A 110,583-nucleotide genomic window follows, 5' to 3' on the forward strand; every position below is an offset into this window, starting at 1 on the left:
TGACCGTAACCGTGCCGCCATCGGCGCCGTCGTGGCCGTCGCCGCCGTTGGAAAAGACATAGCCGTTGCTGCCATTGCCGCCACGGCTGCCGTTCGAGGACCCGAGCACGCCGATGGTGCCGGTCGCGATCACCGCGCCGCTGCCGGATGCATTGGTGTTGGCCGCAGGCTGGTTGTAGTTGACCGTAAGTGTCGGACCGGAATTGCCAGAGGGTCCGCCTGCCGCGGTGACGGGAGGAGCAACGCAGGTCGTGCCGGACGGCGCGCCACTGGCGACAGCGCAGGTCTCGGCTGTCGCAGGATTCCCGCCGCTGGCGGGTGTTCCCGGCGTGATTGTGCAATCGGCCGCGTTGCCGGTGCTGCAGGTGTAGTGCTGGACTTCCGTGCCGGCCGACGGGTTCGCTCCGGTACCAGTCAACGATATCCGGTTGGGATCGATCGTCAGCGTATTGACGTTGAGCGTCGTAACGCCCGGTGCGGTGTAGCTGATATCGGCATTTGGCGCGTCCGTGCAGTTCTCGACATTGCCGGCTGCGACGCAAGCCGCGTGGGCGGCACCGGTCGGACCGATGAAAAGCGTCGCCGCCATGACCAAGATCACAGCTACCGCTGCCGCGAAGCCTGAAACACCGAGAAGTCGTGGCTTCAACCAGGCCGGAACAACGCGAGATTCGGCTGCGCTCCTGCGAACACCCGTCATCATAATTCCCCCCGATCCGCGCCAACCGGAACGAATCACCCCCTGCTAATGCAACCTATCAGATTGCAGATGCAGCCGGGTATCCCCAAGGATTTAGATGAGATAATTTAGATGCAATGTTGCGGTTAAGACACAGTAATCAAAATAAATGTCTGGAATTACGCACTATTGGAGCAAGTGGTGCGAATCCTGGAGCGATATCTTCTTCAGGCAGAAAGAACTGGCACGGACTCACCGTTCGACTCAGCCAACAATTCTCTTTGCACGGCCAGGAAGAACCTGCGTACTTCGTCGCTGGCTGCCGTTCTGTCCCTGCCCGTCCCGACAACGAGATCGAGCAACTCCGTCGCTTTTGCCTTCCAGAACGAGGTGGCGGTCTCGCCATGCAGATTGCCGAGCTTGGCGGCAACTTCCCTGACCAAGAATAGCTGACGATCGATCGGGAACGCACGGACTTTTTCTGGGTACATCTTCCGAACCATGAAACTGACGCAACGAATCAACCATTGCCGAACAAGCAATGGCTAACAGCGAAGGTGGAAACGGAAGCTTAACGGTGACCGGCCGATGCGTCGCGCACGCGAATTGTCATGTACTTTCGAACCCGAACTGGTTCACCCGGCGGCCCTCAGGCCGGCAGTGCTCTCGCCTCGCCGCCGCGCTTGCGCGGCACCATCATGTCGCCGGCCATCAGTCCGGTGACACGGCAGAACGCCATGAACGCCCGGCAGGCGTCTTCGGTCTCGACCACATCCACCGTGGCACCGAAACAGGCATTGAAGGCTTTCTGATACACCGGCCCCTGCCGGCGTGCCGGCCAATCCTGCAGAAAATCGAGCGCCTGCTCGACGCTGTAGATTTCCTCGACGGGCAAGCCGGGGCCTGGTGCGATGCGCACCGGCACCTCGAATTGCAATCTGTCCATTCGACATCTCCCGAACCGGCATCGCCCAAGCAACGCCGTTCGTCGTCAAAAGTTGCTTCGTTCGTTTTGTGCCACGGAAATGTGTCGTCACTGCGGAAAGTCGCCGCTTTGCTGCAGCGGCAAAGGCAAAGCCTGCCGGCACCAGGCGGCCCGGCAGTGGAAAGCAACGCCGCGAAAAACGGAAAAGCATTGCCTCGGCAAGCGAATATCCGGGCGGCCGGGACCGCATCAGGCAGTTCTTCCTTGAACCTTTCGCCCCCAAGTGCCAAATCTGGTGCCACTTACGCGCCTCACTCCTGCCGCGCGCCACTTCTATATGGACAAAATGGTCACCTATCTCGACGCCGCCACTGCACCGCTCAGAAACACCGGCCAGATCCGCCTCTATGGCGAGGAAGGCTTTGCCGGCATGCGCAAGGCATGCGACCTCACCGCGCGCTGCCTGGACGAGCTGGTGCCAATGGTCGGTCCCGGCGTCACCACGGACACGATCGACCGTTTCGTCTTCGAGTTCGGCATGGACAACGGCGCGCTGCCGGCCACACTCAACTATCGCGGTTACACGAAATCGTCCTGCACCTCGATCAACCATGTCGTCTGTCACGGCATTCCCGACAACAAACCGCTGAAGGATGGCGATATCGTCAACATCGACGTGACCTACATCCTCGATGGCTGGCACGGCGATTCCTCGCGCATGTATCCGGTCGGCACGATCAAGCGCGCCGCCGAACGCCTGCTCGAGGTCACCCATGAGTGTCTGATGCGCGGCATCGCCGCGGTCAGGCCGGGCGCGCGCACCGGCACCATCGGCGCCGCCATCCAGACCTACGCCGAAGCGGAGCGCTGCTCCGTGGTGCGCGATTTCTGCGGCCACGGCGTCGGCCAGCTGTTCCATGATGCCCCCAACATCCTGCATTATGGCAGCGCCAATGAAGGCGTGGAAATGCGCGCCGGCATGATCTTCACCATCGAACCGATGATCAATCTTGGCCGGCCGCATGTGAAAGTCCTGTCGGACGGCTGGACGGCGGTGACGCGCGATCGCTCGCTGTCGGCGCAGTATGAGCACACGATCGGCGTGACCGACACCGGCTGCGAGATTTTCACGCTGTCGCCCAAAAAGCTCGACCGCCCCGGCCTGCCGGTTTAGGACGCCGTGGCGAGGTCTTGAATAGCGGCCTATTTCCAGTGTTTGCGCGGCCGCCAGTCTCGTCCTGATCTCGTAGCCGGCGCATTATTTCCCGGCAACTGCGCGGACGGCCGTCGCTAACCCTGCCATTGATGCAGGGATCGTAGCGTTCGCGCCGGTAATTGTCGTGCCGTTCCCGATAACGCTCCCGGCGGTCCAGCATGCGCAGGAGCTCCCGGCAGTTATGCGGCTTACCGTCGCTGTAACGGCCGTCCGTGCAAGGATCATCGTATTGGATGAAATGGATCGGGAGGTTCTGATCAGAGCGGCTACCGGCGGGTACGGCATCGATCACCAGGGCAGCCATTGCAGGGCTGAAGCTCAGAAGCAGCCCGGCGGACAGCAGGATACGAACGAGGCTGGGCATCTTGGTTCTCCGATGCGGGGCCATCAATGGCGATGCCGTGAGCTTGCGCGACCCCCATTGCCGCAACATTGCGTCGAGGTCGGTGGCTTACTTATTCCTTGCCGCCGAAAAGACCTCGACCGCCCCTGCCCGCCGTCCTAGTGTTTCGCGGGGATCAGCGATCATTGCTCGGGCTGGATGGGCGACACATGGCGACACAGGGCGATGACGACGAGCGGAGTTTCTTCTCCGAGGTGCCAGTGCGGCAAGACACGAAGGCCAGACAGGCTCCCGCCGAAAAGCCTCACTATCTCGGCCACCGTGATCGTCTGCGCGAGCGCTTTGCCTCGGCCGGCCCAGATGCCTTGCCCGACTATGAACTTCTGGAACTCCTGCTTTTCCGCCTGATCCCGCGCGCCGACACCAAGCCGGTCGCGAAGGCGCTGCTGGCCCGCTTCGGCACGTTGGCCGAAGTGCTCGGCGCGCCCGTCGGCCTGTTGCAGGAGGTCACGGGCATCGGCCCGACCGTGGCGCTCGAGCTGAAGGTCGTCGCGGCAACCGCCCAGCGCATGGCGCGCGGCGAGGTTCAGGGCCGCGAAATCCTCTCGTCATGGCAGCAGCTCCTCGACTATTGCCGCTCGGCCATGGCGTTCGAGGCGCGCGAGCAGTTCCGCATCCTTTTCCTCGACAAGAAGAACGCGCTGATATCAGACGAGGTGCAGCAGACAGGCACGGTCGACCACACGCCCGTCTATCCCAGGGAAGTGGTCAAGCGCGCGCTCGAACTGTCGGCCACCGCGATCATCCTGGTCCACAATCACCCTTCCGGCGACCCGACGCCGTCGCGTGCCGATATCGAGATGACGAAAGAGATCATCGAAGCCGCCAAACGGCTGGGCATTTCCGTGCATGACCACATCATCATCGGGCGCAAAGGATACGCCAGCATGAAGGGCCTGTTGCTGATCTAGGTCTTGTATTCGTGAGACGGCAACGCCACGGCGCTGGCGATTATCCTGGCCGGAATTTGAAAATCATTCAATTGTGGAAAGGACGATGCTGATGCCGCGCACTCGCGGATCAATCTTCCAGTGGCGACAGCCCAAAAGATCGCCACTCTTCTAAAATCAAGGCCGATCGGTCTTGCAGCTGCCGGCAATCTGGCTGACCGCCTCGTCGAAGCCGGCGAGGTCGAAATCGGCTTGGCCACGCCCCGACAACAATCCGAAGCGCCATGACAGCAGCAGGCGGTTTGCCGGCACGAGGCGCTTGATGCCATCGGCGCCGTCGCGCATCAGCTGCCTGCCTCGCGTGCCGACGGACCAGCTCTCGTCGAATTTGCCGGCGCCGTCGATGGTGACCGACATGGTGATCTTCCGGCTGGCGGAGACCGCGTCGTTCAATTGCAGCCATTCGGTCCAGGCCGGCTCGCCGTCAGCCCGGCAAGCGATGGTCAGCACCGGGCTGTAGCTCAGCGCGCCGCCTCCGGTGATCAGTTTGTTGGTGGCATAGACCGACGCCGTGACGAGGCCGTCATTGGCCGTGTCAAAACGCCAATTCTCCGTACCGGCCCCGGCAGCGCCGCAGGCCAAGGCAAGGAAAAGCACCGTGGCGGCAGCGCGCCTCATTCCCACGAACACCCCCAACGACATCACCAATTACCTCTGGCCTTCCAACCAACCAGATAATGATCAAGGCTTCGTATCGCCACCGGTGCCCATCAGGAACGAATCCGATGTTGCAGTTTGGCAACGAAAAAAGGCCGCCCGGAGGCGGCCTTTCGAAATTCGCTGCCATGAGCGGCCTATTCGGCGTCCTTGGCGGCCTTCTTTTTCGGCGCGGCCTTTTTCTTCGGCTCTTCCGTCTCGTCAGCGGCATCGCTTGCCTTGGCTTCGGCCTTCTTCGACGCGGCTTTCTTGGCCGGCTTCGCCTTGGCCTTGGTCTCGTCTTCCTCGTCGTCGGCCATCAGCTCTTCCTTGCTGACCTTGACGTCGGTGACCGAGATCTGTTCGAGCAGGTGGTCGACAACCTTCTCCTCGAACATCGGCGCCCTCAGCGCGTTGAGCGCCTCGGGATTGCTGCGATAAAACTCGAAGGCTTCCTGCTGCTGGTTGGCCGGGAAGCGGCGAACCTGCTCGAACAGGCCGCGCTGCAGTTCCTCGTCCGAAACCGTGACGCCGGCCTTCTCGCCGATCTCGGCCAGCACCAGGCCAAGGCGCACGCGGCGCTCGGCAAGGCGCATGTATTCGGCGCGCGCTTCTTCCTCGGTCGTCTCTTCGTCGGCGAAGGTGCGGCCGGCGGCTTCCAGGTCGCGGTTGACCTGCGCCCAGATGTTGTTGAACTCGGCTTCGACGAGCTTCGACGGCGCTTCGAAGGAATAGGCCGCATCGAGCTGGTCGAGCAGCTGGCGCTTGACCTTCTGGCGCGTCATCGAACCGAACTGGTTCTCGATCTGGCCGCGCACGATGTCACGCAGGCGCTCGAGCGATTCCAGGCCAAGGTTCTTGGCGGTCTCGTCGTTGATTTCGAGCTCGCCGGGCTTCGACACTTCCTTGACGGTGACCTCGAAGGTCGCTTCCTTGCCGGCCAGATGCGCCGCCTGGTAGTTTTCCGGGAAGGTCACGGTGATCTGCTTCTCGTCACCGGCCTTGGCGCCGATCAGTTGATCCTCGAAGCCCGGAATGAACTCCTTGGAGCCCAGCACCAGCGGCTGGTCGTTGCCGGCGCCGCCAGCGAAAGCCTCGCCGTCGATCTTGCCGACATAGTCGATCGTGACGCGGTCGCCTTCGACGGCCTTGCCGGTCTTCGGCTCGTAGCTGCGCGCCGATTCGGCGACGCGCTTGACCTGGTCGTCGATTTCCGAATCCGGAACGTCGAACACCTGGCGCGTCACCTTGATGTCGGAGAAATCCTTGATCTCGATCGCCGGAATGACCTCATAGTTGAGGCGGAACTCGAAGTCGGCGCCTCCGGCCAGGATCTTCTCGGCTTCCTTCTCGTCCTCGGTCATGATGACCTCGGGCTGCATGGCGGCCTTTTCGCCGCGCCCGGTGATGATCGAGCGGGTCGAGTCGTTGAGGATCTCGTTGACCACTTCGGCCATGAACGACTTGCCATAGACCTTGCGCAGGTGCTGCACCGGCACCTTGCCCGGACGGAAGCCGTTGATGCGGACCTTGTTGCGGGCGTCCGACAGCCGCGCCATCAGCTTGGCTTCCATATCACCGGCCGGCACGGTGATCTTGATCTCGCGCTTGAGACCGGAATTGAGAGTTTCGGTGACCTGCATCGTAAAACCTTTGTTTTCACCAATGAGGCTGCCAAACGGCTCCCTGCCGTTCACAGCCTGCCGGTAATTCTTGCCGGGAATGGCTTTTGGTACGGAACCTGGCGATTTGACCGGAAATACGGCTCAAACTCTCCCAAACTGCGTTCCAAAATGTGAATAAGTTCTTGTTTTTCCTACTTCTTATCACATCTTGTAGAAGCGGATCGTCGCGTTCCGTCACATTTGACACGCCTTTTGTCACAGGCGAGCCTAATTTTCAACAGTCTTCGCGTTTAGGCGAATAACCAACATTCCGGCCCTGAGCCAACATCTTGTCTCCGACATTGACAGAATGATGGCTACATGGGATTGCCGGGCCACGCGGGTATGGCGGAACTGGTAGACGCACCAGATTTAGGTTCTGGCGAGAGATCGTGGGGGTTCGAGTCCCTCTACCCGCACCACCCTTCGCTCTTCGAGCTTCGGGTGGCAGGTCACCCGGAGCTCGCTAGACGAAGGAGCGTCCTGCGAAACCTGGCGAAGAGGACCGGCGTCGTTATCGCGCGTCCCACGGTCTAATAAAGCGGCTCCTCGAAAAGCGTCTTGTCGCCATCCATCAGCGCCTTGATCTGCGCCGTGCCGTCGGCGGCGAGCGCCAGCTTGATCCCGAACGGGCGCACCCGCATGTCGCTCTGGATCGCCATCCCCTCGCCTTCGGGCAGATAGAAGCGCTCGATGCCGTAATCCGGCGCGATCGTCATGCCTTCGCCGCGAAGATCCCAACCTGCGGCGACATGGCCCGAAATGTCGGCTTCGTCCGCGGCGGCCGGCGTCGGTGCCGTGCCGAACCAGGCGGCGGTCGGCGTCCAGTAGCCGTCGGCGCCCTTCTTCAGCCGGACCACGATCGAGGTGTCGTCGCTGGACTGTTTGTCGGACGCAATGTTGGCGATCATTTTCACCGGTATGCGCGAGATGTCATAGCCGAGGACGATATAGTCGCCGCGCAGCAAGTCGCGCGGATCGACTGGTTGGATCTTCAGCAGCACTTCCTTGCCGTTACGCAGGATCGCCGCACGGCTGGCAATGATCCAACTGAGAAAACCGAGTTGGACGAGCGCCAGCACCAGCGCCGAGATGACAAGCCTCTTCCCGGTCATCATGCCGTGGCTCCCCCAATGGCCGGACCCTTCATGCGTTTTTCGACGCGGATGATGACGATCGCAAGCACGCCCAGCAGCAGCGCGGCGGCGAGGAAGAAGCCGGCGGTGTCGAGCATCGACTGAAGCGTCACGACATAAATGATGGCGAGTTCGAAGGCGAAGCCGAGATAGGCCAGCCAGCGCAGCCCGCGGCTCTCACGGCCTGCGAACATGATAGCCGCGACGATACCGGCCAATGCGACGACCGAAGCGATGACGAAACCGCTGTTGTAGGTGCTCTCGTCAGCCAGTTCGAACTGGGTGATGGCCAGACCGGTGAGGAAGCCGAGCAGCGCGTGCAGGGGCAAACGACCGCCGAGTTGCACGGTCCTGTCCACCGGTTCCGGCGCAAGAACGGCAGCAGCGAAAAGCGCGACAGAGACGATGACCAGAGGGATCGCTACCGGCAGCGTCGCGTGATCCATGGCCAGGAGCACCAGATAGAAAAGCAGCGACAAGATGATCAGATGCCGCGCTGGCTGGCTGCGAGTCCAGAACGATACGGCAAACAGCACCACCGCCATGACGATGAAGGCGTGCGGAAACTCGCTACGGCTGTAATAGTCGAACCCTTTCAGGAACAGCCAGGCGTCGGCGATGCCGATCGCTGTCACGGTCAGCGCGTTGGAGCGCAGCGCCACCGCCGCCAATGCCGTGCCGGCGCCCCAGGTGACCAGGGCGGAAGCCTCGTCGCCGGACAAATGGTACATCTGCCCGATCAGCGCGATCGAAGCGCCGAACGCGGCCGCCGCCACGACCCACAGGGCTTCGCCGATCGCCGCATGGTCGCGCGTCTTCAGCACCGCCCCGCCGACATAGCCGCCAAGGATAACGGCGAACAGCGCGGCCACCCGTGCCAGCCGCGGGATCGCTTCCCAATTGGCGGCGACGAAGATCAGGATGGCCGCTCCAAAGAGCAGGGCTGCCATCATCGCGAGGATCGAGCCGAAGCTGAGCGACTGGCGGCCGTTGGCGTCGACGTCACGGGTCAGGGAATCGGCTGTGGCGGCGTCGATCAGGCCTGCCTGCCGCCACCGCGCGATATCGGACCTTAGTCGTGATGAATACCCCGCCATTCCCCTTCTCCCCCAGTTGGTCTTTTTTCAGCCGATCAGCCCAAACCGTTGACGTCACGGCACTTTCTGATTCTGGCTTCTTTGTGTCGGGTCGGTGAAACCGCGTTAATGTTGCATTGCACAATTTGCATTGCTGCCATGCAGCCATAGCGCTTTTAAATCGATATGGGTCCCCCTACTTATGGTTCGTACACAAACGGAATGATCCGCAAGAAAGACGAAACGAGAACTACCATGAACCTGATCCGCAACTACCGCAACTGGCGCCGCTACCGGGACACCGTCTCCGAGCTGAGCCGCCTGAGCAACCGTGAACTGACCGACCTCGGCATCAGCCGCAGCGACATCCCTTACGTCGCTCGCAAGGCGGTCTAATCCTTCGGGCCGCGAATGGTCCGAACCAGTTTTGAAAAAGAGAACGACAATGAACTTGATCCGCAACTATCGTAACTGGCGCGTTTATCGCGAGACGGTTACCGAGCTGGGTCGCCTTTCGAACCGCCAGCTGCATGATCTCGGCATCGTCCGCGACGAAATCAAGATCATCGCCCGCCAGGCGATGTAACCAAGGAATTTCGCTGGGGTCGACCTCCTCCCCGACCCAAGCGAATTCGGTCCGCCCTTACCTCCTCCCAAGGGTTGACCATCAAAACGGCGCCCGCCGCACCTCCTCCCGCGGCGGGCGTTGTTTCCCCGGGGCAAAAGGATTTTGCCCCAGAGGTTTCGCCCTCTGTAAAAAATGCGAAGAGAATTTCGTCTGAGCCGACCTCCTCCCCGGCGATGACGAATAGGCCCAACCTTCACCTCCTCCCGAAGGTTGGCCACCCAAACGGCGCCCGCCGCACCTCCTCCCGCGGCGGGCGCTGTTTCCCCGGGACAAACGAATTTTGCCCCAGAGGTTTCGCCCTCTCTAAAAATGCGAAGAGAATTTCGTCTGAGCCGATCTCCTCCCCGGCGATGACGAATACGGTCGGCCTTCACCTCCTCCCGAGGGTCGACCCCCAAAACGACACCCGCCGGACCTCCTCCCCCGGCGGGTGTTGTTGTATTCAGGGGCAGGTGTTCCCGACCAGGCGTTTCGCGTTACCGCCACGCGACAATTGCAATCGCCGCGGCAAGCGATTATTCCGGCGGCCATGAGCAAAAATCCAATCCATATCATCGGCGGCGGCCTCGCCGGTTCCGAAGCGGCATGGCAGGCGGCCGAGGCCGGTGTTCCCGTCATCCTGCATGAAATGCGCCCGGTTCGCGGCACCGATGCCCACAAGACCGATGGCCTGGCCGAACTCGTCTGTTCCAATTCCTTCCGCTCCGACGACGCCGAAAACAACGCCGTCGGCCTGCTGCATGCCGAAATGCGGCTGGCCGGCTCGCTGATCATGAGCGCCGGCGACGCCAACCAGGTGCCGGCAGGCGGCGCGCTGGCCGTCGACCGCGATGGTTTTTCCGACGCGGTGACGAAAAAGCTCGAGGCACATCCGCTGATCACCATCGAGCGCGAGGAAGTTCCCGGCCTGCCGCCGGCGGAGTGGGACCAGGCGATCATCGCCACCGGGCCGCTGACCGCGCCATCGTTTGCCCAGTCGATCGCCGAAGCGACCGGCGCCGATGCGCTCGCTTTCTTCGATGCCATCGCGCCGATCATCCATTTCGACACGATCGACATGGATACCTGCTGGTTCCAGTCGCGCTACGACAAGGTCGGGCCTGGCGGCACCGGCAAGGATTATATCAACTGTCCCATGGACAAGGATCAGTACCTCGCCTTCGTGCAGGCGCTGGTCGACGGCCAGAAGACCGAGTTCAAGCAATGGGAAGGCACGCCCTATTTCGACGGGTGCCTGCCGATCGAGATCATGGCCGAACGCGGCGTCGAGACGCTGCGCTACGGACCGATGAAGCCGATGGGCCTCACCAATGCGCACAATCCGACGGTGAAGGCCTATGCGGTCGTCCAGTTGCGGCAGGACAATGCGCTGGGCACGCTCTACAACATGGTCGGCTTTCAGACCAAGCTGAAGCACGCCGAACAGGTGCGCGTGTTCCGCACCATCCCGGGCCTCGAAAACGCCGACTTCGCCCGCCTTGGCGGCCTGCACCGCAACACCTACATCAACTCGCCGACCTTGCTGGACGCCTCGCTGCAGCTGAAGTCGCGACCCGGCCTGCGCTTCGCCGGCCAGATCACCGGCTGCGAAGGCTATGTCGAGAGCGCCGCCATCGGCCTGCTCGCCGGGCGCTTCGCCGCGGCCGAGCGGCTCGGCCATGCACCATCGCTACCGCCGCTTACCACCGCCTTCGGCGCGCTGCTCAACCACATCACCGGTGGCCACATCGTTTCCGGCGACGAGCCGGGCAAACGCTCTTTCCAGCCGATGAACGTCAATTTCGGCCTGTTCCCGCCGGTCGAGGCGCCGAAGAGCGAGGGCAAGCGCATGCGCGGCAAGGACAAGACCGTCGCCAAGCGCCACGCCATCACCTCGCGTGCCCTGCAAGACTGCCGTGAATGGCTGGGTGTGCCGGCGCAGACGGCTGAGGCTGCCGAATAAGCTCGCGGCCTGATTGGACGCTCGGCGTAAAGTAGGATACTATCCTACTTTACGCCGAGCGGAGCCGTTCCATGGAAGCAGCCGAGAAACTATCCGTCACCGTCACACCCGCGATGGCACGCATGATCCGCGAAAGAGTCGAGGACGGTTCGTTCGGCTCGGCCAGCGAGGTTATCCGCGCAGCTCTTCGCGCTTTCCAACGCGAAGAAGAGGAACACGCGGAGCGCATGGCCTCGATCAGGGCGCGTGTGAAGGCGTCGATCGAGGATACGAGACCCGCCGTTCCGCTCAATGAGGCAATCGACAGAGTAAAGAACCGCATTTCGCAACTGGCGCGAGACAATGATGATTCAGCGTCTCGCCGTCGTTCTTAGCGAAGGAGCTATATCCGACCTTGAGGCTATCGCCGCCTATGTGCTTGAGAGCAGCGGAAGCGAAAGCATCACCAACGGTTTCGTCGACCGGATCAAGGAACGCTGCCTGGGCGTTGGAAACGTCCCTCGTGGCGGTCGCCCGCGTGATGACATCGCGCCGGGACTGAGGGCGGTTCCTTTCGAACACTCCGCTGTTATAGCCTACGTGGTCGAAAGCGATGTCGTTCACATCGTCAACATCTTCTACGGCGGCCGCGACTACGAAGCGCTGATAGGCGATAGCGACAAACCCTCTTGACCGGACAGCTACTCGGCCGGCTCGGCGGTCGCTAACGGCAAGCCTGGCTTGCCCGCCTCCGCAGGATTTCGCCTGACATAAGCAGCCTTCAGCGTCTCCGAAGTTTCGCGTGAGCCGTCATGGCTCCAGCCTGGTGGCTTAATCAGGTAGTTCAGTCGCTCGCTCACTGTCAGCCCCGGCGCGAAGGCATCCCTGAACATGCCGATCCATTCGTGGAACGCCACTTTCAGCGGATTGAAAGTGCCGAGATTTTTCACGATGCCGTAGCGCGGCCGGTCCTCTTCCAACTCCTCGACGAAGGTGCCGAACATGCGGTCCCATATGATCAGCGTGCCCGCATAGTTGGCGTCGAGATAGCGCGGGTTGGTGGCGTGATGGACGCGGTGGTGCGAGGGCGTGTTGAAGATGAACTCGAACCAGTTCCATATCTTGCCGATCGTCTCGGTGTGGATCCAGAACTGCCAGACCAGGTTGAAACCGAAGGTGAAGGCAATCACCGCCGGATGGAAGCCGAGCAGCACCAGCGGCGCCTGCAGCACGAACATGAAGGTGAACAGGCCGGTCCAGCTTTGCCTGAGCGCCGTCGACAAATTGTAGTGCTGGCTGGAATGATGGTTGACGTGCTCCGCCCACACCCAGCGCACCCGGTGCGCGATGCGGTGGTAGACGTAGTAGCGCAGATCATCGAGCAGGAAGGCCGCCAGGAACACCCAAACCGACAGGCCGAGATTGAAGACCCGGAACTGCCACAGCCACAACAGCGCCCAGTAGGACACGACGCCGAGCAGCAGCCCGGCGACGACGTTGCCGGTGCCCATCATCAGGCTGGTCAGCGTGTCGCGGGTCTCGAACGAGCCCTTGGCGCGACCGGTCCGCACCAGCCAGAGCTCGATCAGGATCGCGGCGACGAAAAACGGAATGGCCAGTTGGGTGACCTGCGGAAAGTCGTAGCTGTCCATCACGCTGCCTCCTTCCCGGAACTCGTGTCTCGCGGCCCAAGAGCGTTCAGCAAGGCCTGCACGTCGGCGGCGTTGGCGAAGCGGAAGCGGCCGCCCTTCCAGGTGAAGTCCGTCAACCGCAGCTGGATCGTGTCCGTCTCGTCGGCATGGGACACAACGACGTCCCGAGGCGTCACGACGCGGGTCAGAAAGCAGTCGCCGATACCGTGGACGATGCCCGTGCGGCCATGGCCAAGATCGAGAAAAGCGGACCGGCTGTCCGCGGTTAGTCGAACCGCGGTCGCGATCTCGTCGGGAAAGTCCTGTGCGAAACGGCCCATGGCTTGATCCGCGCCGGTCAGAGTGGCCATATTGCTGCCGCCGGTGAAATGCACGGCGGCTACCGACAGCGCGATGCCCAGAACGACGATCACAACCAGCACGGGCAAGCTCATGAACGAGATCTCCTCCGGGCCAGCCTGTCGTCTTCGGCGACAGTTCTCGGCAGGCGGACTTCTTATCACGATTGACGTTTACGTCAATGTGTCGGCCAGCCCTTGCCCGCGCGGAGCAGCAGCAGCCAGTGCCGGCGGAACGCCGACAGCCGCACCACGCCCCCGAGCGGGGCCTGGCGCGAGCCTTCCATCTTGTCGAGATAAGCGCGTGACAGCGCCAGCGGCAGGAATGCCGGGCGCAACGATCCCGGCAGCGCGGCAGCACCCCGTTCGAAGGCGGAAAGATGTTCGCGCGCCAGCGAGATCATCGCGGCCACGGCGCGCTGGGCACCAGGACCGCCATCGTCGGCAACGAATTCTTCCGGCGACGAGCCCGCCGCCGCCAAGATGTCAGCCGGGACAAAACACTGCCCGCGCCTGCGATGCAGCGGCAACAGAAGCAAAAGGCCCGTCATTGCCTGCGCGCAGCCCGCCCTGCCCGCCAGTTCGGCGAACCTTGGCGCCTCGACAGGATCGAGCACCATTGCCGCAAGCTGGATCAGCGCGGCTGCCGTCTCGCCGCAATAACCTTCCAGATCGCTGCGCGACGGCATCGGATCGTCGTAGAGATCGAAGATGCGTGCTTCGAGCATGTTCTCAAAAGCCAGTTTCGGCAACTTGAACGCCGCAATGGTGGCGTTCAAGGCTTCGGCAACGGGATGGCCCGCGCCCGCCTCGCCGCCGGCGGCGATGACATCGCGCCACCATTGCAGCCGCACCTCGCCGGGCAAAGGCTCATGGATGCGGTCACGAATGCCTGATATCTCGGCATTGAAGGCATACAGCGAAAACAGCGCCTCGCGCTTGTCGGCCGGCGCGTAGAGCGCGGTGAGATACCGATCATGGTCGGCGACGCGCACCGCATCCATGACGATTTCAGTATTCTGCGACATATCAATCGACGGCGATGAGCGCGGCCGCCACGGCGCGGTTTTCAGCCAGAAGGACATTGTAGGTCCGCACTGCTGCCCCAGTCGACATCGGGTCGGACGCTATGCCGGCATCCTTCAGCGCTGCCCGCAGCGCCGCCGGCAACGGCCTGAGATCCCGACCCATGCCAACCAGCAGGATCTCGACCTTGTCGGCCTCGGCCAGGAGCCTGTCGAAATCCGCGACGGTCAGCGCCAGGGGATTTGCCGGTTCCCAGCCATGGATGCCTGTGGGCAGGCACATGAGCGAGCCGCGATGCGACATGTCGGCAAAGCGGAAGCCGCCATTGCCGTAGGCCTCGATCGGCGCGCGGCCGGGGAAATGCGCCTCGCGGATGACGATGCCTTTGCCGGCCATCACTCTGTCACCCCTCCGGGGCCGCGCGTCAGGTCGCGACGGCCTTGCCGCCGCTGACCGGCTTTTCCTCGTCGGTCGAAGCCTGCGGCCGCAGCTTGAACAGGATCAGCAACGGCGCCGCGATGAAGATCGACGAATACGTGCCGAACACGACACCGAACAGCATCGCCAGCGTAAAGGAGCGGATCACTTCGCCGCCGAACAGCACCAGCGCCAGCAGCGCCAAGCTGGTCGTCACGGACGTCAGCGTCGTTCTCGACAACGTCTCGTTGATGGCGTTGTTCAACAGCTGCGGCAACGGCATTCGCTTGTATTTTCGCAGATCCTCGCGGACGCGGTCATAGACCACGATCGTGTCGTTCAGCGAATAACCGATAATGGTCAGGATCGCCGCCAGTGACGACTGGTTGAATTCGAGCCCGCTGATGACGAAGAAACCGAGCGTCATGACCACATCGTGCACCGTCGCGACGATAGCGCCGACCGCGAACTGCCATTCGAAGCGGAACCAGACATAGATCAGGATGCCGGCCAGCGCGACAATCATGGCTATGGTGCCTTGCTTGGCCAACTCGCCGGAAACCGTCGGGCCCACCACTTCGACGCGGCGGAAATTATACTGATCCTGCAGTTCGCCGCGCACCTTGTCGATCACGGTCTGCTCGGCATTTTCACCGGCATCCTGCGTGCCGACGCGGATCAACACGTCGTTGGGTGCACCGAACTGCTGCACCTGCACTTCGCCGATGTTAAGTTCCGTCAATCGGCTGCGGATGTCACCAATATTGGCATCGCCGCTTTTCGACTGCACCTCGATCAGGGAACCGCCCTTGAAGTCGATGCCGTAGTTGATGCCGACGCTCATGAACAACACGACGGACAATATCGACAATGTGCTCGACAGCGCGAACGTCCACCGGCGAATACCCATGAACGGAATTTTCGTGCCGGGCGGAACGAAGGTCACCGGTGCGCGCGGCAGTTCCTTCGGACGTGCGCGGCGCAGCCAGATCGAGACCAGCAGGCGGGTGAAGGTGAAAGCGGTGAAGACCGTGGTCAGGATGCCGATAGCATAGGTGATGGCAAAGCCCTTCACCGGTCCGGTACCGAGATAGAACAGCACCACTGTGGCAATCAGCGAGGTGACGTTGGAATCGACGATGGTTGCCAGCGCCTTCGAGAAGCCGGTGTCGATCGCCTGGATCACCGAGCGACCGGCGCGTCGCTCCTCGCGGATACGCTCGTAGATGAGCACGTTGGAATCGACCGCCATGCCGATGGTCAGCACGATACCGGCAATACCGGGCAAGGTCAGCGTCGCGCCGAGCAGCGACAGCAGTCCGACGATCATCGCCACGTGCACCGCCAGCGCGATATTGGCGAGGAAGCCGAGGAAACCGTAGGCGACGAACATGAATGCCACGACGAGGATCGAACCGATGATGCCCGCGACCTTGCCGGCATGGATCGAATCCTGGCCGAGGCCAGGACCCACGGTACGCTCCTCGATGACCGTCAATGTCGCGGGCAGCGCGCCGGCGCGCAGCAGCACGGCGAGATCGTTGGCGCTTTGCGCTGTGAAATTGCCGGAGATCTGGCCGGTGCCGCCAAGGATCGGTTCACGGATCTGCGGTGCCGATATCACCTGGTTGTCGAGGATGATGGCGAACAGCTTGCCGACGTTCTGCGCGGTGGCCTGGCCGAAGCGGGCAGCACCCTTGGAATCGAAGCGGAACGAAACCACCGGCTCGTTGTTCTGCGAATTGTACGTCGCCTGTGCGTCGACGAGGTTTTCACCCGACACGATAACGCGGTTCTCGATCAGGTACGGAACCGGCGGATCGTCCTGGGAATAGAGCACCGACGAACCGGCTGGCGGGCGCCCCTTGAGCGCGTCCTGTACCGGCATCGACTGGTCGACCATCTGGAAGGTCAGCTTCGCGGTCTGGCCGAGAATCTCCTTCAGCCGCTGCGGATCCTGCAGGCCAGGCACCTGGACGAGGATGCGGTCCTCGCCTTGCCGCTGCACGATAGGCTCGGTCGTGCCGAGTTCGTTGACGCGGCGCTCGACCACCTCGATCGACTGTGCCAACGCGGTCAACGTGCGGTATTTGATGCCGGCGTCGGTGACGGTGAACTTAAGCAGGCCCGGCTCGGAATCATCGAGCGCCATTTCCTGGATGGAACCGCCGGTGAACAAGCCGGCTGCGACAGGATCGGTCAAAGTCTTCAATGCCTTCTTGGCGGCATCGAGCTGGGCGGGATCGGTGATGCGGACCTGCAGGGTCTTGCCGGTGCCGGCAAGACCGGTATAGCCGATCTTGGCATCGCGCAGCAGTGTGCGGATTTCGTCGCGGGTCGTCTCCAACCGATCCTTGATCAGATCGTTCTGGTTCATCTCCAGCAGGATGTGCGAACCGCCCTGCAGGTCGAGGCCGAGCGTCATCTGCCGCTTCGGCACCCAACTGGGCAGCTGAGCCAGCGTGCTGGCGGGGAACAGGTTGGGCGCGGCGAGGATCACTGTGGCGGCCACGGCCAGCCAGATCAGGATCATCTTGAAGCGCGAGAAATAAAGCATAGGGCGTCGTCCGTCAGAGCGTGTCCGCGGATCGCTCCGCCTTGAATCTGGTTATTTCTTGGCGTTCTGGTTGGCGACCGGTTCGCCCTTGACGCGCACATCGGCGATCGTTGAGCGCAGCGCCGTCACCTTGGTGCCGCCGCCAAGATCGATCTCCAGCTCGTTGTCGTCGATCACCTTCGTCACCTTGCCGACAAAGCCGCCGCCGGTGACGACAGTGTCGCCGCGACGAACCGCCGCCAGCATCTCGCCGCGCTTCTTCAGCTGCGTGCGCTGTGGGCGGATGATCAGAAAATACATGATCACGAAAATCAGGACAAACGGCAAAATGCTGATGAACATATCGGGAGAGGCGCCGCCGATGCCTTGGGCGTATGCCGGTGTCACGAACATCGAGGTACTCCTGAATTTTGAAAAACAGCCACCAAACGATCAAGCGAGATTTGGCGGCCCCTAGAAATTTGGCCGGAATATAGTCGGTAAAGTTGTCAATGCAACTGCGCGGCCAGGCAAATCGGCTGCTTTTCCGGCCTGTTTAGCCGTGTTAGAGCAGGATCGCGAAAACCGCGAGCCGGTTTTCGGAAAAGATCACGCTCGAACAAATGGTTGCAACCGGTTTCGAAACCGCCGAAATCGAACCGGGTCCACCTGCCACCGCAAAAACCGAAGCAAAAAAGACCCGACATGACCGATACCAGCATCGACGCCCTGAACCAGAAACTCGACCGCCTGATCGAGGCGGTGAGCCGCCTCGCGCCGCCGCCGGTGCCTCAAACCGACCTCAACGTGGCCGACTGCTTCGTCTGGCAGGCCGATCCCGGCTATCTGGAGCCGGTGCGCAAGGTCAACCGCGTCGATATCGGCCTGATCCGCGGGGTCGACCGCGTCCGCGACATCCTCGTCGACAACACCGAGCGCTTCGCCGCCGGTTTCGCCGCCAACAACGTCCTGTTGTGGGGTGCGCGCGGCATGGGCAAATCGTCGCTGGTCAAAGCCGTACACGCGCAGATCAATGCCAAGGCGAAGCCCGGCCTGCCGCTTAAGCTGATAGAAATCCACCGCGAGGACATCGACACGCTGCCGAAGCTGATGGGCCTGCTGAAGGCGGCCCCCTTCCGCGTCATCCTGTTTTGCGACGATCTGTCCTTTGACCATGACGATACGTCCTACAAGTCGCTGAAGGCAGCACTCGAAGGCGGCGTCGAGGGCCGTCCGGCCAACGTCATCTTCTACGCGACCTCGAACCGCCGCCACCTGTTGCCGCGCGACATGATCGACAATGAGCGCTCGACCGCCATCAACCCATCGGAAGCGGTCGAGGAAAAGGTCTCGCTATCCGACCGTTTCGGCCTGTGGCTCGGCTTCCACAAGTGCTCGCAAGACGAATATCTCGACATGGTCAACGGCTATGCCAGCCACCATGGCCTCGAAATCGACCCCGAGCAGTTGCGCGCCGAAGCGCTTGAATGGGCAACCACACGCGGCAGCCGCTCAGGCCGCGTCGCCTGGCAGTTCACCCAGGACCTGGCCGGCAGGCTCGGCAAGCCATTGAAGGATTGAGGCGTTGGATCGCGTCGCCAACCCGATCAACCGACAACGTCATTTGGGCGGCTGCGTCCGTCGCAAATCGCGCGGGGTTTGACCGATCTCGCGGCGCATCCAATGCGCCAGGTGTGACTGGTGCGCGAAGCCCGTCATTTCAGCTACTTCGCTTGTGCTGAGGTCGCCTCGCTGCAGCAGAACGCGTGCGCGTTCAACGCGACGCCGTAACACGTAGCGGTGCAGGGTGACGCCCGTCGCCACTTTGAACCATGTCCGCAAATGCGAGCTGCTCGCGCCGGCAATTCGGCTTAGTCGATGAATCGAAAGCGGCTCGTGAAGAGACGCCTCGATGTGCTCCAGCACGCGTTTGAGCTGGGTATCCGACAAACGGTTCGTTCGACCGATATCAGGTTCACCAAGGCCGAGCAGCCTCACCGCCAGTGCGGCGCCAATGCTGTCGGCAAACAAAGGGCCGCTTGGCGAATCTGCATTCAGTTCGCCCTCGAGCGCCCGGGCGAGATGTGCGATGCGCTGGTCGCGAAGCAGGTGGCGCGTGTCGAGCCGCAATGCTTGCCCCTTGCCACCAAGCTCCGCCACCACCCTTTCCATCAGCGCTGGCTGCAACGCAATCTCGATCGTGTCGAAAGGGGTTTCGGCCTCGAAGCCGCCCTCCTGGCCGGCTGGCACCACGTCGATATCCCCGGCGCGCCTGACGAAATATCGCCCAACCTGATTGCAGTAGGAGCGTGTCGCCGCGCTGGCATGCATCATGATGCGATGGTGCGGCGCCCGGGACAGGCGGTAGACTCCGGCTTCGATATGCCGGGAGGCCATTGTTACGTCGGGCACGGCTTGAGCCGGAGCGTATTGCGACCGCATGCTCTCTCTCGATTCATGGCAAAACCTGTCCGAGATTTGGCAATTCCCGCGCGATTTTCAATGCCGTCGACCTGTACTCACGCCTCTCCATCAAATTTGGACGAGAGGTTACACCATGAGTTTCTATGTTGTTGTCGGAGCGGGCCCCGTCGGTCGCGAAACCGCCCGCCTTCTTGGCGAGGAAGGACATGATGTCGTTCTCACCAGCCGGAGCGTCGGCTCGAACGCATTGCGGAACGTGCGGCCCATGCAGGCCGATGCTACTGATGCGTCGGAACTCGCGCGTGTCTGCCAAGGCGCCGATGCCATCTTCATGTGCGCCATGGCCACCTATCACAGGTGGCCAACCGATTTTTTCCCCATCATCGACGGCACCGTGCGCGCGGCCGAAGCGGTCGGCGCGAAACTCGTCGTGTTGGGCAACCTCTATGGCTATGGGGAAAATGCCGATAGCCCGCTTCGTTCCGACCTGTCCCTGGATCCGACTTCGAAGAAGGGAACGGCCAGGACGATCATGTGGCAGCGAGCCGCCCGTGCCGACGTGCCGGCAATCGAAGTGCGGTCCAGCGACTATCTCGGCCACGGCGCGATCAGCTACTTCTCGCTGGTCGCCCTGCCCTCCATCATCGAAGGGAAGCCTACCGCTTTCATTGGAAACCTCGATGCGACGCATGCCTGGGCCTTCACCAAGGACGTTGCCAGGACGCTTGTCGCGGCTTCCCGCTACACGGGCGAATGGGGACGGGCGTTTCACGTCCCCTCACAATACGCCTCACCCCGGGAGCTCATCCAGAAAACCGCTGCGATGCTTCGACAGGAGGTCTCAGAAATCCGCTCTTATTCGATTGCCGAGATGGAAGCATTGGGTATGCATGAGCTCATCGAGATGAGCTATCTTTTCGAGAACCCCTTGCTGGTGGATTCTTCCGACGCCGAGGTGCTTCTCGGTATCAAGGCCAGCAGCCTTGAGGTCATGATCGCCGACACGCTGCGTGATCATCTCCGCGCTTGAGGGCCGGCCTTCGGCAGAACTGAAAAAGCCCGCTCCTTGCGGAACGGGCTGAGCCGGCGGGCTGGACTGGAGGTCAGGCGGCCCGCATATCGCTTTTTTTCTTCTATTCGAGATAACCTGACGGATCGACCGGAGCCGAATTCTTGCGCACTTCGAAGTGCAGCTTCGGCGAATCCGTCGTGCCGCTCATGCCGGACAGCGCGATCTCCTGGCCGCGCTTGACCTTCTGGCCGCGCTGGACCTCGATCGAGCTGGCATGGCCATAGACGGTGACCAGGCCGTTCTCGTGGCGCACCAGCACCGTGTTGCCGAATTCCTTGAGCCCGTCGCCGGCATAGATGACAACGCCGTTCTCGGCCGCCTTGACCGGCGTGCCCGTGGGCACGGCGATATCGACGCCGTCCTTGCCGGATCCGAAACCGGAGATCACCCGGCCGCGCACCGGCCAGCGCATCTTGCCGATGCCGGTGGCATCGGGTGCCACCGCGTCGTCGTCCTCGGCCTGCTGGATGACCTTGGCGTCCTTCTTCGGCGGCGTGTAGGAGGCCAGCGTTTCCGAAGGCGTGGCCTTTGCCGGGACTTGCGTTGTCGCGGTGGTCACCGGATCGACCTTGGCCGGCTTGGCGCTGGCAACCGTCGCCGTTCCGCCGCCCGGCACCTTCAAGGTCTGGCCGATTTTCAATATGCCGTCCTTCATGCCGTTGGCCTGCTTCAGCGCGACCACGCCGACGCCGGTCTTTCTGGCAATCGAGGACATCGTGTCACCCGACTGGACCGTATACGTACCGGCGGCGCCGGTTGCCTTGGCCATCTGCGCCGGCTTGGGTTCCTTGGGCTGGTTCGCCGTGGCCGACGCATCGACCTGGGCGGCGGACTTGCCCTCCTTCAGCTTAGGCTGCTGCGGCAGCACCGCCACCTTGTCCGGCGCGCTGGCCGGCAGATCATGCTTGCCGTCCTTTGCCGGCTTTGCGTCGGCGACCTTCGGCTCGGCCTTGCTCGAATAGGCATAGGCCGGGATGACGATCTTCTGGCCGGTCTTCAGCCCCTTGGTCGGGCTCAGGCCATTCACCTTCATGATGACATCGGCCGGCACCTTGTAATGCGCCGCCAGGCCGGAAATGCTCTCGCCGTCCCTGACGGTGATTTCGGTCGCGTGCGGCGTGCCTGCCTGGGCCATCCTCGGCTCGTCGGGCTGGGCATTCTTGAAAGGCTTGGCGGCCGGCGCGACAGTGCCGGTCGTCGTCCTGTCGACATGAGGAGCGGGCCGAACCAAGGCCGGCGCCGATGCGACACGCACCGGATTGGCGGCAGGCGCGAGCGCTGGAGCCGGCTGCGCTTGCGCGGAAGCCGGCGGCGGCAAAGGCCGGCTCGAAACCGGATCGAGGCTGGAACGGCTCACCGACTGCGTGTGGCTGCCATCAAGCGGAGCAGCCGAGACGTCGCCCGGATAAGGCTGCACCGCATCCTGCTTGTTGATGATGGCACGTTGATTGTTGGTCGAGGACGTGAAGACGTCGTCGACACTGTTGAACCGCGAAGCCTGGGAACTGCACCCGGCCGCCGCGCCCGCAATCATCAGAACAGCGCAGCCCCGCGCCAGATTGCGACTATTTGTCTTCAAAACACTGAGTTGCATCGCACTAACCCGCACAAACGCTGCACCAACTGGACAGGATTAAAGCGCGTTAATGTTACTGGCCGGTTAACCCATTAGAATCCGACGAAAATTTTCTTAAAACATTTGGGGATGATCAGCGGCACGATGGCGAGCCCGAAAGAGATCCGGCGGCCGGCCGGAAACTAGATAACCGCTGCAATGCTGCGCAGGATCGGCTGCAGCCGCACGAGGCCGATATCCTCGCGCTCGAAACGGCTGCCGACCTTGGTGAGCTTGGCCAGCACCTGCTCGCCCTCCTCCGGCCCGATCGGCGCGATGACGATGCCGCCGCTCGACAATTGGTCGAGCAGGAAGCGCGGCAGGCTGTCGAATGCCGCCCAGGCGACGATGCGGTCAAACGGCCCTTCATTGGGCAATCCGTTGGAACCATCGGCCTGCCGCACGATGGCATTGCTGATGCCGAGTGCCTCGAAGCGCTGCCTGGCTTGCTCGACCAGCGTCTTGTACCGATCCACGGTCACGACCCGCGCCGCCAGCCGCGACATGACAGCCGATGTGTAGCCGGAACCGGTGCCGATCTCGAGCACGCGGTTTCCCGTTTCAATGGCCAATGCGGCGATCACCGCCGCCTGCAGATCCGCCCCTTCGATCGCTTCGCCGCATTCGATCGGCAGCATGCGGTCCGACCAGGCGATCTGGTGGTATTGCGCTGCCAGGAAGCCGCGTCGCGGCGTTGCCTCGAAAGCCGCGATCAGCGCCTTCGGCACCGTTCCCCTGCCGCGCAGGCGCAGCAGGAAAGCGGCAAATCCTTCGCGATCATCGATTGGAAAGCCCTGATTCATGCAAGCGCCTTGCTCAGCTGGTCACGGATCTCATGCGCGGTAAGGTCAAGCTGCAGCGGCGTCACCGACACCAGCCTGTTGCGCAGGGCAAAGAGATCGGTGCCCTGCTTGCCCTCGACCGGCTCGCGGCCGAAGCGCAGCCAGTAATAAGGCAGGCCGCGCCCGTCGCGGCGCTCGTCGACCCACAGGCTGTGCACCAGCTTGCCCTGCGTGGTGACCACCGTGCCGGCCACTTCCTCGGGAAGGCAGTTGGGAAAATTGACGTTGAGCAGGACGCCGTCCGGCAGCGGCGTCGCGACGAGCTTCTTCAGCAGTGCCGGCGCCAGCGCTTCGGTGGTCTCATAGGGGACGACGCGATCCTCGCCGACAGTGCTGTAGCCCTGGCTGAGCGCTATCGACCGGATGCCGAGCAGCGCGCCTTCCATGGCGCCGGCGACGGTACCGGAATAGGTGACGTCGTCGGCGATGTTGGCGCCCGAATTGATACCGGACAGGATCAGGTCGGGCGCACCGGGCAGGATCTTCTTGACGCCCATGATGACGCAATCGGTTGGCGTGCCGCGCACGGCAAAATGCCTTTCGCCGATTTTCCGCAACCGCAGCGGCTCCGAAATCGACAGCGAATGCGCATAGCCCGACTGGTCCTGTTCCGGCGCCACCACCCAGACATCGTCGGACAGGGTGCGGGCGACGCGCTCGAGCGACGCCAGGCCCTCGGCATGAATGCCGTCGTCATTGGTCAGAAGAATGCGCATTATTTCGATTCGATCTTTTCCAGCCCACCCATGTAAGGCCGCAGCACTTCAGGAATGGTTACGCTGCCATCCTCATTCTGATAGTTTTCGATGACAGCTATGAGCGCGCGGCCGACAGCGGTGCCCGAACCGTTCAGCGTATTGACGAAGCGGTTGCCCTTGCCATCCTTGTCCTTGTAACGGGCATCCATGCGGCGCGCCTGGAAATCGCCGCAGACAGAGCAGGACGAGATTTCGCGATAGGCGTTCTGGCCGGGCAACCAGACCTCGATGTCATAGGTCTTGCGCGCGCCAAAACCCATGTCGCCGGTGCACAGCACCATGGTCCGGAACGGCAGCTCAAGCCGCTTCAAGACTTCCTCGGCGCATTGTGTCATCCGCTCGTGCTCGGCGAGTGAGGATTCCTGGTCGGTGATCGAAACCAGCTCGACCTTGTAGAATTGATGCTGGCGCAGCATGCCGCGCGTATCGCGTCCCGCCGAGCCTGCCTCGGAACGAAAGCAGGGCGTCAGCGCCGTGAAGCGCAGCGGCAGCTTTTCATGCGCCGTGATTTCTTCGCGCACGAGGTTGGTGAGCGGCACTTCGGCGGTCGGGATCAGGCCAAGCCTGCCCTCCCCATGTGGCGTGAAGAACAGATCCTCCTCGAACTTCGGCAACTGGTTGGTGCCGAACAGAACGTCGTCCTTCACCATCAGCGGCGGGATCACTTCCTCATAGCCGTGCTCGGTCGTGTGCAGGTCGAGCATGAATTGGCCGATGGCGCGTTCCATCCGCGCCAGGCCGCTCCTGAGCACGGTGAAGCGCGAGCCCGACAGCTTCGCCGCGCGCTCGAAATCCATCATGCCGAGCGCTTCGCCGATCTCGAAATGCTCCTTCACCCAGTTCGGCCGTGTCGGCACCTTGCCGACGACATGCTTGACGACATTGTCGTGCTCGTCCTTGCCGACCGGCACGTCGTCGAACGGCACATTCGGCAGCACCGCCAGCGCATCGTTCAGCGCCTTGTCGAGCTCGCGCTCGCGCGCCTCGCCGTTCTGGATGAAGGTCTTGATCTCGCCGACTTCGGCCTTGAGTTTCTCGGCAAGGGCGGCATCGCCCGAACGCATGGCGTTGCCGATCTCCTTCGAGGCGGCGTTGCGGCGCTCCTGCCTGGTCTGCAGCTCGGTGACATGTTCGCGCCGCGCCTCGTCCTTGGCGATCAGCCCGTCGACCGTGGACTGCGCCTCATCCGCCGACCACGAGCGCTTGGTGAGCGCCTCGACAAGGGCCTTCGGGTTGTCGCGAATCCATTTGATGTCAAGCATGGTGTCCGTCCTCAAGCTGGGTTTGAGGGGCGTAAACCGCATCCTTGATCGATGCAAGATGGGCCGGGCGGCGGTTGTCGTTTTCCGCCGCCGCCGATGCCCTACGAGGCCGCCGGCGCTGGCGGCTCGTCCGGCGCCTTGTCGGCCACGGTCTCGCCGGCTTCCTGCTTCTCGCGCGCAAGCCGCTGTTTCTCCTGGTCGCGCTCGATCCACCGCGCGGCCCAGATGGAAACCTCGTAGAGAAGGATGGTCGGAATGGCCAAGCCGATCTGGCTCATCGGATCCGGAGGTGTCAGCACCGCGGCAACGATGAAGGCGATGACGATCGCCCATTTGCGTTTTTCGGCCAGCGCCTTGGACGACAGCATGCCGACGCGCGTCATCAGGCTGGTTACCACCGGCAGCTGGAACACCAGACCGAAGGAGAAGATCAGCGTCATGATCAGGCTGAGATATTCCGACACTTTCGGCAGCAGCGAAATCTGTACCTGGTCGTCGGTGCCGACCTGCTGCATGGCGAGGAAGAACCACATCACCATCGGCGTGAAGAAGAAATAGACCAGCGAGGCGCCCATCAGGAACAGGATGGGCGATGCGATCAGGAACGGCAGGAAGGCATTGCGCTCGTTCTTGTAGAGCCCGGGCGCAATGAATTTGTAGATCTGCGTGGCGATCAGCGGAAAGGCGATGACCATGCCGCCGAACATGGCGAGCTTGACCTGCGTGAAGAAGAATTCCTGCGGCGCGGTATAGATCAGCTCGACCTTGTGCGGGTCCAGCCCTGCCCATTTCGTCGCCCATTTGAAGGGGACAACCAGAAGGTTGAACAGCCTCTTGGCAAAGAAGAAGCAAACCAGGAAGGCAACGAAGAAGCCACCGAGAGACCAGATCAACCGCCTGCGCAGCTCGATCAGATGCTCCATCAGAGGCGCCGACGATTTTTCGATCTCGTCCTTTTCCTTGTCCGAAACGCTCACTTGGCGGCTCCAGCCGTCTTTTTGGCTACCGGCTTCTTGGCCCCAGCAGGTTTCGGTTCGGTTTTCGCAGGCGCCTTGGCAGCAGGCGCCTTGGCTGCAGGCGCCTTGGCGACGGCAGGCTTCGTCACAGCCGCGGTTTCAGGAACTGCCGCTGTCGTGGCCTTTGTCGACGCCTTGGGCGTGGGTGCGGTTTTTGCGGCCCCCGCGGGTGAGGCTTTTGCCGCCACCACCTTAATGGATGGCGCTTTTGAAGCCGGCACCGCCTTGGCGGTTTTCCTGGATGCCTTCGGTTCCGTGAAAGCCGCCACCACCGATTCATCGGTCATCGCCGGGAACATCGATGCTGGGGTCGTAACTTCCGGGCCATTGACGCCAGGCATGGTCGTTGCACCGTTTTTCAACGGCTCGGCCGCCTGGGGCGTCGCCGCTGCAGGGGCCGATGGATCGGCGGCCGGCTTCGGCTTCATCGCCGCGTCGACGCCGGCGCGCACATCGGCTGCCGCCTGCTCGAACGGATTGAGCTGCTTCTTGATCTCGGCGACTGGGCTGAGACCCCGGAGTTCGTCGACCGACTTCTTGACGTCGTCGAGCTCGGCTTCCTTCAAGGCCTCGTTGAATTGCTTCTGGAAATCGGCGGCCATGGCGCGCAGCTTCGCCGTCGTGCGGCCGAATGTGCGCAGCATGTTGGGCAAATCCTTAGGCCCGACGACCACGATCATGACGATCGCGATCACCAGCATTTCGGTCCAGCCGACTTCAAACATGGCAATCTGTTCCGACTAGAACTTTTGGCTCAGCTCTTGCTGGCCTTTTCCTTCGCGGCCGAAACGGTCTCATCGGCACGGTGTTCGACGGTGCGCTTGTCGTCGGCAACGTCGTCGTCGGCCATGCCCTTCTTGAAGCTCTTGATGCCCTTGGCCATGTCACCCATCAGCTCGGGAATCTTGCCGCGGCCGAACACCAGCAGCACGATCACCAGCACGATCATCCAGTGCCAAATCGAAAATGAACCCATAACCAAATCTCTCTCGAATGTTTTCCCTGGCGATGATCTATGCGTTTTCGCTTTGGGATTCAAACACAACCGCGACAGAGTTTATGAAAGGCCGACGGATGTCACGCATTTTCGGCGATGCGGCCCGCTACCAAACGGCGCATGTAAAGCCGCAAAGCAGCTTTTGAAAGGCGCTCGTGGTCAATCTTCCGTGACGCGCGGCGTCAGCAGACCGAGCTCCTCGAGGTCGATGTCGGTCAGCGGATCCTCGTCCTCGGTCAGCGCGTCGGGATCGGCCGGCGGTTGCGGGATGGAGAAATTCGACGGCATGCGGCCCGATAGCAGGCCGGCGCCCTTCAGTTCCTCCATGCCTGGAAGATCACGGATTTCCTCGAGTGCGAAATGGTCAAGGAAGGTTTCGGTGGTGCCATAGGTAACGGGGCGGCCGGGCGTTTTGCGGCGGCCGCGCATGCGCACCCATTCCGTTTCGAGCAGCGTGTCGAGCGTGCCCTTCGAGGTTTCGACACCTCTGATGTCCTCGATCTCGGCGCGCGTCACCGGCTGGTGGTAGGCTATGATCGCCAGCACCTCGAGCGCCGCCCGTGACAGCTTGCGCTGCTGCACCGTATCGCGGCTCATCAGGAAAGCCAGGTCGCCAGCGGTTCGGAAGGCCCAGGCATCGCCAACCCGCACCAGATTGACGCCGCGCCGGGCGTAGATCTGCTGCAGCTCCCTCATGGCTAGCGCGACATTGATGCCATCGGGAAGGCGTGCGGCAAGCTGCTTTTCGCTGACGGGTTCGGCGCTGGCGAACACGATCGCCTCCGCCATGCGCACGGCTTCCGCCATATGCAGACGCTCGGCCGGGTTCTGCACCTGCTCGGCCACATCCTCGGAGAACAACTCCTGCCCAGGCTCGTCCTCGACCTTGAACGGGATAACCGAAGCGTTGGCGCGTTCGCTCATGATGCCACCTCGACTGCCTTGATTGCTTGCGTGCGGCCGCGCAAATAGATCGGGGCAAATGTCTGATCCTGCCGCACGTCCATCGTGCCGTCGCGCACCAGTTCCAATGTTGCCGCGAAGGAACTGGCGATCGCCGTGCGCCTTTCCTCGGGGCTTGTCATGTACACGATCAGGAAACTTTCCAGTGTCGTCCAGTCGCTTACAGCCCCGACAAGGCGGGTCAGGATGTCGCGCGCGTCCTTGAGCGACCAGACACCGCGCCTGGCGATCGTCACGTTGTTGATCGCCTGCTTCTGCCGCTGCTGGGCATAGGCCGTCAGCAAGTCGTAGAGCGACGCCGAATAGGCGTTGCGCTTCTCGATGATCACCATTTCCGGCATGCCGCGCGCGAACACGTCGCGACCGAGCCGGTTGCGGTTGACCAGACGCGCAGACGCGTCGCGCATGGCTTCGAGCCGCTTCAGCCGGAACTGCAGCACCGCCGCCAGTTCCTCACCGCTTTCGCCCTCCTCGCCCGGCTGCTTGGGAATCAGCAGCTTCGACTTGAGGAAGGCCAGCCAAGCCGCCATCACCAGATAGTCGGCGGCAAGTTCGAGCCGCAGCGCCCTCGCCGTCTCGACAAAGGTCAGATATTGCTCGACCAGTGCCAAGATCGAAATGCGCGCCAGATCGACCTTCTGGTTACGGGCAAGATGCAGGAGAAGGTCGAGCGGGCCTTCGAAGCCGGCCACGTCAACGACCAGCGACGGATCGCCGGTGACGCGTGAATCGTCATTCTCGGCCCACAGGCGGTCCATCGGTGCGGCCTTCGGAGCCTTGCTTTCCAATGCTTCCGCCACTGCCCTGTCACTTCCCTTGGCTATGCCACCGCGTCGAAATAGGTGGCGAATTCAGCGCGTATCTCGGTTTCTTCTACCGTGTCGCTTTTCTTTATATAGGTCATTGCCCGCTTGGCGCGCTCCAGCGACTTGCCTTCAAGCCCTTTGGTGCGCGATGCGATCCCCGCCATCTCCTCGAAAACGCCGTTGCAGTGAAGGACCAGATCACAGCCGGCCGCAAGGATCGAGGCGGCCTTTGTCGGGAAATCCCCAGAAAGTGCCTTCATCGAGGTGTCGTCGCTCATCAAGAGCCCGTCAAAACCGATCTCGCGGCGGATGATCTCGTCGATGACCTTGCCGGATGTCGTCGCCGGGTTCTTGGGATCGATGGCGCTGTAGACGACATGCGCGGTCATGGCCATCGGCAGATGGTTGAGTTCGCGGAACGGGGCGAAGTCGTGCCGTTGCAGATCGCTGAGCGAGGCGTCGACGACAGGCAGCTCGAAATGCGTGTCGGCAAACGCCCGGCCGTGCCCCGGAACATGCTTCATCACGGGCAACACGCCGCCCGCCATCAGGCCTTCGGCCGCGGCGCGGCCGAGTTCGATGACCGGACGCGGATCCTTGCCATAGGCGCGCGCGCCGATGACATCGCTGGCCCCTTCGATCGGGACGTCGAGCACCGGCAGGCAATCCGCCGATATACCATAGCGCAGGAGGTCGAAGGCATGCAGCCGCGCCATCAGCCAGGCGGCGCGCACGCCAGCGTCGTGATCGTCGCGCCAAAGCGCCCCCAGCGCGCCACCGGCCGGATAGTTCGGCGCCAGCGGCGGTCGCAGGCGCTGCACCCTGCCGCCTTCCTGGTCGATGAACACCAGCGCGTCCGGGCGCCCGATACAATCGCGCATCTCGGCGACGAGATCGCGGATCTGCTCGGCCTCGCCGATGTTGCGGGCGAACAGGATGAAGGCCCACGGGCATTCATTGCGATAGAAACGGATTTCTTCGCGGGTGAGCGTTTTCCCGGCACAGCCGAGGATCATGGATTTTGATTCGGTCATTTCAGGAGTCTAGGGCTTCGCGCGGTCAAAGGGAATCATCCCTGACCGCGTGGCCGGCTGCAAAACATGCTTCCCCCATGAAAAAGTCGGCGCGGTCTTGGGCCGCGCCGACTTTGAGAGATTGGATCGACGTCTAGAGCATGATGCCGAAAAGTGTGAAACGGTTTTCGGACGACATGCTCTATCTCTTGATTTAGAGACGGATTCAGATTTCAGGTCGACTCGACCTGAAATCATCCGGCTCTAGCGCGATACGAAGCAGTTGCCGCCCGCGGTCTTGTAGCTGGTGCACAAATTGATCGCATCGTTGCGCGACTGAGCCGGAACGCGCACGCGGTAGAACGTGCCCTTGCCGGCGATCTCGGCCTTGACGATGTTGGCCGTGCGGCCGGAGAGCACGCTGCCGTAGCGGCGCTGCAGGTCCTGGTAGGTCGACTGGGCACTCTCTACCGTCGGCTGAGAAGCGATCTGCATCGACCACGAACCGCTGCCGGTCGCGGTCGAGGCGGGATCGATGGAAGCGACCTGATCTGGCTTGACCTCGCCGACCACGTCGACCGGCTGGTCGGACGGACGCTGCGGCGCGATCGCAACCTTGGCCGGCGTGTTGGCCGACTGCGCCTTGGCAGGCTTGGCCGCGGGCTTCAGAGCCGGCTCATCGTCGGCCTGCGCGGCGGCGGGCGCCACGGTTCCAGTCTGGTCGGTGCCAGTCTGGGCGGTACCGGTCTGGGCGGCGCCAGTCTGGGCGGCGCCAGTCTGGTCGGCCCCAGTCTGGTCGGCCCCAGTCTGGTCGGCATTGGCCAGCGCGGCAGGCGCCACATGCTGTGGTGCCGGATCGGTCGGCTCCGCCGCGGCGACCTGGGGTGTCGCCGGTGCCGGATCCTCACGCGCCACCAGCGAGCCGTCGGACTTGACCACCATGGTCCTGACCTTGCGCGGCGCAACGGCAACGACATCGTTGCTGGTGCCCTTGTCGGCTTCCTGCAGGACCTGCGCGATGCGATCCTCCGACTTCGGCGTGGGCGCCGCTATGTTGGCGGGGGCCGCACCAGCGGTCGAGACGTCGCCTGCGCCATCCGTGCCGGCGGCGGCGTTCTGGTCGGGAGAAAGATCGACGGCGCGGGCCGGGTCCTTCGCCTGCACGTCCACCGGCTCCTCGGCGTTGGTGACGAGCTTCTGCTGGACCGGCTCGGCCGGCTTCGCGCCCTTGACCACCGCGTCATAGACCTTGTTGTCCTGGTTCGGCACCACGGTGCCACCCGGATTTTCCGGCTTGATCTTGATCGGTGAATTATCGGCCTTGACGATCACCGGAGCCTCACTGCCGCCCTTGCCGCCGAAAGACAGCGCAAAGGCGCCAAGGCCGCCCGCGACCGCCACGGCACCGACAATCGCCGCGATGAAGAGGCCGCGCCGGCCGGACGACCGGGCGGCTTCCCGCTCGCCGAGACCCGGAACCGACATCGCTTCGTCCAGTTCGGGATCGTAGTCGAGTTCATCGACGGTGAAATCGTCCGCCTGCGAGATCGGCTGGCTGCCGGGCAGATCATCGAAGCCTTCAGCAGCATCGGCATAGGTCGAGGCCGCCGCCGCCGCGCGGGCAGGCATTTCCGCCGGCCGTGCCGCATAGGTCCGCGCTTCCGGCTGATAGGCCGGCCTGGATTCTTCATGTCCCGGATTGACCGCGTCATATCCCGGATTGGCGTTGCCATATCCCGGATTGGCGTTGCCATATCCCGGATTGGCGTTGCCATATCCCGGATTGACCGCGTCATATCCCGGATTGGCGTCGCCATATCCCGGATTGGCCGCGCCGTATCCCGGATTGAACCCGGCATTGTAGGATTCGTCCGCATAGGCGGCGCTAGTGGCAGAAGCAGGCGCGACCTCCACCGAATTCATTTCAGTCAGAAGGCTGGCGAATTCGGCGTCGAGATCGTCATAACCGGATGCTACCGGCTCATCGTCTTCGAAATGCAACTCTGGAATGTCGAGATCGTCGGCCAGCGCCACGACGCGCTCCGGCACATCGACCGTCTCGACATCGGGCATCTCTTCATAACGCGAGGACTGCTGCGCCTGCGGTGCCGATGGAGCCACGTAGGGAGCGGCTGCAACCGGCTCGGCCGGCCGGTAGGACGGCACGGCGGCCGTTTCCGGTGCTGCCGTCCAGGCCGCCATCGAGGCGGCAGGCTGCGCGGCAAATGCCGGCTGTTGGGGAACCGGTGTCACGCGGCTCCACGAACGGGCCGGCTCCGACGGCGCGGAGCGTTCCGCCAGCCAATCGAGCGAATCGGCTTGATCCTGCAGGGAAGCTGTTTCCTCATGCGGGTCAACGCCCTCGGCCCGGGTGGCGTCGATGGCGCCATTGTCGAAATTGACCTCGCCCTGTTCAGCGGTCTCCGAGCCGAAATCATGGTCCTGAAGCTCGTCGAGCAGCAGGTCGTCGAGGTCAACGTCGGCGGCCTGGTCGGAACCGGACTGATGCACATCCTGGGACGCTGCTTCATCGAGATCCCAGTCGAGATCACCAACAAGATCGACAGGTTCCTCCGCGGCCTTTGCAGTCGAGACGAGTGGCGGCTGAACAGGCGCGGCGGCCGGCTGGGGCACGACCGGCTGAGCCATGGCCGGCTCCCTGGCCGACGGCAGCGTGCGCGCGGTCATGGCGCCAAGAAGCGCGTTCAACTCGTCTTCGAGGCTTCGTTCGTCCGTGATGGGCGCCTGCACTGGGGGCGCGATGGCTGCCGCCATCGGCTGCGCGGGAGCCGCGGCAATTTCGGCGGCTGGCTCTTCGGCGGGCTCGGCAAACGCCTCGTCCAAATCCAGGTCGAAAGCGTCATCCGAAATGGCTTCACCGCCTGGAACCTCGTCCTTCATGCCGATGACATCGGCAAGCAACTCACGCGCTCGCGGCTCCTCAAAAGCCTCTGGCTCATCGGCCTGAACGTCAAAATCCACGTCGACATCGGCCATGGCATCGTCGAACTGACCAACGAAATCCTCGCCGGAGATCGACTGGGTCTCATCCGCGGTGGCCGGCGCCGGCTCTGGATATTCGGCAGCAGCCACTTGGCGCTGATCCGCCGAATGGTCGTCGAGCATCAACTCGTCCTCAAGCGAGATCGCAACGGCATCGTCGAATTCTTGATCGGAAGCCGGCTCGGCCGCTGCCGCCACTTCTGCAACCGGCGATTCAACGGCATACCGGGGCTCGGCGGCGTCGTCCTCGATATGGAAATCCCGGTCGAGGGAAGCGGCAAGCTCGTCTTCCATCGGCAGATCGTCGTCAAGGGCCGAAACGTCTTCGAGCGAGCTGGCCACGGCCGAGCTGGCCAGGGTATTGTCGAAATCGATGTCGACGGCAGGCTCGACGGAGGGCACAGCTTCCGCGGCGCCGGCATGGCTGGCGGCCACCGTCCGGTCATCGACCTCAGCCATGTCCAGGTGAAAATCGTCATCAAGCGACAGCGCGAGATCGTCATCCGACACATCGATTGCCACCGGCTCGAATGCCGGCTCATGAGCCTCGACAAGCGGAGCGACGACGCTGTCGGCAGCGTCGAATTCGCCCATAAGTTCCTTCTCGAGATCGATGTCGAAATCGCCCTCTCCCGCAGCCTGATCGGCGACCATGGCTTTCGGCTCGGCCGGCGCCTGCGGCTTGACCGGCTGGCGGGGGTCGAATCCCATGATCCTGGTCAGCTCCGCGAACGGATCATCGGCGGCGATGTCGTTGTTGTCGGCTACTCTCAGCTGGGTTCTGTCTGCCATTATTGTTCCCGAACTCGCACTCATTCGGACGCCATGGACGTCGCGCAGGGTTGGCCCTTACCAGCGCAATGTGGGCAAAAGGTGACAGGTTTTTTAGTCAAACCTAACGCATTTCGGTGGGCGCGGCGGCCCCGATCAACGTCAGGCCGGACGTCAGAACATCCGAAACAGCCTGCACCAGCCCTAGTCTGGCATGCGTCAATTGTCGGTCGTTAACCTTAACAAAACGTAAGTCCGGATTATCCGTACCCCGGTTCCAGTGTCCATGGAAACTGGAAGCCAGATCATAAAGATAAAATGCCAGCCGATGCGGCTCGAGCGCAAGAGCGGCGGACTCGATCAGGCGCGGATATTCCGCAAGCTTTCTAATCAAGCCGATTTCACCTTCGTCGGTCAACGACGTTGACGCTGCCGCCAGCCTGTTGCGGTCGAAATTCGCCTCGCCCAATTGTTCGCTCGCCTGCCGGAACACCGAATGGCAGCGCGCCGAAGCGTACTGCACGTAAAACACCGGATTGTCCTTGGACTGTTCGGTCACCTTGGCGAAGTCGAAATCGAGCGGCGCATCGTTCTTGCGATAAAGCATCATGAAGCGGATCGGATCGCGTCCGACCTCTTCCACCACCTCGCGCAGCGTCACGAAGTCACCGGACCGCTTCGACATCCGCACCGGCTCGCCATCGCGAAACAGCTTGACGAGATTGCACAGGAGAACGGTGAGCTTGACGTCGTCGCCGGCAATGGCCCGCGCCAGGGCTTCCAGGCGCTTGACGTAGCCGCCATGGTCGGCGCCGAGAACATAGATCAGGTCGACGAAGCCGCGGTCGACCTTGTCCTTGAGATAAGCCACGTCGGCCGCGAAATAGGTGAACGAGCCGTCGGACTTGACCAGCGCCCGATCCATGTCGTCGCCGACGGCGGTCGAACGGAACAGCGTCTGTTCGCGGTCTTCCCAGTCGTCCGGCTTCTCGCCCTTGGGCGGCGGCAGCTTGCCCTTGTAGATATGGCCCTTCAGCGTCAGGTCGTTGATCGCCGAGCGGATCTTCCTGGCATTGTCGGCATGCAGCGTGCGTTCGGAGAAGAACACGTCGTGATGCACGTTGAGCAGTGCAAGGTCCTCGCGGATCATCACCATCATCGCATCTATGGTGCGATCCTTGACGATGGCCAATGCCTCGTCATCAGGCATCTGCAGCAAGGAACGGCCAAACTCCCTGACTAGAGCCTCGCCGACGGAGACCAGATAGTCGCCGGGATAAAGTCCTGCCGGAATCTCACCAACATCGTCGCCAAGCGCCTCGCGATAGCGCAACATCGCCGAGCGCCCTAGCACGTCGATCTGCGAGCCGGCGTCGTTGATGACATATTCCTTGGTCACGTCGTAACCGGCGAACGCCATCAGGTTGGCGAGCGCATCCCCGACGACGGCGCCCCGGCAATGGCCGACATGCATCGGCCCGGTCGGATTGGCCGAGACATATTCGACATTGGTTTTGCGGCCGGCGCCGATCGTCGAGCGGCCGTAGTTGGGACCCTCGCCCAAAAGCGCCGACAGATGCGCCTGCCAGAAACCGTCCTGGAGCCTGAGATTGACGAAGCCGGGACCGGCGACCTCGGCGGCGGCGACATCCTGGTCGGCCCGCAGGGCGTCCGCCAATCTCTCGGCCAGCGCGCGCGGGTTCTGTCCGGTTGGCTTGGCCAGCACCATCGCCGCATTGGTCGCGAGATCGCCATGGCTGGCGTCGCGCGGCGGCTCGACGGCGATGCGCGACAGATCAGGCGAAACGCCGTCCTGGTCCTTCAGGTCTAGCGCTTCGACAGCCTTTGTGACTCGCGCGGTGAAATCGGCGAAGATGTTCATGGTGTATGCTCGGTGGCTTTATGACGAATCCGGCCCTTTGGCCGGCAAATCGAGCCCGCCCTAGCTCAAATCCGGGGTGCGGTCAAACAAACGCCTGTGTTCCTTGAGCGCGTAGGTGTCGGTCATGCCGGCCAGGAAATCGGCGACGCTGCGCGCTTTGATGCGATCCTCGGCGCGGTCCAGCCCTTCGCGCCAGCCGTCCGGCATGGCGCGCGGGTCGGCAAAATAGACGTCGAACAGGTCCCGGACGATCTGCTCGGCGTCCGCACGCACCCGCATGACCTCCTCGTGCCGGTAGAGGTGCTTGTAGAGGAAGGCCTTCAGTTCCTTCTCGGCTTCCGCCATCTCGATCGAAAATGTTACCATCGTTTCGCCCGCCGCCCTGACCGCGTCAGCGCTCAGCGGCCTGATCCGCTCCAGATTGGCGGTGGTCGACTTGATCACATCCTCGACCATGGCCGTGATCTGGCGCCGCATCAATTCGTGGCCGGTGCGCACGTCATCAAGCCTGGGATAGCGCTCGCGCACAGCTTTCAGGATCGTTCCAGGCAGCGAAACGGCCTTCAGCATGTCAAGCGCCAGCAGCCCTGACCTCAGCCCATCATCGATATCATGCGTGTTGTAGGCAATGTCGTCGGCAATCGCCGCGCACTGCGCTTCGATGCCGGCGAACCGGTCGAGCTCGAGATCCTGTAGTTGCGAGTAGTCGCGGATCGCCTGCGGTACCGGCCCTTTCAGGCCTTGGCCGCTACTGTCGGTGAGCGGACCATTGTGCTTGACCAGGCCTTCCAGCGTTTCCCAGCTCAGATTGAGCCCGTCAAATTCAGCGTAGCGCGCCTCCAGCCTGGTCACGATGCGCAGCGATTGTGCGTTGTGGTCGAAGCCGCCCCACGCCGCCATCTTTTCGTTCAGCGCGTCCTCGCCTGTGTGGCCAAAAGGCGTGTGGCCGAAATCATGCACCAGCGCCACCGCTTCGGCGAGATCCTCGTCGCCGCGTAGCGCCCGCGCCAGGGCACGTGCGATCTGCGCCACCTCGATCGAATGGGTCAGCCTTGTGCGGTAGTGGTCGCCTTCGTGCGCGATGAAGACCTGCGTCTTGTGCTTGAGCCGCCGAAACGCCGTCGAATGGATGATCCGGTCGCGGTCACGCTGGAACGGTGTGCGGGTCGGACTTTCCACCTCGTCGAACAGACGGCCCCGCGAACGTGCGGGATCCGTGGCGTAGGCCGCGCGCGGCCGATAGCCAAAACCGATGTCGCCAAGCTCATTTGTCATGGCTGATGCTGCCGCAGTTGACTTGCCCCGTCGCGCTTCATACCTATCATGTGAAACCGAAAGCAAGGTGACGCCCATGGGCGCGGATGCCAAGACTGCCATGAAAGTCGATATGACCGAGGCCGCGGCCAAGCGGATCGCCAGGATTGTTTCGGCCGAAGCCGGCAAGACGGCGCTGCGTGTGTCCGTCGAAGGTGGCGGCTGCTCCGGCTTTTCCTACAAATTCGATCTGGTCGACACACGCAATGACGACGACGTCGCCATCGAGAAGGATGGCGCCACGGTGCTGATCGACGATCTGTCGCTGGTCTATATGGGTGGCTCGGTGATCGATTTCGTCGACGATCTGATGGGACAGTCGTTCCAGATCAGGAACCCGAATGCGGTTGCCTCCTGCGGCTGCGGCACCAGCTTCTCCATTTAGGACCGAGATGCCCGCAACTGGCGCGGTTCGTCAGGTTGCGCTCTCCGCCGGTCGCGACCTCGACGCGACGCTGGCCTTTTGGCGCGACGTCCTCGGCATGAGCATTCATGCCCGCTACGATCCGCCCGGCATCGCCTTCATCATGGCCGGCGATGTCAGGCTGTTGTTTACCGACGGCATCCCGGCCGGCACCCTCTATCTCGACATGTCAGGCCTCGAAGCCTTCCACGCCCAGGCCAAGGCAGCCGGCATCCCCTTCACCGCGCCGCCGGCGCTCGTCCATCGCGACACCGAGGGCCAGTTCGGCCCGGCGGGGGAAAGCGAATGGATGGCCTTTATAAAGGACCCGGCAGGCAATACGATCGGTTTGGTCGAACGCCGTCCGCCGCAGGAACAATGAGACCGTCATGAAAATCGTCACCTGGAACATCAACGGCGTGCGCGCCCGCATCGGCAACCTGACCCATTGGCTGACCGAGAGCGCGCCCGACATCGTCTGCCTGCAGGAGATCAAGACCGTCGACGAGCAGTTCCCGCGCGCCGAGATCGAGGCGCTTGGTTATAATGTCGAAACCCATGGCCAGAAGGGCTTCAACGGTGTCGCCCTGCTGTCGAAGCTTCCGTTCGACGAGGTCATCAGGGGCCTGCCGGGCGACGACATCGACGAGCAGGCCCGTTTCATCGAGGGTGTTTTTTCCACCGACAAGGGCGCGCTTCGTGTCGCCTCGCTCTATCTGCCCAACGGCAACCCGATCGATGACGAGAAGAAGTTCCCCTACAAGCTGTCGTGGATGGCGCGGCTGGAGCGGTGGGCGCAGGAGCGCCTGAGGCTGGAAGAGGCGCTGGTGCTGGCCGGCGACTACAATGTCATCCCCGAGCCTATCGACGCGCGGTTTCCGGAGAACTGGCTGGGCGACGCGCTGTTCCAGCCGCGGACGCGGCAGGCCTTCCGCCGGCTGCTGAACCTCGGCTTCACCGAAGCGGTGCGCGCGGTCACCGATGCGCCTGATACCTACACGTTCTGGGATTATCAGGCCGGCGCCTGGCAGAAGAACAACGGCATCCGCATCGACCATCTGCTGTTGTCGCCGGAAGCCGCAAACCGGTTCTCATCGGCTTCGATCGAAAAACATGTGCGCGCCTGGGAAAAACCGTCCGATCACGTCCCGGTAGCGATCAACCTCGCGCTGCAGCCGGCCGGATAACCAGAGAAACCCTCATATCGCCACATTCCGACGCATGATGGGAGATCATCATGGCGGCCGGGGTTCCCATGACCATTCGATTTGCTCTTTGTCCGATCGGCTTGGCACTCGCCACGGCCGCGATCGTGCCGGCCTTCGCCGCGCAGGAATGTCTTGCCAATGGAAAATCCTATCCGGTCGGCCAGGTCGCCTGCCTGACGGTCGCCGATCAGAGTCATTTGGCTCGCTGCGACATGGTGCTCAACAACACATCGTGGACAAAGGTCGGCGATAGCTGCCCCGCAAACACGATGGCGCCGCACCTGCACGTCACGCCGATCTCCACACCCGCGCCAAGCATGGTGCCGACCGAACCAACCGAAAACTGATTTTCTGGTTCCTCGAAAGAACCTTACTGATCGACGTTGCTGCCCTTGGTCAGGATATCGTCGGCCAGTGAGATCGCGGTGCGACGGTCGGCTTCGCCGGCAGCGGCGAAGGCCTCTTCCTGCATGCCGCGAATCCAGGGCTGATCGGCCGGGGAAGCACGCTCGAGGGCCGCTGTCATCATCGCCAGGCCGCGCACGACCTTGCCGCTCTGGAACAACAGATGGCCAAGCGTCGCCTGCGCGCCGGCATGGCCCTTCTCGGCGGCGAGCTGGAACCAGCGCCCGGCCTGCTTGACGCTGGCCTTCACGCCGCCTTCACCCTTCAGGAACATCTGCCCCATCTCGAACTGGGCGTTCGGATTGCGGTAATTGGCGGCGGCGCGCATGTAGTATTCCTGCGCCGCCACCTCGTTCTCGCTGACCGGGCTGCCGGGAATGCCCTTGCGCAGATAGTCGCCCAGCGCCACCAGCGCGTCGGAGACGTAACTTTCTTCCGGAGAGCCGGGCTCGACGTCCTGGTCTACGATCTCCGAGAAGAACTTGAACGCCTCATAATCGTCGCGGGCCACGCCGTCGCCTTCGGCATACATGCGGGCAAGCTTCCAGGTGGCGCCGATCTGGCCGTTCTCGGCGGCGTATTTATAGGCCTCGGCCGCCTGTTCCTTGTGGCCGTTCTTGTAGGCGGAGAAGCCGAACTGGAACACCGCCCAGGGGCTCGACTGCGGCTTCACCCCGGTCTTGTCGTCGAACACCTTGTCGTCGAAAGCCACGGCCTGGCCCACGGCGCCAAAGATCGCAACCGCGACCAGTGCCGGAAGGACAGATGACCTCAGCAACTCTGGTGTTGACTTCAACAACTCAGATATCCGCATAGCAGTGTGTTTCTTTCGCACCGCCCGGATGGGTGACCGCGCCATCCCGGGCGGACCCTACCGTCTGTGCGTATTTCCATATCGCGCCCGACTGATAGTCGGTCGTACGCGCCTTCCATGTCTTCGCCCGAGCCGCCAGCTCGCTATCGGACAGCGCCACCTCGATCGTGCCCTTCACCGCGTCGATCGTGATCACGTCGCCATCCCTGACGAGACCGATCGGACCACCAACCGCAGCTTCCGGCCCGACATGGCCGATGCAGAAGCCGCGTGTCGCGCCCGAGAAGCGACCGTCCGTGATCAGTGCCACCTTGCCGCCCATGCCCTGGCCGTAGAGTGCCGCCGTCGTCGACAGCATCTCGCGCATGCCAGGACCGCCGCGCGGTCCCTCATAGCGGATGACCAGAACCTCGCCTTCCCGGTAGTTGCGATGCGTCACCGCTTCGAAACATTCCTCTTCCGAATCGAAGCAGCGCGCCGGGCCGGAGAATTTCAACTCCGCCATGCCCGCGACCTTCACGATCGCGCCTTCGGGGGCAAGGTTTCCCTTCAAGCCCACGACACCGCCGGTTTGGGTAATAGGTCTGTCGGCCGGGCGGACCACATCCTGGTGTTCATTCCAGGCAACGTGCTCCATATTTTCGGCCAAAGTGCGGCCAGTGACCGTCAGGCAATCGCCATGCAGATAGCCATGGTCGAGCAGCGTCTTCATCAGCAGCGGAATGCCGCCAGCCTCGAACATGTCCTTGGCGACATATTTGCCGCCCGGCTTGAGATCGGCGATGTAAGGCGTCTTCTCGAAGATGCGCGCCACGTCGAACAGGTCGAATTTCAGTCCGGCCTCATGCGCGATCGCCGGCAGGTGCAGTGCCGCATTGGTCGAGCCACCGGTGGCCGAGACCACGGTCGCCGCGTTTTCCAGCGCCTTCAGCGTGACGATGTCGCGCGGGCGGATGTTTTTGGCGATCAGCTCCATGATTTTTTCGCCGGAAGCGAAATTGAAGCGGTCGCGCATTTCGTAGGGCGCCGGCGCGCCGCAGGAATAAGGCAGCGCGAGGCCGATCGCCTCGGCGACCGTGGCCATCGTGTTGGCGGTGAACTGGGCGCCGCAGGAGCCGGCCGAGGGACAGGCGGCCTGCTCGATTTCGAGCAGCTCGGCATCGCCGATCGTGCCGACCGAATGCTGGCCGACCGCTTCAAACACATCCTGCACGGTGATCTGACGGCCGCGATAGCTGCCGGGCAGGATCGAACCGCCATAAATGAAGATCGACGGCACGTTGAGCCGCACCATGGCCATCATCATGCCGGGCAGCGACTTGTCGCAGCCGGCGAGCCCGACCAGCGCATCGTAGCAATGGCCGCGCATGGTGAGCTCGACCGAATCGGCGATGACCTCGCGCGACACCAGCGACGACTTCATGCCCTGGTGGCCCATGGCGATGCCGTCGGTGACTGTGATGGTGCAGAATTCGCGCGGCGTGCCGTTGGCGGCCGCGACGCCCTTCTTGACCACCTGCGCCTGGCGCATCAGCGAAATATTGCAGGGTGCCGCTTCGTTCCAGCAGGATGCGACGCCGACCAGCGGCTGCGCGATCTCTGCCGCCGAGAGGCCCATGGCATACAGATAGGACCGGTGCGGCGCACGCGCCGGACCGACAGTCACATGGCGGCTAGGGAGCTTAGCCTTTGAGATGACCTTGGCGTCCATTCTCTTCCTTGCCGCGGGCGGTGCGGCCCGTCCCATCGCCGAGCCTTTTGGCGCGGGTCCCGAGACAAGATCGAGGTGCGCCGGGTTTATGGCGGGAAATGGGCAATTTCCTCGACCTGACTTCCAGCGCAGGGGTTGTTCAGGAAGTGTTGCCAAAACGTCACAATCGCACGAGGCGGCCACAGTGCGGCTTATATACAACGCAGATTGGATGACGGCGCCGCCGATAAACCCGGCTCAAACGAAAAGGCCGGGCAATGCCCGGCCTTTTATTATAGTTTTCAGAGATTTAGAACTTGATCTTGATTCCACCCGATAGCGCCGTGACCAGATCGTTGCCGAAGTCGTAGCTGGCGTCTTCGCCAGCAACGTAGCCGTTTTCTCCAGCCAACGTGCCGGAATGGCCGCTGGTCAGGACGCCAACCGCACCCGCCAGACGTACTTCGATATTAGGCCGAGGCGTATAAGCAACGCCGCCGCCCAGCGTCCAAGTATCGGTCTGCGCGCCGTAACCATGCGAGGTGCCACGATCCCAGGAAAGCTGACCGGCAGCGCTCCACTGATCGTTAAACTTGTGACCGACACCGCCGGTGACGGTCCAGCCGTCGCGATACATCAGGTCGAGTGAGGTGACTGCACCCGGGGAACCGGTAAAGCAAGACGCGGATGGAACAAAACGAGTCGGGCAGATCGGAACGCTTTGCAGCACACTCCAATTGACCCACTTGATCGAGCCGAAGGCAAGCCAGCCGGGTGCGATGCCAGACTGAAGTTTCAACTCCAACGAGTCTGGCATGTATTGCGTCGAGCCATAAATCGGCTCAGACCCAAGTGGCGTCGTGAGTGTGCCGGTGATGTTGTCAAGTTTGACCTGGGAATTGTAGACCAAGCTCGCGCGAAGAGCGATATCGGGGATTTCGTATGCAACGCCGGCTCGCCAGCCCCATCCATTGGCCTCCAGGTCGACGCGGCCAATCGGTGACGGCCCAATTGGATTGAAACCAACCAGGCTCTCCTTGAAGCCTGAAATATCCTGGTAGAACACGCCGCCGATAAAACGGAGTTGGCCCTTGCCGACATCGAACTTGTAGGAGCAGGTACCAGCGTAGTTATTGCTCTTGATATCCGTTTCGACGTTGGAAAACGCGCCATTCCAAGACGTACCAGGCGCTGTGTGGGCACCCCACGGCTGTGAATAGTCGACCATGCAGTCGACTCCCTGCACGACCTGCACCTTCGCCCCGATACGGGGTACCCAATAGCCCTCGGCGCCATCCGCCGTCGAACCGAGAAAATTGAAGCCACCCGGACCCGTCGCATTCTTGTACTTGCGATCCGGCATCACATAGGTCGCTTCGGCTTCAGTCGCGAACGGCGCCGGATCGAACAACAGGTCGATGTCGTAGCCGCCGCGCTCCAGGCCGCCCGCATGCGCCGGATGGATAACCGAGCCCGCCAAAGCCAGCGAAAAGCATCCTGCTCCCAGCAGTGCTTTCAGACGCGAATTGTTCATGGATGTCCTCCCCGAATAACCAGTGCATCAAGCTAGAACCAATTCGGGTTAACGGTGCAATAACGAATTCTTGGGGCGTACATGTACATGCTTGCCAAACGCATTTCCGACAAAATGCTGAGGGCCACCGCGGGGCGGAAAAACGGCTCTAGGCGTGCCTATCCGACCACGAAATGAAGAAAAGCCGCCTCAAAAGGCTCAAAAACAGCCATTTTAGGGGGTTTCGGCCCGATTGTTACATTATGGCAACAATGGGGCTAAAACTTCCGTTTACGTCAACATTAACGCAACGGAATGCCTGCTTTCGAGGCAGAAGTACTCCCATTTTAGACGGGGCTAAAGTCCTCAAATCTATCCCTCAGCCGGCGTCACGAACCCTGGTCAACGCCACCGAAAGCTTGTCCTGCGCGGCGCGATATTCGGCGAGCTTTTCCCGCTCGCCTTCCACGATCTCGGCCGGCGCGCTGGCGACGAATTTCTCATTCGACAGCTTCTTGTGCAGGCGCGCGATTTCCTCGGTGACCTTGACCAGTTCCTTCTGCAGCCGCCCGGCCTCCGCGGTGAGGTCGATCAGGCTGCCAAGGGGCAGGCAGATCGTCGCCTCGTTGAGCACGATCTGTGCCGACCCCTTGGGTGCCGCATCGGCAAGCGAGATGTCGCCGACACGCGCCAGCCGCTTGATCGCCGACTCCTCGCGAACCAGCCGCTCGCGCGTCACATCGTTGGCGCCGACCACCACCAGCGGCGCAATGGCTGCCGGCGGCACGTTCATCTCCGAGCGCACCGAGCGGATGCCGGAGACGAGATCGACCAGCCAGTTGATGTCGCCAGCCGCTTCATGGTCCTCGAAATCCGGCGACGGCCATGCGGCATGACACAGCAGCGAGCCCCGATCCCTGCCCTCGCCCGCCGTCTGCGCCCAGAGCTCCTCGGTCATGAACGGCATCATCGGATGCAGGAGCTTGTAGATCTCGTCGAGCACGAAGGCGACGCAGGCGCGGCTTTCGGCCTTGGCGGCCTCGTCCGAGCCCATGAACACCGGCTTCAACAGTTCCAGATACCAGTCGCAGAACAGGTTCCAGACGAAGCGGTAGGCGGCTCCAGCCGCCTCGTTGAAGCGATACGAGGTGATGCCGTCGGTGACCTCGCGCGCGGCGCGTGTCAGTTCGGTCAGGATCCAGCGGTTGACCGCCAGCTTGGCGTCGTTCAGCCAAAAATCGTCGTTGCGGGCGACCTCATTCATCTCGGCGAAGCGCGTCGCGTTCCACAGCTTGGTACCGAAATTGCGGTAGCCGGCGATACGTGCCGGATCGAGCTTCACGTCGCGCCCCTGTGCCGCCATCACCGTCAGCGTGAAGCGCAGCGCATCGGCGCCATATTCATCGATCAGGTCGAGCGGATCGATGACGTTGCCTTTCGACTTCGACATCTTGGCGCCGTTCTTGTCGCGCACCAGCGCATGCATATAAACGGTGTGGAACGGCTCCTCGCCCATGAAGTGGAGGCCCATCATCATCATGCGGGCGACCCAGAAGAAGATAAGATCGAAGCCGGTCACCAGCACATCGGTCTGATAATAGGTCTTCAGCTCCGGCGTCTGCTCCGGCCAGCCCAGCGTCGAGAAAGGCCACAGCGCCGACGAGAACCAGGTGTCGAGCACATCCTCGTCGCGGGTCAGGATCTCGCCCGGCTTGAAGTTCTCGAGCTTGTCCTCGACCCAGGCCTTCCACGGCCCTTCCAGCGCCAGATAATATTCGATGGCGGCGCTCAGCGCCTCTTCCTCGGTCTTCTCGACGAAGACACGCCCATCTGGCCCGTACCAGGCCGGAATCTGGTGACCCCACCAGAGCTGGCGCGAAATACACCAGGGTTCGATATTCTCCATCCACTGGAAGTAGGTCTTGTCCCAGCTGTTGGGGATTATTTTGGTGCGCCCCTCGCGCACCGAGGCGATCGCCGGCTTGGCGAGTTCCGCCGCGTTGGCGTACCACTGCTCGGTCAGGAACGGTTCGATCGGCACGCCGCCGCGGTCGCCATGCGGCACCGCATGGCGGTGCGGCTCGACCTTGTCGAGAAAGCCGCCGGCCTCCATCAGCTCGACGATCTTCTTGCGCGCAACGAAACGGTCGAGGCCGTCGAGCTCGTCCCACACGGCCTGGCGCTCCGGCGTCACCTCGACGCCGGCGAGGAAGTCCTCATTATCCCTGAGCTTGATGGCGGCTTCGACGGTCAGGATGTTGATCGCCGGCAGCTTGTGGCGCTTGCCGACCTCGAAATCGTTGAAATCATGCGCCGGCGTGATCTTGACCGCTCCGGACCCCTTTTCCGGATCGGAATACTCGTCGGCCACGACAGGAATCTTGCGCCCGACGATCGGCAGGACGACATTCCTGCCGACGAGATGCTGGAACCGGTCGTCCTCTGGATTCACCGCGACAGCCGTGTCGCCCAGCATTGTCTCGGGACGAGTCGTCGCCACGATGACGAAGGTTTTTGGATTCTCGGGATCGAACGCAACGCCTTCGACCGGATAGCGGAAGTGCCAAAGATTGCCGTTGACCTCCTGCTGCTCGACCTCGAGGTCGGAGATCGCGGTCAGCAGTTTCGGGTCCCAGTTCACAAGGCGCTTGTCCTTGTAGATCAGCCCTTCCTTGTACAGCGTGACGAAGACTTCGAGCACGGCCTTGGACAGGCCTTCATCCATGGTGAAGCGTTCGCGCGACCAGTCGGCGGAAGCGCCGAGACGTTTCAGCTGGTTGAAGATCGCGCCGCCCGATTCGGCCTTCCACTCCCACACTTTCTCGATGAATTCCTCGCGGGTGAGATCGCGGCGGTGGATCTGCTTCTCCATCAATTGCCGCTCGACCACCATCTGCGTGGCGATGCCGGCATGATCCATGCCGGGCTGCCACAAGACGTTCTTGCCGCGCATGCGCTCGAAGCGGACCAGAATGTCCTGCAGCGTGTTGTTGAGCGCATGGCCCATATGCAGCGAGCCGGTGACGTTGGGCGGCGGAATGACGATGGTGAAGGCCTCGGCCCCCTCCTCCGCCCCAGCGCCGGCGCGAAACGCGTCGGCTTCCTCCCACACCTTGGCGATCTTCGGCTCGACGGTTTTTGCGTCGTAGGTCTTTTCAAGCATGGGAAAACGGTCCGCGCTGTCGGGAATTTTGCTGGTTCGGTGTAAATCGGAAGGTCTTGGCCAAGTCAACCGCGAGGGACGGCTGGGCTCATCACAAGCAGATAGGCGTCGGCCTATTCATTTCAACGGACGGGCCGTGGGCGTCTTGACGCCAATGGATCGCTGGACCCAGACCCCGGGGCTCGCGCACCTTCATTGTCAGCGACTCCGACGGCAACCTGCTCGCCTTCGCCAGTTCGGCAACCAGTGACTGATCCAGCCACAACGAGAAACGCCGCCTCGGCGGCGGCGTTTCTCGGGATGCTAGCCTGGACGTTATTGCGCTCCGCGTGCCACGCGCTCGATCTCTTCGCGCACCAGCCTTTCGACCAGCGTCGGCAGATTGTTGTCCAGCCAATCCTGCAGCATCGGACGCAGCATTTCTTCGGCCATCTCGTCGAATGTCTTCTTGCTGCGGCTGGCAAAAGCGTCGGACAGTTCGCCGAAGGCGGCCGCGACCTGGCGGCCGGTATGTTCGGATAGAATCGCGGGACGCACCGCGGGCGTTTCGTTCGCCGCCGCGCGCGCCTCACCCGTACCCGTTGGAGCATCAATTGAAGGAGCCGGGTCGATCGTAGGTTCCGCCGCCACTGGTTTGCTTGCCGAAACCTCCGGCTGTGCCGCTGGCCTGCGGACGCCCCGGTCCGGCATCGCCTTGGCTTGCTCGCCAACCGCCGCGATCTCGCGCCGCCAATCGGCGACGATGGCTTCACTTGTCGCAACCTCCGCGGGAGCCGCTGGCGCGTCGGCGGCAGGCTCGGCGGCAACCCGGGCGCTGACCTCGGCCAGGGTCATCGGCGTCCTGCCCGGAACCGGATCGGCACGCGGCGGCGCGTCCATGCGCGCAATCGCCGGCTGCGCCTGGATTTTTTCGGCCACAGTGACCGGCCCCCTGACCTCGGGAGCGGCATGCAGTTCGGCGCGGAACGCATCGATGTCAGCGGCCGCGACAGCGCTCGGTGCCGGCTCCAGGTCCTGCTGCAATTCGTCGGCCTCGCCGGGCTGCTTGCGGCCATTGTCGCTGTCTTCGATGATCCTCCTGATGGAAGCCAGTATCTCTTCCATGGAAGGTTCGCGCTGTGCGCTGCTTGCCGTTGCCATCGTCACATCCGCCGCCCTTGTGACCCGTTGCAGATTTTCCGCTCCGGCAAAAGCCGGATTCGAATCATGGCGACAGCGTAACCGACGGATCGCCGCACGAGAATCCCCAATCTGGGGACATGTGGGATTTCAACAGATTAGAGCAAATCCGCCAAAGCCGTGTGACGGTCCCGTCAGCCACCGACCAAGGGAGAACGATGGTCCAACGGTGTCGATCGAATCCTAGCCAGAAAACGCCGATCGAGCGAACGGCCTAGCGGCCGTCCGGCGTACGCAGGCCGATCCACTTGTCCTTGACGGCATTGTAGTGCTCTTCGGGCCTGTACTTCGTCACCTGCAGCGCAAGCCGGTCGACAGACAGGCGGCCAATCGCCTGAAGGATGGCATAGCTCGCCACGACAACGTCGTGTTCGGAATTGGCCTGGTTGATCTTGGCGGTAATCACGGTGGCCTGCGCATTCAGCACGTCAAGCGTCGTGCGCTGGCCGACATTGCGTTCCTCGATGACGCCGTTCAGCGCCAATTGTGCGGCGTCGATAACCTGCCTGTTGGCGGATACGCTTTGCTGCGCGGCGGTGTATTGCGACCATGCCGTGGCGATGGCCTGGCGCACCTGGTCGCGGGTAACGTCGACCTGGATGCGTGCTTGCCCCAGCGATTCCTTGTTCTGCCGCACGACCGCCGACGTCCGGCCGCCGGAATAGATTGGAATGGTCAGCGTCGCGCCGATATTGGCCGAGGTCGAATTGCCGTTAGAACCGGTGATGTCGGGAATGGACTTGCGGTAATCTTCCGAAACGCCGGCCGAAGCCGACAGCTGCGGCAACAGCGCGCCTTCAGCCGATTTGACTGAAAACGCTGCGGCGTCGACCAGATGCTGAGTGGCAAGGATGGCCGGGTGTTCGGCCGAGCCGACGGCGATCGCCGCGTCGAGGCTCGACGGCAGCAACCGGCCCAATGGCGAAGCGGGCCTGAGCTTGCCAGGCTCGTCGCCGACGACCTGGTGATAGGTCGCAGCGCTGGCCAGCGCCTGTGCGCGGGCCGCGCTCAGCGATGCCACCGCGGACGCTCGTGAGGCATCGGCCTGCGCGACATCGGTGCGCGTGCCTTCGCCGACTTCGAAGCGCGAGCGCGCGGCGCGCGCCTGCTCGCTCAGGAACTGCAGGTTCTGCTCGGTCAGCACCGCGATCTGCCGGTCGCGAATCACGTCCATATAGGCCATGGCCGCGTTGAACAGCGTGTTTTCCTCGGTATTGCGCAGGCTTTCCACCGACGCCTTGACCTGGGATTCGGCGGCCGCGACATTGTTCCTCGTCTGAAACCCGTCGAACAGCGATTGATTGATCTGAATGCCGTAGCTGCCGCTTGTCAGTTTCGAACTGCCGCCGCCATTTGCCCGGCGCGTGTTCGTATAATCGATGTTGGCTGAACCTGTAACCGTCGGCCGCCAGCCCGACTTGGCGATGGCCACACTCTCGTCGGTGACACGCACGCCGGCGCGCGATGCATTCAGCGTGGAATTGTACTGATAGGCTTTTGAAAGCGCGCCGGTGATGGTTTCAGCCGAAGCAGCCAGTGGGGATAGCGCGGTCGCCGAAACAAGGACGGCGGTGAAAAGTGACTTGCGTACTGACGGCACGGTGTATCCCTCATTCGTTTTCCATGGGAACCGCGCCGCGCCGGCTTCTCCTTCCAGAGCAGGCGGCGTGGCGTGTTTATGTTCCCTGTCGCTCAGCCCAAAGTGCCCCCAGTCTGGGATCAGCAACGATCGTTCAAATGCAAGCGACCATGACAAGGTCTTTGCTGCAAGGCAAATCATTCAGAATTCGAAAGCATGCTCACGTTCGAACCCGGGTAGTGGCTTAATTGCCGCATTAAACGCCCTTCTCCCGGTTACAACCCCCCCGGCTTTGACAAAAAGTCGCGCCACGCCTGAATTGCCCTGGCCCTCGACCGCCACCAGGCGGCCGCCTTCGGCGAGCTGGTCGAGCAGCGCCGACGGCACTTTGCTGACACTGCCGCCGATGAAGATGACCTCGTAAGGCGCCTTCGCGGCATGGCCTTGCGCCAGGGCGCCCTGAACCACGGTCACATTGCCGCAGCCAAGCCCGGACAGGGTCGACGCGGCGGTTTGCGCCAGTGCCGAATCGCTTTCGAGCGCCACGACGGATCTCGCCAGGCGCGACAGGATGGCCGAGGCATAACCGGTGCCGCAACCGACATCGAGCGCCGAGTCGGTCGGGTTGATCTCGGCCAGTTGCATCAGCTTGGCCAGTGGCGAAGCTTCCATCAGGTAACGCGGGCCATCGGCGCTGTCGGCGATGCGGATGTCCTCGTCGATATAGGCCAGATCGCGCTGGCGATCGCCGACGAAGACCTCGCGCGGCACCGAAAGCATCGCGTCGAGCAGCGGCGCGCTGGTCACGTCGGTGGTGCGAACCTGACCATCGACCATCTTGACGCGAAGTTCGGAAAAATCAGCGCTCATGCTCCAACCAATCTGCTTGCCGCGCCAGAATCGCGGTTCATTTCGACCGGAACTTCAGGCTCCGGCGCTGACGCGCTGGAGCCCGGGTATTGGAGGCCTCGCCCGGAATCGAACCGGGGTGCAAGGATTTGCAGTCCTCTGCGTAACCACTCCGCCACGAGGCCTCATTGCTCCCGGCGTTCCACCCGGTTCCAATAGGTTGCGGCGAAAATGCCGTCAAGCGGCCACGCGCATTCCAAAACGGTTTCCTTGCGCCGGCTCCGCGCCCTGTTAGATCGCCGTCGGAGCCGTCCACTCACATTGGCAATCCGTTAAGCATGGCAAATGATCGAGCGAAACTCCGCGCACCGGCTTGCGTTGAGAAACAGGGAGGACTGCATCATGGCCCTGGCCAAACCGAAGGACGAAACGCACGAAACCGAAAGCGTGCCGCTGCTGGGATGCGAGGAATTGGTGCGCTATGCCATCGACTGCCTGAGAATAGAAGGCACCGGCAGGCTTTCACCCCGCGACCGGGCGCGCCTGGCCTCGGCTTCAGCCGTCCTGAAGGAGATCAGCGAAGATCTGAAGGCAGGCCAGCAACCGAATTCGGAGGAATCCGGCACCAGCACGGAGAAACAGCGCGACCATTGATTCTCGTTGAAGGCGACCGCCGTGCGACATGCATCGGTATCGGCCGCTCAATTCGGCCGACGTCGCCGCTCCCACCAGACGACCAGGCGGCGCCGGTGGCGGCGCACCATGGCAATTTCGTAGGAAAGCACCAGCAATCCGAGCGGCACCATCCAGAAGCCGAGGATCGGCAAGAACCCGAGAATGCCGCCAAGGGTCAATAGCACGCCGATCGTGATTCTGAGGCCGCGCGACCGCGGCATGGTGAATTCGCGCCCGAACACCGAGATCTTTCGTGCGGGTATCGGGTTTTCGTCCGCTGCCGTCATCGCGAAGAACTGCCTGTGTTAGGGCTCGACAATCTCTTTTACGAAAGCCGCGACCGCCCTTTCGGTTCCGCGCCCCGTCGCCAAGACGGCTAATATGAGGGTGGGCAAGGCCGATTGCGAGAAACGCCTGAGCGAAAAAGTCTCGGAAAAATGCGAAATGCTTCTTTGCAAAGCCGAAACGGGTTTGCTATAGGCTGCGCCACTTGCTCAAAGAGCCTCCGTTCCCCGGTAGCTCAGTGGTAGAGCAACCGGCTGTTAACCGGTTGGTCGCTGGTTCGAATCCGGCCCGGGGAGCCAAGTTCCACACGGAACGGCTTATTTCTCAACGTTTTCAAGGCCAAGCCTTTCCCAGCGGTCCACATTCCGGTACACCGGAGGTCCACAATGGGGCTTGTATTGAAGTACGTCATCCAGACTAAAGCCGGCACTTGGCACTACCGCAGAAGGCTCCCCCGCGACTTAGCGCCGCTCCTCCGACAGAACGAGTTCAAGCGGCACCTCGGAGACACCAAGCGAGAGGCTCTACGCAACTACCCAAAGGTCAACGGTGAATTTGAGCGGCTCGTGGCCGAGACGCGGCGGCGTATTGGCCGGCCTGACCTATCTACGCTCACGCCCATGGAATTGCACAAACTGGCAGAGCGGCGGGCGCAAGAACTGGCCTCTACCACGGTTCACATCGGCGACGAAACGTTGCCCGGGAGCCATCCCGATGCGGTGGACGTGATCCTGGAGAGTTTCCTATCGAGGTCCGAACAGCACCGTGACCCCATTGAGGGTCGTGCAGTGGCTATCCTGTCCGGCGGGGATAAGCTGTCTCGCCCCGCCCCAACGCTTGAGGACGCCCGAAAGCTCTATCTCAAAGAGCGCGTTGGGGACGACACTAAGAAGACCATGGAGTTGGAACGCGTCTTCAAGCTGGTGAGCGAGGCGCTCCAGAGTGACCGGACGTTGGCGAGCCTCAAGCGCGAAGATGCTAAGGAAGTCCGCGACCATATGGCGGACGGACGTAAGGCGTCGTCCGTAGATCGCTATTTGAATGTTGTCCGTGCCGTCACCAATCACGCAATACGGGAATTTGATCTGGCCGGCGTGGCCAACCCATTCATGAACCTTGAGGCTGACCCCACAAGGGCCAAGGCAGAGCCGGACCGCGACAAGCGCCGCCCCTACACGGAGGAGGAAGCGAAGGCCGTCACGGCCCGTATCGTGTCACACGCTCGGCCGGACCTTCGCCGGATATGGCAAATCATGGAGGGGACCGGATGCCGCATCGCCGAAGTGGCGGGGTTACGGGTGGCCGATGTTCGCCTTGACCAGACCATTCCACATATGACTGTCGAGTGGCACGATGAGCGGCGCATCAAGAATGCTGTATCGCGGCGTAACGTGCCGCTGTTCGGGACTGCGCTCCAAGCAGCCAAGGAAGCCTTGAAGGCGGCCAAGGAAGGTCTGCTGTTTCCGGCCTACGGTCGCGAGGGCGGCCCCGCCTCGGCGTCTGCCGCTCTCGGCAAGCACGTCCGGACCGTGGTGGACGACCCCAAGATTGGCCCATCGCACTCTCTTCGCCACCTCATGAAAGACCGGCTCCGGCTGGCCGGCATCTCGAAATCAGAGCAAGACATCGTGCTCGGCCATTCCTCGGGCAGTGTCGGCGAAGACTATGGCGGCGACGAGGCTAGGCTCAAGGTGGCCGAACGGGCGCTCAAGGCGGCGCTGGGTGTCGGAGGCAAGCGCAAATAGGTCCTGCTTTGTGTCTGGTACGGCTGTTCGAGTGACTTCGAGGGTTCGGCTGGTGGGAAGGCACCACCCGGGCTCGAACGGCGTTCTACGGCTCGAACCAGACACGACCTCGCGTCAAGGCCACAAGTCAAATCTAGGCTGGGTGGGTCTGGCCCTCCCAAATGCGGCAATCTCGTTATGTCCTCACTCGTCAGGCTGGTGTTCGTGACTGCCGCACCCCCGCGCCGATCAGCATTGCCACCACCGTCACGGTGACGGAAATGTCCACCAGGGCGATCAACGCACACGTACTCCAGCCCAATTCGAGCCATGAGGTCGTCGCGGGGTCCCACGGTTCTCCGAGATAGTGACGAACCACTGCGCAGCCCATCAACGAGAGCAGCACACCACAGGCCCCGACAACAGCGGCGACACCAACAGAGCGGATGCCACGGTGGACCCAGATCGCGACAATTCCGAAGCTTAGGAAAATGCCTATAAAAAGTGCCGTATCGTAAAGCCCGGTTTCTGCGCCAGGAGGCGCAAACCAACTCTTACGAAAAATCTGCTGCCAACGCTCCAAGGCGGCCACTAGGGCGGAAGGAAAAACGTATGTGTAAGGTAATAGTCTTGTCATTTGTGTCCGTCTGCCGGCGTGAACAGCGGGACAGAAAAGCTGCTCAACACCTTATTGTCCTTATCCACGAACTCATAGAATGCGGGCTGAACGTTCCACTGCGCAGAACCAGCGACAGAAAACTGAAACCCGCCGGATTTACCGAGGGAGACATAGTCCTTCGTCACCTGCTCCCGAAATGCTGCATAAAGCGTGTCGGCTCCTGCCGAAAACTTGGGCCGGACCCGAATTTCTTCGGCGTTCGCTTTTGAACCAGGAACAACAGGATTGGCGGTAAATCCAAAGTAGCTAGTGTACCCGTTCCCGCCCGGTTTGATCCCGTAGGATATGTCTACGGCCAGCATTGAGTTGGTCGGGTCGGCGAGATTGGATGGAACGTACAGCCGGGTGGCTTCATTCAAACCCTCTGGCGGCAGTTCGATCGCTTCGGTCTGTGGCGCTTCGACCCCCGCTTGTTGGCGACAGCTGGCTTCGTTTGACGTTCCGCTTTTTTGTTCGTCTTATGCGTCGCCTAGGAATTGCGCAACCACCTTATCCTCAAGGTTGCCGTATTTGATGCACCCCAACACAGGACGGTCGGCACGATCGGCAGAATATCGAACTTGGTTCACGACATCTCCAGGGCGTACCCAACGGTCCGCCAGTAGAGGGATGAACCAACTAATACGAAGCCAGCCGTCGTGGCTATTGTTCACCACGCAGACGGAATATTTGATTATCTGCCCGTTTTTGTCGACGGAGGAATTTGTGGAGAAGTCGTAGGCACCTTTTTTGAAGTCCTGCGGTGTCTTCCCGGGGCAACGTTCATCCGCGAAACTGGTGGTAGCCAGCGCGACCGTGGTGAGCGCAAAGCAAGCAAGGACAGTCAAACGTTCCATAGGCCCCTCCGCAAATCAGATAGCAGCCGACACGAATTTAGTACAGTCTGGCCGAAGATAAGGCACCAAGAAGCGGCCCCGGTGGTTAGCCGGGGCTTTCGATGGTTCAATTTGGTGCCTTCAGGGGCTGTCGCGGGGACGGCGGAGACATGACGCCGTTGTGTCGTATTCCGGGGCGCGATGGGCGCATCACCGACCCTTGGCCCGAGCGTAAGGCGAAGGTCCATGGGGCGTGTTCGCCAGATAGCCTGTAAACTCGTGCTCCAGCCGGACCATGGCTAAATCCTTGCCATGCTCACGGCCGCGCGGACCCTCGTCGTTGCGCCACCGATTGTCGTTGGTCGAGATCGACCAGCGCCAAGTGCCCTCTCGCGGACCTCGCGACTTGTCGCGCTGGATGCGACCAACGCTATCGGAGCCGAGGAAGCTGGCGGAGAAACTGCTTGTTGCCGGGTTGACGGTCCAGTCAAGCCAGAACCGCGCTGCGAAATTGCGCACATACTGAGCCGCGTGGACTATGGTGGCACAAATGGCGATGGGCTGTCCGTCGTAGTCGAGGACTTCATAGCCCTCGCCGCCGGCATCGCGAACTCTCAATCGTTCGGCTGTCATGACCTTCTCCAATTCGCTCCTGAGGCCGCAAGCGCCCGTGGAGCGGGCGGCGAGCCTGATTGTTGAGTAAGGAGTTATGTCGGGCAGCCGTGCTGCTTCTTACTTCTCTTCGACGTAAGGGCTCACCCGTCGTCGGTTATCACGCGGCTTATCCGAAAGGTGCCGAGGGCCGCTTCTCTCAAGGCACAATGTAAAAGGTGACGTAACGTCTTCACCCGGTCAAGAGCACGCTCTCAATCTTTATCGCGAAAGTCCTTCAGCGACGCATGGCGAAGCTTCTCCTCGCCCTTGAGGAACTTGACCCGCCCCACCAGACCCGGCTTGAGCCACTCGGCCTTCTCTTTCGCGAGACCTTTCGGCGGCGGTGCGCCAGCCTTCTCTTGTACGCGGTCCCATAGGGCCTGTCGCTTGTCGGCTTTGAAGGTCACGAAGGCACCGCCCATGTAGTGGCCCTTATCAGCCCCAACGGTGTTAAGCCTTCTTTGCCGGCGGCTCCGACTTCTCCAACTTTATAAGATAGGCCTTTGCAGTGGCATCTCCTTGATCAGCGGCCTTGCGGATCAGAATGAGAGCGTGGGCAGTGTCCTGCTTCACGCCATGGCCACCGAGGTATGCCACTCCAAGGTTGTACTCAGCACCCGCATTCCCCTGGTCCGCCGCCTTCTGGAACCAAGAGACGGCCTGTACATAGTCTACAGGAACCCCTAGCCCCTTGTAGTACGAAACCCCAAGGTCGTACTCAGCTCCTGCATCCCCTTGGTTCGCCCCCTTCTGGAACCAAGAGACGGCTTGGGCGTAGTCGAGCGTAACGCCTAGCCCCTTCCCATAGGCCACACCAAGATCATGCTCGGCGAAGGCATTCCCTTGCTCCGCGGCTTTGCGATACCATGCGATTGCCTCAAGATAGTCCTGGGTGACACCTTGCCCCTTGGCATAAGCCAAACCCAGAAAATATTGGGCAATGGCCGTTCCTTGATCTGCGGCCTTACGGAGCCATGCGGCAGATTGTATGTAGTCCTGCGGGACGCCTCTTCCATCTCTGTACAGCAACCCAAGATTGGTTTGAGCGACCGCTAATCCTTGGTCGGCAGCTTTGCGAAACCAAATTGCAGCTTCGGTAAAGTCCTGCTTCACGCCTAACCCACGGTCGTAAATTGAGCCGAGATTGTGCTCTGCCTGGGCGTCACCTTGGTCCGCTGCTTTACGATACCAAGCGGCAGCTTGACCGTAATCCTGTTTGACACCGTGGCCTTCGGCGTAAGCGGTGCCAAGATTGTCCTGCGCTTTGGGATCACCGGTGTTAGCTAGGACGCTCCACAACAAGACAGCCGCTGCGTAGTCTCCTCTTTTATAGGCCTGTTCCGCTTGCCCCGCATTGGCGGCGCCGGCCACCACCATGCCGGAGACGAAACAAAGCAACTTCGAAAAGCTCTGCATGCTGGCCTCCAATTTGGATCCACAGTCCCGATTAGTGTCTGACTTTTTGCCACGGTCAAGCCTTGCAGCTCCGGGAGTGACTGGAAGGCGAGACCTAGAAGGACAACGACCACTTCTGCGCCTGTCCCGCGTGCGGTCAGGTGGTCGACAAGCGCGACCTTCGACAAGTGATCTGGCATGAGCAGCCGGGACACCAGCGGCTCGAAATGGACGCGTGAAAGCGACCCCGGCACATTGACCGGGGCCGTCCCTTGTCTGGCTGTTAGCCGGCTTGGGCCTGCCGCATGGCCTTTGCCGCAGCGGCATTGGCAAGCGCGTCTACCTCCTCGTTGTGAGGGTCGCCGGCATGGCCTTTCACCCAATGCCAAGTGACCGCGCGGCCCGTAGTGAGGACAGCAAGCTCCTGCCATAGGTCGGGGTTCGCAACGGGCTTGTTAGCCGCCGTTCGCCAACCCCGAGCGATCCAGCCCGAGAGCCATTCGTTCATGCCTCTGCTTACCATCTGGTTGTCGCAGAAGACCGCGACGGGGGTGCCATCGTCCTCCGGAAGTGCGCGGAGGGCTCCGATGGCTCCGCTCATTTCCATGCGAACGTTGGTAGTCTTCGCCGGCTCGGAGCCGACGACCTCTGTCCGGCTGATCTCCTGATCGCCGTCCATCAGTTTGATGGTGGCTGCCCAGCCGCCGGGGCCGGGATTGGGTACGCACGCGCCATCGCAATGGACGACAAGTCGGCGGCCCGAAGGCGCGTCGGTGAAAGCATTCATGAGTTTTTCCTTGTGTTCAGTCGTGTTCGGCGGACTGCTCCGCCTGTGCAAATTGCACGCCTAAAGGATGCATAGGTGGCCTCCCCGAGGTTGGGGTCAGAAGTCCGTCTCTTCGTCCTCGTCATCGGACGGAGCCAGCCATGAAGCTACTGCTCCTGCGAACTGACTACCCGCCCACTTCGCCACCGCCTCGGCGAACTCCTCCGCATGAGTAGGTGTCCGAGGTCCGAACTGCTTCACGAAGCCCTTCACGTAGCGATCTATCCGAGCCTCCCGCATGGCGTCCGTGTACTCGATGTCGTTCTCTCCCGCTTTGGCCCACCGTAGGGCGTCTAGGTAGCTGCCCACCTCCAACCCTTGCTCCACCAGTTGCCTGTAAAGTGCCCGCATTGACGCGACGGTCCGCTCGCTCACGCCCGACGCCTCGGCAGTCTTCCGCTTGGAGTGCGCCCCCAAGATCACAAGACGCCACGCAGCTTCCAGGCGCTCCGACTGGGTCATCGGAAGCTTCACCTTTTGGTTCCGCTGGGCGGCTTCTGCTATGGCCTCGGCGAGGCTCCCCTCGAACCACTCAACAGGCACCGACCCTTTCACCTTCGCGGCCCTATAGGCAGCCAAGCGGTGGTGACCGTCGATGCAATAGGCGCTGTCACCGATCGCATAGACCGTTACGCGGTCAAGTACCCGCCCATGCTCGGGCTTCGCCTCCAATGCCTGCTGGAGGGCCTTCACGTGGAAAGGCTCGGTGACGCCACCAGCCGCCGCCCCGGTGCGCACTTGGAACACGGTAGGGGCAACCAGAATGCGGCCAAGTGGGAGCCGGCGCGGCTTCGTGCTCAGTTCGTCCTGTCCGGCCTTGGCTCGGAGCCAGTCAACGGCCTCGCGAAAGGTGTCGGGTATGATTTGGGAGCCGGTCGTCACACGAGTTCCCGTAGGGCTTGGTTGATCTCATTAGTCATGGCTTGTTTCCTTTCTTGATCACGTTTTTCGAGTTCGGCGAGCTGTAGACCGGCACCTCCGAAGGCGGCGGTCAGATCACGGGCAACGATCATTCCCGCCTTTGGACTAAGCTCCCGGTAGACGCGCTCCTGCCTACCCGTCCGGTGGTCGTAGCGAAGGCCCGAGTGCCTACTGGAGAGCGACCGGACCCGCTTCACGAGCTGTAGGCGGAAGGCAGCGTCGGATAGGAACCGCTCCGGTCTCTCGCTCCAGAACAGGAACATCGCCATGGCAGTGACGGCTATGTCCCGTGCAGAGCATTCGGCGTCGAGGTTCAGCACCTCATGGGCCGCTTGCCGCTGGTATCGGCTCTGAACCCGATTGCCGGCGGTGTCCTTTGCCGAGGTAGCCAGCGCAGCCCATCGGGCATCCAAGTGGCCCCAAAGGGGACTGTGGGCATTCTTGGCGATACGTTCCCGGACGAGGGAGACGTATGGCGCAAGCTCACTCCGCCTGATGGCGGTCTGCTCGACATCGCCCTGGCGCCGTAGTCGGCTCTTGTGTCGCCGACAGTGCGGGCTGAAGCGGGAGGACGTAGGTGCGCCACAGTGTGCAGCGCGACATGTTCGCATTCATTTCTCCTAATATCTGTATCCGCCCCTAAGCACAGAGGGACGGAAAGGTTGAAAACGGCCGGGACTTCCCGACCATGATTTTTTTGATTTGTGTGATGTGCCGCCGGGGGTCGTCCTGACCTTCCCGGTTCACGGTCCCCCTTGCACGACGCAAGGCTCCGCTACCCTCACCGGAGGCTAATCCGGACTGGCGGCTTACGCGGTACTTGCACGTCCGGCGGTGTGCCGGTCTCGGGTGCAAGCCCACTTCCATTCTATGGTTCGGCCGGGGATCATCGTCTTGCCCCGCACGGTCCCGCTGCCGGCCCCTAGAGGCACGTCAGGCATGGCTGCAATCGACCGGGCTGTCTTGCTGGACAGCCAACAGGTTTTGGAAAGAGAGGCTATTGGGGCCGAACGGCCTGCGAGCGGGTTGGTCTTCGGGGTTCAGCGGTCAGGTCAAGCCCACCACTCGGTATGCGTGTTTTGAAGCCGCATATGTGTCGTCGCCAATTCAAAGTCAACACGAATATCTCAATAATTTCATCAGGTTATCTGGCGCCGGACACCTAATCCAGTGCCGAGCCTTGTAGCGCAAGGCATTCCAAGGCATGTGTGCCCGAACTGTGCCCGAAAAAAGTTGTCGGCGAGGGCGATATGCGAGCGGTCTTGGGAATAGATGCGGCTTGGACGGCGGCCCAGCCGAGCGGTGTCGCGTTGGCAGTTGAGGACCCGGCAGGCTGGCGGTTGCGGGCGGTGGCATCCTCATACAGCGCGTTCTGTGCTCTTGCAGAGGCGCCAGCGCGACCCGGTTCGACAGACGGAGCTTCCGAAGCACTTGAAGCGGCCAATGCCTTGGTGGGCTCCCCGGTCGATCTGGTCGCTGTCGACATGCCCCTTTCGCGGACACCAATTATAGCCCGCCGGGCCAGCGATGATGCAGTCTCTCGGGCCTATGGGCATAGGTGGGCAGGGACACACACTCCGAGTGCGATCCGCCCTGGGCCTGTCAGCGACAAGCTGCGGGCGAGCTTCGAGCTGAAGGGCTACGAGCTGCGGACATCTGGGCCGGTGGAGAGCGGCCTTGTGGAGGTCTATCCGCACCCGGCTTTGATTGAGTTCGCTTCTGCGGAGCGTCGGCTTCCCTACAAGTTCGGCAACAGACGTAGCTACTGGCCCGACGAGACGCCCAAGGTCCGGGCGCTCAACATTCAACGTCAGATGAGCGCCATTGCCGCCCTGATGGAAAACGAACTCTGCGGTGTAGCAGCAGCGATGCCAGAACTCGATTTTGAGCGTGCGAGCGGCCGAGAGTGGAAAGCCTACGAAGACATGCTTGACGCCGTGGTCTGTGCGGCGGTCGGCATTTGTGTGTTGGAAGGTCGCGCCGTGCCCTTCGGCGACGACCAGTCGGCGATTTGGATCCCGAAGCCGGGAAGTGCGAAGACGGTGCGGTAGGCCGACCGCAGGCGCCTTGCTACCGGCCGACGATCCACCTCACGACTGCAACCGCTCCGCAAAGGCCATAAAGGGCCATGAAGGTCATTGCCAGCGTGTAAACCATCTCCGTCCTCCCTCACATACCCCAAGCCATAAGCGCCTTCTCGGCCGCCGCAGGGTCTTCCTTGATCCGCAATACCGTCTGGCGAGTAAGCCCTGTCACCTTGGCGACGGCTGACGTTCCCTGTCCCTGCGCCAGCATGTCAGTGACGGCCCGTAGCGCGGCCCTGTCGTAGCTGGGCTTGCGGCCCCTGTAGCGGTCCTCCTGCGCCCGAGCGGCTTCTATGCCTGCCCGCTGGGCCTCTTTCGTGGCCTCGGCCTGCGCCTGGGCAGTTGCCGCCATGAAGGCTATGAGCGCGTCCCTGACGGCTTGCTGCATGGGGTCTTTGGTCGCCCCGTCGAACGTCATGTTGTTGATCACAGTCCGCAGGACCACGCCCCTGCGCATGAACTCGCGAATAGTGTCACAAACGTCTTGGTAGTTACGGCCGAGCCGATCCACCCATCGCACCACCAGCGTATCGCCCCTCCGCAGCATATCTCGGAGCCGCCTCCCTTCGGGGCGCTCGGCAAGCGTGGTGCTGACCCCGGAGACGCCGTGGTCGGCCACTACCTCATCAATGGTGAACCCGGCGGCCTCCGCTTGGGTTTGTTGGTGGCCGAGCGTCTGGTCAACGGTCGAGACACGGGCATAGAGAATGGTTTTGGACACGGTGCTTCCCTCTCTGTCCGTTAGCATGGTGTACGCTAACTAGACTGTCCGTTGATGCAAGTCAATCCTAACGGACATCCTTTCGGGCAGCGCCTCGGCTGTACGCTGGGCTATACCCTTCCGGACAGACTGTCATCGCAGTCGCGGCTCTGATACGAGCCGGAGGCGCACACTGGGGGTAGCCACATGGATGAGAAGAATTATCTTCAACTCGCCGTTCGGATCGCTGAACAGGCAACGCCGGCCCAAAACGATGCGCTCAAGGCTTGGGCGCTGAAGCTTCTCGACATTCGGAACTCGGACTTGCCTGCCCGCCAAAAGGCGAAGAAGGCAATCGCGGTCACCGCTTCAAGCAAGGTCATTTGGCCTATGGTGAAGATCGTAGCGTCACAGACCAAAAGCGTCGGCTGGGACAATCGCTCTGTCGCCCAGCGATTAGGACTAGGTGCTGCCGCCGTGGGTGTTGCAGTGTTCGGCAGCCAAGGTGCCGGCATAGCTGCCCTTGGTGGGGCCATTGGTGTGCCGTTGTGGGTGGTGCTCGGCGCAGGTTCGATGTTCGCACGCTACCTCTATGAAGAACTCGCGCTCCGCTCGAAGGACAAAAGCGGAGCGTCCTACTCGGTCATAGATGCCGAGAAGATTGACGACGGTAACGCCTAGCCCTTGTCCAACGCCAACGTTCGGCGTGCCTGACAAATGTCATGGGAAGGGCTCGCCTGTCCCGTCCAGCCCGTGGAGAGGCGTTCGCGTCGGCATGATGCATTCCAGCTCTGGCACCCTAGAAGCCGCTGAAACGCCCCAACGGAACATAGGGAGAGGCATCCGGGCGGCCTGCCGTGGGCCAAGAGTGGACCGGGCGTGAGCTAGAGGGGCAGCGACCCCACCGGGGGGTATCGCGCCGCTGAAACTATCCAGTTCGACCCCTCGGATTTTTCTGTCAAAATACAGCCACTATCAGGGCTGGGGCCTCAAAATGACTTTGCCGAACAACAGAGAGTTCAAACTCAAGATCAAGTGGTACCTGTCCTCTTACAGGGTGTGCGGGGATTGCAGATACGCAATCTCGGGACTGAGGGAGGAAAGGCCGGCGTTCTCCAGTTGGCGCGTGCAGTGGGCGGGGATTTGCGCCCTGCTCAAAACCTCAATCCATCTGCTAGGTAAGAAGGACGCCCGTGCCTGTTTGCCGCCTGTGCTCCGCCAGTCTCTGAAAGACGCATGGGTAGAATTGGGGAGGCGGCGGTCGGAGTTCCCTCTTTTCTGGGAGTTCATAGACAAAGAGCGCAACAACATTTTGAAGGAGTACGACATCTCTGCCTACCCGGCTATCATTCGGAGTGATGGTACCGTCGACCAGACTTCGTACAGCCTCCTGTACATGCTGGGGGAGGCCGAGGAGGAAGCTTTGATCCTGCGCGGCGGTCCCTATGACGGCCAGTTCGCTCTCGATGTGGCGGCAGACGCCACCGACTGGGCCGAAGGCTACATTCTCCAGGCAATCCGAAATGCGGGGTTTGATCCGGAGGAGGAAGTCCGTTCGTCGGATTTCTTGAATGAGGCGCTGCGCGACATGGGCTTGTTGAGCGCCCGTACAGGTTCTGCATCCTGACATTTGAGGCCAATGCATGCCAGAACGCCCGCCGAAACCAGCCGATAAAGCCTCCTCCCCGCGCTTCAAAGAGCGGAAGGAGGCCGGAGGAGCGAAGCGCAAAATGGGCCTCTCGGATTTACCGCGCAGACCGGCCACCCACCAAGAATTCGACGCCTACCTTCAGGAAGTCGAGAACAGTTCGGCGCGCTCTGTCGTTATCGTCCTTTCGTCAAATCTGGAAAATTTGCTCCGGTTCACGGTACTCTCTCGCTTCATCCACTTGCCGAAAGCTGAAATTGATAAGCTCTGCGACAGGTCCGGCCCTCTGAACAGCTTTTCGCAGCTCACAGACATTGGATTTGCTCTTGGAATATACGGAAGGGTGACACGGAAAAATCTTGACATTGTCAGAAGAATTCGGAACGCCTTCGCTCATACCTTCATCCCGCTCGATTTCGACACAGCGGAAGTTTCCCAAGAAATAGACAAGTTAGATTTTCTCCAAACTGTCGAGGCAACCATGGAAACGAACGATCCAGCACTTGTTGGAGAGACTTTCGCAAGCCTCGTCTCAAAGCGTATCATATTTGGCGACAACAGATCGCGATTTGTCGAAACGTGCCGATTTATGTCCTCGAAGCTGATCGATCAAATCGATTTCGCCAGAAGGCCGAACCCACCAGTTATGCCGTAGCGCGGCGAAGCCATGCAGACCGTCGCATTTCGGCCGGCTGATATCCTATCGTATCGTTCGCCTCTTGATCGCGAAGGGTGGCCGCTCGACACTGACGACCACTTGATAGGTCGGCGCTCCCAACGAACCGAAAAGTCTAATCGGCACAATCCAGGTAACACCGTATTTGGTCTCGCCACGGGCTAAGCCGAGTTCGTTAAATGAAGTGCTTTCTGGAAGCAGCTTTTTGATCCCGCCGACCAGATATGGGAGTGGCGGCGCTGCAGGGTCTCGGAGGATGATATCGGGCAAAACGGGATTGAAATTGTCGATGTCTGCTCGTTCTGCCGTCGCGTATGCGTGCGCTATTTTCGCAAGCAACAACCCAAAGCGATCGCCGCGCAATGACGCCTGGTAAGAGCGGCTCTTTGTGGCCCCAAATTCCTCCCGCAATTTGCCCATGTCGCCTGTAGCGAAATTCACGATCTTGAACGTTTCGGTGTAGATGTTGGTTCTGGTCGGCTCTCGTTCGAAAAGTATTTCCGGAGGGTCGAAGACCGGCAATAACAAGGCGACAGGAGCCCACTCAACCGGCACCTCGCGTGTAATCCATTCGCCTCCTACCTCTAGCTGAAGCGGTAGCGTCTCGGGGCGTTCCTTCGGACGCTTCGTTTTGAGGCCGAGAGCGTAGCGCAAGGGTCCAAGCGTCTGCTTCATGCAGTATTGCTCAAACCAATTGATCTTGCCCTCGCATTCGCCGCAGGAAGCCTCCGGCAACACCAACGCCCCGTTAATCGCCTCTGGGATTATGTGTTCGTCCCCAAGCTTGGCGCGGTTGGCAGAATGCCTGCCCGCATCGCAATAGATGCACCTTCCGACCGGCCGATAGACGGGAGTGGTCTCCATGAGTGGCTAGTCCCCCAGATCGTGCTCTACCATACAACGCGTCGCGCCTCGACGTTACCAGCCCAGACCACATTTGAGGAATGAGGACTTGCCCCACCGAGAGCCTTGGGTATGATTGCCCGCGCGGTACACATTCGCACCGCATGAGGTCCACAACAGCGGAATGTGGTCAACACAGGGGCACAGCGCAAGGCGTTGTTATTGTTGAGATAAATGTGAAGTTCCGCGCGGTTCGATTTGGCTCCTATAGCCCGGCCCGGGGAGCCAATTTCTCTAGGTCCGTTCCGGACACATAGGTTACGGTTTATACCGGAGACATGGGTAACACTTTTGGCCCGAAGGGGTTTTGGAGTGGTTCGAGCCTGCATGTCTCATCGTCGAAATATCCCAAATCATAGTCCATGAAGCTAGCCAGCCAGATATGGTCCTCGACCTGTTTGATGCCGACGCTCTGGCCGGCGAAGACGAGGCTGAGGTTGATCTTCTTTCTGTTATAGCAGATGCGGCCGCAGGTAGTGACGATGACAGCCTTGTCGTGAAACGGATAATCGAGATCTGGCAGGCCGGCATAGGGTCGCGTTGAGGGTGCGTAACGCTCTGCCGGACAGTCCATGCCGAGGGCCTGGTGGGGGCGTTCTGAGTTGAACTCGTCGATGAAGTCATCGAACCTGGCCTGCTGCTGCAGAAAGTTGGCGCCTGCCGGTTTGGTGGTTTCCTTCTTCAGGGTCAGGTGCATGCGTTCATGGCGCCCGTTCTGCTGCGGGCAGCCCGGTTTGATGCGCTCGATGTCGATGCCCAGGCGCAGCCACCAGACCGACAGTTTGCTGAGGTTGAACAGCGCATTGGGGCTGGCGAAGGGAACACCATTGTCGGTCCTGATCGCGCTGGGCAGGCCGAACTCCTTGAAAACCCTTTCGAACACGGTGAAGGCATAGGCTTCCTTCGTGGTCGACAGCGCCTCGCAGGCGATGAGATAACGGCTGGCGAAGTCGGTGATCGTCAGCGGATAGCAATAGCGCCGATCGGCGAGCATGAACTCGCCCTTGTAGTCGGCACACCAAAGATCGTTTGGCCGACAGCCGTTGGAAAGCGGTGTTCCCGTCGCCCTGTTGCGCCTTCGCTTGCGGTGCTCGACCATCCCGTGCCGGTCGAGCACGGCGTGCACGGTCGAAATCGCGGGCCGGTGCACATCCGGATATAGCCGGGCCAGCCGCTCGCGTATCTTCGGCGCACCCCAAGTCGGCTTGTCTTGCTTCAGACGCACAATCAGCTTCTCGATTTGAAACGGAAGCTGATTGGCATGGCGGTAGGGCCGGCGCGATCGATCCGTCAGCCCCTCCAAGCCGCTATCATTGTAGCGCGTGAGGATCTTGTAGCCGGTCTTGCGCGAGATATCGAACTCACGGCAAAGCACGGCCATCTTCTCGCCGTCCAGCAGCCGCGCGACGAACTTCAGCCGCTCGTCCATGACGTTACACTCCTTCCAAGGCACCTTGCTCTCCTTGCAAAGGGCCGAAAGTGTAACCCATCTATCCGGAATGAACTGTCACCCATCTCTCGGGAAGGGCACAAAAGACCTCTCTGCCTGCCATCGTCGGCACCACGCGACATAGTGGGTTCGCCGTGGCTGTGACCCGTCCTGCTAACCCGTATGGGACTGCGGGCAGCGACACCTCTAGGCAGTGCCGCTGCCGTTGTCGCAGCTAGGCGGCCACCCCACCGCGGCCAGATTTGGTGCCGCTCATCCAGGGCAGCGGAGCGAGCGGCTCCTGCAGCATCTTGACGGACCTCGCGAACCCAGCGACGGCATCGCGCGCGACCGAGAGTGGTATCCGGCCATCGTAAGCACGCTGGCAAGCCCGGAAGGCCGTTTCGAAAATCGGGCCTCGACGCTCCCGCGGCCACTCATCCAGGAAATCGAATGCATCCTCAAGGCTTCCTATTTCTTGGATGAACTGGCCATCCTTGACTAACACCGGTCGATCGAACGTCCTGTCGCCCATATAGTTCTCCATTCGGTTGAGGGTGTTCGTTTGCTTCAGCTTTTCACGCGACGGCATGCTCAGGCTCCGCGAACATGCCGCCATCCCCACACCTGGGTGGGACACCGGCATATGCCGGAACCGGCGGCGGATCATCGTCGTCGTCATCTCGCCAGGGGTACCGCAGCCAGTTGCGCCTGGTTTTGTTGCGACGCTGGTCTGAGGACGGACTGCGATCAAACGGTGCCCTGGCCGTCGGCTTGCGCGCAATCTCGTCCAGGGTGTGGAGCGCACGAAGAATCTCGCTGACCTGCGCCATCGCACCGTTGTCCAATTGACGCAGGGTTGGATTGTCAGGAACCGCATGGGCGTCCGAGGCCCAGAAGGCGAGCAGAGCCCTCTTCTCGCCGATCGTCATGTTCTCGTTCAGGACGTCCTCGGGCGTACGCAGCGCAGCGAATTCCGCTGCGTAATCCGTCGGTTTGGATTCATGAAAACTGTAAGCTTGGGATCTCATCTCCGTTCTCCGCGATCTGTGCCTCCCGGCCGAGCCGGGAGGCGGACCACAGACTGAGGTTTCTTGTATCAGGCCACCTTGCGTTGCGGCTCGGCATCCACATCTATGGACTGCTTGTTGCCGCCATCCTGAAGCGAAACCGCTGCGGCGTTGGAACCGATCTCGATGCGCCGGGGCTTGAGTTCCTCGGGCACTTCGCGGACCAGGTCCACCGACAGCAGGCCATTATGAATATTGGCCGCCTTGACCTTGACGTGGTCTGCAAGTTTGAACACCTGCTTGAAGTTGCCTATCGCCAGGCCCCGGTGGAGGATCTCCCGATGTTGCTGATCGGGCTTTCTCTGTCCGATGACGGACAATTCAGGGCCGTTCTGCACAAGTTCCACTTCGTCGAGACCGAAGCCGGCGACGGCCATCGTGATACGATAGTCGTTGTCGCCATTCTTCTCGATGTTGTAGGGCGGCCAGTCGGAGCGCACACTGTTTTCGAGCATGTCGAAGAGCCGGTCGAAGCCGACCGTGGTGCGGTAAAGAGGCGAATAATCAAAGCTTCTCATAGCCATATCCTCCGTGAAGCAACATGGTTTACGGGTCGCCGCAGCGTCGCCGCGACGCGGTATGTCGAGCCGAAGCCTCGACGGAAAACGATCTGGGAATCACGATTTTTTTATTCAAGAGGTCGCCCGAAATTTTTTTGAAGCGGCACTACGGCCATTCCTGACCGGGCATGCATCAGGCCTTGCGGCGACAGCCCTCCGGTTGGAAGCGGGTGAGGAATATGGCCCGGGTCGTGGATCAACCGCCCGTGCAAATGCACGCAGGTTCGGCCTCTGGTCACGAGCGGCTTGCACGCCGCCGCCGCCGCGCGATAGATGCGTCGGTCAAGGGAGGACATCATGCGGAAAATCCTGGCATCGGTATTGCTGCTCACGGCAGCATCGTTCGCGACCGGCGCTCATGCGCTGGACAGCAGCGGAACCCCAGTCGTCGTGACGCCACTCGCATCACGTACCACCACTGCATCCGGGCAGCCGATCACGCTGCCGCGGAAGAACGTGCAGGTGCTGGTCTCGACCTATGACATCGCGCCCGGCGCGACCTTGCCGGTCCATCGCCATCCTTTCCCGCGCTACGCCTATGTCCAGGCTGGAACGCTGAAGGTCACCAACGTCGAAACCGGCAACAGCAACACCTACAAGACTGGCGATTTCATCATCGAAATGATCGGGCAGTGGCACCAGGCCACCAACATTGGCGACGGGCCGGTCAAGCTCCTGGTGATCGATCAGGTCGAGGAAGGCGCCAAGAATACCGAATTGCGACAGTAGCCACCAGGTTGCATAGGTGCTCCCGGCGGGGCGGGAAGGCAATGCGCCGCCCGCCCCCTCGCCTCGTGGAGCCAGCCCCCCATGTGAACCCGGCGCTCAGCCCCAGGCGCCAACCGGCTGCCGGGTCGTCGCGTTCAGCCTATTGAAGGCGTTGATCAGGGCGATCTGGATGACCAGTGCGGCAAGGGCCTTCTCGTCATAATGCCGGGCCGCCTCCTCCCAGATATCGTCCGGCACCGCGTCCGGTCGGTCGGCGAGCCTTGTGCCGGCTTCTGCCAGCGCCAATGCCGCGCGTTCGGCGTCGGTGAAATAAGGCGTTTCCCTCCAGGCAGCGAGGGCAAAGATGCGCTCTTCCTTCTCGCCGGCTTTCTTGAGCTCGCGCGCGTGCATGTCGACGCAGACGCTGCAGCTGTTGATCTGACTGGCGCGCAGATGCACGAGCTTGCGTGTCACATAGGGCAGGTCCGCTGCCTCGGTCGACTTGTCCAGCGCCAGAAACGCCCGCAGGGCGCCTGGGATGAGCATCACCGGGCTCTTGATTCTCGCTTGCATGTGTCTTCTCCTTTTGAACTGTTCTCCGGGCGTGCTTTCCCGGCCCGGACGCCTCGCATCCAGGGTTTCGACTTGATGGAACTGTTAGCTGCCTGCCGGGTGTCAGGTCTGTTTTGAGGTAACCTGTTCGAGCCGTTCGAGAATGCGCGGCCAGCCGCTTCCCATGCCGATATAGCCACGCTCGTCGGCGGGCCGAAATCCCGACTGCTCCATTCGCACCCGGGTCGCCATCCCCTCGGGTGTCAGTAACCACGTCACCACGGTTTTCAACCCGCTGTCCGATTCCGTCCCATCGCCCCAGCTATAAGCCAGCAGCCGCGGCGCCTCGACTTTCAGCACCATGCAGTTCGTCACCCCGGACCACCCGGGAACTGGTGTCGCACGGAATGTGAAGCGATGCCCCTCTTGGGCAGCGAAATCATTCTGCATGAGCCATTCGCCGACGAGTGCCGGCACGGTCAGTGCGCACCATATCTTTTCCGCCGAATATGGAATCAGCCTTTCGACGACGATCGATTTGGTTTCCGTCATGCCTTGCTCCTCTCGTTGCTGTCGTGGTGCCACGCGCAAAATCATAACCCATCAGCTATGTATAACCCATAACCCTGCAGTTATGTGACTGTCAAGAATGGAATCTGCCGTCTGGTCCAAGTGGCGGCGTAGCGTTCACGCTTCCGCGCCAGGCGCCCGGGTGCTAGGGCTTGCGCAACACCATGGATTGGATCGCCCCTTGACCCCAAAAATTCGCCCGCCGCTTATAGAAATCTGTGTCGAAGGCATTGATGGCCTGCTCGCCGCGCAGGCCGCCGGCGCCGACCGGATCGAACTCTGCGCCAGCCTTGTCGAAGGCGGCACCACGCCGAGCCTCGGCACCGTGCGCGCCGCTCTCGACCAGGCGACCGTGCCCTTTCATGTCATGGTGCGGCCGCGCGGCGGGGATTTTCTCTACAGCGAGACCGAATACCGCTCGATGCTTGCCGACGTCGCCGCGCTTCGCGAACTCGGCGTGCCCGGCGTGGTGTTCGGCTGCCTGAACGCCGACGGCGCCATCGACGAGCAGCGCATGCGCGAATTGACAGAGGCGGCGGGCCCCTTGAACGTCACCTGCCACCGCGCCTTCGATATGACTCGCGATCCGGCCGAAGCCCTGGAAGCGCTGATCCGCTGCAGGGTTGGCCGCGTGCTGACCAGCGGCCAGCGCGACACGGCGATCGAAGGCCTGGCATTGCTGCAAGAGCTGGTCCGGCTGGCCGGCGAGCGCATCATCATCCTCGGTTGCGGCGGGCTCGATCTCGGCAATATCGCCGAGGTGCGCGCAAGGACTGGCCTGGCCGAAATGCACTTCGCCGCCCTCAAGGACGTGTCGAGCGCCATGCGCTACCGCAATCCGAAGGTCGGCATGGGCGGCTCCGATCTCGACCGCGAATATCGCAACACGCTGACCGATACAGCGCTGGTGGCGGCGACAATCGCGGCGGCCAAGGCATGACCTCGCCCATAGACCGCATCGCGCAGGCCGACGAAGCGGCAATACTGGCGCTCAACAACGAGCACGCCGCCGAATTGTCGTGGCTTGAAGCCGAACGGCTGTCGTTCCTGCTCGCCGAGGCCTTTTACGCGCGCCGCATCGGCGATCTCGAAGCCTTCATCATGACCTTCGACCAGGATGCGAACTACGACAGCCCGAACTTCGTCTGGTTTCGCGAGCGCTACATCAGCTTCATCTATGTCGACCGCGTCGTCGTGGCGGCGCACGCAAGAGGCCGCGGCCATGCTCGCCGGCTCTATCGGGACCTGTTCGACCATGCGCGGAGCGCCGGTCACGCGCTGGTCACCTGCGAGGTCAACACCGACCCGCCCAACCCCGCCTCGGATGCCTTCCACGCCGCACTCGGCTTCGCCAAAGTCGGCGACGCGGTGATCCACGGCGGCAAGAAAGCGGTGCGCTATTACGTCAGGCAGATCGCCACCTGATCGGGTGGCACCCACCGACTCACATGGACGTTGCCCCAACCCGGAGACAGCTAAGCGCTATTTGGCGAAAAGGACCTCGCCGTCGTGCGGCTATCGTCTGGCGACTATCAAACCATCGGGCGGCTCACCAATTGCGGTTGAGCCATTCGCGTGCTGGGCGCTCGATGAGGTAGTAGCTGCAGAGCGCGCAGGCAAAAACCCCGGCCAGCATCGGCCATGGATTGCTGCCCTGCTCGTAGACGAATTTGTAGAAGGGCTGCTGCCACAGATAGAGGGAATATGACCATAGACCCAGCGTCGTCATCGGCAGGGACGACAGCCATCCGGACAAGAACCGCGTGCTGAAATCCAGCGCGTTGACGGCGATCGCCAGCAATGGCACCGCGGCCAGGTAGTGGATCGGTGTCGGCACCGAGTCCATGAACAGGCAAACCGCGCCGACGGCCGCCGCAACGGCGACATAAGGCCCCTTCAGCAAGGTCGGCAGCTTGCCGTCCGCTTTGAGCAGGCAGATCGCGGCCGACAGCAGGATCGAGGCGATGTGCACGTCGGTGCGCCAGTACGTGGCTTCATAATCCAGGTGCAGGAACCAGTAGGAAACCGCGCCATTGACCATGGCCACCAGAGCCAGGACCAGCAGCAGCGGGATGACACGGCTGCGGCTGGCAACGACCGCGCTGATCGCCGCCAGGATGATATAGGCATGTTCTTCGATGCAGAGCGACCAGATGTGGTCGAGCGCGCCGGCCCGATTCAGGAGAATTCCGGCATAGTTGTAGGTGAAGGTCAGCGCCGTCAGGGCCGCCTTCCATTTGAAGGCGATGAACGTGCCTGAGAGCGCGATCATGGCGACGATGACAAAGACCAGAAGCGCCGGATAGATGCGCGAGAACCGGCGTTTGAAAAATTTCTTCAGCGGATAGCGTTCGATGAACAGGATTTCGGCCATCAGCCGGCCGCTCAGCACGAAGAAGAATTCGACGCCCAGCACGCCCAGATTGATCCCGGGAACGGGAAAAAAATGCCCGATCAGCACGAGCGCGATCGACAGACCGCGCCAGCCATCGAGATAGGCCAGTCTTGTCCTGGCCGGTCGCTCGACGATCGCTCGGGGCGGAGCCAGATGGGTCGCGGAAATTTCGGACATGCCGATCCCTTCGCATTGTAATGCGAAAGGCACGGCTATTCCCGAACCCGGCTCGCATTCCCGCCCTGATCTATACTGCAGCGCAATATAAGTTTGTGCAAGTGCGAGATTGCCGCCGATGCATGTCCCCCGCAGCATGGGCCGGAATTGCTTCAAGCAAGGATGGGGACGTGGCCGACGGGAACTAGGCCTACGGTCGCCGGGAATGAAAACGGGCCGTGACAGCCCGTTCCCCCGTCCGTAATCGATCTTGCGTCAGGCGTTGGCTGCCGCCACCGCGCGCTTGGCCATGACTGTGATCAGATTGGCACGGTAGTCTGATGAAGCGTGAATGTCGCTCATCAGGTTCTTCGCCGGAACTTTCACACCATTGAGCGAAGCGGCATCGAAGCTCTTGGCAAGTGCTGCCTCGATCTCCTTCGAGCGGAAGACGCCGTCGTCGCCGGCGCCGGTGACGGCAACACTGACGCCGTCCTTGCCCTTGGCCACGAACACGCCGACGATCGCGTAGCGCGAGGCCGGATTGCGGAATTTTTCGTACGCAGCCTTCGCCGGTGCCGTAAAGGAGACCGCCGTGACGATCTCGCCGTCCTTCAAGGAGGTTTCGAACAGCCCCTTGAAGAACTTGTCGGCTGACATCTCGCGCTTGTTGGTGATGATGGTGGCGCCGAGCGCCAGAAGTGCGGCCGGATAGTCCGCCGCCGGATCGTTATTGGCGATCGAACCGCCGATCGTGCCCTTGTGGCGTACCGCCGGATCGCCGATCAGCGACGCCAGATGGGCAAGTGCCGGGCAGGCCTTGCGCAGCTTCTCGTCATTGGCGACGTCGAAATGCGTGGTGGCAGCGCCGATCGTGACCGTCTTGCCCGACACCTTGACCCCCTGCAGTTCCTTGATACGTGACAGGTCGACCAGATCGGACGGCGCCGCCAGCCGCGTCTTCATGGCGGGGATCAAGGTCATGCCGCCGGAGAGCAGCTTGGCGTCGCCGCTCTTCACGAGCTTGGCGGCTTCAGTGACCGAGGCGGCACGGTGATAGTTGACTGCGTACATGGGATCCTCCCCCTAAGTGGTTAGCCAGCAGTGAGTAGTCAGTAGGGAGCAGGGAATGGCCGCTGCCGGAGATGGCACGCTGCCCTATCCGCAACTCACTACTTCCCTACTCACTCATTTCGCGGCGCGGATCGCGGCCCACACGGTGGACGGTGTGGCCGGCATGGCGATATCGACGATGCCGATGGCGTCGGTGATGGCATTGATCACTGCTGGCGGCGAGCCGATGGCACCGGCCTCGCCGCAGCCCTTGATCCCGAGCGGGTTGCTCGGACATGGCGTGTTCGACGTCGAGACCTTGAACGACGGCAGGTCGCCGGCACGTGGCATGGTGTAGTCCATGTAGCTTGCCGTCAGCAGTTGCCCGCTGGCGTCGTAGTGAGCGCCTTCCAGCAGCGCCTGGCCGATGCCCTGGGCGATGCCGCCATGCACCTGGCCTTCGACGATCATCGGATTGATGATGTTGCCGAAATCGTCCGCAGCCACGAACTGGACGATCTCGGTCGTTCCGGTTTCCGGATCGATCTCGACCTCGCAGATATAGCAGCCCGCCGGGAAGGTGAAGTTCGCGGGATCGTAGAACGCCGTTTCCTTCAGGCCTGGCTCCATGCCGGCCGGCAAATTGTGCGCGGTATAGGCGGCCAAAGCCACCTGGAACCACGGCAGGCTCTTGTCGGTGCCGGCGACCTTGACCTCGCCGTTCTCGATGACGATGTCGCCCTCGTCGGCTTCGAGCAGGTGGGCGGCGATCTTCTTGGCCTTGGCCTCGACCTTGTCGAGCGCCTTGGCAATCGCCGACATTCCGACCGCGCCCGAGCGCGAGCCGTAGGTGCCCATGCCCATCTGCACCTTGTCGGTGTCACCGTGGACGATCGACACCGAATCGATTGGCACCCCGAAACGCTGGTTGACCAGTTGCGCGAAGGTCGTCTCGTGCCCCTGCCCATGGCTGTGCGAGCCGGTCAGCACCTCGATCGTGCCGACGGCGTTCACCCTTACCTCAGCCGATTCCCACAGGCCGACGCCGGCGCCGAGCGAGCCGACCGCCGCCGACGGCGCGATGCCGCAGGCCTCGATGTAGCAGCTCATGCCGATGCCGCGCAGCTTGCCATTCCTGACCGAATCCGCCTTGCGCCTGGCAAAGCCGGTATAGTCGGCGGTCTTCATCGCCGCATCGAGCGAAGCGCCATAGTCCCCGGCGTCATAGTTCATGATCACCGGTGTCTGGTGCGGAAACGTGGTAATGAAATTCTTGCGCCTAAGGTCTGCCGGCGAGACGCCGAGCTCGCGTGCCGCCGCTTCCATGGTGCGTTCCAGAAGATAAGTGGCTTCCGGCCGCCCTGCCCCGCGATAGGCATCGACGGGTGCCGTGTTGGTATAGACAGTGCGCACATTGGCGTGGATGGCCGGGATGTCATATTGGCCCGACAGCAGCGTTGCGTAGAGATAGGTTGGCACGCAGGAAGAGAACAGCGACATGTAGGCGCCGAGATTGGCGATCGTATCGACCTTGAAGCCGGTAATCCTGTTGTTCTTGTCGAATGCCATTTCCACCGTCGAGACGTGGTCGCGGCCATGCGCGTCGGTGAGGAAGCTCTCGGTGCGATCGGCGACCCATTTCACCGGCACGCCGGTCTTCTTGGAGGCCCACAGGCAGACGATCTCTTCCGGGTAGATATAGATCTTGGAACCAAAGCCGCCGCCGACATCCGGCGCGATCACGCGCAGCTTGTTTTCGGGCGCGACATTGTAGAAGGCGCTCATCACCAGCCGCGCGACATGCGGATTTTGCGATGTCGTCCAGCAGGTATAATGATCCTCGGCCTTGTCGTAATGGCCAAGTGCGGCGCGCGGCTCCATGGCGTTCGGCACCAGCCGGTTGTTGACGATCTTCATGCGCGTGACATGCGCCGCCGCCTTGATGGCGGCGTCGGTGGCCATGGCATCGCCGATTTCCCAATCGAAGATCAGGTTGTTCTCGGCCTCGGCATGGACCTGCGGAGCGCCCTTTTCGAGTGCCTTTGTCGCATCGACGACCGCCTTCAATTCCTTGTAGGTGATCTCGACCGCCTCGGCCGCATCGCGTGCCTGGCCCTTGGTTTCCGCCACCACCACCACGACCGCATCGCCGACATAACGGACCTTGTCGACTGCCAGCGGCGACCATGCGCCCATCTTCATGGGCGTGCCGTCCTTGGAATGGATCATCCAGCCGCAGATGAGGTTTCCGATGCCGTCGGCCTTCAGTTCCTTGCCGGTCAAGACGCCGATGACGCCCGGCATGCCTTGAGCCGCTTTCACGTCGATCTTCTTGATCTGCGCATGGGCGTGCGGGCTGCGCACGAAGGCCGCATGCTTCATGCCGGGCACCACCATGTCGTCGACATAGCGGCCGGCGCCGGTGATGAATCTTTTGTCTTCCTTGCGCGCGACCCGAGCGCCGACACCTTCGATACCCATGCAGAGATTCCTCCCGAAAAGTGAATAGGAAGTGTGAATAGGAAGTAGTAGTGAGGACAGCCGCCGGTTCAGACCGATTACTGACTACCGACTACTCCACTCCTCTTTTCCCTCACGCCGCTTGCTTCGCCTTGCCCTTGGCCCCCTTCGACATCGTCGTCGATGCGGCGAGGATGGCTTTCACGATGTTGTGGTAACCTGTGCAGCGGCAGATATTGCCTTCGAGTTCTGCCCGCACCGTGGCCTCGTCGAGGCCTTCGGGGTGGCGGTTGATCATGTCGGTCGCGGCCATGATCATGCCCGGCGTGCAAAAGCCGCATTGCAGACCATGATGTTCCTTGAAGGCTGCCTGGACGGGATGCAAGTCGGCGCCACTGGCCAGGCCTTCGATCGTAATCACGCTCGACCCCGAGGCCTGGACCGCGAGCATGGTGCAGGACTTCACCGCCTTGCCATCGACATGCACGACGCAGGCGCCGCATTGCGAAGTGTCGCAACCGACATGAGTGCCGGTCAGGCCGAGGTTCTCCCGCAGGAAATGGACGAGCAGCGTTCGATCCTCGACGGCACCGCCGACCCGCTTCCCGTTCACCATCAACGAAACGTCCGACATAGCCCCTCCCTGGGTGTCAACCTTGGTCATCACGCTGCCGACGCGCCGCTGGCATTTCGGCCACGTGCTAGTCGTACACCGCACAACGCACAAAAAACAGCACGACGGAAAAGGCGGATCATTGTACTTTCGGTCATGGCCAGCGCACCAAAGTGCATTCCTCCGGCCCCATTGCCAAAACGCCTTCTGGCGGCAACAATGCCCTCGTCGCCCGCGCGCCAGAAGCACTTGAAAAGCCGCGCACAAGAAGGCGTCGGAGGAAATGCGGGAGGACCGCCGCTGACAAGTTCACGGACGCGCTACGCATGCGGCTTGTCGGCGCTGACCACGGACCAGCCCGACCCGGATGTCTTCGCACGAGCGGTAGCCGCCGAGGCCGCCGCCATCAATGCCGGCTTTGCCCTCGTGTTCTTTTCCCAGAGCCTGATCGAGGCCGGCGCCCTGTCACGGGCACTCTCGGCCCACGCGCCGTGTCTCCACCATGCTGGCTGTTCCACCGCCGGCGAGATCACGCCGCAGGGGCTCGAGGAAGGCCATATGCTGGCGATGCTGCTGCCCTCGGCGTCCTTCACGGCGGTCAGCACGATGATCGACAATCTGTCGACATCGGGCATGGACAGGATCACCGAAGAGGTCGAGGCCCTGCGGCGCACGTTGCGCGCCCGGCTCGGCGGCGAGCAGACCAGCAACACCTTCGCGCTCTGCTTCATCGACGGGCTGTCCTATGCCGAGGAAGCGGTGAGTTCGGCCATCCACTGGGGTCTCGACGACATACCGCTCCTCGGCGGCTCGGCTGGCGACGATTTGAAATTCGAGACGACGCGTCTGATCTCGAACGGCAGGGTCACCTCCGACAGCGCCATCATCGTGCTGGTCGCCACGGAAATTCCGTTCCACGTCTTCAAGACCGACAATTTCGTTCCCACCGACGAAAAGCTGGTGGTGACCGCGTCCGACCCGGATCACCGCGTCGTGCGGGAATTCAACGCCACCAATGCGGCGGAGGAATATGCCGCTTCGGTCGGGATCCTCCCACAGACCTTGACACCGTTGAGCTTCGCCTCGCATCCAGTGGTGGTGAAGGTGGGCGGAGAATATTACTGCCGCTCGATCCAGAAGATGCACGCGGATGGCTCGCTGTCGTTCTTCTGCGCCATCGACGACGGTGTCGTGCTGTCGATCGCCCAGCCCAAGGACATGGTGGACGCGACACGAGCGGCATTGCGCGAGGTCGAGGAAAGGCTGGGCGGCATCGATATGATCCTTGGCTTCGACTGCGTGCTGCGCCGGCTGGATGCGCGCAACCGCCAGGTCTTTCGTGACATTTCGGAACTCTACCGGGTCAACAATGTCATCGGCTTCGGCACCTATGGCGAACAATACCGGTCGATGCACCTCAACCAGACTTTCACCGGCATCGCTTTCGGCGACCGCCAGGCGGCTGAATAGGGCGGCGCAACAGCATGCCGCTCAGGAACATAAACGATCTCGACAGGCTGAAGAAGATCAACGCCGCCCTGGTCAGCCGCGTCGAGCGCTCGATGGACCAGCAAGGCAATGCCTTTTCGCTGTTCCAGACGGCGATCTCGTTGGAAAGCCGGGTGCGTACGCGCACCGAGGAACTGCATTCGACGTTGCGGCGGCTGGAGCAGTCGAACATCGATCTCAGCGCCGCCAAGGAAAACGCCGAACAGGCGAACCTGTCCAAGACACGGTTTCTGGCCGCGGCCAGCCACGACGTGCTGCAGCCGCTGAACGCCGCCCATCTCTCCGTCTCAGCCCTTGCCGAGGTGCAGACCAGCGAAGAGGGAAAGAAGCTCGTGCGGCAGGTCGAGCGCTCGCTGGAAACGATGGAAGACCTGCTGCGCACCTTGCTCGACATCTCCAAGCTCGACGCCGGCGTGGTTCAGCCCGACATTGGCGACGTCAGCCTGGAGGCGCTGTTCTCGTCGCTGCGCTCGGATTTCCAGCCTGTGGCGGAATTGAAGGCGCTGTCGCTGAAATTCCGGCCGGTCAATGCCGTGGTCCGCTCGGACAGGACGCTGCTGCGCCGCATCCTGCAGAACATCCTTTCTAACGCGCTGGGCTATACGCGCTCGGGCGGCGTCCTTGTCGGCACACGCCATCGCGGCGACACCATCCGCATCGATGTCGCCGACACGGGCTGCGGCATCCCCGAGGATCAGCGCGAAGCGGTGTTCGAGGAGTTCCATCGCGGCACCTTGCCGGCTACCGCCGAACTCGACGGCGGCGGTCTTGGGCTGGGGCTCGCCATCGTGCGCCGCATGGCCGGCGCGCTCGGCCATCCCGTCACGTTTTCATCCAGGGTCGGCCGCGGTACCATCTTCCACATCGATGTCCCCGTCGGCCTCGGCGCGCCGGCCGACGCCATCGCCAGCGCCGCCAGCATGGAGCGGCCGCGCGGCTACGGCCTGTTCGGCACCAAGGTGCTGCTGGTCGAAAACGACGCCGAAGTGCTGGAAGCCATGACCTTCCTGCTCGAACGCTGGCAGTGCCTGGTACGCGCGGCGACCTCCACCGCCGATGCGCTGGACATGCTTGGCGACACCGACTGGCTGCCCGACATCGTCATTGCCGACCAGCATCTCGACGGCGGCGATCTCGGCACCGCCACCATATCGGAGGTCCGCGACTATCTCGGCCGCGCCGTGCCGGCGCTGATCGTCACCGCCGACAGCTCCGAAGCCGTGGCCAAGGCAGCACGGGCCGGCGGCATCGAACTGATGCGCAAGCCGGTGAAGCCGGCGCAGCTAAGGGCACTGCTGGCGCATCTGCTGGCATAGCGGGAGGGTTGGTTCAAAACCCTACCTGATCCCGGAACAGCTCGGCGCTGTCCAGCTTCGACACCTCGATCACCGCTTGCGTGCGGCTATACACATTGAGCTTGCGCAGGATCTCCGACACATGCGCCTTCACCGTGGTCTCGCCGACCTGCAGCTCGTAGGCGATCTGCTTGTTGAGCAGGCCCTGGCGCAGCATCTGCAGCACGCGCAATTGCTGCGGCGTCAGCTTGGAAAGCCGCTGCACCATATCGGCGCGATCGGTGCTGTCCGCGCCCGGCGGCAGGCCCTCATAGGTTTCAGGCACATAGATCGCGCCGTCCATCACCGAGCGAATGGCGGCGGCGAGATCGCTCTTGCGCGCCGATTTCGGAATGAAGCCGGCAGCGCCGTAGGACAAGGCCTCGGAAATGATGCGAGGCTCCTCATAACCCGACACGATCACCACTGGCAGGCGCGGATAGCGGGTCCTGAGCTGCAACAACCCCTCGAAGCCGTGCACGTCGGGCATGCTGAGGTCCAGAAGCGCAAGGTCGAAAGGCTTTGCGTCGGCCAGCAAGTCCAGCGCCTCGGCGATCGAGCGCGCTTCGACTGTGTCGACCTCGGGATAAGCCATTTGAACGGCGCTGTGCAGCGCCTCGCGAAACAGCGGATGATCGTCGATGATAAGGAACCGGACGCGATCGGTAGGGGCTGTCATAGGGCTCGTTCCGGTTTACCGGGCACACCATAGTCTCCTGACCATGGCCGGATTATTGGCAAATAGTCTATCGCCGTCGAACAGGTTTCATCGCTGCAAAAAAATGATCGGAAGCCTGAATTCCTTATACAGCCTAGGCGAAGCCCATGCTTTATCAAAAGCGACGCCTTGCCCGCCCCTGGAAATCGGCCGAATGTGCCGCCGACTCCCCGCCAAACGCAGAGACCGCCATGACCGCCTTTGTCCTTCCCGCCCCGCCAACGCCTTCCGTCGCCATTGCGGGTTCCGGCGAACGCTTTGCCGTGCGGCGCATTTTCTGCGTCGGCCGCAACTATGCGGCACATGCGCGCGAGTTCGGCAATGACGATCGCGATCCGCCCTTCTTCTTCACCAAGCCGGCCGACGCGGTGGTCGATTCCGGCACTGATATCCCCTACCCGCCCCTGACGGAAAACCTCCACTTCGAGATCGAACTGGTGGTGGCGATCGGCACCTCAGGCTTTCGCATTTCCCGCGACAAAGCGCTGGACCATGTCTGGGGCTATGGCGTCGGCATCGATCTCACCCGCCGCGATCTCCAGGATGCCGCCAAGAAGGCGGCGCGGCCCTGGGACTGGTCGAAGGCCTTCGACCGTTCCGCGCCCTGCGGCCCGTTGGTTGCCGCACGGAAATCCGGGCACCCGGCCAAGGGACGCATCTGGCTCGCCGTCGACGGCGCGGTGAAACAGGATGCCGACCTCGCCGAACTGATCTGGCCGGTATCGGACATCGTCTCGATCTGCAGCGAAGGCGTGGAATTGCAGGCTGGCGACCTGATCTTCACCGGCACGCCCGCCGGTGTCGGCGCGATCAAGCCGGGTGAAACGATATCAGGCGGTGTCGACGGCATCGGCACGATCGAACTGACCATCGGCCAGCGGAAGTGACGCATGAGCGACATTGTCCTGCACAACTACTTCCGCTCCTCCACCTCGCACCGGGTGCGGATTGCCCTGGAGATGAAAGGGGTGGGCTATGACTACATCCCGCATCACCTGCGCCATGGCGAGCATCTGGAGGCGGCCTATCTCGCGGTCAATCCGCAGGGGCTGGTGCCGGCACTGATCTGGAGCGACGGCATGCTCCTGACGCAATCGCTGGCGATCATCGAGTTTCTCGACGAGACCATACCTGAACCCCCGCTATTGCCGAAGGATCCGCCGAGCCGGGCACGAGTGAGAATGCTGGCGCAGATGATCGCCTGCGACATCCACCCGGTGAACAATCTGCGCGTGCTGACTTCGCTGCGCACCCTGTTCGGCGCCGGCGACCAGGATGTCGCCAACTGGTTCCGGCATTGGGTCAATGAAGGATTTGGACCGCTCGAAAAATTGCTCACCGCGTCGCCCGAAACCGGCACATTCTGCCATGGCGAGGCGGCGGGGCTGGCCGACATCTGCCTTGCCGCGCAAGTCACCAGCAACGCCCGCTTCGGCGTCGACATGACGCCCTATCCGACAATCGCGCGCATCAACGCCGCCTGCGTGGCGCTACCCGCCTTCCAGAAAGCCGCGCCACAGAACCAGATCGACGCCGGGTAAGGCTCACCGGCCAACGCGCAGTGTCAGCGCCCAGAACAGCAGCGCCATCAAGCCGATGCTCGCCCCCAGCAACGAGACCCCGCTCCAGCCGGCCGCGGCATAGGCCATGGTCGAGGCGATCGAGCCGAGCGCACTGCCGACCGAGTAGAAGATCATGTAGCCGCCGACCAGCCGGCTGCGCGCATCCGGCCGACGGGAGAAAATCAGGCTCTGATTGGTGACGTGGACGGCCTGGATTGCCAGATCCAGCATGACGATGCCGGCGACAAGCAACCATAGTGACATGCCCATGAAGGCGATAGGCAGCCAGGCCGTCGTCATCATAAGCAGGCTGAGGCCAGTGACCAGTTGACCATGCCCGCGATCCACCAGACCACCGGTCCATCGCGCCCCCAGCGCGCCGGCGACACCGGCAAGGCCGAACAGCCCGATCGCGGTGTGCGGCAGTGAAAATGGCGGCGCGCTGAGCGGCAGCACCAGCGGTGCCCACAGCACGTTGAAGCTGGCGAAGATCAGCAAGGCGAGCACCGCGCGCACGCGCAGCAGCGGTTCCCGCACGAACAGCAGCACCATCGAGCCCAACAGCCTGATGTAGGACGTGCGCGGCCGCTCTGCCTCATGGCGCGGCAGGATGGTGTGGAGAACAACCGCCATGACAAGTGTAAGGCCGGCCGAGACAAGATAGACCCAGCGCCAGCCGGCGAGATCGGCGACGACGCCGGCGACGAAGCGGGCAAGCAGGATGCCTGTTATGACGCCGCTGGTGACGGTGCCGACCGCCCGCCCCCGTTGCGACGGCGCGGCGAGGTCGGCCGCGTAGGCAACCAGTACCTGCACCATCACGGCAAGCAGCCCGACCGCCGCGAGGCTCGCCAGCAGCATCGCCGCGTTCGGTGCAAGTCCAACGGCTATCAGCGCCACGGCCGATAGGATCGCCTGGCCGGCAATCAGCTTGCGGCGATCGAACAGGTCGCCCAGCGGCACGATGAAGAACAGGCCAAGCGCATAGCCGACCTGCGTGATTGTCACCACGATGCCGATCGAGGCCGGCGCAATGGCAAAATCATGCGCCATGGCGTCGAGCAGCGGATGGGCGAAATAGACATTGGCGACGCTCAGGCCACAGGCGATGGCGAAGACCAGCGCGGTCATTGCGGACAATCCCGGTGTGACTTGCCTCGGCTCTTCGGGCTGCGCCGCCTTCGCTGCCGCGCCGTTCACCACCTGTATATTCATGAGGCTCTCCACAAAAGGTTTCAATTTGAAACCACTTGCGGGATAAACAAAACAGTTTTATCTTGCAACCAAAATGAACAATCTGGACCAACGAAAGCCATGGTGAAACGAACGAGCCACCAGAGTGCGGATTGCCTGATCGCGCGACCGTTGGATGCGATCGGCGACTGGTGGTCGCTGCTCATCGTGCGCGACGCGTTCGACGGGTTGCGACGCTTCGGCGAGTTCCAAAGGAGCCTGGGCGTTGCCAAGAACATCCTGTCGGCGCGGCTCCGAAATCTGGTTACGCACGGCATCCTCGAAACCGTCCCGGCCCCCGACGGCAGCGCGCATCATGAATATGTGCTGACGCAAAAAGGACGCGGCCTGTTCTACGTGCTGATCGCCTTGCGGCAATGGGGCGAGACCTATTTCTCCGGTCCGGGCGAGCCCTACACCTTCATGGTCGACACGGAGAGTGGCCGGCCGATAAGGCGTCTTGAAGTGCACGCAGAAGACGGCCGCCTGCTTGCCCCCGGTGACACCCGGCTTGCCGATTTCCGCAACCAGGAAAACAGCTGACCGCAGGGTCCGCAGGCTGCCCAGCCTGGCGGAGTCGATTTCCGCTTGACCGAATAGGGAATCGGCTATCGTTTCCCACAATGAGTGTCGTCTCAAGGGTGGAATGAACGATGAAAGCCGTCGTCTTCGAGAAATTCGGCGAAGCGCCGACGATCCAGACCGTGCCAGACCCCAAGCCGGCGGCCGATGGCGTCGTCATCAAGGTCGAGGCGACCGGGCTTTGCCGCAGCGACTGGCACGGCTGGATGGGCCATGACGCCGATATCCGCCTGCCGCATGTGCCGGGCCACGAACTGGCCGGCGTCGTGGTTGCCGCCGGCAAGCACGTCACCCGCTGGAAGGCGGGCGAACGCGTCACCGTGCCGTTTGCCGTCGGCTGCGGCCACTGCTTCGAATGCACATCAGGCAATCACCAGGTCTGCGAACACCAGTCCCAGCCTGGCTTCAACACCTGGGGCTCATTCGCCGAATATGTCGCTATCGAACACGCCGACACCAATCTCGTGCGCCTGCCCGACGAAATGGAATTCGCCACCGCCGCCAGCCTCGGCTGCCGCTTCGTCACATCGTTCCGCGCCATTGTCGATCAGGGCCGGGTAAAGCCCGGCGAATGGGTGGCGGTGCATGGCTGCGGCGGCGTCGGCCTGTCGGCAATCATGATCGCGAGTTCGATGGGCGCCAACGTCATCGCCATCGACCTCACCGAGGAAAAGCTGGACTTCGCCAAACAGATCGGCGCCGTGGCGACCATCAACGCTTCGACGACGCCGAACGTCGTCAAGGCCGTCAAGCAGATCACCAATGGTGGCGCCCACATGTCGATGGACGCGCTCGGCCATCCGACGACGTCTTTCAACTCGATCGCCAACCTCCGCCGGCGCGGCCGTCACGTGCAGGTCGGCTTGATGCTGGGCGAACACGCCCGCCCGCAGGTGCCGATGGACAAGGTGATCGCCTTCGAACTCGAAATCCTCGGCAGTCACGGCATGCAGGCCTATCGCTACCCCGCGATGATGGAGATGATCCGCCACGGCAAGCTCAAACCCGAACTGCTGGTCGGCAAGAAGATCAGCCTCGACGAAGCGCCAGCGGCCTTGATGGCGATGGGCGGATTCGAGGGTATCGGCATTGGGGTGGTGACGAAGTTCTCGTGAGGGTCGGCATCGCTATGCAGCCGCACGACGCGGCAAATCCTGCTTGGCAAACTTCTTCGCGCCGAAAACGCAAAGCACCACGCCGAGCGTAACGACGATCATCATCGGGCTGACCTGTTCATGCAGCAGCGTCGCCGCCAGTGCGAGCCCGAAGAACGGTTGCAGAAGCTGCAACTGCCCCACCGCCGCAATGCCGCCTTGCGCCAGGCCGCGATACCAGAACACGAAGCCGATCAGCATGCTGAACAGCGAGACATAGCCAAGACCAATCCAGGCATTGGAGCCGACGCTGGCGAAGGATGGTGGCAGGGTCGCAAAGGTCAGCACCAGCATGACCGGCAGGGACAGCACCAGCGCCCAGCAGATCACTTGCCAGCCCCCGAGCTTGCGCGACAGCGCGGCACCCTCGGCATAGCCAAGGCCGCAGGCGACGATGGCCGCAAGCATCAGCCCATCGCCAACCGGCGAAGCCGTCACGCCTTGCGCAAGCGCGAAGCCCGCCACCAGCGCACTGCCCAGGCATGAGAACAGCCAGAAGGCCGGCCGGGGCCGTTCACCGCCGCGCAGCACGCCGAAGATCGCGGTCGCCAGCGGCAGCAGGCCGACGAAGATGATGGAGTGGGCCGAGGTGACATGCTTCAGCGCCAATGCCGTCAGCAAGGGAAAGCCGACGACCACGCCAAGCGCAACGATGACGAGCGACAGCAAGTCATGACGCTCGGGGCGCTTCTCGCGGAACACAAGCAGCAGCGCGAGACCGAGCAGGCCGGCAATGACCGCGCGGGCCGACGTCAGGAATATCGGGTCGAGATCCATCACCGCCACGCGCGTCGCCGGCAACGAACCGCTGAAAATCAGCACGCCGATAAATCCGCTCACCCAGCCGCTCGCCGTCTTGTCCATCGCAGGCTCCGTTTGTTTCGCCCCTCTATGGGGCCCGCGGCTATGGCGCCACCAGAGACAATGCAGTACAATTCGATAAAACTGTCATGGTTTTCTGGAAGGTACAGATGGACGAAGCAGTCAGGCTCGACAGCGGCGGAACTCTCGTCGAAGGAGTCATGGCCGCCATCCGGCAGCGGATTGCCGCGCGCAGCCTGACGCCTGGAGCAAGGCTGCCCTCGATCCGCGCTTTCGCCAAATCCATGCAGGTGTCGAAATCCACCGTGGTCGAGGCCTACGAACGGCTTGCCGCCGAAGGCGCGATCCGTTCGCGGCCCGGTTCCGGTTTCTATGCCGCCGGGTCGCTGGCACCGCTGTCGCTCGCCGAGATCGGTCCCCGGCTCGACCGTGCCGTCGATCCGCTCTGGGTCTCGCGCCAGTCCCTGGAGGCTGGCGACGAGGTCCTGAAACCCGGCTGCGGCTGGCTGCCGGCTTCATGGATGCCACAGGCCGGGCTGCGCCGGGCATTGCGCACTGTCGCGCGTGCCGACGATGTCGCGCTCGCAGATTACGGCACGCCGCTCGGGCTGCCGCCGCTGCGGCAATTGCTGGCGCGGCGCATGGCCGGGCACGGCATCGAAGCCTTCCCCGACCAGATCATGCTGACGGAATCGTGCACCCAGGCCATCGACCTGCTCTGCCGGTTCCTGATCGAGCCGGGCGACACCGTGTTGGTCGACGATCCCTGCTACTTCAATTTCCATGCTCTGCTGCGCGCCCACCGCGCCAAGGTCGTCAGCGTGCCCTACACGCCATCGGGGCCGGACATCGAGCTGTTCGCCCAGGCGCTGGCCGAACACCGGCCGCGCCTCTACATCACCAACTCGGCCATCCACAACCCGACCGGCGCGATCCTGTCTCCGGTGACGGCCCATCGTTTGCTCAAACTGGCCGACCAGTCGGATCTGACCATCGTCGAGGATGATATCTTCGCCGATTTCGAGCACATTCCCGCCCCAAGGCTAGCGGCGTTCGACGGCCTTAGTCGCGTCGTCCAGATCGGCAGTTTTTCCAAGACGCTGTCGGCGTCGGTCCGCTGCGGTTTCATCGCCGCGCCCCGTGACTGGATCGAGGGCCTGACCGATCTCAAGATCGCCACGACTTTCGGCGGCGGACGGCTGGCGGCCGAACTTGTGCTGACGCTGCTGAAGGACGGCAGCTACCGAAAGCACATGGATTTGCTGCGCGCCCGCCTTTCGCGGGCCATGGGCGAGACCAGCGCCCGGCTGAAGGCGATCGGCATTACGCCCTGGATCGAGCAGCCGGCTGGGCTGTTCCTGTGGTGCACCCTGCCGGAAGGCTTGGACGCGGCCGAAATCGCCCGCAGTGCGCTCGCCGACAACATCGTGCTGGCGCCCGGCAATGCGTTCAGCCTGTCGCAGTCCGCCAGCCGCTTCCTGCGCTTCAACGTCGCCCAGTGCGCGGACGAGCGGATTTTCAAGGCGCTCGAAACGGCGATGACTCGCTGATATGGGAACCACCAAGTCAGCAGACAAATAAGCCGCGACAACACCTCGTTGTTGCGGCCTTCTGCCCCATCAAATCAGACCATCCATGAAACGGCAGAACGCCGCCAAATCTCACCATTTGCGCGGATGCTCAATCATGCCTTTTCCGAAATGCCATACCCAGATCTGGGCCTATTCCTTGCCGCACAAGAACAGCTGAAGGAAATGACGCAAGGAGCCTGGCGGGCGCCGTTCAGGCCCCTGCCCGTTTGCGGCGCTCGTAGAGCATGACGAGTGTTTCAGCCATCAGCGCCGGCTTTTCCTCGCCTTCGATCTCGACCGTGTTGGCTGCCTTCATCAGATACTGACCCGGGCCTTTGTCTTCCATGGAAAGCAGCGTCGAGCGCAGGCGAATGCGTGCGCCGACCTTGACCGGCGCCAGGAAACGCACCTTGTCGAAACCATAGTTGAAGGCGGCCTGCGTATTCTCGGGCACGATCCCCATTTCGAGGGCCAGCGCGCCGATGATCGACAGTGTCAGATAGCCATGCGCGATCGTGGTGCGGAACGGGCTTTGCCGCCGCGCCCGTTCAGGATCGACGTGGATCCATTGATGGTCGCCGGTGCATTCGGCGAACTGGTTGATACGGTTCTGGTCGACCGTGGTCCATTCCGAGACGCCGAGCTCCTGTCCGGACATCGTTCTCAGCTGCTCGTAGGTTGGCGGCGTTTTAGGCCGTACTTCCGTCATGCCTGCTTTCCCGATCGCTTCCAAAGCTTCCGGACCACGAACCGGCGGCCTCTGTCAATTCGTCCCTCGCAAATCCGTTCCGGCGGATTCGCGCTCACTCGTGCCACGTCTTGCCATGCGATGGCAGGCGAATTGGGACTTTTTCGACCTTTCAGACTGCCGGGAGCTTATGGCGTGGCGCTAATGCAACTGTGCGAAAGGTTACGGAATCGGGAACGGGGTGTGCCCGGCCGAGAGCGGAACGACAGCCCATGAGAACCTACTTCTGCTCGTAACCGGCGCGGACCTCCTCCATCGCTTCCTTGATGCGCGCGCGCAGGATGTCGATCGATTCGGTGCCTGATTTCCTGGCTAGCTCAGCCACTTCAGCGGCGTTCTTGAGCGCCGCCTCAAAGGATTTTCTGGCAAACTCGGTCTGCTTGGCCATCAACTCCTGCGGATTGCCCGGTGCACGGTAGCTCTGCGCCATGTCGGCGATCTCGCGCAGCGTGTCCTGCAGCATTTCGCGTTGCCTAGACAACAGCGAGGACGTCCCAGCCGCCCCGGCACGCGCGGATTTCTCCAAAGCTTCGAGATTCTTGCGGTGATGCGCAAGAATCTCTTCGACATCCACATTCGGCACCTTCAGGTCACGGCCGAACCTGCCGAACATTTCCATGAAGGAATCGGATTCCGATTGTCTGGCCATGATTGTCATCTCCCCTTTGCCGCGGTCGCGGACGCCCTCATCGAGGAGAATAGCACTCGAACGCCTCGTGTCCATTTCGAACACGGGCCAAGGCGATCGCTAGGGATCAATTGACCGGGAGCAGCAACTCGATCGTGTAAAGTACGATGCCCGCCAGCCCGCCGATGATCATGCCGTTGAAGCGGATATATTGCAGGTCCCTGCCAATGTTCATCTCGATCAGGCGTGTCAGTTGGGCAAGGTCCCAGCGCTTGACCTGGTCGGCGATGAATTTCGACACACCGCTCTTCTGGCTTTCGACGAAGGAGGCCAGCGCCACCACGAATCCTTGGTTCATGTCGGCCCGGATCTGCGCGTCTCCGGCAAGATGGCGGCCGACTTCGACAAACATGTTGGCCAGATGCTCCCTGATCAACGAATTCGGCGCCTTGGCGTCCTGCTCGATGAACAGGCTGAGGCTCTCCCACATGTCGCCGGCTAGCGCCCTGATTTCGGGTCTGGCGAGGAAGTCGCGCTTCATTTTCTCCGCTCGCCTGGCATATTGCTTGGACGTGCGCAGCCGCTCGACGAAACTTTGCGCGAAACGGTCGAATTCGGCGCGCATCGGGTGATCTGGATCGGCACGCACCTCGTCCAGCAAGGAGCCAGCCGAAGCGACGATCTTCTTCAGGAGATAGGCGTCGGCCCGGAACAGGTTGAATAGCGACGGGAGTTCCTCGCGGATCTTGTCGCGCATCGTCGCCAGCGCCTGTTCGTCGTTGAGGAACCGGCCGATGACCTTGATGAACTCGTCGAACAGCTTCTGGTGGCGGCGGTCGTCGGTGAGCGCGGACAGAAGTTCGGCCGCAAGTGGCGCCAGCGGCACCTTTTCGATCTGTTCGAGCATGCGGCTGGTGACGAAGCCGCGCAGACCGGATTGTTCGACGGCGGCAAGCGTCTGCGGCACCAGCCGCACGACGAAGCGCGACAGGCCGGCGGCGCGTTCGGCATCGGCCAGCCAGTCGGCCACGAGCGCCGAAAAATCGACCTCGGCGAGTTTTTCACGCACCGGTTCCGGCGCCAGGAAATTGGCCTCGATGAAACGGCCGAGATTGTCGGCGATACGGTCCTGGTTTTCCGGGATGATGGCGGTGTGCGGGATGGGCAACCCGAGCGGCCGTTTGAACAGCGCCACCACCGCGTACCAGTCGGCAAGGCCGCCGATCGTTGCCGCCTCGGCGAAGGCAGCGACGAAGCCGAGCCATGGATAGCTGCTCTGGAAGGACTTGGCCAAGGCAAAGACCACCACGCAGAGTGCCAATGCCGCCGTGGCGACGAACTTTGTCCGCCGCAACGCGGAAAGCTTGGAGCCCGCGTCGGCATCGAACCGCACTGGCGCCAGGGATTGGTCCGATTGAGCCATGCCGCTCCTCGTCTATTAGGCCTATCTAGTGCCGCGGCCGCCGGAATGCCCGTGGCAGCCGGTTTGTCTGTTCCGGCTTTTGCCCGGCGGCGCACATAAAGTTGACGAGTTTATTCATCTATGATGCCCGGCTAGTCTGGAATTATTCCAAGGTATAGGCCATATTCCGCCGAGACCAGTGCAGCGATCCGGATTCCGGACGAGGGCCGCGCCAGCAAAGTTTAGAATCTGGCGTGGTTGCATCATATCAGCGCCGAGTGAGGACAAGATGCGGCTTACGCGCCAAACCAACTATGCCATGCGCATTCTGATGTATTGCGCCGCCAACAATGACCGGTTGAGCCGCATACCGGAGATCGCGGCCGCCTATTCGGTGTCGGAACTGTTCCTGTTCAAAATCCTGCAGCCTCTGGTCGAGAATGGCATGGTCGAGACTGTGCGCGGCCGGAACGGAGGGGTACGGCTCGGCCGTGCCGCCGAATCGATAAGCCTGTTCGACGTTGTGCGCGTGACCGAGGAAAGTTTTGCCATGGCGGAGTGCTTCGAGAACGATGCCGCCGAATGTCCCCTGGTCGACAGCTGCGCGCTGAACTCCGCATTGCGCGAAGCGCTCAACGCCTTCTTCGCCGTGCTTGCCCGTTACACGATCGCCGACCTCGTGGCGGCACGGCCGAATGTGCGCGCCCTGCTCGGCATCGACATGCTGATGGAGCGCCGCGCCCCGGCGGCCTGATCCCTGCCGCATCGTGCAGTGTCGGCTGAATATCAGCTGACCGACGATTGCGGGAGCACGAACGGCATGTTGCCGGCCGGCAGCACGCCGACCTTGAGCCGGCAATCGAACACCTTCTCGATCAGGTGGTCACTCAGCACGTCGCGGGGCGAGCCGCTGGCGGCCAGCCGGCCGCGATGCATCACGAAGATGCGGTCAGCGTACATGGCCGTCAGATTGAGGTCGTGCAGGATCGCTACCACGCCCCCGCCCCTTCTGGCGAAGTCGCGGGCGATGTTCATGATGATCAGCTGGTGCTTGATGTCGAGGCTGGACACCGGCTCGTCAAGGAACAGATAGCGCGGCTTGCCGTCGAGCACCGGTGCCCAGACCTGGCACAGCACGCGCGCAAGCTGGACACGCTGCTGCTCGCCACCGGAAAGTTCCTGGTAGAAGCGGCCGGCAAAGCCGTCGAGATCGACCCACGCCAGCGCCCGTTCCGGCAGGCGTCCGTCCTCGCCCGGCAGCACGCCCGAACAGCCACCGACCAGGCCAACCCTTACGACCTCCAGCACAGTGAAAGGAAACGACAGTGTCGTCGCCTGCGGCAACACAGCCCGCTGGACGGCGACCTCCACCGGCTTCATCGCTGCGAGGTCGCGGCCGTTGAGGACGACGCTCCCGGTATAGCCGAGGTCCCCCGACAATGCCCTCAGGAAGGTCGTCTTGCCCGAACCATTGGGGCCGACGATTGCCGCCACCTCGCCCGGCCGCGCATCGAAATCGACACCGGCAACAATTCTCTTGCCGGCGATATCGACCGAAACATCCCTCGCCTCAATCATTCCATCCTCACAAATCGATCACGCCGCGCCTGCGCAGCAATATCCACAGGAAGAACGGCGCGCCTGATATTGCGGTGACGATGCCGATCGGCAGCTCGGCCGGCGCCACGATGGTGCGGGCGACCGCATCGGCGAGCAGCAACAACGAGGCGCCGAGCAGCGCCGAGGCCGGCAGCAGGTAACGATTGTCGGGTCCGATCAGCAGTCGCAGCAGATGCGGCACGACGATGCCGACGAAGCCGATGCCGCCGCTGACGGCGACGGAGGCGCCGACCGCCGCCGAAACGCCGATGATGGCGGTGTATTTCAGCCGCTGCACCGGAATGCCGAGATGGCCGGCGGTCGCTTCGCCCAGCGCCAGCGCGTTAAGGCCGCGGGCCAGGAACGGCATCGCCGCCAGTGCCAGGACGATTATGGGTCCTACGGAAGCTATCTTGGCCCATGTCGCACCGCCGAGCGATCCCAGTGACCAGAAGGTCAGGTCGCGCAGCTGGCGATCGTCGGCCATGAATATGAGGATTCCGGTCAGCGCCATGGCAAGTGCCGCCAGGGCTATGCCCGCGAGCAGCATGGTGGCGACCGAGGTTTGCCCACGTCGCGTGGCGACCTGATAGAGCGCCAATGTGGTGACGAGACCGCCGACGAACGCCGCAAGCGGCAGCGCCAGCGTTCCGAGCAAGGCGGTCACCGGCGCCAGCACGGTCCCGCCAAGAACGATGATGACCACCGCGCCAAGGCTGGATCCTGCGGAAACGCCGATCAGACCGGGTTCGGCGAGCGGATTGCGGAACAGTCCTTGCATGACGGCGCCACAAACCGCGAGCGCCGCACCCACCAACATGCCGAGGATGACGCGTGGCATGCGGATGTCATGGACGATCAAGCTGTCGCGGGCGTTGAGCGCCGCATCGCCGGGGACGGAGCCAAAGAGCCAATCCCTGAAGACGGTCACGGCGGATGCATCCGATGCGCCGGATGTGAGCGAAAGCAAGATGGCGATCGCCAAGCCCAGGCACAGCAGAAGGATGACGGCACGGGCGCGGCCGGAACGATCCCCTTCGGATGCCCTAATCGGCTTCGCCGGACCTGCGATCGACTGGTCGGCCATGATGCTCAGTCCGTGACCTGTGCGCCATAAAGCGAAACGGCGAGATCATGGATCGCGTCGGCCGTGCGCGGCCCGAAGCCGAGTAGATAGGCGCCATCGATGCGGATCAGCTTGCGCGCCGTTCCGGCCGGCGTTGAGGCGATGGATGGATTGCCGAACACTTCGTCGTCCGAGACCGGCGGCCCGGCATTGCTCATCATCAGGATCACGTCCGGCCTTGCGGTGATGATCGCTTCGTCCGACATTTGCTTGTAGCCGGAAAAGCCTTCCACCGCATTGACCCCGCCCGCCAGCTTGACCATGCCGTCGGCCGCGGTTTCGCTGCCGGCCGCCAGGATCTTGCCACCCTGCGTCGAGAGAATGAACAGCACGCGCCTGCGCTCCTTGATCGAGGCTGTCCGCTTTTCGGCGGCTGTGAGTTTCGCATCGAGCGCCCTGGCCAGCACCTCGGCCTTGGCCTCGACCCCGATCGCCTTGCCGACAATGCGGACCTTCTGGAGGATGCCTTCGCGGTTGTACTGCTCGGGCACTTCTATGAACGGAATGCTCGTCTTCTTCAGCACGTCGACGGCTTCCTTGGGACCGCTGCCGTGCAATGCCAGTATGCCCGTCGGATTGACCGACAAGACGCCTTCCGGCGACAGCTGGCGCATGTAACCGACATCAGGCAGGTCGAGCGCGGCCTTTGGATAGAGGCTGGTGGAATCGCGCGCCACCAGATGCCTCTCCTCGCCCAGCGCATAGACGATCTCGGTGATGGAGCCGCCAATAGCGGCGATCTTCGAAGGATCGGCGAACACCGAAACGCCTTCGGTGGCGCCGGCTGGTTGCAGCGCGGCGAAAGCCATGGAAAGGCCGATTGCATAACCGACCCTCGATCCGCGCAGGGCGGACGGCCTCGAAACAAACCGCATCGCACTCTCCTCAGGCTGCCGTCGGGTTCGGAATGCGCGGCAGGTGCTCGGCCAGAAAACGCCAGTCCTCGCGCTCGCTTTCGCCTTCATGGCGCTTGCCGAAGAACTGGATGATCATGTCGCCATTGGCGGCATAGACCTCGAGCGATGTGACATGGCCGTCCTTGGTCGGCTTGCGCACCGCCCAGACTTCATGGATGTGGTCGGTGCGCAGGTGCAGGTGGAAGGTCTCGTCGAGCACGTTGATCCACGGCCCCATGGGCTTGATCGATTTGATCGGCCCGGAGTGGATCTGGATGCAGCCGCGGTTGCCCACGAAGCACATGATCGGCATCTCGCTTTCGGCGGCGTGATGGAACATGGCGCGCACCGCGTCATTGTCGAGCAGCCAGGCGTAGTCCTGGCCAACCATGCGCACTGCCTGGCGGCGGCTGAGCTTCAGCGTCTTCAGCATGCCGAAGAACTGGTGCACGTCCGTCAGCCGGCTCCAGCGATCACGCAGGTCGTCCAGGCTCGCCGTCGATGCCCCGGCCTCGCTTTCCTCATCGAGAACCGTCCCTGAAATGTCGATCGTCGGCTCCTGGTTCGGCGATTCCAGCGAGGCGACCAGTTTCTGGTAGGCATGGAGGCTGGAGGCCGGGCGCAGATGCACCTTGTGCACCGCGTCGCCGGCCGCATCGAAGAACTGCAGGCTGCGGCGGATGTCGTCGCCGTCGCGCTTCTCCACGGCAAAGCCATGCGCCCAGATTTTCGGAAAAATGCGCAGGTCGATGTTCTCGCCGAGCACCATGGCATTGTGATTGCCGGTGACGACCTTGTCATAGACGCCGATCTTCTCGTGCACGGCGCTTTCGTTGCGGGTCAGCGCCATCACCTCGCCAACGGCCTCGAGACCGGTCAGAAGGTCGTTGACGCACGGTTCGACGCGGACGACGCCGTCGCCGCAATGCGCGGCCACCAGCTCGGCCTCCGAAATGCCGAGCTGGGCGGCGAGGTCACGCTCGCGCGCTTTCGGATTGTCGGTCCGGGCCCGCCGGATTTCATGCGGAGCGGGTTTTACGCGCTGGTCCATGTCTTTACCCCTGATGCCTTGCCTTACTTGTTGAGAATGAGCTTGCCCTGGCGGGTGATCTTCAGCCGGTAGAGCGCGCCATGATGCTCGATTCCGATTTCGTGCTCGCCCTGGAACAGCGTGTTGCTGGACAGCGTCCGCACCGCCAGCGAGACCCGATCGAAACGGGTGGAGGTATCGTCGGAACGGCGGACGCGATAGCGAAACTCGTTGGGATTGTGCGTGTTCATCTGGGTCGATTCCTTTCCTGTGCCGGGCATCTGGCTAGGCATTGCGAATTGCCGATTCATTTCTTGACTTGAATAATCATGTTTACTAGTCAGTGCAATACCGGACTAAATGAGTCAACATTTAAGATGCCGGATACGATCAAAATGCCAGCAAGCCCCGGGCCAGCCAGCATGGAACCTGGGATCTGGAGTTGGGGCATGGGGTTGATAAGTTGGGAACGGCGCCGTCGGTCGGCGGCGAACGGTGCGGCGGCTTTGCTCGCAAGCGTGGCGGCGATCGCTCTATCCGCGCCATCGGCGCAAGCGCAACAGGCGAGCGCGCCGACTGATCAATCGAAAGGGACTGACCAGCAAAAGGCACCCCCCGGGGGCGCTACGCTGCTCGACAGGATCCTGGTGCTCAGCCGCACCGGCGAAACGGCAATACAGTCGCTGGCCTCGGCCAGCCATGTCGACCAGGAACAGCTCGATCGCCGCATGGCGACAACGCCGAACGAGATGCTTTTCGGTGTGCCTGGCGTCGCTGCGCAGGCCGACGCCAGGCGCGTCAGCACCAGCATCAACATCCGCGGCCTGCAGGATTTCGGCCGCGTCGCGGTGATCGTCGATGGCGCGCGCCAGAATTTCCAGCGTTCCGACCACGGCACCCAGTCGACCTTCTATATCGATCCCGAGCTCGTCAAATCCGTCGACGTGATCCGTGGTCCTGTCGCCAACACCTATGGCTCGGGCGCCATTGGCGGCGTCGTCTTCTTCGACACCAAGGATGCGGTCGATTTCCTCAAGCCCGACGAGACGTGGGCCGGTTCCGTCACCGGACACTACGAGAGCAACGGCAAGGGCTGGACCACGAGCGCCACCGGTGCCTATCGCATCAATGAGAACTGGGACGTGTTGGGCAACATCGTTTACCGCGACTACGACAACTACAAGGACGGCGACGGCGACACGGTCAACGGCACCGGCTTCGACGTGCTGAGCGGCCTGCTCAAGACGACGATCCGGCCAACCGAGAACAGTGAGCTCAAGCTCGGCTGGGTCGGTTCGAGCGACGGCTGGAACGAGACCAGCGGCGGCCTGCCGGTCAACGATGTCGACCTGAAGTCGAACACCTTCACGGCCCGCTACAACATCACGGACGAAGACAAGAGCTGGCTCGATCTCCACATCAACACGTCCTACAACAAGACCAATCTCGACCTGACCAGTCTCGCGCCGCAGAACCGCTTCGATCCGGTGACCGGTCTTCCCGTGGTGCTGCCGGCAGGATCACTGTCGACATTCGATGTCGGCACGACCGGCATCGATATCTGGAACACGTCACGGTTCGAAACGAACGGCATCGCGCATGAACTGACCTATGGCGGCGATTGGGTCGGCGACAACGTCAAGACGGGTGGCGCGGCCGGGGGCGACAGTTTCTACACGCCGTCGGGCAAGCGCAACGTGTCCGGCGCCTACGTCCAGGACAAGCTCACCTGGGACTGGCTCGAAGTCGTCGCTGGCCTGCGCTACGACAGCTACAGCCTGAAGGATGACATGCATGATATTTCCGGCGACAGGCTATCCCCGCGCGTCACCGTCGGTGTCTCGCCGTTCGAGAGTGCCGGGCTTGCCGGCCTGCAATTCTACGGCACTTATGCGGAAGGCTACCGCTCGCCCTCGATCACGGAAACGCTGATCAGCGGCAATCATCCCGCCGGCGTCAGCTTCCCGTTCCTGCCCAATCCAAATCTGCGGCCTGAAACCGGCAAGACGACCGAGTTCGGCGTCAACTACAAGCAGAACGACATCTTCGAGCCGGGCGACGCCTTGCGCCTGAAAGCAGCCTATTTCAACAACGATGTCGACGACTATATCGACGGCGTAACGCTGTCGCCGTTCGCTCCAGGCAGTGGCTGCCCCTTTGGCCCCGGAATCCCGATCTGCTTCCAGTATCAAAATTTCGCCAAGGCCAAGATCAACGGCTTCGAGCTGGAGGGCGTCTATGACGCGGCATGGGGCTATGCCGGCCTCTCGGCCTCGATCACGGATGGCCACACCATTTCCTACAAGGGTGTGGAAGCCGACCTCGCCACTATCCCCTCCTCTCAGGTCACCGCTCAGCTTGGCCTGCGTTTCCTCGAGGACAAGCTGACCGTCGGCGGTGAGGTGCAGTATAACGGCAAGCCTAAGGGCAATGCCGTCGCGACGGACTACACGCTGATCAATGCTTTCGCCAGCTATCAGGCGACCGACAATCTGAAAGTCGATTTCCGCGCCGACAATCTGTTCGACGTCAAATACGCCAATCCGCTGAACGGCAGCACCACGGTTGCGGTCTACGAACCCGGTATCACGCTGAAGCTAGCGGCAACCATGCGCTTTGGAGGCTGACCATGACGCCCTTGACGGCATCCCTTCGTCTGCTGACCTCGACGCTGGCGATGTCGCTGACGACAATTCCGGCGTGGGCTGAGCAGTCCGCGCCGGTCCTGACCCTCGAACTCAATGCCGCGCAACCTTCCGACAAGGGCTGCCGGCTGACCTTCCTGATCAGCAACAATCTCGGCGCCGACCTGACCAAGGCGGCGTTCGAGATCGCTCTGTTCAACAAGGCCGGCATCGTCGACCGGCTGACCGTGCTCGACTTCAAGGACCTGCCGCACGGCAAGACCAAGGTGACACGCTTTGACCTGGCCGGCACCGACTGCACCAAGGTCAGCCGCGTGCTGGTCAACAGCGGAACGGATTGCGCTGGCACGGGCGTCGAACCAACTGCCTGCATGCGCAAGCTGAAGACGGACACCAGGACCGGCATCGCTTTCGGCGTCTGAAGTGGGACTGCATAAGAAAAGACCGTGGCAGGGCCGCTGGCCGGCTTCGATTGCTTACCGGTTGAGGCAGCCGATCTTGATTTGACAAGTCTGCGCGTATCGCTGCAATTTCGCGCCCGCGACATGCAGGAAATCAATCCACTCCCCGACGCTGGCAGCGAGTTGGCAATAGCGCCGGCAGAGCGACTTGCCCAGGCACGACCGCAAGCCAGCAACGGCAAGTGGCAGGCTGCGATCGCCATCTCCTGCCTGCTCCATGCCGGCGTGGCGGCGGCTTTTCTGATCTCGTCCGCCGGCAAGTTCGATTCCAGGGAGGCAGAGCAGTCGGAAGGCGGCGATCACAAAGGTGACAAGGTCGCCGGCAGTGCATTGGACAAGGACCCGGCGGCAATGAATGTCACGCTGGTGCCGCCCCCGCCGACGGCCAAGCCTCATCCGGCAAAGGCGGCCAGACCGGCGCCGACCGCACCTTCACAGCCCGCGCAGGAACCGGTGACACACGCTCCCGAGCCTGCCCGTGACGCCGCGAAGCAGGCTTCGGAGCCCTCGGCGGAACCGGTCAAACAGCCCGTGGCCACGCCGGACATACTGGTGGCGGCAACCCCGCGCCCGGATGACCAGAGCGTGGCTGCCAGGACAGAAACGCCGGCACAGCCGAACGCCCAGGCCGGAACCACCGAAATTCCTGTCACCGTTCCGGACCAACCGCCGATCCCCGTTGCAAGGCCAACTCCGGCGGCTGCCCCTGCCACTGCTGGAGCAGCGAATGAACGGAGCGGCACGGCCGATGGCCAGGACCGGCTGGCGGAAGCGGCCAGCAAGGGCAAAAGGCAAAAAGACCAAGGCAGCACTGCTGAAGACAGCTACCGCGGCAACGTCTTTCGAAAACTCGGCAGCGTCAATCGTACTCTCCCGCCTTCGCTGCAACTGGCCGCGCGTAACAATGCGGTTGTGGCATTCGCCATAGGCAGGAAGGGCGACATAGACCAGTTGCGCATTCTGGAAAGCTCAGGATCGCCGACTTTCGACGAGGCCGCGCTTGGCATCGTGCGCAAGGCCGCTCCCTTCCCTCCAATTCCGTCACAGGCATCGAACCCGAGCTTGGAGTTCGAGGTCGGCATCGGCCCGTTTTGACTAGGCCCGGGACAAACGTTGCGGCGCAACCATCAACATCCGCGTGAAAGGGACCCCATGTACATCGCCATGAACCGCTTCAAGGTCCAGACCGGCTCGGAGGGCAACTTCGAAGCCATGTGGAAGAACCGCGACTCCAGCCTGGCCGAGATGAAGGGTTTTCGCGAATTTCACCTGCTGCGCGGCCCGGTCAACGAGACCGAGGGCTACACGCTGTTCGCGTCGCACACGGCGTGGGCAAGTCACGATGATTTCGTCGCCTGGACCAAGTCGGAGAACTTCCGCGCCGCCCACCGGAATGTCGGCACGACGAAAGTCCACTATCTCGGCCACCCGCAATTCGAGGGCTTTTCCGTCGTCGAGGGCGCGTAGATGCCGACCTATGCGGCGGCCAAGAGGCTGGCATTGCCACCCGCGGCGGTCGTGTCGACGCAGACCGCCCGCTCATGCGCATAAGCCGCCGGATAAAGCACCTCGCTGACCAGCGGGACGATCGGCCCGCTGCGCTCGGCGATGACCTTGCGCACGATGCGCGCCGCCTCGGGCGTGCCTGAAAAAGCAACCACATCGACGCGCAGCGAGCGCGCCTCGACAGGATCGGGGCGGCCGTCGATGGCCGCCAGCGGCAGGCCTTTGCCGGTCAATGCCGAGAGCGCCGCCGGTGCACCCGGCGCAACAGCCAGCACCGCATTGCCGGCGGCGAGCGCCTGGATGGTCTGCGCCAGCAGCGTGTCGCCGTCCGGCCCCAAGCACAGCACCCGGCCGCGCGGCGACAGCGACAGCGTGTTGGCCTCGCCGGTCGGCCCGGGCAGATCGACCTGGCCGAAATCAATGCTGGCGGCGGCACCGATCGCGGCCGCGCCCTTGCCGCGAAGATGCTTCCTGAGGATGGCGACCCGGTCCGGCCGCGTCGACCAGCCGCCGAGAGGGGGATCGGGCAGATTGTCGGCCAGTTCGGTCGCCGTCACCTTATGGCCTTCGCCGACTTCCGTGCCCGCTTCAGGCCCTTTGCGGAAACGCCTGAGATAGTGCGGCCCGCCGGCCTTTGGCCCGGTGCCGGACAGGCCCTCGCCCCCAAATGGCTGCGAACCGACGACAGCGCCGATCTGGTTGCGGTTGACATAGATGTTGCCGGCATGGATGCCGTCGACGAAATGCTGCACCCGGCCTTCGATGCGGGTGTGCAGGCCGAAGGTCAGGCCGTAGCCCTTGCGGTTGATGGCGGCGATGACGCTGTCGATCTGGTCGGCGTCGAAGGTCGCGACGTGCAGCACCGGACCGAACACTTCGCGCTCCATCTCCTCGATGCCCTTGACCCGGAAGACATGCGGCGCGACGAAGCGGCCATCCTTGGGCGCCTCAAGTTTAGCGATCAGCCGGCCCTGCAGGCCCATCGTCGTGCAATAATCGCGGATCGAACTTTGCGCGTCATCGTCGATCACCGGACCGACATCGGTCGAAATCCGCCAGGGATCGCCGACATTGAGCGCCTCCATGGCGCCTTTCAGCATCTCCAGCATCTTCTTCTCGACGTCTTTCTGGACATAGAGCACGCGCAACGCCGAGCAGCGCTGGCCGGCACTCTGGAAGGCCGACGCGAGGATGTCACGCACCGCCTGCTCAGGAAGTGCCGTGGAATCGACGATCATGGCATTGAGGCCGCCGGTCTCGGCGATCAGCATGGCGTCCGGCGCCGCGGTCTCGGCCAATTGCTTTTCGATCAGCTTGGCGACCTCGGTCGAGCCGGTGAAGCAGACGCCGGCAATACGCGGGTCCGCTGTCAGCGGACCACCGACCGACGGGCCGTCCCCGGGCAGGAGTTGGATGACGTCTTCCGGCACGCCGGCCTCGCGCAGCATCTCGACGGCGCGGAAGGCGATCAGCGGGGTCTGCTCGGCTGGCTTGGCGATCACTGAATTGCCAGTGACAAGTGCTGCCGCGATCTGGCCGGTGAAGATGGCGAGCGGGAAATTCCACGGCGAGATGCAGACGATGGCGCCGCGCGCTTGCGTGCCCGTTTCGGCGTTCGCCGCCTCGGTGGCGTAATAGCGCAGGAAGTCGACCGCCTCGCGCACTTCGGCGACGCCGTCGGCCAGCGATTTGCCGGCCTCGCGCGTGGCGAGCGCGAAGAACTCGACGGCATTGGCCTCGTAAAGATCGGCGGCACGGTTGAGGATAGCGGCACGCTCGGCGACCGGGCGTTTTGCCCACGCCGGCTGCGCCTCGACAGCGATGCGCACGGCGGTTGCGACCTGCTTGGCGGCGGCCTCGTGAACCGTGCCGACCACCTCGGAAGGCTTTGCCGGATTGAGGATCGGGCGCTGCTTGCCGTAGCCGGCGGCGCGCGTGATCGGCTTGGCGTGCCAGCGATCGGGACCCGCAAATGCCGCTCTGGCCTGCTCGATCGCCGCCAGCGTCACCGTGTCGGTGATGTCGAATCCCTTCGAGTTGCGGCGCCCGATCCCAAAGATCTGGGAAGGCCGGGCAATCGCCGGATTGGCGGCGGGACCCTGGCTTTCAACCGTTTCCAGCGGATCGCGTGCGATATCCTCCGGCTCGACCTCCTCGTCGGTCAATTGGTGCACGAAGGAGGAGTTGGCGCCGTTTTCCAGGAGCCGGCGGACCAGATAGGCCAGCAGGTCCGAATGCGCGCCGACCGGCGCATAGATACGGCAACGCGTGCCTTCGGCCTTGCGCACCGTTTCGTGCAAAGCCTCGCCCATGCCATGCAGGCGCTGGAATTCGAAGGTGTCGCGACTGTCAGCCATCGACAGGATGGCGGCGACGGTGTGCGCGTTATGGGTGGCGAACTGCGGATAGATGCGGTCGGTCATGCCAAGCAGCTTTTTCGCGCAAGCCATGTAGGAGACGTCGGTGTTGGCCTTGCGCGTGAACACGGGATAACCGGCAAGCCCGAGTGTCTGCGCCCGCTTGATCTCCGTGTCCCAATAGGCACCCTTGACCAGCCGGACCATGATGTTGCGATTATGCTTGTTGGCCAGGGCATAGAGCCAATCGATGGTGAAAGCCGCGCGCGGACCATAGGCCTGCACGACGACGCCAAAGCCGTTCCAGCCGGCGAGTTCCGGCTCGGCCAGCACCCGCTCGATCACGTCGAGCGACAGGTCGAGACGATCCGCCTCCTCGGCGTCGATGTTGAGCCCCATCCGCGAATGCCGTGCGGCCAGGGCCAGCGACAACAGCCGCTCGGCCATCACAGGCAGCATCTCTTCCTTTTGCGCTTCTTCGTAGCGGGGATGCAGTGCCGAAAGCTTGACGGAGATGCCATGGTTCTGGCGGATATCTGGCCCGTTCGAGCCAGCATCGAGCGAGGAGATGGCGTCGGCATAGGCCTTGTGATAGCGCAGCGCGTCCGCCTCGGTGCGGGCCGCCTCGCCCAGCATGTCGAAGGAGTAGAGGTAACCCTTCTGCGTCATTGGCCGGCCGCGCTTGACGGCTTCCGCGATCGTGCGGCCAAGCACGAACTGCTCGCCCATCTCGCGCATGGCTGCGGCCACTGCCTTGCGGATGACCGGTTCGCCCAGCCGGCGCACCATCGAGCGCAGCGTGCCTTCGATACCGCCCTCACCTTCATCGAGCACGCGGCCGGTTAGCATCAGCGCCCAGGTCGAGGCGTTGACGAAGATCGAACTCGAACCGCCCGAATGCGCCGACCAGTCGTGCGGCGCGATCTTGTCGGCGATGAGATCGTCCATCGTCTCTGTGTCGGGTACGCGCAGCAGCGCCTCGGCCAGGCACATCAGCGCCACGCCTTCCTTGGTGGAGAGGCCGTAGGCCGAGAGGAAGACTTCCATCAGCCGGGGATCGGACGAACCGCGCACCGCCCGCACCAGGTCGGCCGCACGCGCCGAGATCGCCTTACGGTCTCCGGCCGAAAGCCCGGCCGCCTCGGCTAATCGCTTAACCGCTGCGTCTTCGTCGGGCAAATAATTGGCGCGGATCTGCTGGCGGATGGCGTCGAGCGGCATGGCGGTCCTATGAGCAAGCACAAGGGAACGGGCCGGCGGTCACCGGACCGAATGGCGCAAGCTAGCACAAGTGCCAGATTTCAGGCGGTCTGAAAAAATCGACAGGGCAGCTCGATTGATCTATCATGTTGCCGAAAAATTGCTCATTCGGGCTGCAGTTTCGATGACAGAAGATCAATTGGACCGCATCGACAGGAACATCCTGTCGGCACTGGCCGGCAATGGCCGGCTTTCCATGTCGGAACTGGCGGTCAAGGTCGGCCTGTCGAAGACACCGGTGCAGGCGCGGGTGAAGCGGCTGGAGAAGGACGGCTATATCAGGGGATACCAGGCGATCATCGACCGCGAACGCATGGGCGAAGGCCATGTCGCCTTCGTGCAGGTGAAATTATCGGACACCCGATCCGCCGCGCTCGATGCCTTCAACCGCTCCGTACAAGCCGTGCCGGAAATCGAGCAGTGCCACATGATGGCGTCGAGCTTCGACTATCTCCTTAAGGTCCGCACGAAGGACATCGCCGCCTATCGCCGCGTGCTCGGTGAGCGCATCTCCGCCCTGCCCCACGTCGCCCAGACCTCGACCTTCGTGGCGATGGAGACGGTCAAGGACAGGTAACCTATTCCGATAGCGTCTTCAGGAACGCCACCAGTGCGGCGCGCTCGCGGTCCGAGAGCTCCAGCGGGTGAATTTCAGAACTGCCCTCGACGCTTGGCGCAGCCTTGGCATAGTGAGCGACGACCTCGTCGAGCGATGAAAACTGCCCGGCGTGCATGTAAGGCGGCCGCGTCGCCGCACCGCGCAGCGACGGCGTCTTGTAGGCGCGCACAAGTTCCGGCGCATCCTTGACCATGAAGCGCAGCTCGCCGCAGGCACTGGCCTCGCCATCGCGATAGGCTCCGAAGCAGTTGAACGGGTCGGCCTCGACCTGGGCCACCGCATCGACGCGCCCACGATCCGCCGGCAGGCCGGCAGCAGGCGGTACACCCGTGTTGTGAAAACCGTTGTCGCTGAAGCGCGGGCCGTTGTGGCAGCTCACGCAATTGGCCTTGCCGACGAACAGTTTCAACCCAAGGATTTCCTCCGTGGAAAAGACGGCATCGCCTTTCGGCTCGGCGCCTGTCGCAAGGTCCAGCGCAAAGCGGTCGAAGCGTGTCGGTGCCGGCTCGATCGAGCGTTCGAAAGCGGCGATCGCCTTGCCGATATTGGCATAGACGCCGTTGATTGCGTCGCGCTGCGCATCGCTCATCGCGTTCCAGGCGGTTTTTTCGGCATCGCTTCCAAGCGGGCTGGCATTTGGCGGAATGCTGGACAAATCAGGCAATGGCCCGAAGATGCGCTCATAGCGTTCGCCGAAACGCGCCTTCATGTAATGCGCGTAGGCAGCACGGTTTCCCGCCTGTTCCAACGGGTTTTCGAGCGGTGTCAGCGCCTGCGCCCACAGGCTGTCGCGCCGTCCATCCCAGAAGAACCAGGGGTCGCGCGCCACGCCGGCCAGCGGCATGGTGCGCCGGTTGGTGTGGCCGACTCCGACCGCCTGCGGCAGGTCGTCCTGGAACTGCCGGTCGATCTTGTGGCAGGTCGAGCAGGACACCGTACCGTCGCGGCTCATCCCGACGTCGAAGAACAGCGTCGAGCCGAGCGCCGCCGCGGCCGGCTCATCGGCGAAGCGGTTGGTGGTATCAGGCTTCAGCGCCGGCAGCGTATTCAGCGCGAGCGATGCAATCGTCTTCTTCTCGGCATCGGAAAAATCCGGCTTGCCGCAACCGGCAAGGATGGCTGCCACCGTCAGTGCCAAAAAGCAGAAAAAGCGCCTCATCGACCGCTCACAGCACCACGTTGAACAGCACAGTGTCGGAGCCCGCGCCGGACGATATGGCGAAACGCAGTTGCCACCAGCCGCTCATGGTGAATTTCACCCCTTCGATGCGGTAGCGTCCCTCGCCTAGATAGTCGGTCGCCTGCGGGCTGGTCGGCAGACCGTGATTGTGTTGCGGCATGCCGCCGGAGATGGCAATCGCGGCTCGCTCCACCGAGGCCCCCGTCTTTGTCTTCAGCGTCAGCAGCCAGGATTCCAGTTCGCCCTGCCGCACGACCCCTCGTTCCGGCACGAAACTCGCTACGTACAGCCCGTTGTCGGTTTTTTTCGTCCGCGAGACATCCGGGCCGGCGGGCTGCGCCGAATGCGGCGCGGTCAGATAAACGGCCGCGAGAACGCCGACCAGCAAAGCAGCCAGACCAAGACCTGCCAGGAGATAACGCCATAACGATGCCAAACCGGTTCCTCTTTCGCAGATAACGTCCTGCCGGGCGGATCGCATCCCGCCGGCCTGTGGGAAAACGCTGTGGCGGAAAAAAGCCTGCTTGCCAAGCATGGCGCTGCGTCCGGCAAAAAGCTACAGCACCGAAAGCACTGGAGGATTGCAGATGGCGGGAAACGGCGTCGCCTCGATCGGCGAATGCATGCTGGAACTGTCGGGCCAGACCGGGCCGAACTGGCGCATGGGCTTTGCCGGCGACACGTTCAACACGCTGTGGGCGCTGCATGCCCTAAGCGCTGACCGGCCGGCAACCTATGTCTCGGCCTTCGGCGACGACCCTTTCTCGCAGGGCCAGATCGACTTCTTAGCCGAAAACGGCATCGGCATCGGCTCCAGTCCGGTCATACCGGGCGCGCGCCCCGGCCTCTATGCCATCACGCTGACCGGCGCCGAGCGCTCCTTCACCTACTGGCGCGGCGACGCCGCCGCCAGGCAGCTCGCCTCGGACCCGGCGGCACTGGCGAAAAACCTGGAAAATCAGGCGCTTGTGTACTTCTCCGGAATCACTTTGGCAATTCTCGATGAGGCCGCGCGCCAGACGCTGCTGGCCGCAGTGGCAAAGGCGCGCGCGGCGGGCTCGCTGATTGCCTTCGATCCCAACTATCGGCCGCGGCTCTGGCGTAACCGCGAGGACGCGCAAGCAGCGATTGCCCGGGCGCTTGCGGTTACCGACATCGCGCTGCCGACGTTCCCGGACGAGCAGATGCTGTTCGGCGATGACACACCGCAGGCGACCGCCGAGCGCCTCGGGCAATTGGTCAAGGAGGTCGTGGTCAAGAACGGCGAGGCACCGGCGTTGATTGGCAAGGGTGGAGCGCTGCGGGAGGTCGCCGCAATCCACGTGCCTGCGCCCGTGGACACGACCGGTGCCGGCGATTCCTTCAACGGCGGCTATCTCGCCGCACGGCTTGGCGGGATTGCCCCGGCGGACGCTGTCCAGCGTGCGCACCGCGTCGCCGCCGCCGTCGTGCAGGTCCGCGGCGCATTGGCGCCGTTCGAGACGCTACGGGCGGCGTTCGGCCAGTCCTGAAAAAGTCAGCCCTGCCGGAACCGATATTCCGTCACGTGGTGGTAGATCGCGCCAGGCCATAGCGTCGCCTGCGGGAAATACGGCCGGTTCGGCGCGTCGGGCCATATCTGCGGCTCCAGACAGAAGCCGCTGAAGGCCTTGTAGCCCCGCCCTTCCAGGCCGGTGCGTGGCGTCACATATTGCCCGGTATAAAGCTGGACGCCGGGCTCGGTGGTCCAGACTTCCATCTCGACGCCGGAACTCGCCCCTTGCACCCAAGCTGCCTGCTTGAGCGGACCGCGCGCCGCGGCCAGGCAGAAATTCTGGTCGTAGGGTAACTGTTCGCCCTCGGTCTCCATGCGCAGCGGCCGCGCCTGGCGAAAATCGAAGGGCGTGCCGTCGACCGGCTTGACCACGCCGGTCGGGATCATGTCGCCGTCGACAGGCAGATAGGCGCCGGCGTTCAGCATCATCCTATGGTCGAGAATGTCGCCGGCACCGCCATCGTCGAGGTTGAAATAGGAATGCTGGGTGAGATTGCACGGCGTCGGCTCCTCGCAGGTCGCCGTCAGTTCGACGCTGAGCGTGCCGGGAATTTTCAGCCGGTAGGTGCAGGTAACGTCGAGCGCTCCGGGAAAGCCCATCGCGCCATCGGGATCATGCAGCGTCAGCGTGACGAAGTCCCTGCCATGCAGCGAAACCGTCCATGGCCGGTGGGAATAGCCTTGCGAGCCGCCATGCAGCGTATGCTTGTCCAGGAAATTGCGCTCGGTCTGATAGCGGTTGCCGCCAATTGTGAAACGAGCGTCGCCGATGCGGTTGGCGTAGCGCCCAACCACCGCCCCGAAGAAGCCGGTATCGGTCTCATACGCTTCCAGAGTGCTGTAGCCGAGAACCAGCGGCGCATCATGCCCGGCCAGGCGCAGGTCCTGGACGATGGCGCCGAGCCCGATGATGTTGGCGGTGAGGCCGCCGCCCCTGATCGTGAAGCGGCGGACCGGTTCGCCTGCCTGCGTCGTGCCGAAAACCTCGCCGTCCTTCATCATCATGCCCGCAAACGTCAGTGGATCCAAAGGACTTCGGCTGGTTCTTCAGCCTCGAGGCAGGTGTACGAGCCTGCCTCCGGACTAGCCTATCAGAGGCCGAGGCCGCCGATGCACACATATTTGGTATCGAGGTAATCCTCGATGCCCTGATGTCCGCCTTCCTTGCCAAGTCCGGATTCCTTGACGCCGCCGAACGGTGCTTCAGGTGTGGTGATCAGCCCTTCATTGACGCCAACCATGCCGTATTTCAGGCCTTCCATGACCCGGAAGGCGCGGCCGAGATCGCCGGTGTAGAAGTAGCAGGCAAGGCCGAACTCCGTGTCGTTGGCGAGCGCCACGGCCTCTTCCTCGGTCTCGAACTTGAACACGGGTGCGACCGGCCCAAAAATCTCTTCCTTCATGAAGCGCATTTTCGGCGTCGCGTTGGCGATGACCGTCGGCTGGAAGAACGAACCGCCGAGCGCGTGGCGCTTGCCCCCGGCGACGACCTTGCCGCCCTTGGCCGTGGCGTCGGCGATCAGCTCCTCGACCTTCTCGACCGCCTTCTCGTCGATTAGCGGCCCCTGCTGGACGCCCTCTTCCAGGCCGGAACCAACCTTCAGCCCGTTGCTGGCCGCGGCGAGTTTCTCGACGAACTTGTCATAGACGCCAGCCTGGACCAGGAAGCGGTTGGTGCAGACGCAGGTCTGGCCGGAATTGCGATATTTGGCGGTGATCGCGCCGGCCACCGCACGCTCGACATCGGCGTCGTCGAAAACGATGAACGGCGCGTTGCCGCCGAGTTCCATCGATACCTTCTTGACGGTCACCGACGATTTCTGGATCAGGATCTTGCCGACCTCGGTCGAGCCGGTGAAGGTGATCTTCTTGACCAGCGGATTGGCGCAAATCTCGTCGCCGATCTCGCCGGCGGCGCCGGTCAGGATGTTGACGACGCCCTTGGGAAAGCCGACTTCCTCGGCAAGCGCCCCCCAGGCAAGGCCGGAATACGGCGTCTGCGAGGCCGGCTTGACGACGGCGGTGCAGCCTGCGGCAAGTGCGGGACCGAGCTTGCGGGCCAGCATCGAGGACGGGAAATTCCACGGCGTGATGGCGGCGATGACACCGACCGGTTCTTTCGTCACCAGGATGCGGCGGTCCGCCCATGGCGAGGGCACGACATCGCCATAAGTGCGGCGGCCTTCTTCGGCGAACCACAGGATGTAGGCGGCAGCCGAACCGATCTCGCCCTTGGATTCGAACAGCGACTTGCCCTGCTCGATGGTGAGCAGTTCGGCCAGCACGTCCTGATTGTCCATCATCGCATCATGCAGCTTGCGCAGCAGCTTCGAGCGCTCGAGCGCGGTCGTCTTGCGCCAGGTTTTGAAAGCTTCATCGGCGGCCTCGATGGCGCGGCGAGTTTCTGCCTTGCCCGACTTCGGTACGGTGCCGATCTTGAGGCCTGTAGCCGGATTGTTCACATCGACCGTCTGGCCGCTGTCGGCCTGCACCCATTCGCCGTTGATGAGATTGGCCTGCCGCATGAAATGGCTGGTTTTCTGAAGCATGGTCTAGCCTCCGTTCGGCGCTCACGGGCCGCTATCTGGATGTCTTCGGTAAAGCGCAGGCAGGGCCGCGCGCTGGAGCCATTGCTCTTAACCTAGGGAAAGCCCCGCAAGCAATCGCAAGATGGCATATAGGGGTTGGACCAGCACAAGACGAGCGCGCCTTGGCGTACGGCGTCGCCAACCTTACCCGAAAACATGCAGGACAACCGTCAGCCAGAAAGCGGTGGTGATCGCCGCGCAGGCCGTGGCGATGGTCATCTGGTTCGATGCCAGCGCCTGGCCGGTGTTGAACTGCACCGCGATGAGATAGGAATTGATACCGGAGGGCAGCGCCGCCACCACGACCGCCACCTTGGCGGTCAGGGGCGGCAGGCCGAGCAGCCAGACGAAGGCAAGAACCAGTGCCGGCATCAGGAACAGTTTGAGCGCCGAAAGCGCCAACGCCGGCCGCACATTGCCTGATATCCCGAAGCGGCGCAGGCTGAGCCCCATGGCAAACAGCGCCACCGGCCCGGCGGTGTTTGCCATGGCCTCGACCAGCCGCATCACAAGAGCCGGCAACGGCACGCCGCCGAGCCGCCATGCGAGACCCAGCAGAATGCCGATGATCAAAGGGTTGATGAACAGCCGCTTGAGGAAACTGTGCAGGACCCGCAGCGGATGCACATGCTCGCCACTGCCGCGGCCGAACATTTCGAACAGCACGATAGAGGCCATCATCATGATCGGCAGGTGCACGCAAACCAGCAGCGACAGCACTTCGAAGCCGCTCGGGCCGAATATGCCGAGGATGAAGGGGGCGCCGAGCAGCACGATGTTGGAGAAGGCCGACGAGACGCCTCCGACAACGCCGGCGCGGGCATCCCGCCCGAATATCCGCGTGATGACGAGATGGCCGGCGGCCCAGGTGATCGCCGCCGCCGTGAAATAAGCACCCCACAGCGGCCAGGGCGCCACGCCATGGAAATCCGCCGTCACCATGGTCTGGAAGAGAAGCAGCGGCATGGCCACGCTGACGGCAAAGTCGGATATCCCCTCGCCGCTCGCCGGTCTCAAATAGCCCGTCAGCCCGGCGAGATAGCCGAGCGCGACAAGACTGAAGACGAACAGGACGGTTTCGGTAAGCGGAGACATTTTTCAGGGATAGGCGAGCCACGGTCGCGGCGCAATCGCGCCCGATCATGCTGCTCGATGCCTGCCGCACCAATCCGTGCCGATGCCATCGTGCGGCGCGCGCCAAACCGCCTCGGCCGAGCCGATCGGAGCTGGCGGGCTGGAACCGGTGCGCGGCGCCAAGGCCCTCGGCAACGCGCAAAGGCCGATGCGAGCCTCGGCATTGTGATCGGCTTCGCCGCGGAACCGACCGTTCGGCGATGTATGGCGCCGCTGGTGAAAACAGCCCTACGCGGCGGCTCTGCCGCATCATCTCGCGGCGATGAAAGGTACCGAGTTCCGCTCGGTGATCGATCTGGTGAAGCAGCAGCTCGCCAAATGTGAGGCGTGAGACACGGCTGACGCCCGGCTTGTCTTTGTGCCTGCTTTCCAATCCTTATATGCGAATGGTTGGAGCCCGACACGGGAGCATGGAAGGGTGGCGATGATCCGGTTAGCCTTGGCGTTGTTCCTGCTTGTCGTCCCCGCCGCCGCGCACGCGACGGACGCCGGCTGGGCGCTGCTGCGCGATGGCGGCCATGTCGTGCTGCTGCGCCACGCTATGGTCACCGGCACCACCGACCCGGCCAATTTCGACATCGGCAATTGCGCCACCCAGGTCAATCTGTCGGCGCGCGGCAAGCAGCAGGCAAGCAAGATCGGCGCCCTGTTTGCCGCCCGCGCGGCTCCCATCGAGCGCATTTTGTCCAGCCGCTATTGCCGCTGCCTCGACACCGCGCGCACCGCCTTCGAAGCCGAGCCGGAGCTGTTCGCACCGCTCGATCTCCTGAAGGGTGACGATGCGCAGAAAGCAGCGCAGATCGCGGCCATCATGAAGGAAATCCGCGCCTATTCCGGCTCCGACAATCTGGTCCTGGTCACCCATCTCGAAAACATCGTGGCGCTGACCGGCGTGTCGCCGCGCGAAGGCGAAGCAGTGGTGGTCGAGCCGCAAGGCGACGGCTTGCGCGTACTCGGCCGCGTCACCTTCTGAGACAACTGCTCCCGAACGCGGGCGCGGCAATGAGTGTTGCCGAAATGCCACCGCCGAAAGAAGCCGCGAATTCGGCACGACAATGTCGCTTGCGACAACCCGTCGCAGGGGCTATAGGCGCGCTCCCGGTCACGAAAACCGAAGCGAGCACAACGGTTGGAGCTTTCGTCTCCGCCCGTGCAGACGGCTTTGCCGCCCTGTATACGGCGCCGCTTTGGGGATTGGGATCGCGGATGTAGCTCAACTGGGAGAGCGCCGGACATAATCCGGAGGTTGTGGGTTCGAGTCCTGTCGTCTGCACCACGGATAGCTCAGTTGGTAGAGCATCAGACTCATAATCTGATTGTCGAAGGTTCGATTCCTTCTCCATTGGCTTGATAAGCCAGCACCCTGCCAGGTGTTATCTGAAACGGTCCGGGGACTGGAATGCTGAAGACGTGACGGACGGCCGAAGCCTTCGGGCCAGGACGTATCGAAAGGTCCGATGCCATCGGCTCGCGGCCAGGCTCGCGGTGATGGTCAAGGCGCAGTGTCGCCGGCAAGGGAGGCTCGCCTCCGGCGCCCGCTTCGCTGCCCCGCGATCCGCTCCCGCAGGCCCGCCGCGCATCGATGCCACCAGTCCCCGGATCATTCGTGTCCGGAATTGGAAGTGAAACGAGAAACGAAGGGAAGATCGACGCATGACGTGACGCCTCGCATGGGGCCATGCCCGACAGGAGTAAGACAATGACTATTCTCGATACAGTTCTTGGGCGCGAGCGCGTCCTCGTTAGGGAAAACGAACGTGCCCTCACTCTCTACAAGGGAGAGATCAAGGCTGTCCTGCTGCCGGGTGAGCACTGGCTCGCCAACCGGAACCAGAGCCTTGAGGTGTCCCGGCACGATCTGAAGAGCCCGGAATTCGTTTCGGCGTACGAGAAGGCGTTGTTCGACAAGCTCCCGGACGTGGCCGCGCGTCATTTCACCGTCGTGCGCACCGGGCGCACGGAAGTTGCCGTCATCGAGCGTGACGGCAACCTGCATTCCGTGCAGGCCCCCGACCGTAAGCTGGTACTGTGGACCGATGCCGGACCGTGGAAGGTGACGGTGATCGACACCTCGGCCGATCTTGCCATCG

General features: G+C 62.5%; 110 protein-coding genes, 5 tRNA genes and 1 pseudogene (2 of these 116 cut by a window edge). 42 read left to right on the forward strand and 74 right to left on the reverse strand.

The genetic code is table 11. From position 1 onward, the window contains the following. The 3 genes from FJ943_RS18615 to FJ943_RS18625 form a co-directional block, all read right to left on the reverse strand. Positions 1 to 589 carry the beginning of a hypothetical protein gene (locus tag FJ943_RS18615; protein ID WP_140723670.1) on the reverse strand. The gene continues 10,442 nt to the left of window position 1, outside the view, so the window shows 589 of its 11,031 coding nt (coding positions 1-589); it begins with the start codon at positions 587 to 589; the stop codon falls past the left edge of the window. A 317-nt stretch (positions 590 to 906) separates the two neighbouring features. After that, positions 907 to 1,170 (reverse strand): DUF6074 family protein, encoded by a 264-nt coding sequence (locus tag FJ943_RS18620; protein ID WP_023769988.1) that lies wholly within the window; start codon positions 1,168 to 1,170, stop codon positions 907 to 909. 158 nt (positions 1,171 to 1,328) lie between these two features. Further along, positions 1,329 to 1,625 carry a DUF982 domain-containing protein gene (locus FJ943_RS18625; protein WP_015317559.1) on the reverse strand — a complete coding sequence of 99 codons (297 nt, stop codon included), beginning with the start codon at positions 1,623 to 1,625 and terminating at the stop codon, positions 1,329 to 1,331. A gap of 325 nt (positions 1,626 to 1,950) precedes the next feature. Between FJ943_RS18625 and map the strand changes: the two genes are divergently transcribed. Both map and radC read left to right on the forward strand, forming a co-directional pair. Continuing rightward, complete coding sequence (gene map, locus FJ943_RS18630) at positions 1,951 to 2,778, forward strand: type I methionyl aminopeptidase (protein ID WP_140723672.1); 828 nt, start codon at positions 1,951 to 1,953, stop codon at positions 2,776 to 2,778. A 594-nt stretch (positions 2,779 to 3,372) separates the two neighbouring features. After that, positions 3,373 to 4,134: a DNA repair protein RadC gene (radC, locus tag FJ943_RS18635; protein WP_140723675.1), complete on the forward strand. Its 762-nt coding sequence runs from the start codon at positions 3,373 to 3,375 to the stop codon at positions 4,132 to 4,134. Positions 4,135 to 4,290: 156 nt separating this feature from the next. Here the strand turns inward: radC and FJ943_RS18640 are convergent, their stop codons facing one another. Further along, the gene (locus FJ943_RS18640) at positions 4,291 to 4,791 is read right to left on the reverse strand and encodes a hypothetical protein (protein ID WP_246671906.1); all 501 of its coding nucleotides are present in this window, start codon (positions 4,789 to 4,791) and stop codon (positions 4,291 to 4,293) included. Between the two features lie 176 nt (positions 4,792 to 4,967). Further along, positions 4,968 to 6,452, reverse strand: coding sequence for a trigger factor (tig, locus tag FJ943_RS18645; protein ID WP_140723678.1), 1,485 nt, complete (start codon positions 6,450 to 6,452; stop codon positions 4,968 to 4,970). Positions 6,453 to 6,812: 360 nt separating this feature from the next. Here tig and FJ943_RS18650 point away from each other — a divergent pair. Next, positions 6,813 to 6,895 (forward strand) — tRNA-Leu (locus FJ943_RS18650). Between the two features lie 111 nt (positions 6,896 to 7,006). On the opposite strand, the gene FJ943_RS18655 is transcribed toward FJ943_RS18650, so the two are convergent. Together FJ943_RS18655 and FJ943_RS18660 are read right to left on the reverse strand one after the other, a co-directional pair. Beyond that, positions 7,007 to 7,591 carry a GDYXXLXY domain-containing protein gene (locus tag FJ943_RS18655; protein WP_140661128.1) on the reverse strand — a complete coding sequence of 195 codons (585 nt, stop codon included), beginning with the start codon at positions 7,589 to 7,591 and terminating at the stop codon, positions 7,007 to 7,009. After that, the gene (locus FJ943_RS18660; protein ID WP_140723681.1) at positions 7,588 to 8,706 is read right to left on the reverse strand and encodes a DUF2157 domain-containing protein; all 1,119 of its coding nucleotides are present in this window, start codon (positions 8,704 to 8,706) and stop codon (positions 7,588 to 7,590) included. The genes FJ943_RS18655 and FJ943_RS18660 overlap by 4 nt, the downstream gene beginning before the upstream one ends. Before the next feature lie 234 nt (positions 8,707 to 8,940). On the opposite strand from FJ943_RS18660, the gene FJ943_RS18665 reads away from it, so the two are divergent. The 5 genes from FJ943_RS18665 (at position 8,941) to FJ943_RS18685 (ending at position 11,927) form a co-directional block, all read left to right on the forward strand. After that, positions 8,941 to 9,081, forward strand: coding sequence for a DUF1127 domain-containing protein (locus FJ943_RS18665; protein WP_013531315.1), 141 nt, complete (start codon positions 8,941 to 8,943; stop codon positions 9,079 to 9,081). Positions 9,082 to 9,130: 49 nt separating this feature from the next. Further along, positions 9,131 to 9,271, forward strand: a complete 141-nt coding sequence (locus FJ943_RS18670; protein WP_015317551.1) for a DUF1127 domain-containing protein — start codon at positions 9,131 to 9,133, stop codon at positions 9,269 to 9,271. A gap of 571 nt (positions 9,272 to 9,842) precedes the next feature. After that, positions 9,843 to 11,255, forward strand: coding sequence for a methylenetetrahydrofolate--tRNA-(uracil(54)-C(5))-methyltransferase (FADH(2)-oxidizing) TrmFO (gene trmFO / locus FJ943_RS18675; RefSeq protein ID WP_140723684.1), 1,413 nt, complete (start codon positions 9,843 to 9,845; stop codon positions 11,253 to 11,255). Positions 11,256 to 11,326: 71 nt separating this feature from the next. Continuing rightward, the gene (locus FJ943_RS18680) at positions 11,327 to 11,629 is read left to right on the forward strand and encodes a type II toxin-antitoxin system ParD family antitoxin (RefSeq protein WP_015317549.1); all 303 of its coding nucleotides are present in this window, start codon (positions 11,327 to 11,329) and stop codon (positions 11,627 to 11,629) included. Beyond that, entirely contained in the window at positions 11,601 to 11,927 is a 327-nt protein-coding gene (locus tag FJ943_RS18685) for a type II toxin-antitoxin system RelE/ParE family toxin (RefSeq protein ID WP_140723687.1), read from the forward strand. The genes FJ943_RS18680 and FJ943_RS18685 overlap by 29 nt, the downstream gene beginning before the upstream one ends. A gap of 8 nt (positions 11,928 to 11,935) precedes the next feature. Here FJ943_RS18685 and FJ943_RS18690 read toward each other — a convergent pair whose 3' ends face one another. From FJ943_RS18690 to yajC, 6 genes are all read right to left on the reverse strand, one after another. Next, positions 11,936 to 12,886: a sterol desaturase family protein gene (locus FJ943_RS18690; protein ID WP_181174584.1), complete on the reverse strand. Its 951-nt coding sequence runs from the start codon at positions 12,884 to 12,886 to the stop codon at positions 11,936 to 11,938. Continuing rightward, entirely contained in the window at positions 12,886 to 13,320 is a 435-nt protein-coding gene (locus FJ943_RS18695) for a hypothetical protein (protein ID WP_140723692.1), read from the reverse strand. The genes FJ943_RS18690 and FJ943_RS18695 overlap by 1 nt, the downstream gene beginning before the upstream one ends. A gap of 83 nt (positions 13,321 to 13,403) precedes the next feature. After that, entirely contained in the window at positions 13,404 to 14,252 is an 849-nt protein-coding gene (locus FJ943_RS18700; protein ID WP_181174585.1) for a phytoene/squalene synthase family protein, read from the reverse strand. Position 14,253: 1 nt separating this feature from the next. Next, entirely contained in the window at positions 14,254 to 14,646 is a 393-nt protein-coding gene (locus FJ943_RS18705) for an Mth938-like domain-containing protein (protein ID WP_140724168.1), read from the reverse strand. A 28-nt stretch (positions 14,647 to 14,674) separates the two neighbouring features. Next, positions 14,675 to 17,224 (reverse strand): protein translocase subunit SecDF, encoded by a 2,550-nt coding sequence (secDF, locus tag FJ943_RS18710; RefSeq protein WP_140723694.1) that lies wholly within the window; start codon positions 17,222 to 17,224, stop codon positions 14,675 to 14,677. A 51-nt stretch (positions 17,225 to 17,275) separates the two neighbouring features. Further along, the gene (gene yajC / locus FJ943_RS18715) at positions 17,276 to 17,617 is read right to left on the reverse strand and encodes a preprotein translocase subunit YajC (RefSeq protein ID WP_010909882.1); all 342 of its coding nucleotides are present in this window, start codon (positions 17,615 to 17,617) and stop codon (positions 17,276 to 17,278) included. Between the two features lie 291 nt (positions 17,618 to 17,908). Here yajC and FJ943_RS18720 point away from each other — a divergent pair, with 291 nt between their 5' ends. Further along, positions 17,909 to 18,784, forward strand: coding sequence for an ATP-binding protein (locus FJ943_RS18720; protein ID WP_140723697.1), 876 nt, complete (start codon positions 17,909 to 17,911; stop codon positions 18,782 to 18,784). Between the two features lie 39 nt (positions 18,785 to 18,823). Here the strand turns inward: FJ943_RS18720 and FJ943_RS18725 are convergent, their stop codons facing one another. Then, entirely contained in the window at positions 18,824 to 19,645 is an 822-nt protein-coding gene (locus tag FJ943_RS18725) for an AraC family transcriptional regulator (protein ID WP_140723699.1), read from the reverse strand. A gap of 115 nt (positions 19,646 to 19,760) precedes the next feature. Here FJ943_RS18725 and FJ943_RS18730 point away from each other — a divergent pair, with 115 nt between their 5' ends. After that, positions 19,761 to 20,657: an NAD-dependent epimerase/dehydratase family protein gene (locus FJ943_RS18730; protein ID WP_140723702.1), complete on the forward strand. Its 897-nt coding sequence runs from the start codon at positions 19,761 to 19,763 to the stop codon at positions 20,655 to 20,657. Positions 20,658 to 20,760: 103 nt separating this feature from the next. Here the strand turns inward: FJ943_RS18730 and FJ943_RS18735 are convergent, their stop codons facing one another. The 13 genes from FJ943_RS18735 to FJ943_RS18800 all read right to left on the reverse strand — a co-directional run bounded on the left by FJ943_RS18735 (position 20,761) and on the right by FJ943_RS18800 (position 36,902). Further along, positions 20,761 to 22,293, reverse strand: a complete 1,533-nt coding sequence (locus FJ943_RS18735; RefSeq protein WP_140723705.1) for a peptidoglycan DD-metalloendopeptidase family protein — start codon at positions 22,291 to 22,293, stop codon at positions 20,761 to 20,763. Positions 22,294 to 22,457: 164 nt separating this feature from the next. After that, positions 22,458 to 23,117 (reverse strand): protein-L-isoaspartate(D-aspartate) O-methyltransferase, encoded by a 660-nt coding sequence (locus tag FJ943_RS18740; RefSeq protein WP_140723708.1) that lies wholly within the window; start codon positions 23,115 to 23,117, stop codon positions 22,458 to 22,460. Then, positions 23,114 to 23,872 carry a 5'/3'-nucleotidase SurE gene (gene surE / locus FJ943_RS18745; protein ID WP_015317537.1) on the reverse strand — a complete coding sequence of 253 codons (759 nt, stop codon included), beginning with the start codon at positions 23,870 to 23,872 and terminating at the stop codon, positions 23,114 to 23,116. The genes FJ943_RS18740 and surE overlap by 4 nt, the downstream gene beginning before the upstream one ends. After that, a complete protein-coding gene (gene serS, locus FJ943_RS18750; RefSeq protein WP_140723711.1) occupies positions 23,872 to 25,176 on the reverse strand; it encodes a serine--tRNA ligase in 1,305 nt (434 codons plus the stop codon). The genes surE and serS overlap by 1 nt, the downstream gene beginning before the upstream one ends. 101 nt (positions 25,177 to 25,277) lie before the next feature. Then, on the reverse strand, positions 25,278 to 26,153 hold the full coding sequence (tatC, locus tag FJ943_RS18755) for a twin-arginine translocase subunit TatC (protein ID WP_023769965.1): 876 nt from the start codon (positions 26,151 to 26,153) through the stop codon (positions 25,278 to 25,280). Next, positions 26,150 to 26,917, reverse strand: coding sequence for a Sec-independent protein translocase protein TatB (gene tatB, locus FJ943_RS18760; RefSeq protein ID WP_140723714.1), 768 nt, complete (start codon positions 26,915 to 26,917; stop codon positions 26,150 to 26,152). The genes tatC and tatB overlap by 4 nt, the downstream gene beginning before the upstream one ends. Positions 26,918 to 26,946: 29 nt before the next feature. Continuing rightward, the gene (locus FJ943_RS18765) at positions 26,947 to 27,168 is read right to left on the reverse strand and encodes a twin-arginine translocase TatA/TatE family subunit (protein WP_015317533.1); all 222 of its coding nucleotides are present in this window, start codon (positions 27,166 to 27,168) and stop codon (positions 26,947 to 26,949) included. A gap of 180 nt (positions 27,169 to 27,348) precedes the next feature. Then, on the reverse strand, positions 27,349 to 28,113 hold the full coding sequence (scpB, locus tag FJ943_RS18770) for an SMC-Scp complex subunit ScpB (RefSeq protein ID WP_140616077.1): 765 nt from the start codon (positions 28,111 to 28,113) through the stop codon (positions 27,349 to 27,351). Continuing rightward, positions 28,110 to 28,910: a ScpA family protein gene (locus FJ943_RS18775; protein ID WP_140724173.1), complete on the reverse strand. Its 801-nt coding sequence runs from the start codon at positions 28,908 to 28,910 to the stop codon at positions 28,110 to 28,112. The genes scpB and FJ943_RS18775 overlap by 4 nt, the downstream gene beginning before the upstream one ends. Positions 28,911 to 28,972: 62 nt before the next feature. Beyond that, positions 28,973 to 29,992: a beta-N-acetylhexosaminidase gene (gene nagZ, locus FJ943_RS18780; RefSeq protein WP_140716626.1), complete on the reverse strand. Its 1,020-nt coding sequence runs from the start codon at positions 29,990 to 29,992 to the stop codon at positions 28,973 to 28,975. A 243-nt stretch (positions 29,993 to 30,235) separates the two neighbouring features. After that, positions 30,236 to 33,766: an SPOR domain-containing protein gene (locus FJ943_RS18790; RefSeq protein ID WP_140723720.1), complete on the reverse strand. Its 3,531-nt coding sequence runs from the start codon at positions 33,764 to 33,766 to the stop codon at positions 30,236 to 30,238. 103 nt (positions 33,767 to 33,869) lie between these two features. Then, entirely contained in the window at positions 33,870 to 35,627 is a 1,758-nt protein-coding gene (argS, locus tag FJ943_RS18795) for an arginine--tRNA ligase (protein WP_140723723.1), read from the reverse strand. Between the two features lie 60 nt (positions 35,628 to 35,687). Then, entirely contained in the window at positions 35,688 to 36,902 is a 1,215-nt protein-coding gene (locus FJ943_RS18800) for a deoxyguanosinetriphosphate triphosphohydrolase (RefSeq protein ID WP_140616068.1), read from the reverse strand. 76 nt (positions 36,903 to 36,978) lie between these two features. On the opposite strand from FJ943_RS18800, the gene erpA reads away from it, so the two are divergent. Genes erpA through FJ943_RS18820 form a run of 4 tightly spaced genes read left to right on the forward strand, consistent with a single transcriptional unit; the run spans position 36,979 to position 38,899 of the window. Continuing rightward, the gene (gene erpA / locus FJ943_RS18805; RefSeq protein ID WP_140616066.1) at positions 36,979 to 37,326 is read left to right on the forward strand and encodes an iron-sulfur cluster insertion protein ErpA; all 348 of its coding nucleotides are present in this window, start codon (positions 36,979 to 36,981) and stop codon (positions 37,324 to 37,326) included. A gap of 7 nt (positions 37,327 to 37,333) precedes the next feature. After that, complete coding sequence (locus tag FJ943_RS18810) at positions 37,334 to 37,726, forward strand: VOC family protein (protein WP_140616064.1); 393 nt, start codon at positions 37,334 to 37,336, stop codon at positions 37,724 to 37,726. A gap of 7 nt (positions 37,727 to 37,733) precedes the next feature. Beyond that, positions 37,734 to 38,531, forward strand: coding sequence for an exodeoxyribonuclease III (gene xth / locus FJ943_RS18815; protein ID WP_015317524.1), 798 nt, complete (start codon positions 37,734 to 37,736; stop codon positions 38,529 to 38,531). A 50-nt stretch (positions 38,532 to 38,581) separates the two neighbouring features. Next, positions 38,582 to 38,899, forward strand: a complete 318-nt coding sequence (locus FJ943_RS18820; RefSeq protein ID WP_015317523.1) for a hypothetical protein — start codon at positions 38,582 to 38,584, stop codon at positions 38,897 to 38,899. 23 nt (positions 38,900 to 38,922) lie between these two features. Here FJ943_RS18820 and FJ943_RS18825 read toward each other — a convergent pair whose 3' ends face one another. From FJ943_RS18825 to FJ943_RS18860, 8 genes are all read right to left on the reverse strand, one after another. Then, positions 38,923 to 39,771: a tetratricopeptide repeat protein gene (locus tag FJ943_RS18825; RefSeq protein WP_041163432.1), complete on the reverse strand. Its 849-nt coding sequence runs from the start codon at positions 39,769 to 39,771 to the stop codon at positions 38,923 to 38,925. Continuing rightward, entirely contained in the window at positions 39,758 to 41,482 is a 1,725-nt protein-coding gene (gene ilvD, locus FJ943_RS18830; RefSeq protein WP_140616058.1) for a dihydroxy-acid dehydratase, read from the reverse strand. Before ilvD ends, FJ943_RS18825 begins: the two co-directional genes overlap by 14 nt. Before the next feature lie 289 nt (positions 41,483 to 41,771). Beyond that, the gene (locus tag FJ943_RS18835) at positions 41,772 to 42,995 is read right to left on the reverse strand and encodes an OmpP1/FadL family transporter (protein WP_140723726.1); all 1,224 of its coding nucleotides are present in this window, start codon (positions 42,993 to 42,995) and stop codon (positions 41,772 to 41,774) included. A gap of 358 nt (positions 42,996 to 43,353) precedes the next feature. Beyond that, the gene (locus FJ943_RS18840; protein WP_140723729.1) at positions 43,354 to 46,137 is read right to left on the reverse strand and encodes a valine--tRNA ligase; all 2,784 of its coding nucleotides are present in this window, start codon (positions 46,135 to 46,137) and stop codon (positions 43,354 to 43,356) included. 315 nt (positions 46,138 to 46,452) lie between these two features. Next, entirely contained in the window at positions 46,453 to 47,277 is an 825-nt protein-coding gene (locus FJ943_RS18845) for a PopZ family protein (protein ID WP_140723731.1), read from the reverse strand. 253 nt (positions 47,278 to 47,530) lie between these two features. Then, on the reverse strand, positions 47,531 to 48,916 hold the full coding sequence (locus FJ943_RS18850) for a TolC family outer membrane protein (RefSeq protein WP_015317517.1): 1,386 nt from the start codon (positions 48,914 to 48,916) through the stop codon (positions 47,531 to 47,533). Positions 48,917 to 49,096: 180 nt separating this feature from the next. Next, entirely contained in the window at positions 49,097 to 49,765 is a 669-nt protein-coding gene (locus tag FJ943_RS18855; RefSeq protein ID WP_015317516.1) for a protein-L-isoaspartate O-methyltransferase, read from the reverse strand. Between the two features lie 90 nt (positions 49,766 to 49,855). Continuing rightward, a tRNA-Cys gene (locus FJ943_RS18860) sits at positions 49,856 to 49,929 on the reverse strand. A 217-nt stretch (positions 49,930 to 50,146) separates the two neighbouring features. Here FJ943_RS18860 and FJ943_RS18865 point away from each other — a divergent pair. Continuing rightward, positions 50,147 to 50,398, forward strand: coding sequence for a hypothetical protein (locus tag FJ943_RS18865; RefSeq protein WP_140723734.1), 252 nt, complete (start codon positions 50,147 to 50,149; stop codon positions 50,396 to 50,398). Between the two features lie 47 nt (positions 50,399 to 50,445). Here FJ943_RS18865 and FJ943_RS18870 read toward each other — a convergent pair whose 3' ends face one another. Continuing rightward, entirely contained in the window at positions 50,446 to 50,706 is a 261-nt protein-coding gene (locus FJ943_RS18870; RefSeq protein WP_140723737.1) for a hypothetical protein, read from the reverse strand. A 222-nt stretch (positions 50,707 to 50,928) separates the two neighbouring features. Here FJ943_RS18870 and FJ943_RS18875 point away from each other — a divergent pair. Beyond that, positions 50,929 to 51,003, forward strand: a tRNA-Asn gene (locus tag FJ943_RS18875). Positions 51,004 to 51,090: 87 nt separating this feature from the next. Further along, positions 51,091 to 52,449, forward strand: a complete 1,359-nt coding sequence (locus tag FJ943_RS18880; protein ID WP_140723740.1) for a tyrosine-type recombinase/integrase — start codon at positions 51,091 to 51,093, stop codon at positions 52,447 to 52,449. 190 nt (positions 52,450 to 52,639) lie between these two features. On the opposite strand, the gene FJ943_RS18885 is transcribed toward FJ943_RS18880, so the two are convergent. From FJ943_RS18885 to FJ943_RS18925, 9 genes and pseudogenes are all read right to left on the reverse strand, one after another. After that, positions 52,640 to 53,011: a hypothetical protein gene (locus FJ943_RS18885; protein ID WP_140723743.1), complete on the reverse strand. Its 372-nt coding sequence runs from the start codon at positions 53,009 to 53,011 to the stop codon at positions 52,640 to 52,642. 50 nt (positions 53,012 to 53,061) lie between these two features. Next, on the reverse strand, positions 53,062 to 53,466 hold the full coding sequence (locus FJ943_RS18890; protein ID WP_140723746.1) for a hypothetical protein: 405 nt from the start codon (positions 53,464 to 53,466) through the stop codon (positions 53,062 to 53,064). A 99-nt stretch (positions 53,467 to 53,565) separates the two neighbouring features. After that, the gene (locus FJ943_RS18895; protein WP_140723749.1) at positions 53,566 to 53,943 is read right to left on the reverse strand and encodes a hypothetical protein; all 378 of its coding nucleotides are present in this window, start codon (positions 53,941 to 53,943) and stop codon (positions 53,566 to 53,568) included. Between the two features lie 189 nt (positions 53,944 to 54,132). After that, complete coding sequence (locus tag FJ943_RS18900; protein ID WP_140723752.1) at positions 54,133 to 54,555, reverse strand: hypothetical protein; 423 nt, start codon at positions 54,553 to 54,555, stop codon at positions 54,133 to 54,135. 233 nt (positions 54,556 to 54,788) lie between these two features. Continuing rightward, a pseudogene (locus FJ943_RS18905) lies at positions 54,789 to 55,001 on the reverse strand (ATP-dependent DNA ligase); the annotation flags it as partial. A gap of 25 nt (positions 55,002 to 55,026) precedes the next feature. Then, positions 55,027 to 55,992 (reverse strand): tetratricopeptide repeat protein, encoded by a 966-nt coding sequence (locus FJ943_RS18910; RefSeq protein WP_140723755.1) that lies wholly within the window; start codon positions 55,990 to 55,992, stop codon positions 55,027 to 55,029. Between the two features lie 262 nt (positions 55,993 to 56,254). After that, the gene (locus tag FJ943_RS18915) at positions 56,255 to 56,758 is read right to left on the reverse strand and encodes a ribonuclease H (protein WP_140723758.1); all 504 of its coding nucleotides are present in this window, start codon (positions 56,756 to 56,758) and stop codon (positions 56,255 to 56,257) included. 96 nt (positions 56,759 to 56,854) lie between these two features. Beyond that, positions 56,855 to 57,679, reverse strand: coding sequence for a hypothetical protein (locus FJ943_RS18920; protein ID WP_140723761.1), 825 nt, complete (start codon positions 57,677 to 57,679; stop codon positions 56,855 to 56,857). Further along, positions 57,676 to 58,038, reverse strand: a complete 363-nt coding sequence (locus FJ943_RS18925) for a hypothetical protein (protein WP_140723764.1) — start codon at positions 58,036 to 58,038, stop codon at positions 57,676 to 57,678. The genes FJ943_RS18920 and FJ943_RS18925 overlap by 4 nt, the downstream gene beginning before the upstream one ends. A 930-nt stretch (positions 58,039 to 58,968) precedes the next feature. Between FJ943_RS18925 and FJ943_RS18930 the strand changes: the two genes are divergently transcribed. Continuing rightward, the gene (locus tag FJ943_RS18930; RefSeq protein ID WP_140724176.1) at positions 58,969 to 59,769 is read left to right on the forward strand and encodes a DUF429 domain-containing protein; all 801 of its coding nucleotides are present in this window, start codon (positions 58,969 to 58,971) and stop codon (positions 59,767 to 59,769) included. 118 nt (positions 59,770 to 59,887) lie between these two features. Here the strand turns inward: FJ943_RS18930 and FJ943_RS18935 are convergent, their stop codons facing one another. Continuing rightward, positions 59,888 to 60,550 carry a recombinase family protein gene (locus FJ943_RS18935; protein WP_140723767.1) on the reverse strand — a complete coding sequence of 221 codons (663 nt, stop codon included), beginning with the start codon at positions 60,548 to 60,550 and terminating at the stop codon, positions 59,888 to 59,890. Positions 60,551 to 60,709: 159 nt separating this feature from the next. On the opposite strand from FJ943_RS18935, the gene FJ943_RS18940 reads away from it, so the two are divergent. From FJ943_RS18940 to FJ943_RS18950, 3 genes are all read left to right on the forward strand, one after another. Then, positions 60,710 to 61,183, forward strand: coding sequence for a hypothetical protein (locus tag FJ943_RS18940; RefSeq protein WP_140723770.1), 474 nt, complete (start codon positions 60,710 to 60,712; stop codon positions 61,181 to 61,183). A 313-nt stretch (positions 61,184 to 61,496) separates the two neighbouring features. Then, a complete protein-coding gene (locus tag FJ943_RS18945) occupies positions 61,497 to 62,129 on the forward strand; it encodes a hypothetical protein (RefSeq protein WP_140723773.1) in 633 nt (210 codons plus the stop codon). Positions 62,130 to 62,145: 16 nt separating this feature from the next. Next, positions 62,146 to 62,805, forward strand: a complete 660-nt coding sequence (locus FJ943_RS18950; protein ID WP_140723776.1) for a hypothetical protein — start codon at positions 62,146 to 62,148, stop codon at positions 62,803 to 62,805. A gap of 45 nt (positions 62,806 to 62,850) precedes the next feature. On the opposite strand, the gene FJ943_RS18955 is transcribed toward FJ943_RS18950, so the two are convergent. From FJ943_RS18955 to FJ943_RS18975, 5 genes are all read right to left on the reverse strand, one after another. Beyond that, positions 62,851 to 63,690, reverse strand: coding sequence for an HNH endonuclease (locus FJ943_RS18955; protein ID WP_140723779.1), 840 nt, complete (start codon positions 63,688 to 63,690; stop codon positions 62,851 to 62,853). Positions 63,691 to 63,994: 304 nt separating this feature from the next. Then, positions 63,995 to 65,158, reverse strand: a complete 1,164-nt coding sequence (locus tag FJ943_RS18960) for an IS481 family transposase (RefSeq protein WP_083882946.1) — start codon at positions 65,156 to 65,158, stop codon at positions 63,995 to 63,997. 235 nt (positions 65,159 to 65,393) lie between these two features. Beyond that, complete coding sequence (locus FJ943_RS18965) at positions 65,394 to 65,693, reverse strand: DUF982 domain-containing protein (protein ID WP_140724179.1); 300 nt, start codon at positions 65,691 to 65,693, stop codon at positions 65,394 to 65,396. A 43-nt stretch (positions 65,694 to 65,736) separates the two neighbouring features. Further along, the gene (locus FJ943_RS18970) at positions 65,737 to 66,189 is read right to left on the reverse strand and encodes a hypothetical protein (RefSeq protein WP_140616047.1); all 453 of its coding nucleotides are present in this window, start codon (positions 66,187 to 66,189) and stop codon (positions 65,737 to 65,739) included. A gap of 68 nt (positions 66,190 to 66,257) precedes the next feature. Then, positions 66,258 to 66,746 carry an Hsp20 family protein gene (locus FJ943_RS18975; protein WP_140724181.1) on the reverse strand — a complete coding sequence of 163 codons (489 nt, stop codon included), beginning with the start codon at positions 66,744 to 66,746 and terminating at the stop codon, positions 66,258 to 66,260. 339 nt (positions 66,747 to 67,085) lie between these two features. On the opposite strand from FJ943_RS18975, the gene FJ943_RS18980 reads away from it, so the two are divergent. Beyond that, positions 67,086 to 67,517, forward strand: coding sequence for a cupin domain-containing protein (locus FJ943_RS18980; protein ID WP_015317510.1), 432 nt, complete (start codon positions 67,086 to 67,088; stop codon positions 67,515 to 67,517). A gap of 96 nt (positions 67,518 to 67,613) precedes the next feature. Here the strand turns inward: FJ943_RS18980 and FJ943_RS18985 are convergent, their stop codons facing one another. Together FJ943_RS18985 and FJ943_RS18990 are read right to left on the reverse strand one after the other, a co-directional pair. After that, on the reverse strand, positions 67,614 to 68,069 hold the full coding sequence (locus tag FJ943_RS18985; RefSeq protein WP_140723781.1) for a carboxymuconolactone decarboxylase family protein: 456 nt from the start codon (positions 68,067 to 68,069) through the stop codon (positions 67,614 to 67,616). 102 nt (positions 68,070 to 68,171) lie between these two features. Next, positions 68,172 to 68,600 (reverse strand): SRPBCC domain-containing protein, encoded by a 429-nt coding sequence (locus FJ943_RS18990; RefSeq protein ID WP_140723784.1) that lies wholly within the window; start codon positions 68,598 to 68,600, stop codon positions 68,172 to 68,174. Positions 68,601 to 68,799: 199 nt separating this feature from the next. Between FJ943_RS18990 and FJ943_RS18995 the strand changes: the two genes are divergently transcribed. Beyond that, positions 68,800 to 69,558, forward strand: coding sequence for a copper homeostasis protein CutC (locus FJ943_RS18995; RefSeq protein WP_181172938.1), 759 nt, complete (start codon positions 68,800 to 68,802; stop codon positions 69,556 to 69,558). Then, the gene (locus FJ943_RS19000; RefSeq protein ID WP_140714922.1) at positions 69,555 to 70,043 is read left to right on the forward strand and encodes a GNAT family N-acetyltransferase; all 489 of its coding nucleotides are present in this window, start codon (positions 69,555 to 69,557) and stop codon (positions 70,041 to 70,043) included. Before FJ943_RS18995 ends, FJ943_RS19000 begins: the two co-directional genes overlap by 4 nt. A 124-nt stretch (positions 70,044 to 70,167) precedes the next feature. On the opposite strand, the gene FJ943_RS19005 is transcribed toward FJ943_RS19000, so the two are convergent. The 4 genes from FJ943_RS19005 to FJ943_RS19020 all read right to left on the reverse strand — a co-directional run bounded on the left by FJ943_RS19005 (position 70,168) and on the right by FJ943_RS19020 (position 75,316). Next, positions 70,168 to 71,190, reverse strand: a complete 1,023-nt coding sequence (locus FJ943_RS19005) for an acyltransferase (protein WP_140723787.1) — start codon at positions 71,188 to 71,190, stop codon at positions 70,168 to 70,170. 255 nt (positions 71,191 to 71,445) lie between these two features. Further along, positions 71,446 to 72,243, reverse strand: a complete 798-nt coding sequence (locus FJ943_RS19010) for a xanthine dehydrogenase family protein subunit M (protein ID WP_140723790.1) — start codon at positions 72,241 to 72,243, stop codon at positions 71,446 to 71,448. Between the two features lie 114 nt (positions 72,244 to 72,357). After that, complete coding sequence (locus FJ943_RS19015; RefSeq protein WP_140723793.1) at positions 72,358 to 74,703, reverse strand: xanthine dehydrogenase family protein molybdopterin-binding subunit; 2,346 nt, start codon at positions 74,701 to 74,703, stop codon at positions 72,358 to 72,360. A gap of 112 nt (positions 74,704 to 74,815) precedes the next feature. Then, positions 74,816 to 75,316, reverse strand: a complete 501-nt coding sequence (locus FJ943_RS19020; protein ID WP_140661098.1) for a (2Fe-2S)-binding protein — start codon at positions 75,314 to 75,316, stop codon at positions 74,816 to 74,818. Between the two features lie 312 nt (positions 75,317 to 75,628). Here FJ943_RS19020 and FJ943_RS19025 point away from each other — a divergent pair, with 312 nt between their 5' ends. Beyond that, on the forward strand, positions 75,629 to 76,765 hold the full coding sequence (locus FJ943_RS19025) for an FIST signal transduction protein (RefSeq protein ID WP_140616037.1): 1,137 nt from the start codon (positions 75,629 to 75,631) through the stop codon (positions 76,763 to 76,765). 14 nt (positions 76,766 to 76,779) lie between these two features. Then, a complete protein-coding gene (locus tag FJ943_RS19030) occupies positions 76,780 to 78,120 on the forward strand; it encodes a hybrid sensor histidine kinase/response regulator (protein ID WP_140714914.1) in 1,341 nt (446 codons plus the stop codon). A gap of 13 nt (positions 78,121 to 78,133) precedes the next feature. Here FJ943_RS19030 and FJ943_RS19035 read toward each other — a convergent pair whose 3' ends face one another. Continuing rightward, complete coding sequence (locus FJ943_RS19035) at positions 78,134 to 78,817, reverse strand: response regulator transcription factor (protein WP_015317499.1); 684 nt, start codon at positions 78,815 to 78,817, stop codon at positions 78,134 to 78,136. A gap of 230 nt (positions 78,818 to 79,047) precedes the next feature. On the opposite strand from FJ943_RS19035, the gene FJ943_RS19040 reads away from it, so the two are divergent. Beyond that, positions 79,048 to 79,743 (forward strand): fumarylacetoacetate hydrolase family protein, encoded by a 696-nt coding sequence (locus FJ943_RS19040; RefSeq protein WP_140661096.1) that lies wholly within the window; start codon positions 79,048 to 79,050, stop codon positions 79,741 to 79,743. Positions 79,744 to 79,746: 3 nt separating this feature from the next. After that, positions 79,747 to 80,397, forward strand: a complete 651-nt coding sequence (gene maiA / locus FJ943_RS19045) for a maleylacetoacetate isomerase (RefSeq protein WP_140723795.1) — start codon at positions 79,747 to 79,749, stop codon at positions 80,395 to 80,397. Between the two features lie 3 nt (positions 80,398 to 80,400). On the opposite strand, the gene FJ943_RS19050 is transcribed toward maiA, so the two are convergent. After that, positions 80,401 to 81,633, reverse strand: coding sequence for an MFS transporter (locus FJ943_RS19050; RefSeq protein WP_140723798.1), 1,233 nt, complete (start codon positions 81,631 to 81,633; stop codon positions 80,401 to 80,403). 99 nt (positions 81,634 to 81,732) lie between these two features. On the opposite strand from FJ943_RS19050, the gene FJ943_RS19055 reads away from it, so the two are divergent. Both FJ943_RS19055 and FJ943_RS19060 read left to right on the forward strand, forming a co-directional pair. Beyond that, the gene (locus FJ943_RS19055) at positions 81,733 to 82,194 is read left to right on the forward strand and encodes a helix-turn-helix domain-containing protein (RefSeq protein WP_140723801.1); all 462 of its coding nucleotides are present in this window, start codon (positions 81,733 to 81,735) and stop codon (positions 82,192 to 82,194) included. A gap of 110 nt (positions 82,195 to 82,304) precedes the next feature. Continuing rightward, positions 82,305 to 83,348, forward strand: a complete 1,044-nt coding sequence (locus tag FJ943_RS19060; protein ID WP_015317494.1) for a zinc-dependent alcohol dehydrogenase family protein — start codon at positions 82,305 to 82,307, stop codon at positions 83,346 to 83,348. A 12-nt stretch (positions 83,349 to 83,360) separates the two neighbouring features. Here the strand turns inward: FJ943_RS19060 and FJ943_RS19065 are convergent, their stop codons facing one another. Continuing rightward, positions 83,361 to 84,251: a DMT family transporter gene (locus FJ943_RS19065; RefSeq protein WP_140661092.1), complete on the reverse strand. Its 891-nt coding sequence runs from the start codon at positions 84,249 to 84,251 to the stop codon at positions 83,361 to 83,363. A 107-nt stretch (positions 84,252 to 84,358) separates the two neighbouring features. On the opposite strand from FJ943_RS19065, the gene FJ943_RS19070 reads away from it, so the two are divergent. Continuing rightward, complete coding sequence (locus FJ943_RS19070) at positions 84,359 to 85,759, forward strand: PLP-dependent aminotransferase family protein (RefSeq protein WP_140723804.1); 1,401 nt, start codon at positions 84,359 to 84,361, stop codon at positions 85,757 to 85,759. Positions 85,760 to 85,991: 232 nt separating this feature from the next. Here FJ943_RS19070 and FJ943_RS19075 read toward each other — a convergent pair whose 3' ends face one another. The 3 genes from FJ943_RS19075 to FJ943_RS19085 all read right to left on the reverse strand — a co-directional run bounded on the left by FJ943_RS19075 (position 85,992) and on the right by FJ943_RS19085 (position 88,579). After that, positions 85,992 to 86,489, reverse strand: a complete 498-nt coding sequence (locus FJ943_RS19075) for a MaoC family dehydratase (RefSeq protein WP_140723806.1) — start codon at positions 86,487 to 86,489, stop codon at positions 85,992 to 85,994. A gap of 259 nt (positions 86,490 to 86,748) precedes the next feature. Further along, positions 86,749 to 87,177, reverse strand: coding sequence for a phasin family protein (locus FJ943_RS19080; protein WP_140723809.1), 429 nt, complete (start codon positions 87,175 to 87,177; stop codon positions 86,749 to 86,751). Positions 87,178 to 87,283: 106 nt separating this feature from the next. Further along, positions 87,284 to 88,579: a DUF445 domain-containing protein gene (locus FJ943_RS19085; protein ID WP_140723812.1), complete on the reverse strand. Its 1,296-nt coding sequence runs from the start codon at positions 88,577 to 88,579 to the stop codon at positions 87,284 to 87,286. A 268-nt stretch (positions 88,580 to 88,847) separates the two neighbouring features. Here FJ943_RS19085 and rirA point away from each other — a divergent pair, with 268 nt between their 5' ends. Beyond that, positions 88,848 to 89,312 (forward strand): iron-responsive transcriptional regulator RirA, encoded by a 465-nt coding sequence (gene rirA / locus FJ943_RS19090; RefSeq protein ID WP_015317488.1) that lies wholly within the window; start codon positions 88,848 to 88,850, stop codon positions 89,310 to 89,312. A gap of 32 nt (positions 89,313 to 89,344) precedes the next feature. Here the strand turns inward: rirA and FJ943_RS19095 are convergent, their stop codons facing one another. Genes FJ943_RS19095 through hemP form a run of 5 tightly spaced genes read right to left on the reverse strand, consistent with a single transcriptional unit; the run spans position 89,345 to position 93,460 of the window. Then, positions 89,345 to 90,136, reverse strand: coding sequence for a heme ABC transporter ATP-binding protein (locus FJ943_RS19095; protein WP_140723815.1), 792 nt, complete (start codon positions 90,134 to 90,136; stop codon positions 89,345 to 89,347). Positions 90,137 to 90,143: 7 nt separating this feature from the next. Further along, a complete protein-coding gene (locus FJ943_RS19100) occupies positions 90,144 to 91,244 on the reverse strand; it encodes an iron ABC transporter permease (protein WP_015317486.1) in 1,101 nt (366 codons plus the stop codon). A 5-nt stretch (positions 91,245 to 91,249) separates the two neighbouring features. Continuing rightward, on the reverse strand, positions 91,250 to 92,158 hold the full coding sequence (locus FJ943_RS19105) for a hemin ABC transporter substrate-binding protein (RefSeq protein ID WP_140723818.1): 909 nt from the start codon (positions 92,156 to 92,158) through the stop codon (positions 91,250 to 91,252). Between the two features lie 10 nt (positions 92,159 to 92,168). Then, a complete protein-coding gene (locus FJ943_RS19110; protein ID WP_140723821.1) occupies positions 92,169 to 93,230 on the reverse strand; it encodes a hemin-degrading factor in 1,062 nt (353 codons plus the stop codon). A 23-nt stretch (positions 93,231 to 93,253) separates the two neighbouring features. Next, entirely contained in the window at positions 93,254 to 93,460 is a 207-nt protein-coding gene (hemP, locus tag FJ943_RS19115) for a hemin uptake protein HemP (protein WP_015317483.1), read from the reverse strand. 198 nt (positions 93,461 to 93,658) lie between these two features. On the opposite strand from hemP, the gene FJ943_RS19120 reads away from it, so the two are divergent. The 4 genes from FJ943_RS19120 to FJ943_RS19135 are packed head-to-tail and all read left to right on the forward strand — an operon-like array spanning position 93,659 to position 97,782. Then, positions 93,659 to 95,836, forward strand: coding sequence for a TonB-dependent hemoglobin/transferrin/lactoferrin family receptor (locus FJ943_RS19120; RefSeq protein ID WP_140723824.1), 2,178 nt, complete (start codon positions 93,659 to 93,661; stop codon positions 95,834 to 95,836). A gap of 2 nt (positions 95,837 to 95,838) precedes the next feature. After that, a complete protein-coding gene (locus tag FJ943_RS19125; protein ID WP_140723827.1) occupies positions 95,839 to 96,276 on the forward strand; it encodes a hypothetical protein in 438 nt (145 codons plus the stop codon). A gap of 24 nt (positions 96,277 to 96,300) precedes the next feature. Further along, positions 96,301 to 97,410: a TonB family protein gene (locus FJ943_RS19130; protein WP_348642093.1), complete on the forward strand. Its 1,110-nt coding sequence runs from the start codon at positions 96,301 to 96,303 to the stop codon at positions 97,408 to 97,410. A gap of 57 nt (positions 97,411 to 97,467) precedes the next feature. Next, positions 97,468 to 97,782 carry an antibiotic biosynthesis monooxygenase gene (locus FJ943_RS19135; protein WP_015317479.1) on the forward strand — a complete coding sequence of 105 codons (315 nt, stop codon included), beginning with the start codon at positions 97,468 to 97,470 and terminating at the stop codon, positions 97,780 to 97,782. A gap of 8 nt (positions 97,783 to 97,790) precedes the next feature. Here the strand turns inward: FJ943_RS19135 and putA are convergent, their stop codons facing one another. Then, positions 97,791 to 101,399, reverse strand: coding sequence for a bifunctional proline dehydrogenase/L-glutamate gamma-semialdehyde dehydrogenase PutA (gene putA, locus FJ943_RS19140; protein ID WP_140723830.1), 3,609 nt, complete (start codon positions 101,397 to 101,399; stop codon positions 97,791 to 97,793). 163 nt (positions 101,400 to 101,562) lie between these two features. Between putA and FJ943_RS19145 the strand changes: the two genes are divergently transcribed. Then, complete coding sequence (locus FJ943_RS19145) at positions 101,563 to 102,015, forward strand: Lrp/AsnC ligand binding domain-containing protein (RefSeq protein ID WP_015317477.1); 453 nt, start codon at positions 101,563 to 101,565, stop codon at positions 102,013 to 102,015. Position 102,016: 1 nt separating this feature from the next. On the opposite strand, the gene FJ943_RS19150 is transcribed toward FJ943_RS19145, so the two are convergent. Both FJ943_RS19150 and FJ943_RS19155 read right to left on the reverse strand, forming a co-directional pair. Further along, a complete protein-coding gene (locus FJ943_RS19150; protein WP_140661082.1) occupies positions 102,017 to 103,216 on the reverse strand; it encodes a cytochrome c peroxidase in 1,200 nt (399 codons plus the stop codon). 7 nt (positions 103,217 to 103,223) lie between these two features. Further along, positions 103,224 to 103,673 carry a FixH family protein gene (locus FJ943_RS19155; RefSeq protein WP_041163818.1) on the reverse strand — a complete coding sequence of 150 codons (450 nt, stop codon included), beginning with the start codon at positions 103,671 to 103,673 and terminating at the stop codon, positions 103,224 to 103,226. A 151-nt stretch (positions 103,674 to 103,824) separates the two neighbouring features. On the opposite strand from FJ943_RS19155, the gene FJ943_RS19160 reads away from it, so the two are divergent. After that, entirely contained in the window at positions 103,825 to 104,748 is a 924-nt protein-coding gene (locus FJ943_RS19160) for a sugar kinase (protein ID WP_140723832.1), read from the forward strand. 5 nt (positions 104,749 to 104,753) lie between these two features. Here the strand turns inward: FJ943_RS19160 and FJ943_RS19165 are convergent, their stop codons facing one another. From FJ943_RS19165 to FJ943_RS19175, 3 genes are all read right to left on the reverse strand, one after another. Next, positions 104,754 to 105,776 (reverse strand): aldose epimerase family protein, encoded by a 1,023-nt coding sequence (locus FJ943_RS19165; RefSeq protein WP_140723835.1) that lies wholly within the window; start codon positions 105,774 to 105,776, stop codon positions 104,754 to 104,756. Positions 105,777 to 105,862: 86 nt separating this feature from the next. Continuing rightward, positions 105,863 to 107,320: an NAD-dependent succinate-semialdehyde dehydrogenase gene (locus FJ943_RS19170; RefSeq protein WP_140723838.1), complete on the reverse strand. Its 1,458-nt coding sequence runs from the start codon at positions 107,318 to 107,320 to the stop codon at positions 105,863 to 105,865. Between the two features lie 183 nt (positions 107,321 to 107,503). After that, the gene (locus FJ943_RS19175; RefSeq protein ID WP_015317471.1) at positions 107,504 to 108,454 is read right to left on the reverse strand and encodes an AEC family transporter; all 951 of its coding nucleotides are present in this window, start codon (positions 108,452 to 108,454) and stop codon (positions 107,504 to 107,506) included. 463 nt (positions 108,455 to 108,917) lie between these two features. On the opposite strand from FJ943_RS19175, the gene FJ943_RS19185 reads away from it, so the two are divergent. The 4 genes from FJ943_RS19185 to FJ943_RS19200 all read left to right on the forward strand — a co-directional run. Beyond that, the gene (locus FJ943_RS19185) at positions 108,918 to 109,466 is read left to right on the forward strand and encodes a histidine phosphatase family protein (protein ID WP_015317470.1); all 549 of its coding nucleotides are present in this window, start codon (positions 108,918 to 108,920) and stop codon (positions 109,464 to 109,466) included. Positions 109,467 to 109,695: 229 nt separating this feature from the next. Beyond that, a tRNA-Tyr gene (locus FJ943_RS19190) sits at positions 109,696 to 109,769 on the forward strand. A gap of 1 nt (position 109,770) precedes the next feature. Then, positions 109,771 to 109,835, forward strand: a tRNA-Met gene (locus FJ943_RS19195). A gap of 357 nt (positions 109,836 to 110,192) precedes the next feature. After that, a protein-coding gene (locus FJ943_RS19200; protein ID WP_181174586.1) for a slipin family protein crosses the window boundary here: on the forward strand, positions 110,193 to 110,583 show its 5' end (the start). The gene runs 752 nt beyond the window's last position; 391 of the gene's 1,143 nt are visible here — the first part of the coding sequence; it begins with the start codon at positions 110,193 to 110,195; the stop codon falls past the right edge of the window.

The organism is Mesorhizobium sp. B2-3-10 (assembly GCF_006442275.1).
Classification (GTDB): Bacteria; Pseudomonadota; Alphaproteobacteria; order Rhizobiales; family Rhizobiaceae; genus Mesorhizobium; species Mesorhizobium australicum.

What these genes read in the sequence shown, in the direction of transcription:
- FJ943_RS19065 (WP_140661092.1), bottom strand. Translation starts at nt 84,251, where the DNA reads ATGGACAAGACGGCGAGCGGCTGGGTGAGCGGATTTATCGGCGTGCTG.
- FJ943_RS19050 (WP_140723798.1), bottom strand. Translation starts at nt 81,633, where the DNA reads ATGAATATACAGGTGGTGAACGGCGCGGCAGCGAAGGCGGCGCAGCCC.
- FJ943_RS19125 (WP_140723827.1), top strand. Translation starts at nt 95,839, where the DNA reads ATGACGCCCTTGACGGCATCCCTTCGTCTGCTGACCTCGACGCTGGCG.
- scpB (WP_140616077.1), bottom strand. Translation starts at nt 28,113, where the DNA reads ATGAGCGAACGCGCCAACGCTTCGGTTATCCCGTTCAAGGTCGAGGAC.
- FJ943_RS18950 (WP_140723776.1), top strand. Translation starts at nt 62,146, where the DNA reads ATGCCAGAACGCCCGCCGAAACCAGCCGATAAAGCCTCCTCCCCGCGC.
- nagZ (WP_140716626.1), bottom strand. Translation starts at nt 29,992, where the DNA reads ATGACCGAATCAAAATCCATGATCCTCGGCTGTGCCGGGAAAACGCTC.
- FJ943_RS19145 (WP_015317477.1), top strand. Translation starts at nt 101,563, where the DNA reads ATGACAGAAGATCAATTGGACCGCATCGACAGGAACATCCTGTCGGCA.
- FJ943_RS18880 (WP_140723740.1), top strand. Translation starts at nt 51,091, where the DNA reads ATGGGGCTTGTATTGAAGTACGTCATCCAGACTAAAGCCGGCACTTGG.
- putA (WP_140723830.1), bottom strand. Translation starts at nt 101,399, where the DNA reads ATGCCGCTCGACGCCATCCGCCAGCAGATCCGCGCCAATTATTTGCCC.
- FJ943_RS18940 (WP_140723770.1), top strand. Translation starts at nt 60,710, where the DNA reads ATGGATGAGAAGAATTATCTTCAACTCGCCGTTCGGATCGCTGAACAG.
- surE (WP_015317537.1), bottom strand. Translation starts at nt 23,872, where the DNA reads ATGCGCATTCTTCTGACCAATGACGACGGCATTCATGCCGAGGGCCTG.
- FJ943_RS18980 (WP_015317510.1), top strand. Translation starts at nt 67,086, where the DNA reads ATGCGGAAAATCCTGGCATCGGTATTGCTGCTCACGGCAGCATCGTTC.
- FJ943_RS18665 (WP_013531315.1), top strand. Translation starts at nt 8,941, where the DNA reads ATGAACCTGATCCGCAACTACCGCAACTGGCGCCGCTACCGGGACACC.
- hemP (WP_015317483.1), bottom strand. Translation starts at nt 93,460, where the DNA reads ATGAACACGCACAATCCCAACGAGTTTCGCTATCGCGTCCGCCGTTCC.
- FJ943_RS18705 (WP_140724168.1), bottom strand. Translation starts at nt 14,646, where the DNA reads ATGGCCGGCAAAGGCATCGTCATCCGCGAGGCGCATTTCCCCGGCCGC.
- FJ943_RS18690 (WP_181174584.1), bottom strand. Translation starts at nt 12,886, where the DNA reads ATGGACAGCTACGACTTTCCGCAGGTCACCCAACTGGCCATTCCGTTT.
- FJ943_RS18855 (WP_015317516.1), bottom strand. Translation starts at nt 49,765, where the DNA reads ATGAGCGCTGATTTTTCCGAACTTCGCGTCAAGATGGTCGATGGTCAG.
- FJ943_RS19095 (WP_140723815.1), bottom strand. Translation starts at nt 90,136, where the DNA reads ATGATTGAGGCGAGGGATGTTTCGGTCGATATCGCCGGCAAGAGAATT.
- maiA (WP_140723795.1), top strand. Translation starts at nt 79,747, where the DNA reads ATGAGCGACATTGTCCTGCACAACTACTTCCGCTCCTCCACCTCGCAC.
- FJ943_RS18620 (WP_023769988.1), bottom strand. Translation starts at nt 1,170, where the DNA reads ATGTACCCAGAAAAAGTCCGTGCGTTCCCGATCGATCGTCAGCTATTC.
- tig (WP_140723678.1), bottom strand. Translation starts at nt 6,452, where the DNA reads ATGCAGGTCACCGAAACTCTCAATTCCGGTCTCAAGCGCGAGATCAAG.
- FJ943_RS19055 (WP_140723801.1), top strand. Translation starts at nt 81,733, where the DNA reads ATGGTGAAACGAACGAGCCACCAGAGTGCGGATTGCCTGATCGCGCGA.
- FJ943_RS18985 (WP_140723781.1), bottom strand. Translation starts at nt 68,069, where the DNA reads ATGCAAGCGAGAATCAAGAGCCCGGTGATGCTCATCCCAGGCGCCCTG.
- xth (WP_015317524.1), top strand. Translation starts at nt 37,734, where the DNA reads ATGAAAATCGTCACCTGGAACATCAACGGCGTGCGCGCCCGCATCGGC.
- FJ943_RS18800 (WP_140616068.1), bottom strand. Translation starts at nt 36,902, where the DNA reads ATGACAAATGAGCTTGGCGACATCGGTTTTGGCTATCGGCCGCGCGCG.
- FJ943_RS19015 (WP_140723793.1), bottom strand. Translation starts at nt 74,703, where the DNA reads ATGGGTATCGAAGGTGTCGGCGCTCGGGTCGCGCGCAAGGAAGACAAA.
- FJ943_RS18835 (WP_140723726.1), bottom strand. Translation starts at nt 42,995, where the DNA reads ATGAACAATTCGCGTCTGAAAGCACTGCTGGGAGCAGGATGCTTTTCG.
- rirA (WP_015317488.1), top strand. Translation starts at nt 88,848, where the DNA reads ATGCGGCTTACGCGCCAAACCAACTATGCCATGCGCATTCTGATGTAT.
- secDF (WP_140723694.1), bottom strand. Translation starts at nt 17,224, where the DNA reads ATGCTTTATTTCTCGCGCTTCAAGATGATCCTGATCTGGCTGGCCGTG.
- FJ943_RS18820 (WP_015317523.1), top strand. Translation starts at nt 38,582, where the DNA reads ATGGCGGCCGGGGTTCCCATGACCATTCGATTTGCTCTTTGTCCGATC.
- FJ943_RS18695 (WP_140723692.1), bottom strand. Translation starts at nt 13,320, where the DNA reads ATGAGCTTGCCCGTGCTGGTTGTGATCGTCGTTCTGGGCATCGCGCTG.
- FJ943_RS19000 (WP_140714922.1), top strand. Translation starts at nt 69,555, where the DNA reads ATGACCTCGCCCATAGACCGCATCGCGCAGGCCGACGAAGCGGCAATA.
- FJ943_RS19075 (WP_140723806.1), bottom strand. Translation starts at nt 86,489, where the DNA reads ATGACGGAAGTACGGCCTAAAACGCCGCCAACCTACGAGCAGCTGAGA.
- FJ943_RS19165 (WP_140723835.1), bottom strand. Translation starts at nt 105,776, where the DNA reads ATGATGATGAAGGACGGCGAGGTTTTCGGCACGACGCAGGCAGGCGAA.
- FJ943_RS18955 (WP_140723779.1), bottom strand. Translation starts at nt 63,690, where the DNA reads ATGGAGACCACTCCCGTCTATCGGCCGGTCGGAAGGTGCATCTATTGC.
- FJ943_RS19080 (WP_140723809.1), bottom strand. Translation starts at nt 87,177, where the DNA reads ATGGCCAGACAATCGGAATCCGATTCCTTCATGGAAATGTTCGGCAGG.
- FJ943_RS19070 (WP_140723804.1), top strand. Translation starts at nt 84,359, where the DNA reads ATGGACGAAGCAGTCAGGCTCGACAGCGGCGGAACTCTCGTCGAAGGA.
- FJ943_RS18945 (WP_140723773.1), top strand. Translation starts at nt 61,497, where the DNA reads ATGACTTTGCCGAACAACAGAGAGTTCAAACTCAAGATCAAGTGGTAC.
- FJ943_RS18670 (WP_015317551.1), top strand. Translation starts at nt 9,131, where the DNA reads ATGAACTTGATCCGCAACTATCGTAACTGGCGCGTTTATCGCGAGACG.
- FJ943_RS18640 (WP_246671906.1), bottom strand. Translation starts at nt 4,791, where the DNA reads ATGAGGCGCGCTGCCGCCACGGTGCTTTTCCTTGCCTTGGCCTGCGGC.
- FJ943_RS18960 (WP_083882946.1), bottom strand. Translation starts at nt 65,158, where the DNA reads ATGGACGAGCGGCTGAAGTTCGTCGCGCGGCTGCTGGACGGCGAGAAG.
- FJ943_RS18790 (WP_140723720.1), bottom strand. Translation starts at nt 33,766, where the DNA reads ATGGCAGACAGAACCCAGCTGAGAGTAGCCGACAACAACGACATCGCC.
- FJ943_RS19110 (WP_140723821.1), bottom strand. Translation starts at nt 93,230, where the DNA reads ATGGACCAGCGCGTAAAACCCGCTCCGCATGAAATCCGGCGGGCCCGG.
- FJ943_RS19170 (WP_140723838.1), bottom strand. Translation starts at nt 107,320, where the DNA reads ATGCTTCAGAAAACCAGCCATTTCATGCGGCAGGCCAATCTCATCAAC.
- FJ943_RS19175 (WP_015317471.1), bottom strand. Translation starts at nt 108,454, where the DNA reads ATGTCTCCGCTTACCGAAACCGTCCTGTTCGTCTTCAGTCTTGTCGCG.
- radC (WP_140723675.1), top strand. Translation starts at nt 3,373, where the DNA reads ATGGCGACACAGGGCGATGACGACGAGCGGAGTTTCTTCTCCGAGGTG.
- ilvD (WP_140616058.1), bottom strand. Translation starts at nt 41,482, where the DNA reads ATGGACGCCAAGGTCATCTCAAAGGCTAAGCTCCCTAGCCGCCATGTG.
- erpA (WP_140616066.1), top strand. Translation starts at nt 36,979, where the DNA reads ATGGGCGCGGATGCCAAGACTGCCATGAAAGTCGATATGACCGAGGCC.
- FJ943_RS18975 (WP_140724181.1), bottom strand. Translation starts at nt 66,746, where the DNA reads ATGAGAAGCTTTGATTATTCGCCTCTTTACCGCACCACGGTCGGCTTC.
- FJ943_RS19020 (WP_140661098.1), bottom strand. Translation starts at nt 75,316, where the DNA reads ATGTCGGACGTTTCGTTGATGGTGAACGGGAAGCGGGTCGGCGGTGCC.
- FJ943_RS18730 (WP_140723702.1), top strand. Translation starts at nt 19,761, where the DNA reads ATGAGTTTCTATGTTGTTGTCGGAGCGGGCCCCGTCGGTCGCGAAACC.
- FJ943_RS19060 (WP_015317494.1), top strand. Translation starts at nt 82,305, where the DNA reads ATGAAAGCCGTCGTCTTCGAGAAATTCGGCGAAGCGCCGACGATCCAG.
- FJ943_RS18725 (WP_140723699.1), bottom strand. Translation starts at nt 19,645, where the DNA reads ATGCGGTCGCAATACGCTCCGGCTCAAGCCGTGCCCGACGTAACAATG.
- FJ943_RS18870 (WP_140723737.1), bottom strand. Translation starts at nt 50,706, where the DNA reads ATGACGGCAGCGGACGAAAACCCGATACCCGCACGAAAGATCTCGGTG.
- FJ943_RS18810 (WP_140616064.1), top strand. Translation starts at nt 37,334, where the DNA reads ATGCCCGCAACTGGCGCGGTTCGTCAGGTTGCGCTCTCCGCCGGTCGC.
- FJ943_RS18840 (WP_140723729.1), bottom strand. Translation starts at nt 46,137, where the DNA reads ATGCTTGAAAAGACCTACGACGCAAAAACCGTCGAGCCGAAGATCGCC.
- FJ943_RS19105 (WP_140723818.1), bottom strand. Translation starts at nt 92,158, where the DNA reads ATGCGGTTTGTTTCGAGGCCGTCCGCCCTGCGCGGATCGAGGGTCGGT.
- FJ943_RS18825 (WP_041163432.1), bottom strand. Translation starts at nt 39,771, where the DNA reads ATGCGGATATCTGAGTTGTTGAAGTCAACACCAGAGTTGCTGAGGTCA.
- argS (WP_140723723.1), bottom strand. Translation starts at nt 35,627, where the DNA reads ATGAACATCTTCGCCGATTTCACCGCGCGAGTCACAAAGGCTGTCGAA.
- FJ943_RS18915 (WP_140723758.1), bottom strand. Translation starts at nt 56,758, where the DNA reads ATGAATGCTTTCACCGACGCGCCTTCGGGCCGCCGACTTGTCGTCCAT.
- FJ943_RS18735 (WP_140723705.1), bottom strand. Translation starts at nt 22,293, where the DNA reads ATGCAACTCAGTGTTTTGAAGACAAATAGTCGCAATCTGGCGCGGGGC.
- yajC (WP_010909882.1), bottom strand. Translation starts at nt 17,617, where the DNA reads ATGTTCGTGACACCGGCATACGCCCAAGGCATCGGCGGCGCCTCTCCC.
- FJ943_RS18895 (WP_140723749.1), bottom strand. Translation starts at nt 53,943, where the DNA reads ATGGAACGTTTGACTGTCCTTGCTTGCTTTGCGCTCACCACGGTCGCG.
- FJ943_RS18625 (WP_015317559.1), bottom strand. Translation starts at nt 1,625, where the DNA reads ATGGACAGATTGCAATTCGAGGTGCCGGTGCGCATCGCACCAGGCCCC.
- map (WP_140723672.1), top strand. Translation starts at nt 1,951, where the DNA reads ATGGTCACCTATCTCGACGCCGCCACTGCACCGCTCAGAAACACCGGC.
- trmFO (WP_140723684.1), top strand. Translation starts at nt 9,843, where the DNA reads ATGAGCAAAAATCCAATCCATATCATCGGCGGCGGCCTCGCCGGTTCC.
- FJ943_RS18930 (WP_140724176.1), top strand. Translation starts at nt 58,969, where the DNA reads ATGCGAGCGGTCTTGGGAATAGATGCGGCTTGGACGGCGGCCCAGCCG.
- FJ943_RS19005 (WP_140723787.1), bottom strand. Translation starts at nt 71,190, where the DNA reads ATGTCCGAAATTTCCGCGACCCATCTGGCTCCGCCCCGAGCGATCGTC.
- FJ943_RS19085 (WP_140723812.1), bottom strand. Translation starts at nt 88,579, where the DNA reads ATGGCTCAATCGGACCAATCCCTGGCGCCAGTGCGGTTCGATGCCGAC.
- FJ943_RS18740 (WP_140723708.1), bottom strand. Translation starts at nt 23,117, where the DNA reads ATGAATCAGGGCTTTCCAATCGATGATCGCGAAGGATTTGCCGCTTTC.
- FJ943_RS18655 (WP_140661128.1), bottom strand. Translation starts at nt 7,591, where the DNA reads ATGATGACCGGGAAGAGGCTTGTCATCTCGGCGCTGGTGCTGGCGCTC.
- FJ943_RS18845 (WP_140723731.1), bottom strand. Translation starts at nt 47,277, where the DNA reads ATGGCAACGGCAAGCAGCGCACAGCGCGAACCTTCCATGGAAGAGATA.
- FJ943_RS19030 (WP_140714914.1), top strand. Translation starts at nt 76,780, where the DNA reads ATGCCGCTCAGGAACATAAACGATCTCGACAGGCTGAAGAAGATCAAC.
- FJ943_RS19100 (WP_015317486.1), bottom strand. Translation starts at nt 91,244, where the DNA reads ATGGCCGACCAGTCGATCGCAGGTCCGGCGAAGCCGATTAGGGCATCC.
- FJ943_RS18865 (WP_140723734.1), top strand. Translation starts at nt 50,147, where the DNA reads ATGGCCCTGGCCAAACCGAAGGACGAAACGCACGAAACCGAAAGCGTG.
- FJ943_RS18700 (WP_181174585.1), bottom strand. Translation starts at nt 14,252, where the DNA reads ATGTCGCAGAATACTGAAATCGTCATGGATGCGGTGCGCGTCGCCGAC.
- FJ943_RS18965 (WP_140724179.1), bottom strand. Translation starts at nt 65,693, where the DNA reads ATGGGCGACAGGACGTTCGATCGACCGGTGTTAGTCAAGGATGGCCAG.
- FJ943_RS19040 (WP_140661096.1), top strand. Translation starts at nt 79,048, where the DNA reads ATGACCGCCTTTGTCCTTCCCGCCCCGCCAACGCCTTCCGTCGCCATT.
- FJ943_RS18900 (WP_140723752.1), bottom strand. Translation starts at nt 54,555, where the DNA reads ATGACAGCCGAACGATTGAGAGTTCGCGATGCCGGCGGCGAGGGCTAT.
- FJ943_RS18660 (WP_140723681.1), bottom strand. Translation starts at nt 8,706, where the DNA reads ATGGCGGGGTATTCATCACGACTAAGGTCCGATATCGCGCGGTGGCGG.
- FJ943_RS19185 (WP_015317470.1), top strand. Translation starts at nt 108,918, where the DNA reads ATGATCCGGTTAGCCTTGGCGTTGTTCCTGCTTGTCGTCCCCGCCGCC.
- FJ943_RS19135 (WP_015317479.1), top strand. Translation starts at nt 97,468, where the DNA reads ATGTACATCGCCATGAACCGCTTCAAGGTCCAGACCGGCTCGGAGGGC.
- FJ943_RS19010 (WP_140723790.1), bottom strand. Translation starts at nt 72,243, where the DNA reads ATGTACGCAGTCAACTATCACCGTGCCGCCTCGGTCACTGAAGCCGCC.
- FJ943_RS19160 (WP_140723832.1), top strand. Translation starts at nt 103,825, where the DNA reads ATGGCGGGAAACGGCGTCGCCTCGATCGGCGAATGCATGCTGGAACTG.
- FJ943_RS19035 (WP_015317499.1), bottom strand. Translation starts at nt 78,817, where the DNA reads ATGACAGCCCCTACCGATCGCGTCCGGTTCCTTATCATCGACGATCAT.
- FJ943_RS18765 (WP_015317533.1), bottom strand. Translation starts at nt 27,168, where the DNA reads ATGGGTTCATTTTCGATTTGGCACTGGATGATCGTGCTGGTGATCGTG.
- FJ943_RS18775 (WP_140724173.1), bottom strand. Translation starts at nt 28,910, where the DNA reads ATGGACCGCCTGTGGGCCGAGAATGACGATTCACGCGTCACCGGCGAT.
- serS (WP_140723711.1), bottom strand. Translation starts at nt 25,176, where the DNA reads ATGCTTGACATCAAATGGATTCGCGACAACCCGAAGGCCCTTGTCGAG.
- FJ943_RS18685 (WP_140723687.1), top strand. Translation starts at nt 11,601, where the DNA reads ATGATTCAGCGTCTCGCCGTCGTTCTTAGCGAAGGAGCTATATCCGAC.
- FJ943_RS18970 (WP_140616047.1), bottom strand. Translation starts at nt 66,189, where the DNA reads ATGAGATCCCAAGCTTACAGTTTTCATGAATCCAAACCGACGGATTAC.
- FJ943_RS18990 (WP_140723784.1), bottom strand. Translation starts at nt 68,600, where the DNA reads ATGACGGAAACCAAATCGATCGTCGTCGAAAGGCTGATTCCATATTCG.
- FJ943_RS19120 (WP_140723824.1), top strand. Translation starts at nt 93,659, where the DNA reads ATGGGGTTGATAAGTTGGGAACGGCGCCGTCGGTCGGCGGCGAACGGT.
- FJ943_RS18720 (WP_140723697.1), top strand. Translation starts at nt 17,909, where the DNA reads ATGACCGATACCAGCATCGACGCCCTGAACCAGAAACTCGACCGCCTG.
- FJ943_RS18910 (WP_140723755.1), bottom strand. Translation starts at nt 55,992, where the DNA reads ATGCAGAGCTTTTCGAAGTTGCTTTGTTTCGTCTCCGGCATGGTGGTG.
- tatB (WP_140723714.1), bottom strand. Translation starts at nt 26,917, where the DNA reads ATGTTTGAAGTCGGCTGGACCGAAATGCTGGTGATCGCGATCGTCATG.
- FJ943_RS19150 (WP_140661082.1), bottom strand. Translation starts at nt 103,216, where the DNA reads ATGAGGCGCTTTTTCTGCTTTTTGGCACTGACGGTGGCAGCCATCCTT.
- FJ943_RS18935 (WP_140723767.1), bottom strand. Translation starts at nt 60,550, where the DNA reads ATGCTAACGGACAGAGAGGGAAGCACCGTGTCCAAAACCATTCTCTAT.
- FJ943_RS18680 (WP_015317549.1), top strand. Translation starts at nt 11,327, where the DNA reads ATGGAAGCAGCCGAGAAACTATCCGTCACCGTCACACCCGCGATGGCA.